Here is a 112928-nt window from a genome sequence, read left to right on the forward strand (position 1 = left end):
CCCCGACCGGCGCCGGTGTCGGTTCCGGGCGCAGGACGCCGGGCAGCGCGGGGATCGTGGCGGCGTAGGCGGCACGCGCGGGTGCGCCGACCGCCGCGTCGTCCGGAGCCGCGCCGCCGGCGTCGTCCACGCCGTCGTCTCCACTCCCGGAGGCGTACCGGTGCACCCGATCGAGGATGTCGTCCTCGTCCCGGCCGCGCAGCAGCAACAGGAGGAACGGATCCTCGTCGAGCAGCCACGCCACCTGGAAGCACAGGGCCGCGGCGTGCCGACAGGGATGCTCGATCTCCCCGCAACTGCACTCGGGTTCCAGGTCGCCCATTCCCGGGACGAGGAACACGCCCGCCGCGGACGCGTCGTCGGCGAGGTCCTCGGGGAGGTCCCGCTCGAGCAACGCCGCGAGGTAGCCGGACCGGCTCGCGATCTCGGCGACGAGCCTGCGCCACTGTGCCGGATCGAACCGTTCCACCCCGACCGTGGTGGCGTGGGACGAGTGGTCGTCGTACACGGTCGCGGAGATACGCCCCGCGCTGAGCGTGATCGGTCCGACGTGCCCGGCGTAGGCGTAGGCACGCCCCCGTTTCACCGGCGCCTTGTCCAGGGCGTCCTCCTCGACCCCCTCGACCCACGCGTTGCCCCACCAGGTACGGGCGAACCGTCCCCTCGCCCGCCTACGCGGTTGGAACGCGGGAAACCCCAGGGCCCGCTCGCTGTACTCACCCACTGCTACCTCCGGAGGTTGACGAGGTCGGCCAGGTCGGCGTCGGAGAGCTCGCTCAGCCCCGCCTCGCCCGATCCGAGGACGGCTTCGGCCAAGTCGCGCTTGGTCTCCAGCATCGCCGCGATCCGGTCCTCCACCGTGCCCTCGGTGACGAGCCGGTGCACCTGGACCGGTCGGGTCTGGCCGATACGGTGCGCCCGGTCCGTCGCCTGGGCTTCGACGGCCGGGTTCCACCAGCGGTCGAAGTGCACCACGTGGTCGGCGCGGGTCAGGTTGAGTCCCGTTCCCGCCGCCTTCAGCGACAGGAGGAACACGGGTGCGGCGCCCTCGGGGCTCTCGCTGAACCGGCGCACCATCGTGTCCCGCTCCGCCACGCTCAACCCTCCGTGCAGGAGCTGCGACGCGGTGCCGCGCGCGGCGAGGTGCCGCTCGAGCAGCCGGCCCATCGCGACGTACTGGGTGAACACGAGCACCGCGCCGCCCTCGGCGTTGATGGTGTCCAGCAGTTCGTCCAGGAGCTCCACCTTGCCGGAGCGCCCCGGCAGGACGGGGGTGTCCTCCTTGAGGTACTGGGCGGGATGGTTGCAGATCTGCTTGAGCGAGGTGAGCAGGCGCATGATCTCGCCCCGACGCGCCATGCCGGAACTCTCGGCGATCCGTTCCATCGACTCGCGCACCGCCGCCTCGTAAAGCCCGGCCTGCTCGTCGCTGAGGGCGACCGGGTGGCTGGTCTCGGTCTTGGGCGGCAGCTCGGGGGCGATCCCGGCGTCGGTCTTCCGGCGCCGCAGCAGGAAGGGACGGACCAGGTGGGCGAACCGCCGCGCCAGCTCCTGGTCGCCGCCCTCCACGGCGCTCGCCCACTGTTGACGGAACGCGTTCTGGGAGCCGAGCAGCCCGGGAACGGCCCAGTCCAGGATCGCCCACAGCTCCGACAGGTTGTTCTCCACCGGAGTACCGGTGAGGGCGACCCGGGCCTGGCCGGGAATCCGGCGTAGTTCCCGCGCGGCGGCGGACTTTGCGTTCTTCACGTGCTGGGCCTCGTCGGTCACCACGAGGCTCCAGGACACCTCGGCGAGGCGTTCGGCGTCCAGCCGCATCGTCGGATAGGTCGTGAGCACGAATCCGTCGGTGACGTCGCGCAGGGTGCGCTGGGGTCCGTGGAACCGGTGGACCGCGACGCCGGGCGCGAACCGGTGGATCTCACGCTCCCAGTTGGTCAGCAGCGAGGCCGGGCACACCACCAGGGTGGGGCCGGCGGTCGTCCCGCCGGCGGTTCCGCTCTCAACGCCCGGTGTGGCCTCGCGTCCGGCGGTGGTCGTGTTCTGTCGGTGAAGGTGCAGGGCGATCAGCGTGATGGTTTTGCCCAGGCCCATGTCGTCGGCGAGACAACCGCCCAGACCCAGTGAGGTCAGTTGGTTGAGCCAGCGCAGCCCGCGGAGCTGGTAGTCCCGCAGGGTGGCGCCCAGTCCGGTGGGCTGTTCGTGGGGGGTGCGCGCGGCCTCGGGGTCGGCGATCCGGTCGCGCAGTTCGCGGAGCGCGCCGATCCCGACCGCCTCCACTGTCTCGCCGTCCACTCGAGCGGAGCCACTCAGGGCGGCCGCGAGCGCCTCCCCGGCCGTGATGCGCTTCGCCTCCGGTTCGCGCGCTCGGCGGGCGAACTCCGGCGGGACCACGACCCACTGGTCGCGCAGGCGAACGAGTGGGCGGCGCGCCTCGGCCAGTTGGTCCAGCTCCGTGGGCGTCAGTCTCCGGCCACCGAGGGCCAGACGCCAGTTGACGGCGAATAGTCGCTCCCCGCCCAACAGTGACGGCAGGTTGGCCGCCGGCTCGTGGTCCCCCACCTCGGCAGTCGACGTCAGGTCGCGGGCCAGTTCCCGGGGCCAGTGCACGGCGACGCCCCGTCGGGCCAAGCGCTCGCCGGCCACCCCCGCCAGGTCGGCGACCTCGCCGTCGGACAAGGTCAGCCGATCGGGGACCGCGCCGCGGAGCAGCTCCTCCAGGGGAGGCCACACGGCCGCCGCCCGACGCAGCAGGACGAGGACTGGTTCGCGAGATGCCGCCGGCATCCCTGGCGCGGTGCCGCGCCACACGTCCGCGGCCTCGGCCACCACCCCGGCCTCCACCCGACTGTGCACCTGGAGGACCGCGTGGAAGTCCGCCTGCTCCGAACCGCCGGGGCCGCGTCCGAGGTCCACGCGCAGCGAGATCTGGACCTCGTCCTCCGCCGCGAGATTCTCCGCCCAGTCCCGCAGCTCCGGCACGTGGTAGGCCTGTGCGGCGGCGAACGGTGGGCCGTCGGTGCGCTCGCGTGGGAGGACGTCGGCGACGGCGTCCAGGAAGGCGCGCAGCAGCGCCCCCGCGTTCGGAAGGACGGGATCCGCCGGCTCGGAGGCCCCGTCCACGGGGTCACTCGAGGGGATCGCCCGCGCCTCGGGCGGCATCGCCGCGACGAGTTGGCGCAGGTACTCCGCGTGCGTCGGACCCAGCGGCCCGACGCGCCAGGCGTCCAGGTCGCCGGCGGTGACCGTGGGGCGGATCCGGCCCTCGGCCACGAAGCCGAGGGCCGCACGCAGGGCACGACCCCAGAACCGGGCCGCGGGGTGGGCCTGGTCATCGGCCCGGCCGTCCACCGCGTCCTCCACCCCGTCGGTCACCGGGTCGGCCCGCAGCAACGCGGGAACGGCCCGCACGAGAGGGACCCGGAGCGCCGGAACCTCCGTCGTGGTCACCGCACCGTCGCGTGGAACGGCGACCGTCACGCCAACGGTGCCCGCCTGAGCCGGCGCCTCGCCGTCGGGGGACCAGAACACCATGTGGCTCGCACGTGGCGGGTCCGCGGCCTCGAACACCGCCGCCAGGCCCGCGATCGGGAACATCTCAGTGTCGTCGTCGAGCACGCCGCCGCCTTCCCCAGGTCTGCCTCCGCCAGCGAGACCTGCAACGCGAAACCGGCTCCGAAATTCCCTTCCCCGGGAACCTCTGTCCGCCGCGCTGCGCCCCTGGACGGGGAACATCCGTTGATCAGCGATTAAGGGAACTTGTCAAACTAATTAACACCTTCAACAAGGCCACCAACGGATCGAGTGATCACATGTTGATGATCAGTGATCTTGACCGGGCCAATACGACTACAGGCAAGGTCCATGAAAATCGCAGGTCGAATGGGATGAATCTTTCCGACGAACCGAACACATCGGGAGATCGTCACGCTGGGTGGCGTGACAGCGAGAGTACACATAAATAAATTCTGTGTTGCGACTCACACCCGCGTCTGGCCAGAACCCTTTCGAGATGCTGGGATGTCCGATCAAATGTGCCAATTGTGCGATGGCTCACAGGCCCGGCACGACAGACCCCGCACAGGAGAAAGGTGGAGGCGACGTGACCACAAGGAACGGCCTCTTCGGGCTCGCGGCGCTGGGATCCGCCGCAGTGCTCGTACTGACCGCCTGCGTTCCGGGGGACGGAGACGGCTCCGGCGGCGGAACGTCCAGCGGATTCGAGGACTGTCCGGACAACCCGCTCGAGTGCAACACCGGCGAGGTGCAGGACGGGGGCGAGATGACGTGGATCATCAACGACACCGTCGACACCTGGGGCTCGTTCTCCCCGGCCGGCGGAACCGTGTACAACGTCCAGATGACCCAGGGGATACTCCCCTACACCGGGAGCTACCTGCCCGACGGATCGACCTACGAGTACAACATGGACGTCCTGGCCGCCGAACCCGAACTCGTCAACGACGGGTCGGACGGTGAGGCGTTCCAGTACAAGTTCGAGCTGAATCCGGACGCGGTCTGGAGCCGGGACGGGGAGACGTTCCCGATCACCGCGGACGACTTCACCATCTCCTGGATGATGGCCATGGGCGACGAGGGCGGCCAGTGCAGTGAGTGCGCCTCGCGCGCGGCGGAGTCCTACACCCGGATGGAGTCGGTCGAGTCCGAGGACGACGGCAGCACCGTGGTGGTCACGCTCGAGGAGGGCGAGCTCAACGCGGAGTGGCACAACTTCTTCTACCAGCAGGCCATCACGCCCGGCGTGTACCCCGCCTTCGTCGCGGTACAGGAGGGTTTCCTGGAGGGCACGCCCGAGGAGCCGGAGCTGGACGACCCCGACGGGGTGGCGGAGTACTTCGAGTGGATCGACTCCACCATGCCGGACTTCTCTGGCGGGCCCTGGATGATGGTCGAGGGCAGCGAGCTCAACGAGCAGATCATCCTGGAACCAAACGAGGACTACTGGGGTGAACAACCGCACCTCGACACCCTGATCCGGGAGTTCAACGACGAGGAGCCGAGCTACGCCGCGGCGGTGACCAACGGCGAGATCGACGGTGGGAACCCCACCAATTACAACGAGGACGTCATCCAGGAACTCGAAGCCCTGGACAACGTACACGTGGACGTCTCCGGCGGATCCACGTGGGAGCAGATCCAGTTCAACAACGACATCGTCGACGACGTCGAACTGCGACGCGGCATCCTCACGGCGATCGACGCCGACGAGATCGTCGAGCGCAACTTCGGCGGCGCCTTCCCCGAAGGTGAGCGGCAGCGTAACTTCCTCTTCCCCGAGGAGAGCCCCTACTTCGAGGACCTCTTCACCGACTCACCCATGGGGACCGGTGACTCCGACGAGGCGTTGTCGATCCTGGAGGACGCGGGGTACGAGCTCGACGGCGACATCCTGACACTCGACGGCGAGCAGGTGGGCCCGTTCCGCCTGTCTGCCACCGACAAGGACACCCGGCAGACCTCGCTGCAGATCGTCCAGGGGCACCTGGACGAGATCGGGATCGAGACCGACATCGAGGTCGTGGAGGACCTGGGCGCCACCACGTCCGAAGGCGACTTCGAGATCATCCAGTACGGCTGGTCCGGGAGCCCCGACTTCCAGACCAACCCCTCGCAGTACTGGCACAGCGACAGCGGCAGCAACTACGGCAACCTGGACAGCGAGGCGGTCGACGAGGCCGTCCTGGCCGTGCAGGCGAGCCCGGACCTAGACGAGGCAGGGGAACTCGCCAACGAGGCGCAACGGCTCGTCGTCGACGAGGCCTACTCACTGCCGTTGATGTACGAGCCGGAGTACACCTTCGTCCGCGACGAGTACGCCAACGTCCGACCCAACATGTTCATGAGCGTGCGGGCCAACTACAACTCCCACGAGTGGGGCGTCGTATCCGAGTGACCTGAGGCGACCGTGTGCCCGGGCCGCCCCGTGTGGGCCGGGCACACACGGACGCAAGAGAGGCCGATCCTCATGCTCGTGTACACAGTGCGCCGCGTGCTCGTCGCGATCCCGCTGCTCTTCCTCGCGTCCGTCCTCGCGTTCGTGCTCGTGGACGTCTCCGGTGACCCGCTGAGCGACATGCGAATGGAGCCGGACATCACCGAGGCCGCCATCGAGGCCGAGGAAGGGCGGCTCTACCTGGACCGCTCGATGCCGGAGCGCTACATCACCTGGGTCACCGGCTACGACTGCAACCGCGACGCGGACGGCGCCTGCGACATCGGACTACTCCGGGGGGAGTTCGGCCCGTCGGTGCGCGGCTTGGGATTCGACATCGGGGAGCAGATCACCACCCGCCTGTTCACGACCCTGCGGCTGATCTCCGCCGCGGTGGTCGTCGCCCTGGGACTCGCGATCCTGGCCGGCGTCGTGAGCGCGGTCAAGCAGTACTCCAAGATCGACTACACCCTGACCTTCATCGGCTTCCTCGCCCTGGCGATGCCGACCTTCTGGCTCGGGGCGCTGATCCGCCAGAGCGGAGTCTGGGTCAACGAACAGGCGGGCACCCAGTTGTTCGCGACCATCCACGCCCGTTCCTCCGACACCCGCGGCTTCACCGGCTGGGAGCACTTCAACGACATCCTCGCCCACCTGACCCTGCCCACGATCGCCTTGATGTTGACGGGATACGCGGCGTGGAGCAGGTACCAGCGCACCTCGATGCTCGAAGTACTCAACAGCGACTACGTCCGGCTCGCCCGGGCCAAGGGACTGCGCAACCACGTGGTGATCCGTCGGCACGCGCTTCGGACCGCGTTGATCCCCCTGACCACGGTCGCGGCCATCTCTATCGCCGCCCTCCTGGACGGCGTGGTCCTCATCGAGGTGGTGTTCCAGTGGCGCGGCCTCGGCACCTTCTTCGTCGACTCCATCAACGAACGGGACTCCTTCGCCCTGATGGCGTGGCTCCTGTTGAGCGGGACGATCGTCATCGCCGCCAACCTGATCGCCGACCTGCTCTACGGCGTCCTGGACCCGAGGATCCGCTATGACTAACCTCCCCCGGCAGGAGCCAGGTCCTCCCCGAGAACCGGCCGCCGCGGCCGCCGAGGCGATCACCACGAAACGGCGCTCCCAACCACAGATGGTCGCCCGGCGCTTCCTGCAACACCGGCTCGCGGTGATCAGCCTGATAGTGCTGGCCCTCCTCGCGCTGGGCGCGTTCCTCGGACCGTACCTGTGGACCTGGGACCACAGCGTGCACCGGGCGATCCCTCCGTCGGCGCCACCGAGCCCGGACCACCCTCTCGGCACCACCAACGCCGGCCACGACGTGCTCGGTCAGTCCATGCGCGGCGCGCAACAGTCCCTGAAGATCGCGCTGACGGTGTCCCTGGTCGCGACCGTCCTTGGCGCGTTGTGGGGGGCGGTCGCCGGCTACCACCGCGGCTGGTTGGACGCGCTCATGATGCGGTTCGTCGACCTGCTGCTCGTGGTGCCACTCCTCGTCGTCGTGGCGGCGATCGCGGGGAACGTGCGCGGGGGAACCACCTGGTACGCGATCGCCTTCATCACGGCCGCGTTCTCGTGGACGATCATCTCCCGCGTGGTGCGCGGCGTGGTGCTCTCACTGCGGGAACAGGAGTTCGTCGAGGCGGCCCGCGCCTCCGGGGCGTCCACGACGCGCATCATCGTGCGTCACCTGCTCCCCAACACCGCCGGACCGATCATCGTGGCGGCCACGTTGCTGGTGGCACAGGCGATCCTGATCGAGGCGTCCCTGTCGTTCATCGGGTTCGGGATCCAGCCCCCGGACATCTCCCTCGGCAGGATGATCCAGGACGCGCGCTCCGCCCCGTTCACCCGCCCGTGGCTCTTCTACCCGCCGGGAGTTCTCATCGTGCTCATCTGTCTGACCATCAACTTCGTCGGCGACGGCCTCCGCGACGCCCTGGACCCCCGACAGACCATGGTGCGGCGATGACGGCGGTGAACGGCACCGAGCTCGACGCGTCGCCGCCAGTGTCCGGGGCCGCGTTGGAGGTGGACGACCTCCACGTCGGATTCCCGACCGACGACGGCCTCGTCCTCGCCGTACGCGGAGTGACCTTCACGCTCCACCCCGGCGAGGCACTGGGGATCGTCGGCGAGTCCGGCTCCGGGAAGTCCGTCACCTCGATGGCCGTGATGGGGCTCCTGCCCAAGACCGCACAGGTGGCAGGGTCAGCGCGGGTACTGGGCCAAGAGGTCATCGGGCTCAACGACGCGCAGATCAGCGAGGTCCGCGGCAAGAGGATCGCCATGATCTTCCAGGACCCGCTCACCTCGCTCAACCCCGTCTACACCGTCGGCTACCAGATCGCCGAGGCGATCCTGGCCCACCACCGCGTCACCAAGCAGGAGGCTCGGGCCCGGGCCGTGGAGCTGCTCGACACGGTCGGGATCCCCCACCCGGAGCAGCGGGTGGACTCCTACCCGCACGAGATGTCGGGCGGCATGCGGCAGCGCGTCGTGATCGCGATCGCCATGGCCAACGAGCCCGACGTCATCATCGCCGACGAGCCCACCACCGCGCTCGACGTCACCGTGCAGGCCCAAGTCCTGGAGGCGTTGCAGACCGCCCGCTCGCGCACCGGTGCGGCACTCGTGCTCATCACCCACGACCTGGGGGTCGTCGCGGGGCAGGTCGACCGGGTCGCGGTGATGTACGCCGGGCGGATCGTGGAAACCGGGGAGGTGACCGAGGTCTTCCAGCACGCGCGCATGCCCTACACCATCGGCCTGTTGGGCAGCCTGCCCCGGATGGACGAACAACGCCACGAACGGCTGACCCCGATCCTCGGCACACCTCCCTCCATGGTCGACCTGCCCCCGGGGTGCTCCTTCGCACCACGCTGCCCGATGGCCACCGACCTCTGCCTCGAGGAGGATCCGCCTCTGTTCCCCAGCGCGGAGGCGGCACACGCGGCGGCCTGCCACTACAGCGACCAGCTTGCCGACACCACCCCTCGGGACCTGTTCCGCGCCACGGCGGTGGACACGGAGGGGCTCACCGAGTCGGAGGAAGGCGAGTCGGGGAAGTCCGTGGCGTCGAAGGAGGAACGGATCGCCACGGCGGAGACGTCGCGATCCGTTGTGGAGGACACGCGCGAGCCCGTCCTCACCGCGCGCGGCCTGGTGAAGCACTTCCCGGTCCGGTCCCGCGGCCTGATCCGGCGCAGGATCGGCGAGACCCACGCCGTCTGCGACGTCTCCCTCGACCTCCGCCCCCGCGAGACGCTGGCCCTGGTGGGCGAGTCGGGGTGCGGGAAGTCCACCACGGCCCGGCTGCTGGTCAACCTTCTCAAACCCACCCTCGGCTCCGTCGTGCACAAAGGGCAGGAGCTCGGGACGCTGACGACGGCGCGGATGCGGCCGTTGCGACGCAACCTACAGATCGTGTTCCAGGACCCGTTCGCCTCCCTCGACCCCCGGATGCCGGTGCACGACATCATCGCCGAACCGCTCCAGGTACACCGCCGGTACGAACGCGGCGGCCGGCAGGTGGAGGACCTCCTGGAGGTCGTCGGCCTCTCCCCCGAGCACGGCAACCGGTACCCGCACGAGTTCTCCGGCGGCCAGCGCCAACGCATCGGCATCGCCCGCGCGCTCGCGCTCGACCCCGAGGTGATCGTGCTGGACGAACCGGTCTCCGCGTTGGACGTCTCGATCCAGGCCGGTGTCATCAACCTGCTGGAGGAACTCCAGGAACGGCTGGGACTCGCCTACCTCTTCGTCTCACACGACCTGTCCGTGGTGCGCCACACCGCCCACCGCGTCGCCGTGATGTACCTGGGACGCGTCGTGGAACAGGCCACGAACGAACAGCTCTTCGCCGCGCCCGCCCACCCCTACACCCAGGCCCTCATGTCGGCGATTCCCCTCCCCGACCCCGTCAAGGAACGGCGCCGCGAACGGGTCCGGATCACCGGCGACGTCCCCAACCCGGTGGACCCACCGTCCGGCTGTCGCTTCCGGACCCGCTGCCCCAAGTTCGCGGGAGAACTCAACGACGCCCAACGCGACCGCTGCGTCACCGAGATCCCCACCCTCACCAACCGCGCTTTGGAGCCCGGCCACATCGCCGCCTGCCACTACGCCGAACCCCGCGCCCTCATCTGACCCAGGCCGGCTCCCCTCACCAGTGGATCCTGCCGCACCGACCAGTCGTGGTCCCCCGGCTCCGGCCACGGCCGGGACGCCCCTCGAGAGGCGGGATTGATCGGTGTTGGTGGAGGAGAGCGGTTCCACGGCTGGTGGAGCCGGACATGGCGGTCTTGCCGCGGGCGAGGTCGACGCACGGTGGCGACGACTGGGTAATGAACCGCCGGTGATCCGGAAGGGCAGTCACTCGGTCACCGGCGGGTGAACCCTGCCTGATGGTCGTACTGTCCCCGGCAGCCGCACCGAAGAACTCCTGGCGCCTCCCCCGACCCATGTGGTGGTGGCCGAGGTACCCGGCACAACCATGGCTCGGGCACGACCCACAGGCAGATCCGCGACGCTCTACGAGACGCGTCGTCGGGCACAGCGCACGTGCGGTCGACTACCGGGCACGACCGGCCGGAAGTGGGCGGCGGAGAGATTCAGCGTCGCCGTCCGGCACGGACGTGTGGGGCGGCGACACGTCCGACCGCGCCCACCAAGGGTCATGCCACGCACGGCCGTTCGTCATGAGGGGCTCCGTCCCTCTCCCGGCTCCTGATAACCCACGCTCGGACTCACGTGGACACCGCTCGCCCACGGCGACGGTGACGATAGAGCCGTGGCCACAACCCCTTCTCGGGCTCGGCTCTCAGGAAGGCTGGCCACGCCACGCATGGCGACCCCTGGAGCACAAGTGCCCAAAGGGCGCGACACACCCGTCACGGCCACCGAGCCCGTCGGCGCGACCGACCGCTGTGGAGCGCGGGGGCGGCACCAGGACCGACGCCATACCCGGTCGTTTGTCGAGACTCCCTCCGGGTGGAGCCGGTCACAGCCATTGGTCCGCCACGCCGCACGACGCGTCGTCGCACAGCGCTCCTTCCGGTCGGCAGGACCGGTACGACCCCCCGAGCCCGCCGGCGCGGGCGACGCTTGCCGGTCGGTAGCGGGTCGCGGCCGATGGAGTCCGGTGTGCGGCACGAGCGGCGACGTAACGACCGCGGAGCCGGGCCGTCGACATGCCTCCGGGCGGACCTGAAACCGGCGCGACGGCCATCCCGCGCGGTCCTCGACCGTGCCGCGCACGAAGCCCGTCCGTCGCGCCGGGGCGCGCGAGGGGAACTGGCGGTGGGCGACAATGGGGTCATGCGATTCGGGGTCCTAGGGCCGGTGCGGGTGGGGGACGACCTCCAAGGGACGGTCGGTGGGCTGCGGTTGCGTGCCCTGCTCACGCTGTTGCTGCTGGACGCGGGGCGCATCGTGCCCACGGACCGCCTCATCGACGGCGTGTACGCCGAGGATCCGCCCCGGGGCGCGGCGAACGCGCTGCAGTCCCAGGTGTCCCGACTTCGGCAAATGTTGCCGACCGACAGCGCCGGTGCACCGTTGGTGGAGTTCCATCCGGGCGGGTATCGGATCGCCGTCGACCCTGACGACGTGGACGTCCACCGCTTCGCCCGCCTCGCGGGCGAGGGCCAGGGAGCGGCCCAGGCCAATGACCCCCGACGGGCGGCGCTTCTCCTCCGGCAGGCCCTTGACCAGTGGCGCGGACCGGCCCTCAGCGATGTGGCCGAACTGCCGTTCGCGGGACCGCAAGCCGCCCGGTTGGAGGAGCAGCGGGGGAAGGTGATCGAGGAGCTGGCCGCTACCCAGCTCGCTCTGGGGCTGGCCAACGACGCGGCCGACGGCCTGCGCCCCCACGCGGACGCGAACCCGCTACGGGAACGCACCTGGGCCCTCCTGATCCGCGCCCTGGGCGGCGCGGGTCGACAGGCCGAGGCCCTGGCGGCCTTCGACCGGGTGCGGACCGCCCTCGCCGACGAACTCGGCGCGGATCCATCGCCGGAGCTCGCGGACGCGCACCTGGCGGTGCTTCGGGGGGAGACCACGGTCGCCCCGGCCGCGCCGGAACGGTGGGGGCTCCGGCACCAGTTCACGTCCTTCGTGGGGCGCGAGAACGACGTCCAACGCGTCGCCTCCCTGTTCGACGACCGCCAACTCGTCACCCTGGTCGGGCCGGGGGGTGCGGGCAAGACGCGGCTGGCCATCGAGGTCGCCGACGGGTACGTGGGTGACGTCGGTTTCGTGGACCTGTCCAGCCTCGGCGAGACGTCCGACATCCCCCAGGTCATCCTGGGAACCCTGGAACTGGGCGAGGCCGGACTGCGGGCGTCGACCAGCGCGCCACCCACCGAGGACCATGCGCTGCGACGCCTGGAGAACGCGCTGGCGAACCGAGCGCTCCTCCTCGTGCTGGACAACTGCGAGCACGTCATCGCCCCCGTGGCGGCGCTTGTCAGTCGGCTGTTGAGCGCGTCCCCCTCGCTGCGTGTGCTCGCCACCTCCCGCGAGCCGCTCGGGATCACGGGTGAGGCGCTGCACCGGCTGTGGGGGTTGCCCCTGCCGCCAGGAGACGTGCCCCCGGACCCCGACCAGCTCCAGGAGTCAGCCGCGGTGCGGCTGTTCGTGGAACGCGGGAAGGACACCGACCCCGGCTTCGCCCTGTCGTCGGAGACCGTTGAGTCGGTGCTGCGCGTCTGCCGGCGTCTCGATGGCCTCCCGTTGGGGATCGAACTCGCCGCGGCGCGGCTGCGCACGCTTCCGGTGGCCGAGATCGCGCGCCGGCTGGACGACCGGTTCCAATTGTTGTCCCGCGGCAGCCGAACGGCGCAGCCTCGGCACCAGACGCTGCGCGCGGTCGTCGAGTGGAGCTGGGATCTCCTGAGTGCCGAGGAACAACGACTCGCCCGACGCTTCACCGTCTTCTCCGGAGGCGCTGACCTGCAGGCGGTGGAGGCCGTCTGTGGTGGTGAGGGAACGGACGTCCTCGAGACGCTGAGCGGTCTGATCGACAAGTCGTTGGTGGAGTCCGACGGGGGCCGCTACCGGATGCTCGACACGGTGCACGCCTTCTGCTCCGAGCGGCTGGAGGAGTCGGGGGAGGCCGAGGCGGTTCGCGAGGAGCACTGGACGTTCTTCCGTGACCTCGCCCAGCGGGCCGAACCGTGGCTGCGACGCACGGAGCAGCTCGAGTGGCTGGCCCGGCTGGACGCCGAGCGCGACAACCTCCACCTGGCGATCCGGCGCGCCGTCGCGGCGGGTGACTCCGTCACCGCCGCGCGCATGGTGGCGCCCCTAAGCCTGTACTGGTGGGTGCGGGGCATGCGCTGGGAGGCGTCCTCGATCGCCGACGACGTCCTCTCCGTCTTCGGCGACGAGCCGCCAGACGAGCTGTACGAGGAGTGGTGCGCGTGCGTCCTCCTGGCGTCGATCACCCGCACCGACCCGGAGCTCGTCGAGCTGAGGGAGGCACTGCGCTTCAAGACCTGGCGGTGGCTCCTGGAGACCGAGGAGGCGCCGAGGTACCCGTTCACCCTGTATCTGTTCGCCCTGGCCAGCGGACCGCCGCAAGACCCGATAGAAGAGGACGTCTACCTGACCGCGGTGGCTGGCGAGCGGCACGGTCCGTGGCTGCGCTCGCTGACGTTGGTCGGCTCGAGCACGCTCGCACGGCTCAACGGGGAACGCCTGAGTTCCGAGGCCCCCCTTCGCGAGTCGCTCGCCGGTTTCCGGAAGTTGGGTGACCGCTGGGGGATGACGCTCGCGTACACCATTCTGGGTGAGGAGCTGGGGGACGAGGGGCGCCCCGCCGAGGGCGTGGCGGCACTGGAGCAAGCGCTCCTCCTCGCCCACGAGCTGCAGGCGAACCGGGACATCGCCGACCTGACCCGTGTCCGAGGCAGCCTCCGCCTGGAGATGGGCGACATCGTCGCGGCACGCGCGGACTTCGAGGAAGCGGCGACGCTCGCTCGTCGCGCCGGCGACCAGGAGAACGCCTCGGGGGCAGGCCTCGGCCTCGCCAAAGTCGCCCTTCGGGAAGGAAACAGCACCAAGGCACGCCACCTCGCGGAAACGGCACTTGCCCAGTGCCCGACAGGGTGGTTCATGGCCGACGAGACTCACGACGAGATCACCGCGTTCCTGGACACTCTCGGGGCCGCCCCGGACCAGCGGGGCTGACCTCGCCGTCCGTCGCCCTGTTGTCGTCGGGACCGCCCCTACGGCCCGTGGGTCGGCGCGGACCGTTGGCACGCCCAGTACCCGACGGACCGAGCCAACGCCCGCCCCGGACGGCGCCCCCGACAGGGCGGCCGGCGCGGGCGACGGGGCGACGCTGATCCCGGCCCTCTGAGGTCAACTGGCCCGAAGCGTCAGACGGGAACCGGCTCGTTCGTCGCGCGAGAGGTCGTGCGCCCGGCGCGCACCAGGGTGCGGGCGACCAGGACACACCCGGCTGTGAGCAGGACACCGTGCACCATGCGGATGGGCTGTGGGGTGAAGAACTGCGGCAAGAGAAGCACGAAGCCAAGCGCGAAGGGCGCGGCGGACCACACCGACGCGTGGCCGGACTTCGTGACCGCGCCGGCGGCGAGGACGGCCGCGGCTCCCAGGAGCAGGAGGCCGACGGCGAAGAGGCCCGTGGCGACGATGTCGGTGTGCAGGGTGTCGGCCAGGGCCACGACCGACCGGTCCCCGGTGTCCAGCGCGTGCTGGGAGACGAACCGCAGCATGAACGTCTCCGCGCCGTAGTAGGGCAACGTCAGTCCAATCCCGAGGACCGAGACGATGACCGCGCTGATCGCCGATCGGTGTCCCAGGGTCCCCCGCAGCGTCTGAGGGAGCCACGAGAGGCCCAAGGTGATCAGCGTGAACGCGCCGATGGCGAACAGGTGGGAGGCGAGCCACGCCGTGGAGGCCATGGTCTCCGCGGTGTCGGTGAACGGGCGGACGAACTGGTAGAGCGCGAAGAGGACACCGCCGATGACCAGGGAGGTGGCGGCGAGCCGGGTCAGGATCGGGGATGGCGCGTCGAAAGTCATAGAGCAATGCTCTCGAATTAGAGCAGCAAATACAAGAGCACTGCTCTCGGTTTCTCGTGGCCCTCGCTACCATGGCCTGATGACCGCGATCCGAACCGCCCGAGAACGCGCCCGCGAGGAACTCACCCGCGAGATCGCCGACGCGGGGCGCCGCCACCTCGCGGAGCACGGGGCGCCGGGGCTGTCCCTCCGGGCCATCGCCCGCGAACTCGGTATGGTCTCCTCCGCGATCCACCGCTACTTCCCCACCAAGGACGACCTCCTGACCCGCCTTATCGTGGACGGCTACAACGCGGTGGGGGACGCGATCGAACGCGCCGACGCGGACGTACCCCGCGACGCCTACACCGACCGTTGGCTCGCGTCGTGCCACGCCCTGCGCGACTGGGCGAGGGACAACCCCCACGAGTACGCGCTCATCTACGGGTCCCCGGTCCCCGGCTACGCCGCGCCCTCCGACACCGTCCTGCCGGCGGCCCGAGGCGCGGCCGTCGTCGGCGCCGTCCTCCGCGCGGCCCACGAGGCCGACGCCCTGCGGCCCCCACCCGGGTACCCCGCCCCGCCACCGGAGTTCGCCGAGGACGCCGAACGCCTCCGCCCCGCGCTGGGCCCCCTCCCCGACGAGACGATCGCCCGCGCGGTGACCGCCTGGACCGCCGTGTTCGGATGGCTGAGCTTCGCCCTGTTCGGCCAGTTCGCCAACGGCGTCGAGCACCAGGACGCCGCGTTCGACCATCACCTCCGCACCCTGGCGGCCTATCTGGGGCTCCCACCCACCGGCCCCACACCACCCGGCTGACCCACCGACCCAAGTGGACGCCTCATGGCCGGGACGGGACGTCCAGCGGGGCGGACCACCCGGCCACGGCGTTCACGGAGAGCACCGCCCATCGGAAGCTCACCAGCCGTGGCCGCTGAATACGCGGACGGCACCGCTCGACCGGTGCCGCGGGGACTCCACGCGTCAGGATCGGTGTCCCCGCGATGCGAGGCCACCCGACGGTAGGCGGGGGAATCCTGCCGCCGAGGAACGGTGCCCTCCGCGATGGCCACGACGGCCGCGGTCCCCCTGTCGACGGGATCGGCACACGGGCCGCGGAACGCACAGGGGGATGAGCCCCGCGCGTCGCGACCTATCCGGCCGTGGGCCCCGTCTCCACATCGTGGCGCACCGCCCTCCGGGTCACAGCGGTTCCCTGTGCGTTCCGGAAGGCGGTGATCTCGTCGGGGGTCTCGTCGGCCAGGAACCGACCTGTCGGGCACCGGGTCAGCGCCTGCTCCAGCGCCGCCACGCCTTCGGCGGGACGGCCCTCGTCCCCCAGCGACTCCGACGGACCGACGCCCGGCCGAGAGAGAAAGCGCCCCACGCCGTCGCCCGAAGAACCCCACATGACGCGACCGCCCCATGACCACGCACGGAAACCGCACCATGAGGCCATCACGCCCACGGTGCGCGCCGGAGTCGCCATGATCGGCCGGCGAGAGTGCCGTGACGTCGCTGGGCGCCCGGGTTCGACCCGAACCTCGGATGAGCGCTGACGGGCCCGGCGCTCGGCGCACCCTCAGGCCCCCACGCCCGCCCGACCAGGGCTGACGCCGCAGACGAGGCCGTGCGCGCCGCCGTCAGCTCGTCGTGCGTCCACGGTCAGCGCCGCCCCGCACTCTGATCCCTATGACGAAACACGCGATTCGCACCGAGGCGCTGCGGAAGCGCTACGGCGACAAGAACGCTCTGGACGGTCTCAACCTGACCGTCCCCGAGGGGGGCGTCTACGGACTCCTCGGCCCGAACGGCGCGGGCAAGACCACCGCGGTCCGGGTCCTGGCCACCCTGCTCCGGTTCGACGAGGGCATCGCCACGGTCAACGGCGTCGACGTCCAACGCCACCCGGAACAGGTACGACAGCAGATCGGACTCACCGGACAGTACGCGGCGGTCGACGAGATGTTGAGCGGCTGGCAGAACCTCGTGCTCTTCGGTCGGCTCTTCCGGCTCAGTCGTCCCGCGGCGCGTCGCCGCGCCGAGGAGCTCCTGGCGGACTTCTCGCTCACCGACGCCGCGAAGAAGTCCGTCGCCGACTACTCCGGCGGGATGCGGCGGCGGTTGGACCTCGCGGTGAGTCTGATCCTGCGGCCTCGGGTGCTGTTCCTGGACGAGCCCACCACCGGGCTCGATCCCCGGAGCCGGTCCGAGGTCTGGACCACGGTGCGAGCTCTGGCGGACTCGGGGACGACGGTGCTCCTCACCACCCAGTACCTGGAGGAGGCCGACCAGCTCGCGTCCCGGATCGCCGTGATCGACTCCGGGCGCAAGGTGGCCGAGGGGACACCGAACGAACTGAAGTCGGTGATCTCGGTCGACCGGGTCGAGGTCGTGCTGCACGAAGCGGCCGACATCCCGCAGACCGCGGAGATCGTGGAGCGCGCCTGTGGCGGTGAGGTGACCACCGACCTCGACACACGTACCGTGCGCGCGCCGGTCACCGACCGGATGGGGGCCCTGACCTCGGTGGTGCGGGCACTGCACGAGACCGGGATCGAGGTCGAGGACATCGGCCTGCGCCGCCCGACGCTGGACGAGGTGTTCCTGCACCTGACGGGGGCCGACTCCCGCGGTGCCCACGAGGAGGCGAAATGAGCACCACAATCGCGCGACCAACCACGGCGACGACACCGCCACCACCCAAGCCGTCCGCGATGACCCGTCTCCGGTGGACCATCACCGACGGGTGGGTCATGGCCGGACGCAACATGGCCCGGCTGGCACGAGACCCCGGCGAGCTGGGGCTGTACTTCATGCTGCCAATCATGTTCGTCCTGGTGTTCGGCTACGTGTTCGGCAGCGGCATGCAGGTGCCCGACGAGGGTGCCTACCGGGAGTTCCTCCTGCCCGGCGTGTTCGTGATGACCATGATCTACGGGCTGGGCTCGACTGGCACCGCCATCGCCCTGGACGTGGAGCGCGGCGTCGTCGACCGGTTCCGCGCCATGCCGGTGGCGCGCTCCGCGCTTCTCGTCGGCCGCAGCCTCGCCGACCTGGCGCGGGCCCTGCTGGAGATGAGCGTGGTCGTGGTCTGCGGCCTGCTGGTGGGGTGGACCTGGAACGGAACCCTGGCGGAGGCCGCCGGCGCGATCGGACTCATCCTGCTGCTGCGGTTCTCCCTCACCTGGGTCGGCATCTGGATCGGGCTGGTCGCCAAGCCGGACACCGTCGGCCTCATCGTGTTCCCGACCGTGTTCCCCATCACCGCCCTGTCCAGCATCTTCGTGGCGCCGGAGTTCATGCCGTCGGTGCTGCGCACCATCGCGGAGTGGAACCCGCTGTCGGCGACGACCGCGGCCGCCCGAGAACTCTTCGTCAACCCCGGTCTGGGCGGCTCCACCTGGGCGGCGGAGAACGCGCTCCTGCTCGCCGTGGTGTGGCCCTTGGCGCTGGTCGCGGTGTTCTTCCCGCTGGCCGTACGCCGCTACCAACGACTGAGCCGGTAGCCGCGGGCAAACTCCCGCGAACGGAGGTCATGGAGGTCAAGTGAGCCACTTCACTTGATCTCCATGACTCGCTAACGTTCACTCCAGTCACCGCCGTTCGACCGGCGAATCCCCCCTACCGCGCCGCACGGGCGCGGAACCCGGAGTGCCCAATGCGCCTTTCTCCCCTGCGTCCACCATGGCGGCGCGCCCTCGTCCCCGTGACCGCCGGCCTGGCGGCCGTCCTGCTCTGGGGCGTCCCCGCTCACGCCGACAACCGGGCCACGGTGAGCATCGAGCCCACGGCCGACTGCGGTGAGGCCACCGTCACCTGGCACAACCCCAACACGTGGAGCAGCTATCGCGGCGGCTACTCGGTCGACGGCGAGGAGTCGTCCATCGTCATCAGGCCGGACCGGACCATGACCCGGGTGGTCGAGGCGGAGGACGGCGCGCATGTCTCCGCCTGGATCAGTGACCGTCCCAACCCTCCCGACGAGTCCCGCGCCGAGGGGAGTCCCGTCACCGAGGTGGAACTGGATGTCGCCGCCTGCGAGCCGGACCCCACCCCGACCGACAGCCCGACCGACCCGCCCACGGACACCCCCACCGCCCCCCCGACCGACACTCCGACGGACACCCCGACCGATGGGCCCACGGAGTCACCCACGGATTCGCCGACGTCCACCCCTCCGGACGAAGACGATGACAACGAGGACAACGACGCCGGCGACGAGGCGGGCCAACCCGAGACCGCCGCCCCGGATGAGTCCGACGGCGACAGCGACCTCCCCCGTACCGGAGCCCCCCTGGTCGGCCTGATCGCCGCCGCCGTCGCCGCCCTCACCGCCGGCGCCGTCGCCCTGTGGGCCGCCCGCCGACGCCGACGACGCGCCATCGAGCCCGCCGAGTAGCGGCACCCCTCGGCGCGAGACACCAACCTCCCGCCCCCAAGCGGAACCCGACAGCCCCCGGCCCGACGGTCACCCCGAGGGCTCTTCATCCGTGGCACGCTCCGGGGTCACCCGCACCGCGGCGTCCTCGGCACCGAGCGCGCCTTCGTCGCGCCCCGCCTCGCGGGCCACCAGGTCCTTTTCCGTGTCGGGCCGTGCCTTCGTCGGGCTCGACCAGGCGTGCCGTGGTTGACGGCGTGTCCTCGGTCGGCCCGACCCGTCCCGCTCCGCGCTGGCGCACGGAGTCGGTGGGCGCGTCACCGAGCGTTCCCGTCTCGCTCGTGTCCATCACCGCGGCTCCCTCGACACCGGGTCCCCCGGCCTCCGAGCGGTCCACTCCCGGCTCCGTTTCCTCCTCGTCCGCTCGCCCGGGGCCTTCGATCACGCCCGGGCTGGCATCACCACCCACGTCCGGCCGCTCGCGAGCCAGCGCCGCATCGTGGGATTCACCCGCCTCACGTTCCGTTCCGCCCGCGCCCTCCTCGCCGAGTGGGACGGGTTCCTGGCCCGGGAGCACAGTGTCCTCGGTGGTGTCTTCCTGCTCGGGCAGTCCCGCCGCCGCCCAGTCCTCGGCCTCGTGGTGGACCGGGTCGGACGCCGGGCGACGCGGCTCGTCGTCACTCATGACAGTCCGCTACCACGGCGTCGGGGTTGGCATGCGTGTGTCCCACCACCGGTTTCACCGCCGTCACACCGGGCAGCACCGCAACGCGGGCATCCTCGTGCGGGGCGACGCTCGAAACCGGCGACAGGGATTCATCGGGCGCTCACGCGGACCGGCGCGGGGAGAAATCGCGACGACGCGCCGAAGGGAAACCAGGAAGGCTTCCGCGTGGATTCCCGCACACGGCGTCTACGGGGGAGACGGCCACGGGGTTCCGGCGAGGGCGGCGCGTTCTCCGCCCGGGGAACCCCCCGAGGCGACCGGCCCAGTGAGAACAGACCGACCTCGGCCAGCAACGCGGTGAGTGAGGTGTGCGATGCCGAACGCGCCACGGCGACAGTCGACCAACACTGTCACCACTAACTCGACACCGGTTCGGGACTCGGAGTCCGAACTCCTCCTCGGTGAGCTCAAGCGCTTGGAGGAGAACGACCCGGCCACACGGGAGGTACGCGAGCGGGTCGTCCAGCTCTGGCGACCCGTCGCCAACCAGGTCGCATGGCGGTACGCCAACCGCGGCGAACCCGTCGAGGACCTGCGCCAGACGGCGATGGTCGGCCTGATGAAGGCCATCGCCCGCTACGACCCCGCGCGAAGTGGTCGCTTCGCGTCCTACCTACTGCCGACCGTCACCGGAGAGGTGAAACGCCACTTCCGCGACCACACGTGGGCGGTCCGTGTTCCGCGACGCCATCAGGAGAACCGGGGCCGGTTGAACCGGGCCACGACGGCGCTCACCCAGCGGTACGGGCGTTCTCCGACCGTCGACGAACTGGCCGACCACCTGGGGCTCGGTCGGGACGAGACCGTGGAGTTGATCGAGGCGTCATCCGCCTACAGCGCCCTGTCGCTGGAAGCGCCGATCCGCGACTCCGAGGGCTCCATCACGACACTCGGCGACACCCTGGGGGAGTTCGACGCGGCCCTGGACCGGCTCGTCGACCGTGAAGCCCTTCGACCCGCGGTCGCGCGGTTGCCCGAACGCGAACGACTCATCCTCGCGCTGCGCTTCACCGGCGAACGAACCCAGTCGGAGATCGCCACCGCAGTGGGGTGCTCCCAGATGCACGTCTCACGGATCCTGTCCGGTGTCCTGCGGCGACTCCGTCGAGAGCTGACCCCCCATGAGGACTGACCCAGCACCGAACGCCGAACCCGCATGAGGGCGATCACGCCGCACGAACACCACTGGGGAGATGGTCATGGGACGCCCACCAGCACAGAGCCAACGCCATCCGGGATGGACCGAGCCGATGCGGCCCCGGCCCATGGACGAGATGCGGACCTACGAGGGACGGGACCTACTCCGGGGCAAGCGTGCCCTGATCTCTGGGGGCGACTCCGGGATCGGGCGGGCCGTCTCGGTCGCGTTCGCCAAGGAGGGCGCGGACGTCGCCATCGGCTACTTGTCTGAGGACTCGGACGCGGAGTACACCACCGAGCTGGTCGAGGAGACTGGGCGGCGCGCGGTCGCCATCCGGGGCGACGTCGCGGAACGGGAGGTGTGCCGCGAACTCGTCCGGGGCTCCGTCGCGGAGCTCGGAGGCTTGGACGTCGTGGTGACACACGCCGCGACGCAGGCTCCCGTCGACGACCCGACCGAGCTGAGCTCGGACATGCTGACGCGCACCTTCCAGGTCAATGTGTACGGGGTTTTCTGGACCATCCAGGAGGCGCTCCCGTACCTGTCGGAGGGGAGCTCGATCATCGTTACGGGGTCGATCAACGGCTTGCGTGGCAACACACGACTGATTGACTACGCCGCCAGCAAGGCAGCGGTCATGAACCTTTCTCGTTCTCTGGCACAGACCCTGGTCGGGCGAGGTATCCGCGTCAACTGTGTCGCTCCTGGGCCGGTCTGGACTCCGTTGATCCCGGCGACCCTGGAGGAGGACGCGGTGGAGGGGTTCGGCGAACACTCCCCGATGGGGCGGGCGGCCGAGCCGGACGAGATCGCGCCCTCCTACGTGTTCTTCGCCAGCGACGCTCTGTCGTCCTACTACACGGGCGAGACCCTGACACCGACGGGCGGTGAGATCCAACCGAGCTAGGGAACCCAGCCAACGCGCCTTGACCGTCGCCGTCCCCCGGTGGGGGACGGCGACCTCGTCGGCCGTCGATTCCCTACGGGGTGCTCAGGGCGTTCACCAGGTCGCCGACGTTCTGTCGTGGCTCGGAGCGGGCGACGTCGGCGACGCTCACGATGCCCACCAGGCGCGCCTCGTCCACCACGGGCACCCGCTTCACCTGATGCTCGGCCATCGTGTGGACGAGTTCGTCCACCGTGTCGTCGGCGTCGACCGTCACCGCGACGCCCTGGTTGAGGCTCCCCGCCGGGTCGGAGAGGCGCTTGCCCTGCGCGACGCCCCGGACCACGATGTCGCGGTCGGTGAGCACCCCCTTCAACTCTCCGTCCGGGCCACAGATCGGCAGGCTCCCCACGCCGTCGGACGCCATGTACTGGGCGGCCTTCTGCAGGGTGTCGTCTGTGTCGATGCACCGTGGTGCGGAGGTCATGATCTCGCGTACGACCGTCATCGGTCTCGCCCCCTCGACGAGTGATGGATGTCCTTCTCCACCCCATGCCTCGCCGCACCTGCTTTTATGCGTGGTGCGAGCCACCGAATCGGTGGCCGTGCCCTCGCGCGGGTCAGCGGGGCTGGGGACGTTCACGCACCACCTCCGTGGCCGGCTTGTCGCGTCGAAGTCCAAGGAACCGGGGATGACGCAACCGCTGGTCGTTCGTCCACTCGGAGAACCCGACCTCGGCGACGAGCTCCGGGGTCACCCACCGCGAATCCTTCTCGTTCACGCGTTCCGCGAAGGGTGAGGCGTCGCGTCGGAGTCCGTCCAGGCGGGACCGCAGCGACCGGAGCGTGGCGGTGTCGTAGCCGGTGCCGACCTTTCCGGCGTAGCGCAAGCGGCCGCGCTCGAAGTAACCGACGAGCAGCGCCCCGAAACCGACGCGACTGCCCCGCGGCGGAGTGAACCCGCCGATGACGAACTCCTGTTCGTCCACGCACTTGAGCTTCAGCCACGACCGGCCTCGCCCCGGTCGATAGGGGGCGTCTCCCCGCTTGGCGATGACGCCCTCCCACCCCCGTTGGCAGGCCGCCGCGAAGTACTCCGCGCCGTCGGCGTTTCGGTGTTGCGTGAAGAAGAGCGGCGACTGCCAGGTGACCGCGGACCTCAACAGGCGTTTGCGCGTCCGCAGCGGCAGGCGGGTGGTGTCGTGGCCGTCGAGGTGCAACAGGTCGAAGACGTAGTAATACACCGCCACGGTGCTCTGCCGAACGTCCTGCGGTCGGGTGAGCCCCATCCGTCGCTGCAGCCGGGAGAAACTGGTGAGTCCGCCCTCGAACGCCACGATCTCTCCGTCGATCACGAGCCGGTGGCCGGTGCTACGGGTGACCGCCGCCTTGATCTCGGGATAGGTCCGGTCCAGGGTGCGCCCGGTCCGCGAGAGCAAGAACGCCTGGGACCCGTCGTGCACCGCCAGGACCCGCTCCCCGTCGAACTTCCGCTCGAAGATCCAGTCGTCGTCGGAGAAGACGTCGTCGGTGAGCGTCGCCAGCATCGCCTCCGGCTGACTGGGCAGGCCCTCCGATCGCAACCGTCCACGTTCGGAGTCGTTCAGGCGCGCGATCAGGTCGTCCACCGGGTGCCTCCACGGAGTCTCGTACTCCCGCTCACTGTGCATGTCACCGCTCATGAACAGCGCAAACACACCGCCGAGGTCGCTCCACCGTTCGTCGCGGGGCACCAGGCGCTGTCTTCCCGCGACAGGTGGGCCCTGGGCACGGGCCGGTTCGTTTCCGTACGATCCCTTCCGGAGTTCCTTCCCGAGGGAGGTGCACAGTGCGTCTACTGGTCCTCGGCGGCTCGCACCACGTCGGACGAACCATGGTGGAGTCGGCGCTGGCGCGCGGCGACCAGGTGACCACACTGAACCGCGGCCTCGCACGCGCCCCCACCCCCGGTGTCGAGGCCCTGGTCGCCGATCGGACCGACACTTCCGCACTTCGGGCCGCCCTCGGCGGCAGGGAGTGGGACGTCGTGGTCGATACCTGGCCGATGGCCCCCCGCGTCGTTCGGGACAGCGCCCGTCTGCTGTCCGGCCGGGTCGGTCACTACGTCTACGTCTCGGCGCGCGACGTGCATCGCTGGCCGTGGCCCCCCGCCGCCACCGAGAACGCGCCACTCGTTGACGCCGACCCCGCCAGCGAGGACAACTATGACTACCCGGCGTCCAAGCGCGGAGGCGAACTCGCCGTCTTGGAGTCGTTCCCCACGCGATCCTTGCTGGTCCGAGCGGGAGGCGTCGTCGGCCCGTACGAGAACGTGGCCCGCGTGTCCTGGTGGCTGCGTCGTTGCCAACGCGGGGGTCGGCTCCTGGCCTCCGGCCCTCCCGATCGTGGCGTGCAGTTCGTCGACGTTCGCGACCTCGTCGCATGGACGCTCTCCGCGGCGGAGCGTGGCCTGCACGGTCCCTACACAGTGACGAGTCCGCCCGACCACATGACAGTCGGTGAACTGTTGGACTCCGTGGTCCAGACGACTGGTGGCGGCGCGGAGTTGGTGTGGGCGTCCCCGGAGTTCCTCGAAGCGTCGGGACTTCCCCTGGGACTGGAGCTTAGCCTGCGCTTTCCCGGTGTTCCCCATCCCACAGGTGTCCACGACGCCGACGTGTCCGCCGCTCTGGCGACCGGACTCACGTGTCGCCCTGTCCGGGATACCGTCCTCGACACGTGGGATTGGCTACGCAGGGAGGGAGACCCGCCGCCCTTCGGAGGCGTCCGCCCACCGTGGACATCCCTGGACCACGACGAGGAACAGCGTGTCCTGCGGCGGCTCGCCTCCGAGTGGGACTACGGCGTGAACTCCGCCCAGGTGGCGTTGCCCAACACCGACGGGGACGACGGGGACACCGTGGGCCCGACGACGTAGGTGCCCCACGCGTCGGCGAGGGCGTCGATCAACATCAGACCGCGGCCGCTCTCCGCGAAGTCCCAGGGGTCCGGGCTGCGGGGGGACGGGCCGGCAGCGTCGTTGGTGCCGTCGTCCATGATGACCACCCGGACGCGTCCCTCCGTGGTGCGGTACATGGCCCGAAGCACACCACCGCCCGCCTCTCCCGAGCGGGAGTGTTCGACGGCGTTGGCGAAGGCCTCGCTGGCGCACATCGCGACCTTCTCGACGAGGTCGGAGTCATAGCTGGCGAGATCGGAACGCAGGTGCGCGCGGACCGAGGCGGTCTCCGACAGGTTCCCCGGATACACGCGCACCCGCCACCGGTTCCCGGTTTCCCCTGGTGGCGCTGTCGAGGAGTTCGGCTGCATGGCCATGGCGGCGGTTCCTTCGCTCGCGTACACCCAACGCGCGGCGGGCAACCCAGCGCCCCACCCCCCGGTCGGGGCGCTAGACGTCGTGACCCGCGTCGGGCTTGGTGTCCCTCACACAGGTGAGACGCAGCACACACCCATGTGGTTGCCCGTCAGGCGACGTGATTTGGATTCTCCGCCCGAGTCGACGGCCACCCCCGAGCCTCAGAGCGCGAGCCCCAGGTAGCGAACCACAGCGTGCTCCAGGTGAGCGAGGTCGTCCCGCCCCAAGTAATCGACCGGCCGCGCGGAGATCACCTACTCCCTCCCTCTGTCGCGAGGGGCGATCACCCAGTCGGACGCCACCGCACGAATGTCGCCGTCCGCGCCGTAGTCCCAGTCCGAGGGCACTTTGGAGAGATCCTCGTTCCGGAGCCGCGCCATGTCCTCCCGCGCCTGTTCCTCCCAGGCACGGCGTTCCAAACTCCGCAGGCCACGCCGCAAGACGTCGGCCGTGCTCTCGCCCTCGAGGCGGTGCGTTTCGATGATGCGCCTGTCGTCCGGCGTGGGCCGAAAACCAACGGTCATTCAGATGGTGTACCGCTTCTCCGAACCACGGTGCCAGCGATTCGTCGAATCAGGCGTTGGCGGCGACTTCCGCGGAGGTCAGGGCGGGCGCGGTGGTGAGGAAGTGGTTCAGGTGATCGACGAGTTCCTTGAAGGTGGGGTCGTCGTCGAACATCCACTCAGTGTGGCCCTTGCCCTCCAGCATGATGAGCCGCTTGGGTTCGTGGGCGTGGCGGTAGACCGACTCGGCCTCCTGGGGCCGGTGCAGCAGGTTCTCCCGGCCGTGCACGACGAGCAGAGGACGGGGCGCGATCCGGTGCGCGACGCGTTCGGGGGAGAAACGCAGCAGGGTGTCGGCCGACTCCAGGGTCACGCCGCTGCCGAACCCGGGAGCGCGGTACAACTCGGTGTCCACATAGCCGTCGGTGCGAGTGTCCCGGTCGAGACGGACGATGTCCCACGGCACGGTGATCTCGGAGCGGCCGGCGCGGGACCTGCGCACGCGGTCGGCCTCGATCCGGGCCAGGAGGTCCCGCCACGTGGCTTCGTCGTGCATCGCCCGGGTGGAGCGGGCCCCGTCTCCGATCCCGTTGCAGGTCGCCACGGCGGAGACCCGGTCGTCGTCCGCCGCCTCCGCGACGACGACCCCGCCGCCGAGGCCCCACCCGACCAGTCCGATCCGGGTGGAGTCCAGGTCGTCCTCCCCCACCACACGATCCACGGCGGCGCGCACGTCCTCCACCCACTCCTGGGGGACGAGACGTCCGCGTTCGCCCTCGCTGAGCCCGAAGCCCCGGTAGTCGAACGCCAGCACCGCGTACCCGCGCTCGACGAGGGCCCGGGCGAACCGTTCGGGGTGGATCACCTTGAGTCCCTGGTAGCCGGAGCAGGGGATGACCACCGGGTACGGGGCGTTGGCGCCCCCGTCGGGAACGTGCAGGTCGGCGTCGAGGCGCAGGCCGCTGCTGAAGAAGGAAAGGGGACGCACGGCCACGGGAACTCCTCGGTTCGTGGGTTGGTCGTGGATCAGGGAAAACTCGGTGAGGACGGGAGTCAGGAAACGCCGAACCCGGCTTCGGGCCGGCCACACATCGCCGCGGTGAGCTGACGACTCGCCTCCACGACCACCGGGCCGAGCCGGTCGGTCCGGGGGCCCAGGCGGTACTTCGGCGCGGAGACGTTCACCGCGGCGACGATCTGCCCGCTGAGGTCACGCACGGGCGCCGCGACCGCGACCAGCCCAGGCCGGAACTCCTCGTCGGCGACGGCGTAGCCGGTGCGGCGCGCCTCCGCGGTGCGGGCGAGCAGGTCGTCGAGGTCCCGCGGCGCGTGCGGCCCGGCGTTGCCGAAGCTCACCCCGTCCAGCATCGCGGTGGTCTCGTCCCGGGGCCGGTCCATCAGCAACACCCGACCCACCGCGGTAACGTGCAGCGGCGCCGTGCGCCCCACCCATCCGCCACGGTCCGTCACCCGCGGGCTCTCCGAGAGCACGGTCAGGACGGAGTGGTCGCACAGGACGCTGAGATAGCCGGCGACCTTCACCGTTCCCACGAGGCGTCGCAGTACGGTGGGGCCAGCACTGCGCAACCGCGCCTCGCCGGCGTTCGCGGCGAGCGCGAAGAACTGCCACCCCAGGCGGTAGCGCCGAGTGTCGGGGTCACGCTCGACGAACCCGGTCTCGCTGAGCGCCTTGAGCGCGCGGGACACTTGACTCTTCTCCCGCCCGACCCGGCGCGCGATCTCCACGACCCCCAAGCCCTCCTTGGGATCGATGTCAGGCGAGCCGAGCACCTGCAGCAGGTTCACGGTCCGGTGAACGCTTGAGGGGTTCCCATCGGACATGTCCCCGATAGTGGCCTGACCTGCGGCCGGAGGCAAGTGGGCGTTGCGCACAGAACAACCCCGAACCGCGACACGCAACCGGTCGCACCAGTGGACGGACGGGACCGTCAGTTCACCGTCAACCGGTACGGGAGCTCCGCCGCACACGCCTCCACCGCGCCCCTGTCCAGCCCTTCCGCCACCAGACGTTCCACGAGCAGACGCAGTGCGTCGGGCGCGGACGGCGAGTCCACCTGACCCGCGTCTGAGGTCAGCACGACGCGGTCCAGACCGACCTCCCGCGCGAAGGCCGCCAGTGCGGCGGCGTCCACCGAGTCCTGGTGCAGCAACTGGAACGTGGTGATCTCGGCGCAGGCCCCGAGCTCGGTGAACTCCCGCGCCCGCGCGGCGCTCATCGCCGGCACCGTGTAGGACGGGTGGGTCAGGAGCATCCGCCGCACCCCCGCGGCGCGGGCGACGGGCAACAGCCAGGCCACCTCGTCGGTGGAGATGTGCCCGGTCGCCAGCACCGCGTCGGCCTCCGCGATCAGCGCCACGATCTCCCGAACCCGCGCCTCCGTCGTGGGGTCCACCGGCGGGAGCGCGTAGGTGTGGGTCGACAACCCCGCGCGGACCCCACACAGCCGGGGGAGGCCGGCGCTGGCCTGGGTGTGGGAGTCGGCCGTCGGGAACCAGATGACCCGCGCCCCCGACGCCAACGCCGCGGCCACCGCAGACGGGTTGAGGCCACCGACGTGCTGGTTCAATGCCAATCCCCCGTAGACGGCGATGCCCTGTGTCCGGGCCGCCGCGGCGGCCCGGCCCACCGTGGACTCGTAGTGCGCCTTGAGGACACAGCCAGTGAACCCGGCGGCGGCGTAGCGGGCGACGGTGTCGACGTCGTCGTCGAAACGCTCGACGATGTCCGGCGCGGCGTGGACGTGGAGATCGAACATTCCCACACCCTCACCCCTCACACGTCCACCCGCAACGATGGTTGTCCCCGGAGCAACATCACCGCCCCGTATGCGAACCTCTCCCCTTGACCCGGGCGGCGGACGCCACCGCCTCTACGGCTTCCGGAGGCGCTCAGGGGTGTTCGTCGGTTTCGACGAGGCGCTCGAGTTCCCGGTTGAGGAGGTCGAACCTCGGGTCCTGGAGGAGTGGGAGACGGTGTCGTTGGCGTCGGACGACGGCGACGTCGATCTCGGCCGTCACGGTCGCCGTCCGCCAGAGCGGGGCCTCAGCGAGGACCGTACCGAAGGGGTCGACGATCTGTGACCCGCCCCAGAAGGACACACCGTTCTCCTGACCAACCCGGTTGGCGAAGATCACGTAGCACTGCTGCATGCGCGCGAGCTGCCGCACGAGGTCCTGCCAGTACACGTTGTTGTCGAGCGGACCGGCGTCGCCGTCCACGCCTCCGACGGCTGCGCTGTTGGTGGGGACGAACAGGATCTCCGCGCCGTCCTGCGCCGCGAGCCAGGGCACCATGGGCTGCCAGGCGTCGTTGCAGATGACGGTGGCGGCCCGGCCGTGGTCGGTGTCGAAGGCACGGATGGAGCGCCCCGGGAAGAAGTGCTTGCGCTCCTCCCACATCAGATAGTTCGGCAGGTAGAGCTTGTGGTGCAGAGATGTGATCCCGCCGCGGGAGAGGTAGGCGGCGGAGTTGAAGTGACGGAGTCGCCGCCGTTCGTAGAACCCGATGAGGACGTCGGGGCCGAGCTCGCCCAGCGCCAACAGGCGCTCGTCGTCGGCCCGCAGGGACGTGTCCTCGTCCAACTGGCCCAGTGCGTAGCCGTGCAACGCGAGTTCCGGGAAGACGACGAGGTCGGCGCCCTGGCTGGCGGCGTCCTCGATCCGGGCGCGCGCGTCCTTCAGATTGGCCTCCACGTCCCCCAACACGCAGTCCGTCTGCGCGATCGCCACCCGCATGATCGTCTCCCCCCTGTGCCACGAATCATGATCCTGGCGCTTCGGCCAGGGATCCCCGGTTCTGTACTCGGACCCCGCGCCGGAGGGCTGTCGCCAGCACCCGGCCCCCCACAAAATAGGGCCCGTGGGACGTGGATCGACCAGGGATAGGGCGGCCCCGGGAAACATATTCCCCGACCCCGTGTTCTACGGTGAGAAACCGTGTGGACGCCGGGACGACGCCCGCGGTTCCCGTCCGCCCACACCGCCCCACGGCCACGGAGGACCACGGGGGCGACTGGCTGAATGATCTCGAATTCGAGGGGGTGGCCGATGACCGGCCGCGCGTACGTGATCGCCGGCTCCGAGGCGACCGGTGGTGCGGGGATCCAGGCGGATCTGCGCACGTTCCAGGAACTCGGGGTCTACGGCATGGGGACGATCACCTGCATCGTCTCCTTCGACCCGAAGAACGACTGGGCGCATCGCTTCGTCCCCGTCGACCCCCAGGTGATCGCCGACCAGATCGAGGCCGCTACCTCGTGCCACGACCTCGACGTCGTCAAGATCGGCATGCTGGGGACACCGGACACGATCGACGTGGTCGCCGGCGCGTTGGAGCGAAAGACCTGGCGTCACGTCGTCCTGGACCCCGTACTGATCTGCAAGGGGCAGGAGCCCGGGGCCGCCCTGGACACCGACAAGGCCCTCACCGCGCAGATCCTCCCCCACGCCAGCGTCATCACGCCGAACCTCTTCGAGTCGCGCACCCTGTCGGGCATGGACGCGATCGAGTCCGAGGCCGACCTGATCGAGGCCGCGAAGCGGATCCACGACTTGGGCCCCCGGTACGTCGTCGCCAAGGGTGGCGTCGAACTGCCCGGGCCGGACGCCGTGGACGTGCTCTACGACGGGCAGGACGTGGTGGTCCACCGGGCTTCCAAGATCGGCGAGAACCGGGTGAGTGGCGCGGGGTGCACGTTCGCGGCCGCGATCACCGCCGAACTGGTGAAGGGCGGCACCGTGGAGTCCGCCGTGGGGACCGCGAAGAGCATGGTTCGTGCGGGGATCACGGCACGGCTCTCGGCCCACACCCCGTTCGACGTGATCACCACCGTCGCCCCCGGCTGACCCGAGAGACGCCGGGGGCCGCGACGCACAGCGCCCCCGGCACCCCCGGTCAGGAGCCGTCGGAGGACCACACCTCGATCTGGTCCTCGATGTCCCCGGCGTAGGTCGTCACCCGGGTGAGGTACTCCGGGTTCGTCCGGTCCATCCCCACCCCCCACGCCATGACCCCTACCACCTGGCCGTCCAGGACGAGCGGCCCACCGCTGTCGGTTCCCCCCACCCGCAGCGCGGTTTCGTCGACCCCCGCGCACAGGTAGGAGTCCGGGTCGTAGCCGACCCCCCACAGCGCGAGCGGTGCGGGACTCACCGTGGAGTTCATGCGCTCCCGGCAGGTCTCGTCCTCGACGATGGGGGCCGGTTGCTGCCAAAGCACCGGGGCGTCGTCGGGTGCGACGCGATACCCGAACAGGACGCCCTGCTCCCCCTCGGTCGAGGGGACATCATCGCCGTTGGCGAGGGGGATGGTCTCGTGGGGCAGCTCCTCTTCGAGGAGGACGAGACCGATGTCCGCCTTGGGCCACTGGAGACGCTGTACCAGGCCGCGGAGGGGGTAGTTGGAGTCGTCCTCGGCCCGGTCCGGGTGGGCCCAGGTGTCCGCCACCCCGAAGATCTCGCCGTCTTCGGTTCGCAGGTCGGAGCGACCCACGATGACCTCCATCCCTTCAGGGGCGGTGTGTCCCAGGCAGTGGCCCGCGGTCACGACGACGTCGGGTTCCACCAGGGCCCCCATGCACCCCTTCGCGCTCGGGGCGTCGTCGGGAGCACCCTCCGGATAACCGATGGCGACCACCCAGGGGTACTCCTCCGTCGTCACCGCTCCCGCTCCCGGAGGGGCGTCGGGGGCCGGACGGGTGAGCGCCCAGCCCCACCAGGCGAGCCACAGGAGGCTGGGCACCAGGATGATGGCGATGAGGGTCCACACCCAGCGACGGAGTCGTCGTCGCGGTGCCCGCACCGAGCCGACCGCCGTGTCGTCGTCAGCCCCAGGCGTGTTGTCCTCGGTGTCACGGCCCGTGGCGCCGTTGCCGGCCATCGTGTACCCGCTTTCGTTCGTCGCACGCCGGCACCGCCCCTGGGACGGTGTCGGTCGTCCGGTGGTGATGTCGTGACGTGATTCGCTCGGACGCTCGGCGAGCGGGGGGCTAGGGCAGGCTGGTGGCTCCGGCGGACGACGCGTCGACTCGCTCCTGGATGTCCTCCGCGTAGGTCGAGACGCGGGTGAAGTAGCTGGGGAGCGAGAAGTCGGCACCAGCGCCGAACGCCGCGACACCGACGAGTTCTCCGTCGACGACGAGGGGCGATCCGCTGTCGCTGCCCCGCAGGAGGGTCCGCCCGTCGCTCGCGCAGAGGTAGGCGTCGTTGTCGTAGTAGGCCCCGTGCCACTGCGGCAGAATCATCCGCCGGGCGCTGTCCGCCCGCTCCTGGCAGGTTTCATCATCCACCACCGTGGACCACTGTCGCCACAGACGTGGCTCGTCGTCCGGCGAGAGCCGGTAGCCCAGCAGGCTCGTCGGCTCTCCTTCCGGCGAGTCAGCGTCCGCCGCCGCGAGGGGAAGCGGCTCGTTGGGGAGCTCCTCCTCGAGCACGAGGACGGCGATGTCCGCGGGCGCGAGTTCCACCGCCTGATACGTGCCCCGCAGCGCGAAGCCCGGGTCGAAGTTCATGAAGTCGGGGTGGCCCCACAGCGCGGAGACACCGACCGACACCCCCGAGCCCTCGTCCTCGAGGTCGTCCCGGTCCGCGACCACCTCGAGACCGCTGGGGTTGGACCGACCCACGCAGTGGGCGGCGGTCACCACCGCGTGCGGCGCCACCAGGGCGCCGACGCACCCCTTGGCGCTCGGCTTGTCCGGGTACTGCTCCGGGTAGGAGATCGCCACGAGCCAGGGGTAGTCCTCGGTGGACGCGGCCGCGTGCTCATCCGAGGGCGGCGCGGGGAAGTCCAGGTTGTACTCCCACACCACGAACGGCGCGTACAACACCAGCGGCGCCAGCAGGATCCCGCCGACTCGCAGAACCCACCGCCGCCCACGCCGGGGCGCCCGGGTGCCGCCGTCCGACATCGCCCACCTCCTTCTCGTCCACGCGTCGACGTTCGGTGAGCAGAGTAGAACAGAAAGTGGAGGGGATGCCCGTTTCCGACCGAATCCGACGCCCTGACGTCGGCGGAGGACACGTCGATTAACCCACCCGACCTAGCCCGAAGGACATAGGCCCGATCACGGGGGTCGCGCCACGCCGTTGAGTGATCGCCGGCCACACGCGGATCGGTGACGCCGCCCCTCTCGTTCCGGTCCCCAACGATTCCGGGTGGAATGGTTGACCGAAACCCACCGGCTCTTCTCCTCCGGCCCGGCACTCCACCGCCGTCATCCTCGAACGCCTCGGTGGGCGACCGATGAGTTTGGGACCCGTCGATTGTCTGACCAGTCAGCGCGCGGTTTGCCGCCTCGCCACGGCCCCAACGGAAAGGTCCGTCCACCATGCCCTCGTCGTCTCCCGCCGCGGAGCCCTACGACGCTCTCCCCTCGGCCCCAGACGCGGACACGGCGGGCGAGACCTGGGCGCGCGGCCTCTCCGACCTGGAGTCCGCGCACACCTACTGGCTGTCCACGCTTCGCGCGGACGGGCCCGCTCCGCACACAGTGCCGCTGCTCGCGGTCGTGGTCGGGGGAAGGGTCCATTTCAGTGCCAGTGCGACCTCCCGCAAGGCACGCAACCTCCAACGGAGTGCCGCCTGCACCCTGGCGGCCAGCGGAGGGTCACTCGACCTGGTCCTCGAGGGCACCGCCGTACCGACCACCGACCCGGGCCGGCTGTCCGCGGTCGCGGCGGCCTACGCCGAGAAGTACGGCTGGGCACCGGAGGCGCGCGACGGCGCTCTCTGGGCGGAGGGCGCACCGACGGCCGGACCCCCTCCGTACCATGTGTACGAGATCCGTCCGGAACGGGCGTTCGGCTTCCCCACGGTCGACGACGCGCGTCCCACCCGATGGCGCTTCCCCGACGAACACGACGCCTGAGATCGGTGGTGGTGGACCGCGGGGGCGTTCACCACCACGAACCTCAGGACGGTCACGACTCCTGCTCGCCCTGCTCGCCCTGGGGTCCGTCGGGACCACATGCCCCGACCGCGTCACCGGTCGCCCGGAGTTCCTCGACCAGGCGGGCGGCATCGACGACCAGGATCTCGTACCCGCCGGAGCCCGTCCCGGATGGATCAGCGTCCGCCTCACGCCCCTCGGGCCGGAGATGGCCGTAGCGCTCCTCCGCCTCCTGGATCCACTCGCGCATCGCCGACTGCTGCTCGGTCAGCTCCTCCTCCTGGAGGTTCGCGAGCACCCCCAAGGCCTCTCCGACCGCCCCCAGGAACCGGCCGTATGAGTACAGGAACCGGGTGTCACCGGAGTGTGGTGCGGTCCCCTCCTCCGACTTCTCCGTCTCCTCCGAGGACGTGTCCTTCTCGGACCCACCCAACCGCCTGAGGTCATCGGCCACCGCCGTCACCTGGCGTGACAGTCGCTCCAGGGCGTCCAGCAGCGCCGAGTACCCCTCGAAGGACCGAACGGAGGACCGGCGAATCACGTGTCGGGGGTTGTAGAAGACGCTCTCCCACGCCGTCTGCACCGACGACCGGGCCTGGCTGATCGTGGCGCCCAGGTGAACGGCGCGGGAGTGCCACTGGTCGGTGCGCTCGTTTTCCAGGGTCGCGTCGCGCACCGCCGGCGCCATGTCCTGGAAGATGGCGGCCAGGCCGCTCCCGACCGCACGGACGCCGTACTCGGCGCTTCGGTACCGCAGTGGGGGGAATACCAGCAGGTTGACCAGGACGCCGGCGCCGCAGCCCACGATCACCAGCAGGACGATCTGGCCGAGCTGCAGGTATCCCTGGATCTGGTCGGTGGCGGCGACGTACGTGGAGAACGCGAAGAACGCCGCCGTCGACACCTGCGATCGTTGCGCTCCGAGGTGGGGCAGCCGGCTGAGCACCAGGGCGACCAGGGCGACGAGCACGAACGACACCAGGTCCGGCCCCACCACCAACACGATGAGGCCCTGAACCGCCACGCCGGCGGTCACCGCACCGAAGTAGCGCAACGACTGCACGACCGACTGGTACACCGTCACCTGGAGCATCAGGATGGCGGAGAACGGGGCGAACGCCGGGGACTGCGCGTCCATTCCGTTGTAGGCGATCACCCACGCGATCGAGGCGGCCAGGGTTCCCTTGCCGACGAACAGCAGAGTGTCCCGCTCGTGCCCCGCCGTCGCCGCGGCGCGTCGCCACCACTGGCGGATCCGCGCGATTCGCCCCCTGTCCCGGGGTTGGTTCTCGGAGAGTTGCTCGCTCTCGCCCCGCTGCGCCATCGTGCTCCCCCGCGATGCTGTCCGTAGCCGAGCCCAGCCAGGTCCCACCGTGTCGCCGTGCGACGATCGGTCGCGCGGCCACTGGCCCGGCCCCCTGTCCTTGTGTTGTCCCCGCTGCGTACGACGCCACGCGACGGCACCGAACCACGCCACGTCGCGCAGGCGTCAGGAGAGGGCGCGCATCCAAAGGTCGACCACCTGCCGAACGCGGGTGTCGCGTTCGGCGTCGGAGGCGGGAAGCACCGAGCCCGCCACCTGGGCGCTCATCCCCTGGACGATCAGCAGGGAGGTGGCGTCCGGGTCGTCCATGACCACCCCCACGCGCCAGAGCTCACCAGTTAGCCGTCGGGCCGTGCGCCGTTGGGTGTCGCGAAGCAGGGCGAGGAGCTCCGGGGTGCGCGGGGAGCGTTCGAAGAGCTCACGGAACAGGTCGGGGCGCCGGGCGTCCACGATGAACCGGACCAGCTCCCAGAGGAGGGTCTCCAGCGTGGACCGTTCCTCGGCCAACCGGTGGAACGTGGCCGAGACACGAGCCTCGGCGTCGTGAAGGTACTGCTCCGCCAGCGCCGCGACCAGGGCTTCCTTGTTCGGAAAGTACTGGTACAGCGAGCCGATGGACACCCCGGCCCGTGCGGCGATCCTGTTCGTGGTGGTCGCTGAGTAGCCGTCCCGCTCGAAGACCTGCGCCGCCGCCTCGAGAAGCACGGCGACGGTCTCGCGGGATCGCTCCTGCTGCGGCTGCTTACGTGATGTGGCCATCGTGCCCCCGTGCGTGTTGGCGCATGAGTGTACTGCGCCGGCGGGCGCCCCGATCAGCGCGACGCACGGTCGTCGTCCCGCGGACGGCGCGCGTTCACTCGTCGGCGCGTGCGTCGTACTCGACGCGGGCCTCCGCGATCGCGACGCGGTTGCGCTCGGCCCACGAGGTCAGGCTGGCGAGCGACTCGTAGAGGTCCTCGGCGATCGGGGTGAGGGTGTACTCCACCTTCGGCGGGACCACGGGGTAGACGGTACGGCGGATGAGGCCGTCACGTTCCAGGTTGCGCAGGGTCAGGGTGAGCATTCGCCGGCTGATCCCCGACACGGCGCGTTCGAGTTCGGTGAACCGGATCGGGCCACGGGCGGCGGCGACCATGATCCCAATGGCCCACTTGCCGCTGACCCGGTCGATGACGTCCATCAACGTGCACGCCTCGACGCTGTGATCGTCGTCACGGGCGGCCTGGACCCACGGTGATTCCACCTGTGGGGACACATCGATGTTCCTCTGTGACATCAATCTGCCTCCTTACGTTGACCAGCAGTGTCTCTCATCATTGCCTCTGTTACAAAACGTGCCCCGAGGGCACTCGACGGAACGGAGCTTCGCTGATGGGGTCACCCTCCGCGACCCGGCCGATCGTGGCGGTGACTGGCGTCCTGGCGCTGTGCCACTTCCTCGTGTCGGTCGACTTCAACATCGTCTACATCGCGCTGCCGGACCTCGGACGGGAGATCGCGTTCCCCGACGGGGGCCTCCAGTGGGTCGTGAGCGCCTTCTCCCTGGGCTTCGGTGGCTTCCTGCTCCTCGGCGGGCGGACCACCGACCGGGTGGGGCCCCGCCGGGTGCTCGTGGCGGCGCTGGTGCTGTTCGCCGTCGCCTCCTTCGTCGGCGGCCTCGGAACGACCGCCGGCGCGGTGATCGCGGCGCGGGCCGGCCAGGGGCTGGCGGCGGCGTTCCTGTTCCCCGCGACGCTGGCGTTGATCGGGCGCGCGTTCGCCGAGGGGCCGGACCGCAACCGCGCCATGGCGGTCTGGGGCACGGCGGGCGCCTTCGGGGCGCTCGCGGGCGGCGGGCTCGGCGGTGTCCTGACCAGCACCTTGGGCTGGCGATCCGTGTTCTTCGCCCTGGTGCCCCTGGCCGTGGTGGCTCTCGCCGGAACGCTGCGGCTGCTTCCGAAGGACACCGCACCCACGTCATCCGCGGGTGCCGGCGGTTTCGACGTCCCCGGGGCGATTCTCGCCACCTCGGCGTCCCTGTTCGTGGTGTTCGGGCTGGTGCGCGGACCGGAGGCGGGATGGATGTCGGCCCAGGGAATCGGGGCGATTGGTGGGGGCCTGGTCCTGTTCGGCGCCTTCCTCCTGGTGGAGTCGCGTTCCCGGGACCCGTTGGTGTCGTTGCGGCTCCTGCGCGGCGGCGGTCTTCCCATCGCCATGGGGCTGATCTTCCTGGTGATGGGTCCGGTGAACGCGCTGCACTACCTGTACACGACCTACCTGCAGGACGTGCTGCAGTACAGCGCCCTGGTGGCGGGAGTGGGATTCCTCCCGCAGGGGGCGGTGGCGATGGCGGGTTCGGCGTTGCTGCTGCCGCGGGTGCTGGAGCGGTGGGGCGTGCGCGGCACCCTGTTCGCCGGCGTCCTCGGGGTGGGGCTCACTTCGGCCGCGTTCGCGATCGGCATGACCGCGGGTGGCTCCTACTGGACCCTGCTCCCGGGCGTGCTGCTGCTCGGCGTCTCCGCCGGCACGGTGTACCCCGCGATCTTCACCGCCGCCGGCGCCGGAATCGCCCCCGAGAACCAGGGGGTGGCCTCCGCCATGACCTCGACCGCGCAACAGATCGGCGCGGCGACAGGTCTCGCCGCACTGCTCGCGGTCTCCAGCCTGGGAGCGGGCATGACGCCCGGCCCCGCGACCGAGCCCGAGTCGGTGACGGCAGGCCTGCGTCTCGCGGCGTGGGCCGGAGCCGGGGCACTGGTGCTCGGATCGCTGCTGGCGCTGCGGTTCCGGACTCCTGACGCCACGGGCACCGATCCGGCAGCGACGTCCGGACGAGAACGGGACGGCGCGGTGTAGTCGGGTCCGCTGGCTAGCGCCCCACCAGCCGTGTCGGGGAGCACGCGGCGGTGGGGCGTCTCAACAGGATTGAACGAAGAACACTCCGCGAGTGTAATCGGAGTCGAGGAAGGCGTAGGCGATCCCAGCATCGCCGCAATTGATGCCGAAGACCACGCCCGCGGAGTCGATTTGCAGCAGGAGCGGCCAGTCGTCGCCCGGTGGTTCCGCACCTTGGAGCCAGTGCGGGCGCCCCCCAAGCTGGATCCCTGGGGGCTCATCGTCCGCGTCGTCATCCTCAGTTCCGTCCGCCCAGTCGTCCAGGGCTTCGCCGGACAGGGCGGGTTGGTCGTACGGCGCGATCTGGACCGCGAGCTCTACCGGCTCCCCCTCCGACCCGTCGCGCCGGTACCCGCGCAGGGTCGGCCCCTGTGGGAGCGGGACGGTCGCGACGCCGAGAGGAGCACCATCGGGTTGCACGACAACCGCGTACTTCTCCTTGGGCTCATGGCGGTCATGGGAGTCGTAGAAGTCGGGATCGTCCATGAACAGATACGCCAGCCGCACGTCAGGCCCGGGCAGCCGGACCTGGGCGATGAAACGCATCTGCCGGTTGCCCAGGTAGAGCGGCCACTGGGGCTCGGCGAGCCAAACAGGCTGCCGCCGAACTTGGTGACCGGGTCGAAGATCCGCGGAGCGTGGCCGACGAACATCTTGGTGTCCACGGACACCGTCGTAACCACGTGGTCTTGGCGCAAGTCCTTGATCGTCACCTAGCGTTCCTCACACGAACCGCCGATAGGACGCGCCAGTGTCGCAGCTCGCGAACCGGGCCATGGGGATCGTGACCTGGTTCGATCACCTTCCGGATCATGGAGATCAGGTGTGCGCCTCCGCGCGGTCGGACTCGCTGCGCAGGACGCAGAACTCGTTACCCTCCGGATCGGCGAGGATCGCCCAGCCGGAACCGTCGGGGTGGCGGTGGTCGGCGACGAGGGTCGCGCCCAGGCCGAGCAGGCGCTCCACCTCCCGCTCCCGTGAGGTGTTGGGCGTCAGGCACAGGTGGACCCGGTTCTTGACCGTCTTTTCCTCAGGTACCTGGTTGAAGTGCAGGACCGGCCCCTCGGTCAGCATCACGTCGATCTCCGGATCACCCGGCCTGTCCTCCGGATGCAACGGGCGGCCGGTCACCGCGCTCCAGAACCGGCCCAGCGCGTAGGCGTCCGCACAGTCGATGGCCACGTTACGCACCACGGAGAACATGCCGCACACCCCTCTTCGTCCACAGATCGACGGCGTGACCCACTCCGGCGTCACATCGATCACACGTTCGGGACAGCTTAGGCGGACGCGAGCTGCGTCGCTACCCCGGGGCGGTCGGCGCTCGGGGCACGACCACGGACCCGCTTGTAGGCGGCGCTGAAGCCGAACGGGTCGGCGTACCCCACACGGTGCGCCACTGAGGACACCGACGCCCCGGGCTCGGCGAGCAGGTCGGCGGCGAGGGTCATCCGCCACCGCGTGAGGTATGTCAACGGCGGCTCGTTGAGCAGTTCGGTGAACCGTTTGGCGAAGGTGGCGCGGGAGACCCCCGCCTCCGAGGCGAGCGAGGCCACCGTCCAGGCGTACTCCGGGGCGTCGTGCATCGCGCGCAGCGCCGGCCCCGCGATCGGGTCGGCGATCGCGGTGTACCACGCGGGGGCGTTGGCCTCCGCGGTGTCGAACCACGCGCGCAGGGTGCACACGAGCAGCCAGTCCAGGAGGCGTTCCAGCACGATCTGCTGCCCGGGTTTGTCCGCCACCACCTCACCGGCGATGAAGTCGAGGATGTGGTCGCCGTCGTCGTCGCAGGGGATCGTCAACAGCGGGGGCAGGGCGTCCAACAGTCGAGCACCGATGTGACCACGGATCTCGAACTCCGCCACCACCAGCGCGGTGGGCCCGTCGAGGGTGTCGCCACAGGTACGAGGGCCGAGAACCCGGGTCGTGGGGGTGTTGGCGCAGTACAGCGTCCGGGGCGCGGCGAGGGCGGAGGTGTGGAGGTCATCGGTGAACCGGTAGGGGCGGGGGCCCCGCACGACGGCGGTGTCCCCCGGGGCGAGCCAACGCGCGTCGCTGTCGTCGGTCGAGATCCAGCCACCGCCACGCAACGGGAAAGCGAGCGTGAGCGGAGCCCCGTCTGCGAACTCCACGGAGAAGGGCGGGTCGAGGATCTCCTGCCCGATGAGCGACGCGTCGGCGTTGATCCCGCGAAGCAGGTCGGCGAAGGCGTCCATCACTCCACACTAGACGAATACCCATGGAATCTGGACCTCTACCCATGGATCGTCTGACCGCGGCGGGATTGACTGAGCGACATGAACACGACGACACCAGACCAACCGTCCACCGCCGCGTCCGGCGAGTCCCCCGTTCTGCTGGTTGGCGGCACCGGCAAGATCGGCCGCCGGCTCGCGGCGCGGCTGCGCGTGATGGGGCTCCCCGTGCGGGTCGCCTCCCGGTCCGGGAACCCCCGTTTCGACTGGCACGACGATTCCACCTGGGATTCCGTAGTTCGCGGCGCGCACAGGATGTACCTCGCGACCCCGGAGGAAGAGGTCCCCGTCGCCGCCTTCGTCACCCGTGCGGTGGCCGCTGGAGTGCGACGCGTCGTCGCACTCTCCGGTCGCGGGCTCGAGGAGTGGGGGGAGGACTTCGGGGCCGGGATGCGCGGGGTGGAGACGGCCGTCCGCGAGTCCGGGGCTGAGTGGTCGATCATGCGGCCCACCAACTTCAACCAGAACTTCGACGAATACAGCTTCCGACCGGCGATCATGGCCGGCGAGCTGGCATTGCCCATGGCCGGTGTCCCCGAACGTTTCATCGACGCCGAGGACATCGCGGCGGTGGCGGCGGTTCTCCTCACCGAGGACGGACACCAGGGACGGGCCTACGAGATGTCCGGTCCCGAGGCGCTGACGTTCGGCGAGGCCGTGGAGATCATCGCCCGGGCGAGTGGCCGAGCGGTGACCTATCGGGACGTCGAACCGGACGAATACCTGCGGGCCCTGCTCGACGACGGGGTCGACCAGGAGGAGGCGGCCTCGCTCGGTGCGATGTTCTCGATCATGCGGCGCGGAGTCCTGAACACACCCGCGACCGGAGTCCGTGAGGTTCTCGGCCGGGAGCCGATCGACTTCACGTCCTACGCCCTGCGCGCGGCGGCGGCGGGAGCGTGGGCGACGTAGCGTCCACGCCACCCGGTGTCCAACGGGGTGATGCGGGTGAACGCTCCGGGGGACATCGGGCCTCGGCGCCGAACCGATCGACGCGGCGCTCTGGTTCTCGCGAGCGATGGGGCTCGCGAGAACCAGGGGCCGACATTCGGTGCCGACCCGCTCGCACACAACCAACCATCCGCCCGGCACGGGGCGTCGTGCGGCCCACCGCCCAGGCGGGTCGCTCCCCGATCGGAACGCTGAAGAGGCACGTCCGAGGCGCCGTTGGCTCGCTGGAGCGAGCCCCGTCGGACGTGGCGTGACATGGCCACGTCCGACGGAGATATCGCGCCGGCTACCCCAGTTGATGGGCGCCTCGTGCTCGGCACGGCCCACGCCCCACCTAGGTCGTGTTTTCGCACCGCTGTGCCCTTTTTTGGGCGGGCGCTGTTGGGGTGCTGGGGGCTCGCGACCGCCAGGACGGCGTTCGCTGCGTCGATCCTTTCGAACAGCCAACCAGGATGCCCATCACGGATCGCCGCGCGAGCCGAAGCCCGGCCCCCGCCGGGGCACGATCCGCGAAGCGGCCCCAGTAGGGGCGACGCCCGCTCCCTCATCCGAAAGCCTTCAAAGAACACTCCCTCGCCGCCCGTGGTCCGGTCCACGAGGAGTACCCGCGTCGCGAGCGCCCCGCCGGTTCGTCGCGGCGAGCCGGCGGGCGTCGTACGCCCATCGCGGTACCCACTGCGTCGTTCCTCCCACGGCCGCCGCGTCAGTGTGGGAGAAGGGAAGCGAGCGCGCTGAGCGGCGGGGCGACGGACAGGCCCTTCGCGGGCAGGTACGGACGGGATGGCCCCCGCCTCTCGCCCCGAACACAGGGGCGCGCGACGCACCTGGTCTCGCGTCCCGGCCCGCGACGACCCGTCCAGCGACCAGCCCTCGGCCAAGCCGGACGCCGCTCGCCTGGAGGTACGGCGTCTCACCAGCGGCTTGCCCGCGTCACAGGGTCTGGTGGTGACTCCGGATGACCCGGGACCGCCAGCGTGACCTACGGATAGGGCGCGCCGTGGCCGGGGTCAACCCTGCGTCGCCTGCCGTGCGGCGAGTGCCCGGGCCATCCGTCCGACGAGGTCGAAGGGCACCGGGTCCCCCAACGGGAACTTCACCGTGCCCTTCGACGCTCGGTACGGCACCAGCTCTCGGACCAGTTCCTGGGCGGTGTCGGGAATCGGGTACACGCTCACGTGATGCTTCCAGCCGGCGAAGTGCACGACGTTCCTGCCGCCCAGGGTGAACGTCGGGATGTCGTAGCTGATCTTCTCCTGCGCCTCTGGCAAGGCGCTGTGGATCGTCTCCCGCAGGGCACTCAGTACCGTCTGGACGTCCGGCGGGAAAGTGGCGATGTATTCGTCGATGGTCTCGTAGTCGTGCGACATGTCGGAGTACCTACCCCGGGTTCCCCCTGGTCACCGCCTTCCGACGACCTCACCCACGAGACGTGCCTGGACCGTGCGGAGTGGGTACGCCGAGGTAAGCGGCTTGATCGCCCGGTAGTGCCACGACCGCGGCTTGGGGGGCACGGTGAAGGCCACACTGACGTTGCGCGTCGACGGTGAGGACCACACTCGCACCATCGACACCCGCACCACACTCCTGGACGCCCTGCGCGAGACGCTGGGCGTGACCTCGCCGAAGAAGGGATGCGGCCACGGCCAGTGCGGGTCCTGCACGGTCCTGGTCGACGGTCGACGCATGGTGTCCTGCCTGACGTTCGCGGTGGCACACGACGGTGCGAACATCACCACCGCCGCGGGGCTGTCCCGGGACGGCGAGCTCCATCCCGTCGCGCGCGCGTTCCTGCGGCGGGACGCGTTGCAGTGCGGGTTCTGTACTCCCGGCCAGATCTGCTCCACGGTCGCGATGCTGGAGGAGGTGCGGGCGGGCTGGCCGAGCCACGCCACCGAGGAGTCCGGCTCCCGCCCCCAGGCCACGCCGGACGAGCGTCGCCTCGGCGACGCGGAGATCCGGGAGCGCCTCAGCGGCAACCTCTGCCGGTGCGGTGCCTACGTGAACATCGTCGCCGCCGTGAAGGACGTCGCCGAATGAGACCGTTCACCTACCTTCGCCCGACCGACGAGCGGGAGGCCGTCGCCACGGTCGCCGACGACCCCGACGCCTCCTACATCGCCGGCGGAACCAACCTCGTCGACCACATGCTGCTGGGGCTGCGTTCCCCCACGACGTTGGTCGACGTGTCCCGTCTGCCGTTGGACCAGGTGGAGGAGCTTCCCGACGGCGGGATCCGGATCGGGGCCATGGTGCGCAACAGCGACCTGGCCGCGCATCCGTTGGTCCACGAGCACTATCCGATGCTCTCGGCGGCGCTGGTGTCCGGGGCGTCGGGACAGTTGCGCAACGCGGCCACGACCGGCGGGAACCTGCTGCAGCGGACGCGGTGCGTCTACTTCCAGAACCCGGCGATGCCGTGCAACAAGCGGGACCCCGGGTCGGGCTGTGCGGCACGGGAGGGGCACGGGCGCAACAACGCGGTGCTCGGTGTGTCGGAGCACTGCGTCGCCACCCACCCCTCGGACATGGCGGTGGCCCTCACCGCGTTGGACGCGCGGGTCCGCGTGCTGGGGCCGGACGGCACCCGGTCCGTTCCCCTCACGGAGTTCTACCTGTTGCCCGGCGACGCGCCGGAGCGGGAGACCGTGCTCCGGCACGGGGACCTGGTCACCGCCGTCGAACTTCCGGCACCCCCATCGCAGTCGCGGTCGCGGTATCGGAAGGTGCGCGACCGTGCGTCGTTCGCGTTCGCCCTGGTCTCGGCGGCGGTCGCGGTCGAGGTGCGGGACGAGACGATCACCCGGATCGGTCTGGCCTTCGGCGGCGTCGCGCACACCCCGTGGCGGGCGCGGCTCGCCGAGGAGATGCTGCTCGGAGTACCGCCCAGTGACGAGGCGTTCCACGGCGCGGTGACGGCGGAGTTCGCCCACGCCCAGCCGGGGCGGGACAACGCCTACAAGGTTCCAATGGCGGTCAACACGATGGTCGCCGCGCTACGCGACCTGACCTCGGAGGAGGTCCGATGACGAACCCGGTACGGCCGCGGGAGATCGGACGCCCCCTGGAACGGCTGGAGGGCGCGGCCAAGGTCACCGGCACGGCCACGTACGCCGACGACACCGCCGTCGTCCACCCGCTCTACGTGTTCCCCGTGGTGTCGACAGTGGCGCGAGCACGGATCCGTGCCGTCCACACCGACGCCGCCGCCGGACTGCCGGGCGTCCAGGCGGTGCTCACGCCGGACAACGCGCCTCGGCTGGCCGGCGCCGACTCCGGGGAGTTCGCGGTGTTGCAGTCGGACGAGGTCGAGTTCGCGGGGCAGATCGTGGCGGCCGTCGTGGCCGACACTCTGGAGGTGGCGCGGGACGCCGCCTCCCGGGTGCGGGTGGAGTATGAGGAGCGCACGGCGCGGTTGGCGTTCCGGGCCGACGACCCGGAGCTGTACACGCCGGGGAAGGTGAACCCCGCCTTCCAGAGTGATACCGACAGCGGCGACTTCCCCACGGCGTTCGCCGAGGCTCCCATCCAGGTGGACCGGACGTACCGGACCCCCATGGAGCACAACAACCCGATGGAGCCGCACTCCACGGTCGCCGTGTGGGACGAGGACCTCGCCGGTCTCACGCTGTACGACTCAACGCAGGGCGTGTACGTGGTGCGGCGGGTGCTCGCCCCGGTGTTCGGGCTGGCGCCGGACCGGCTGCGGGTGGTGTCGCACCACGTGGGGGGCGGGTTCGGGTCCAAGGGCGGTCCCCACGCGCACAACGTGCTCGCGGGACTGGCGGCGCGGGAGTTCCCCGGGCGGGCGGTGAAGCTGGCGCTGACCCGACAGCAGACGTACGGGTTGGCCGGGCACCGTACGCCCACCATCCAACGGGTGCGCCTCGGCGCGGACCGGGCGGGGAACATGCTCGCGGTCGGCCACGACGCGATCGTCCACACGTCCACGATCAAGGAGTTCGCCGAGCAGGTCGCGGTGGGAACGCGGATGATGTACGCGGCGCCGAACCGCCACACCTCGCACCGACTCGCCGCGTTGAACGTGCCGATCCCGTACTGGATGCGCGCCCCCGGCGAGACTCCCGGCATCTTCGCGCTGGAGATGGCGATGGACGAGCTCGCCGAGGCATGTGGCCTGGACCCGGTGGAGCTACGGGTGCGGAACGACCCGGCGGTGGACCCGGAGTCCGGCCTGCCCTGGTCGGGACGGCACTTGGTGGAGTGTCTGCGGCAGGGGGCGGACCGCTTCGGTTGGTGGGGCCGGGAGCCGGCTCCGGGGTCGAAGGGACCGCACCACCGGGGCGACTGGCTGGTCGGGCACGGGGTCGCGTCCATGGTGTATCCGCGCAACGCCATCGGCGGCTCGGTGGCCGAGGTGCGGGCCGCGGCGGACGGCGGCTACTCGGTGGGAATCGGCGCCGCGGACATCGGTACCGGTGCCCGCACCATTCTCACCCAGATCGCCGCCGACGCCTTGGACGTCCCGGTGGAGCGGGTCCACCTGCGGCTGGGGGACACCGACCAGCCCCACGCCAGCGTGGCGGGCGGTTCCTCGGGGACCACGTCGTGGGGGACGGCCATCGTGGCCGCGGCGGAGGTGTTTCGCGCCGAACACGGCCACGCTCCGCCGCCGGGTGCCCAGAGTCGAGCCGAGATGCCGCCCAACCCGGACGCGGACCGGTACTCGATGTACTCCTTCGGCGCCCAGTTCGTGGAGGCGTGGGTACACGGGGTCACCGGTGAGGTGCGGGTGCCACGGATGCTGGGCGTGTTCTCGGTGGGGCGGGTCATCAACCCTCGTACCGCGCGTTCCCAGTTCCTGGGCGGGATGACGATGGGGCTGTCGATGGCGCTGCACGAGGAGAGTCTGGTCGACCCCCGCTACGGCCACGTGGTGAATCGCGACCTCGCCGAGTACCACGTCGCCACCAACGCCGACGTAGTCGAACAGGAGGCGGTGTGGCTCGAGGAGGAGGATCCGCACTCCAACCCGATGGGCTCGCGCGGAATCGGGGAGATCGGCATCGTCGGCACGGCCGCCGCCGTCGCGAACGCCACCTACAACGCGACCGGCATCCGAGTGCGGGAGCTGCCGTTGACCCCGGACAAGTTCGTCCGGTGAGGGCCGGAAGTCGGCCCCTGTGGGGCCTCTCCCCTAGCGCTCGTCTGGTGGTCTGCGCGCCGCGGCCAGCACCGAGCCGCCGAGTACGAGACAGAGCGGTCGGTAGAAGGTCCTGTCCAGCTCACGGAACCTACGCCCCGGCTCCGACGCGCCCAGGGCCCGAAGGGCAACGGCACCGCCAAGAACACCCCGAGCGAGCAGCCCCACACCGACCAGCCTCCGGGCGTTCACCGCGCACCCGCTCTGGCCACCGACGCCCGCGACTCCGAGGGCGGCCCCCGCAGCGCCCACCGCCACCACGGCTGACGACGCTGGGGTGGGGACGTCCTCGGCGTTCCCAACGACCATTTCCGCCAGTTCCCCCTGACTCTTGGCCGGCCAAGGACTCCCCGAAGCCCAGAGGAAGTGGATCGCGCTGATCCCGAGGAGCCCAACAGTGGAGAACGCGGCCGACGCGTTGGCCAGCTTCCGCTTAGTCGACATACGCCGAGCGTATTCGGACACTTCGGCTCGGCGTGATCCGGGTCGGCGGACTGGGTGCCCGCACCACACGTCCACCCATCGACCTCATTCGACCAACGAGGTGACACGATCATGAGTTATCCCTTCGAGAGCCGGGCCGCTGAGGACGAAAGGCTGATCGTCCAGGGCAGGCTCCTCGACCCGCTGACAAGACGGGTTCTGGTCCAGGCGGGACTGGAGCCGGGGATGCGCGTCCTGGACCTGGGCAGCGGCGCCGGAAACATGTCCCGACTCGCGGCCGACCTCGTGGGTGCGAGTGGCTCGGTGGTCGGGGTGGAGAAAGACCCCCATGCCATAGAGCTGGCTCGTCGTCGAACCGACCAGGCCAATGTCGAGTACCGGGTGGGGGACGTCCAGACCCTCGAAGGCGTGGAGGGCGGATTCGACGCCGCGATCGGACGACTCATCCTGATGTACATGCCCGATCAGGTCGAGGCGCTGCGCCAGGCGAGCGTGCGTCTCAACCCAGGCGGACTCCTCTACCTCCAAGAAGCAGACCTCACCTATCAGTGGGCCGCGCCGCCGACCCCCCTGTGGAGCCGGATCCACACGTGGGTGCTCGACACCTTCGAACGGGCGGGTGCCAACGCACGAACCGGCCCGTCCCTCTTCTCCCTGTTCGACGCCGCCGAGCTGCCCCACCCGACCCTGCTCGTCGAGGCGTACGCGGAAGGTGGAGCAGACGCCCCGGCCTGGGGATGGGCGAACGTGGTGACGGGGATCGTCCCCATGATGGAAAGGCTGGGTGTGGCCACGAAAGCGCAGGTGAACCCCGCCACTCTCGCCGACCGGCTCCTCGCTGAGACAACCACTGCGAGAGGCCACGTCATCGGCCCTCTCTTCACCTCGGCGTGGACATCAGTGCCGTGAGGCCCCACGCGCCTCCGCGATCAATCGTGTCCCTGGGCTGAGCCGGACCGGGAGGCACGAGAACAGTCCGACCCAGGGCCCTCGATGCACGAAAGGTGAGGTGGAGGCATTCGTCCCCATTGGAGGTACTCGTCGCCTGCGGCCCCCAGAGGACGGTGCGGTCACGAGACCGGCAAGATGAGTGGGGTCCAACCGCTCCGCGATCACTGCCAGCCCAGAGCCTCGACCTGACGTTCCGTCTCGACGGAGGCGTCATCGGGGAGCGAGCACGGGTCGAACCCCCAGTCAGGGGAACGGGCCGAGGGCGTTCGCCGTCGGGCCCTGGCCGCCACCGGGAACGGGGAGGCTCTTCCGCCGCACTCGCTGGTGGCTGTCTGTCCAGGACCTTCGTCCTCCCACTCCCACGAGACGAGCACCCACGCCCGGCCCGCGACGCCCCCAACAGCGCCGAATGCACTACAGGGATGACCACACGAAGCGCGGTCTTTCCTGACGAACCAGGCACGGCGAAACGCCGTCAACTCGCCGCTTTGACCCGCTCGGCGGCGTCGCGGTCGCGGCCTATGTGGACGAGTCCGGCGAAGAACGCGGCGAGGTCGTCGCCGGGGACCAGTGCTCCGAGTTCGTCTCCGGTCTGGGGGAGACCGAGGGCTTGGGCGCCCTTGAGGGTGGCCTTGTCGGCGTAGGGACGGAGCCAGTCCCAGACTTGTTGGACCTCACGGCAGAAGATGTCGGCGCCGGTGGGGCCGATCCCCTTGAACTCCTGGAGTTCGGTGACCAGGGCACGGCGGTCCTTGTTCTTCGCCGCGTCCATGCGGCGCAGGTCTCCCCGGTATCGGTCGAGGGCCCGTTGTGCGCACTCGCCGAGGCGGGTGGCGGTGCTCTCGTCGTAGCGGACGTAGTGGCCCCGTCCCAGGGCGTCCACCCGTTCCTGCCAGGTCAGCTCGGCCATGCCCTCGGCTGTGTTCCCGCCGGCCTTGTTGAGCTCCCGGGCCGCGTCGACGGCGATGGACGCCGAGATCCGTGTGCTGAGCAGGTTCGCGGCGACCAGGCTCTGCCACAGCGGTGCGGGTGTGTCGGCCAGGCGGATCCCGGCCTGCTCGACGATGGTCGTCCCCACCTCCGACTGGACCGTGTGGGCGATCCGATGCGCCTTCTCCACGCTCGACATGTCTCCTCCCCTCGTGCCCTCCGCGTCCCCTACCCGGTGACGGTCGCGTGGCGCGCAAACTCCGGGGAAAGAGTGGGTCCGGCCTGCGCCAACGGCTGTTTCCGGGGCCCGTTCCGGGGGCAGCGGCCTGAGCAGGAGGTGATCCCGATGACGCGGAAGCAGGAGCGGGACCACTTGCGGCAGCGCGAGGGCGGCATGTGGGCGCCGACGTCGCACCACCGGGGCAAGTGGAGTTCGTGGGTGTCGGTGTCGATGATCGCCGTGGGCTCGGTCGCCATCGGCGTCGCACTCGTCCTGGGTCTCTCAGTGCCGCTGCTCATCGTGGGTGTCGCCCTGATCGTGCTTGGATTTCTCGCCGGTCTGGTCTTCGACATGATGGGCGACGTCGTCCTCGACGAGAAACTCAAGGACACGGAGCCGCTGAACCCGCTCAAGGCACAGCGCCAACGGCGGAACCAGTCCGGCTCGCCCCACCCGGCCTGACTACACCGGGCGGTACGGACCGCTGTCCACGCGCGTCGGTCGATGCGGCGCCTCGTTCCCCATCGTGCGTGGGTCACTGGCCGCTGGGTCGGTCTCCGAGGGTGTCCACTCCTCGGCGAGTCCGCGTCGGTGTCCGGGAGCGGTTTCGGATCCTCCCCGTCCTCGGTCGACGCACGTCTCCGGTCACGCTTCCGACTGTCTTCCTCCATGGCCCCCACCTTCGTTCCTGACTGCTCCCCTTCCCGGTCCATCCCCGTTCATACACGTCGGGCCCCGGGTGCGATCGACCGCGCTGTACCAGGTGAGGGTGCACCCCTATGGGGTGGATGTGCGCAAATCCCGATCAGGGTGGAGAGGTCCTGATGGGGGGCGAGATGGGGGAGGTGGGGTTAGGGGGTGAGGCGGCGGCGCTCCAGCCACCGTGTGTCCACGGCGGAGGCCCGAAACTCCTCGTCCTCCAGCAACGTGACGTGCAGCCCCGCGGTGCTGCTGACCCCGTCGATCTCCAGCTCGGCCAGCGCCTGGCGGGCCCGGGCGAGGGCCTGGGTCCTATCGGCGCCCCAACAGATCACCTTGGCGAGCATGGAGTCGTAGAACGGGCTCACGGTGTCGCCCGCCGCGAAACCGGTGTCCACCCGCACCCCCGGCCCTCCGGGAACGGTGAAGGTGCCGAGGTTGCCGGGCGTCGGCGCGAAGTCGTTCGTGGGATCCTCCGCGTTGATCCGGACCTCGATCGCCGCCCCGGTCAGTTCCACGTCCACCTGGGCAAAGGACAACACCTCCCCCGCCGCGACCCGGAGTTGCTCGGCGACGAGATCCACCCCGGTCACACACTCGGTGATCGGGTGCTCGACCTGGATCCGCGTGTTCATCTCCATGAAGTAGAAGGATCCGTCCGGCTCCACGAGGAACTCCACGGTGCCGGCTCCCACGTAGTTCACGTGCTTGGCCAGCCGCACCGCCGCCGACGCGAGATCGGCGCGCACGGTGGCGCCCAGCCCTGGGGCGGGCGCCTCCTCGATGAGCTTCTGCCGACGGCGCTGCACCGAACAGTCGCGCTCGAAGAGGTGCACGACGTTGCCGTGCGTGTCCCCCATGACCTGGACCTCGATATGGCGTGCCCCCTCGATGGCACGCTCCAGGTACAGGGTGCCGTCGCCGAACGCCGCGCTGGCCTCCGCCTGCGCGGTGGGAAACACCTCGGAGAGCTCCTCGGGGCCGGCGACCGGGCGAATCCCACGACCGCCCCCACCCGCCGCGGCCTTGACCAGGATCGGATACCCGATGGCCTCGGCCTCCTGGGCCGCCGCGGCGACGTCGGCCACCGGACCGGACCCCGGCACGACGGGCACCCCGGCGGCGACTGCGGTCCGGCGGGCCTCGGACTTGTCGCCCATCTGGGCGATGACCTCCGCCGGCGGGCCGACGAAGACCAGTCCCCGCTCACGCACCGCCGCCGCGAACTCGGCGTTCTCGGCGAGGAACCCGTAGCCCGGGTGGACGGCGTCCGCCCCGGACGCCAGCGCGGCCTCCAGCACGGCCTCGATGTTCAGGTAGGACTTGGCCGCCGGGGATCCGCCGATGTGATGCGCGGCGTCGGCGAGTCGAACCCAGCGGGCGTCGGTGTCGGCCTTGGAATGGGCCGCGACCGCCTCGATCCCCGCCTCGTGGCAGGCCCGGAGGATTCGCAACGCGATCTCCCCCCGGTTGGCGACGAGCACCCGCCTCAGTCCGCTCATCGTGTTCCCTCCGTCCGCGCAGCCGTCTTTTCGTGCCTGGGGGCAAAGCCGTCCGAGGTGGCGGGGGCCGGTGCGCCGCGGCGCACCGGCCCCCGCCGCGAGCGGTCAGTCCTTCAGCTCGACGATGTCCTCACCGATGGTGACCTCGTCACCGTCCTCGATCAGGAAACCGGCCACGGTCCCGCCCTGTTCGGCCTTGACCTCGTTGAAGTTCTTCATCACCTCGATGAGGGCGATCGTCTGCCCGGGGACGATGGTGTCGCCCTCCCGCACGTAGGGGTCGTCCGTCGGCGACGGGCGGCGGTAGAAGACGCCCGGGATCGCGGCCTTGATCGTTGCCATCTCACTGCTCCTTCTGACTCCACACCTGTTCCGGACGGTACGGCGCCCGCCGGACTCGGCGATGTCCGGCGGCGACGAACGGGGCGTCACCTCCGCAGGGACGCGCGCGCCCGCTCCAGGCGGTCGCGTCGGTCGCGCCGCGCCGCGAGCGCGGTGTCGAGGTCCACCGGTTCGAACCGGACCTGGTCCCCGGACTTGGTCTGGGCGATGGTGTCGCGGTCCACGGAGATGACGGTGCCGACCGTCGCGTATCCGCCCGCGGTCACGGCGTCGTTGAGCAGCACGATCGGCTCGTCTCCACCGGGCACCTGGATCGAGCCGATCGGGTAGCCGAGGTCGACGACGTTGGCCGGGTCGCTCCCGGCACCGTGGGGCGGCTTTCGGTCGACGAACCGCAGTCGTCCGCCGCGCAGTCGGTAGCCGATCCGATCGGCGTCCTTGGTCACCTTCCACGGCACCTCGGAGAACTCCCGCATGGAGTCCTTGGTGACCCGGTAGCTGCACAGACCGATCATGGTGCGCAGCGTCGCCACGTGCGGGAAGGCTGGGCGTAGCTTCTCGGTGAGGGTGCTTCCGACCGCGGGCGGCGTGGCGCCGTCGTCGTCGAGTGGGAGGCGGTCGTCGTCCTTGAGCGCGCGGCCCTGGAACCCGCCGAGTCCGGTGAGGGTGTAGGTCGACCGGGAACCGAGGTACTCCTCCACCCCGATCCCGCCGCTGACCGCCACGTAGAGACGGGCACCCGCGCTCAGCATGGCGAACTCCAGCACGTCGCCGGCGCGGACCCGGAGCGTGCTCCACCGCTCCACCGGCTCGCCGTTGATCGTGACCGGCGCGTCCGCACCGGTCACGGCCACGTAGCGGTCGTCGGTGAACTCCAGGGTCGGTCCCACGTAGGTGGCTTCCAGAGCGGCGGCACCGTCGGGGTTCCCGACGAGCATGTTGGCGACGCGGTAGGAGTACTGGTCCATGGCGCCGGACGGCGGCATGCCCAGCGAGTAGTAGCCGTCACGGCCCTTGTCCTGAACGGTGGTGTGGAGGCCACCCTTACGTACCAACACGTCGCTCATCGGTACAGCACCTCCAACAGTTCGTTGTTGACACCGTCGGGATCGGCGAGGAAGTGGGCGGGAGAGAACTCGTACTCCCGGATCCGGTAGCGGAACGTGCCCTTCTCCACCTCGGCGCGCACCGCGTCGAACTCGGTCTGGTCGATGGACCGGTAGCGCAGGATGTCGCCGGGTCGGGGGAAGACGATGCTTTCGCGGAAGTCGGCGAGGCTCTGGGACAGGTCGAACACGGGCGCGGGCGCCAGCCCGAACAGTTGGTAGCCGCCGGCCCCGCGCACGGGGTAGACGACGGCGAACGCCCCACCGAAGCCAAACGCCCGCTCCGGGGTGTCGGTGCGGGGACGGACGTACTTGGGCACTTCGATCTGGCGCTCCTTGGGCACCATCTGGTAGCAGAAGGGCAGCCCGGGCACGAAACCGATCATGGTGACGAGGAAGGGCGCGCCGGAGAGGGCGTCGATCACCTGCGGCACGGTGTCGAACCCGTTGATCCGGGCCGCGTACTCCAGGTCGGACGCCTCGGGGTCCTGGTGCCGGTCCCGGAAGCGCATCAGCGTCTCGTGGGTCCACGGGTCGTTGTAGAGCACCGGGACGTCGACGAGTCGGGTGTGCAGGGTCTTGTCGGCGGCGAGGGGTTGGACGGTTCGTTCCAGTCCCTCGAGCCGCGCCACGAGTTCCGCCGGGTTCACCCGGTCGGGGTCGATCCGGATCAGGTAGGAGGCGTTGGATGGGCAGATGTCGATGACACCGTCGACGTTCTCCTCACGGAGGGCCGACGTGATCGCCATCGCCTTGAAGTTGGCTTCCAGGCTCATGGCTTCGTCTAACTCGACGAAGATGAACTCGTCACCGCCGTAGTCATACCGCGCCCGCGGCAATTCCACCGACGTCGTGGCCATTGGGTACCTCTCTGCTCGTCGTCGACGGTCTGTCCGGTTCCCGGTCCGGGCATTCCTCTCCGCTCGACCACGACCAACGAAACGTTCGGTCGGGTTTCCCGTGTGTGTCACACCTTCCCCCAGGCGCGGGAGTTATATCTAGTCACCGAGCAGGGAAAGATCAATGTCCTTGGCGCGGCGGGTGTTTCGGGTGATTCCGGTGTGTCGGGCGAACCCGGACGTATGTCGGGCGTATCTCCCGTGGAGGGTGGGAAACCTAGCCGGCATGGACACCGATGCGGGACCCCTGCCCGTGACCGGGCGTTCGGCTGATCCGTCGTGAGGAAGGGTGCGCAATGAAGAAGCTCATCGATCTCAACGCCGACGCGGGCGAGAGCATCGGGCGGTGGCGGCTGGGCCACGATGAGGAACTACTCCCCAAGGTGTCGTCGGTGAACGTCGCGTGCGGCTGGCACGCCGGCGACCCCGCCACCATGCGCCGGTCGGTGACGCTGGCCCAGGCCGGCGACACCGCGCTGGGGGCCCACCCGGGGCTGCCCGACCTGACGGGGTTCGGGCGGCGGGCGATGGCGCTCTCCCCCCAGGAGGCGGCGGACGCCTGCGTCTACCAGTATGGTGCGCTGCGCGCTTTCGCCGACAGCGTGGGCGTTCCCGTGACCCACATCAAGGCACACGGTGCCCTCTACGGAATGACGCTGCGGGACCAGGACCTCGCCGACGCCGTGGCCGACGCGACGACCCGGCTGGGTCTGATCACGGTGCTGCTCGCGGGGCCGACCGCCGACCGGGCCGCACAGCGGGGGGCACGCGTGGCCCGAGAGGCGTTCGCCGACCTCGAGTACCGGGACGACGGAACCATCATCATCGAACCCAACCCCGAGGCCAAGGATCCGGACGCCTGCGCGGAGAAGGCCGTCGGCATCCTCCGCGGCCACGTGTACTCCACCTCGGGCACGCGGGTTCCGGTGGACGCCGACACCATCTGCATCCACGGCGACCGGCCCAACGCCGTCGACGTCGCCGACGCCATCACCCGTCGTTTCGTCGAGGAGGGCGTACGGATGGCCCCGATGGCGGAGGTGTTGGCCGCCCGCGGCGCGTGACCGGATGGAGGTGCGCTGGCGCCCCGGTGGGGATGCCAGCGCACCAGCGCGCGCTTCGCTAGCCGGTCGCCGCGCCGGCGTGGCCCTGGGCCGCGCGCAGGGTCTCCCACACTCGCTGTGGGCTGGCCGGCATGTCGATGTGATCCACGCCGTACGGGCGTAGCGCGTCGATCACCGCGTTGATGACGGCGGGAGTCGAGGCGATACTGCCCGACTCGCCTACGCCCTTCACCCCCAGCGGGTTGGTGGGCGACGGCGTCGTCATGTGGTCCAGGGTGAAGTCGGGCAGGTCGGGCGCGGCCGGCGTCAGGTAGTCGGCCATGGCGGCGCTCATGAGATTGCCGTCGTCGTCGTAGACGGCCTCCTCGTAGAGCGCCTGGCCGATGCCCTGGGCGATGCCACCGTGCATCTGCCCGTCAACGATCTGGGTGTTGATGATGACTCCGCAGTCGTCGACGGCGAAGTACTTGGGCACCGTCACGTGCCCCGTCTCGGTGTCGACCTCCACCACGCAGACGTGCGTACCGAACGGATAGGTGAAGTTCGGCGGGTCGAAGAACTCCTGCTCCGACAGCCCCGGCTCCATCCCTTCCGGCAGGTCGGCCGCGGTGTGCGCGGCGACCGCCACCTCCTGGATCGTCACCGAGTTGCCCGGCGAGCCAGCCACCGTGAACCGTCCCTCGCGGAACTCGAGGTCGGACTCGGCGGCCTCCAACATGTGCGCGGCCAGCGTCCGTGCCTTGTCGACCACCTTCCCGCAGGCCAGGTGCACCGCTGTTCCGCCGTTGGCGGCGCTGCGCGACCCGTAGGTGTCCAGACCGTAGGGCGCGGCGTCGGTGTCGCCGTGGATCACCTGCACGTCGGCGAAGGGAACCCCCAGGGCGTCCGCCACGATCTGCGACCAGGTCGTCTCGTGTCCCTGGCCGTGCGGCGAGGTGCCGGTGACGACCTGGACGGTCCCGGTGGACATCATGCGCACGTGCGCGGTCTCCCAGCCCGGTGCATGCAGGCGCAGCGCGGCGGTCATCTTGGACGGCGAGAGACCGCCGTTCTCGGTGTAGCTGCACAGGCCGATGCCGAGCTGGCGCGGGTCGCCGGCGGCGCGCCGCCGCTCCTGTTCGGCGCGCAGGCCCTGGTAGTCCGCGAGCTCCAGTGCCTTGTCCAACGCCGCCTCGTAGTTGCCGGAGTCCATCTCCAGCCCGGCGGGCGTCGCGGCGCCGTTCTCGAACGGCGGGTGGTAGTTGCGGCGGCGTAGTTCGGCGGGGTCCATCCCGAGTCTGCGGGCCAACGCGTCCATCGCGCGCTCCACCCCGTAGATGCCCTCGGTCCGACCAGCGCCCCGGTAGGAGTCGGTGGGGGTCTTGTTGGTGAACACCCCCGTGCACTCCACGGAGAACGCGCCGAAGGTGTACACCCCTGGGAAGATGAACGCGCTCAGCACCGGGATTCCGGGCGTGAGCAGTTGCAGGTAGGCCCCCATGTCGGTCAGGATCCGCACCCGCATGCCCAACAGTCGTCCCTCGCTGGTGGCGGCGAGTTCGACGTGCTGCACCTGGCCGCGCCCGTGCGTCATGGTCTGGCTGTCCTCGGAGCGCTCGGCGACCCACTTCACGGGTTTGCCCAGCCGTCGCGCCAGGCCGATGCCGATGCACTCCTCCGGGTACACGTTGAGCTTGCCCCCGAAGCCACCGCCGACGTCGGGCGCGATCACGCGGAGGTTCTGTTCGGGCACGCCACACACACCGGCCAGCACACTGCGTAGGATGTGCGGGATCTGGGTGGAGGAGTGGACGGTGAAGCCGTCCCGCCCCGGTTCCGGGGTGACGACCACCGACCGTGGCTCCATCGGGGTCGGCTGCAGGCGCTGCTGCACGTATCGTTCCGCGATCGTCACGTCGGCCTCGGCGAACGCCGCGGCGACGTCGCCGGTCTCCAGGGCCCACGTGTAGCTCTTGTTGGTGCCCAGCCCCTCGTGCACGAGCGGACCGCCGATGGCCTGCTCGCTGTCGACCACGACCGGCAGCGGCGTGTAGTCGACGTCCACGTCCTCCAGCGCGTCGGCGGCGAGCCCCGGATCGGTGGCGACGACAACCGCCACCGCCTCACCGACGAAGTTCACCTCGTCCACCGCCATGGGTGGGTGGTCGGGGATCAGGATGTCCTCGGTCACCGGCCAGGCGCACGGGATGGAGGCCCATTCGTCGGCGAGATCGGCGCCGGTGAACACCGCGATGACGCCGGGACGACGCGCCGCCGCCTCCACGTCGATCCCGTCGATGCGGGCGTGGGCGAGCGGGCTGCGCAGGACGGCGACGTGCAGGGTGCCAGGAGGAGCCAGACTGTCGGTCCACCGGGCTCGGCCCGTCACCAGTGGGCCGTCTTCCTTGCGCGGTGTCGCGCTTCCGATCCGGCGCGGAAGGGTCTCGGTCATCGGGCATGCCTCCTCATTGGCGACACAGGCATCACCTGTCCCCATCACGAAGAAACCGTCACACGAAGCATCTCCATCACCCGTCGTGTCCACACCTCTCGGTGCGGAGAGCGCGTTGACGCCGACCCTCGAGAGGTTTACATTTGCTATCAAAGATATTTTGTTAGCAAACGAATAGCCGCACCGAAGAGGGGTTCCATGTCCATCCTGATCACCGGCGCTCGCGGGAACATCGGATCTCGCCTGGTCGAGACCCTGACCAACTCCGGGCACGAGGTGTGGGCCTCGGCGCGGGACACGACGTCCCTGCGCCTGCCACCCGGCGCCACACCACTCACGCTGGACATCGCCGACGCCGACGCCCCGGGCCAACTACCGGCGGACGTCGAGACCGTGTTCCTCTACCCCACGCTGGGCGGAGCCGCCGGTTTCCTGAAGGCCGCGCGCGAATCCTCCGTGCGCCACGTGGTCCTGTTGTCCTCGCCCGGTTCATACGAGGTCGGCGAGTACGAGGGGCCGATCGGCCAGGTTCACCGGGCGATGGAGCGGGCGATCGAGGACTCCGGACTGAAGCACACGGTCCTCTATCCCGGCTGGCTCGCCTCCAACGCCCAACGCGACTGGGGCGAGGCCATCCGCGGCGAGGGGCGCGTCGGCCTCACTCCGCCCAACGCCCACGTCGCCCCGATCCACCTCGACGACGTCGCGGAGGTCGCGGCGGCCCTGCTCACCGCCGAACAACACCGGTCCCGACTCCAGATCCTCACCGGCCCACGGTCCATGACCCAGGAGGAGGCGGTGGGCATCATCGCCAAGGAGACCGGGCGGGAGCTCGGAGTGGATGACGTGTCCAAGGAAGTCGCCTTGGAACGCCGCCCCGCCTGGATGCCGAAGGAAGTCCTGGAGAGCCTGTTGGACACCGCCACGGCGATGGTCGGGGTCCCGGCCACCCTCAACAACAACGTCGAGCGCGTTCTGGGCCGCCCGCCCCGCCCCTTCGAGGACTGGGTGGCGACCCACCGGGCGGAATTCCTGCCGGTGTAGCCTCGGCCCCTGGGCGACCAGCCCCCTCGGCCAGGGCTTGTTCGGCGGAAGGAACCCCATGGCACACGGCGCTCGCGAGCATCGCTACGCGGTCGAGGTCGTCTGGACCGGGAACCGGGGTGAGGGCACCACCGGTTACCGGGCCTTCGACCGGAATCACGAGATACGGGTGGAGGGCAAGCCCACTCTGACCGGCTCCGCCGACCCCGCGTTCCGCGGTGACCCGACGCACTGGAACCCCGAGGATCTGCTGGTCTCCTCACTCAGCGAGTGCCACATGCTGTGGTTCCTCCACCTCGCGGCGGTGAACGGTGTCGTGGTGACGGACTACCGCGACACCGCTACCGGCACGATGGCGGTGTCCCGCGACGGCGACGGCCAGTTCACCGAGGTCACGCTGCACCCAAGGGTGACGGTCCGAGACGCCGACATGGTGACCAAGGTCGAGAAGCTCCACACCGAGGCCAACGCCAAGTGCTTCATCGCCCGATCGGTGAACTTCCCCGTACACCACGCCCCGGAGACCCTGGTCGCGCCGGGATAGCGCGAGCCCTCGTTACGCTTCCTCGCCAGTGCACACGGAATCGGTTAACTCATGCGCTGTGGATTGTCGCGAAGCCCCACCAAGGGGCTAACTGTCGCGCTAGAACCATGAGTATGGTTTTGGTTTCCCACAGCGTCGACCAGGACGAGACCGGCGCGTGGTGTGCCCGTGCCGACCTAGGACAGTTCGGGGTCGCCTACGGCGAGGGCGACACACCGAACGAGGCTCTCTCCGATCTGCGGCAGGGCGTCGCATTGGTCTTCGAGGACGAGGGCGCGGCCCCATGAAACCGGGAACGTTGCGCTCAATCATCAGGGATGCCGACCTCACCGTGTCGGAGGTCATTCAACTCCTGTAAGAGAGCGGATGATCTGGCACCACGGAAACACGACACGACGTGGCAGTGGGTCTGGACAACCGGGCCGTCGCGGTACAGGGTGTTGCGAGACATTCGCGGGGCGCGCGCACACCCGACCGGACGACCGCGTGGCGGTTGCCGTCCGTAGTGAGGAGTGGGGTTCGCCATGGACCCGATGCAACCTCTGACCGACGCCTTCGCCGTGTTCAACGACGATTACTTCTGGCCCTTCGTCATCGTTGTCCTCGTCGCGATCAGCCTCTACTTCACCGTACGTCTGGGCTTCGTGCAGTTCCGGATGCTGCCCGAGATGCTGCGGTCCCTGCGCGGCGTCCGTGGGCGGGGGGAGGACCGCTCCAAGCAGATCTCCTCCCTCCAGGCGTTCATGGTGTCGGCCGCGGCCCGGGTCGGCACCGGCAACGTGGCGGGTGTGGCGACCGCGGTGACGGTCGGTGGGCCCGGCGCGGTGATGTGGATGTGGATCATGGCCCTCGTGGTGGGGGCCGCCAGCTTCGTGGAGTCCACGCTCGCGCAGTTGTACAAGGTCCCCTACCGCACCGGTTTCCGGGGCGGACCGGCCTACTACATGCTGCACGGGCTGGGGCAACGGTGGATGGGCGTGGTCTTCGCCATCACCATCACGATCACCTTCGGTTTCGTTTTCAACGCCGTCCAGTCCAACACGATCTCCACCACGTTGGTCGGCTCCGCCAACGAGGTCGGTCTGGCCACCGACGACATGGTGTGGCTGACGCCGACGATCGGCCTCGCCCTCGTCCTGCTCACCGGCGCGGTCATCTTCGGTGGCATCAAGCGCATCGCCCGCGTCGCCGAGGCGCTGGTGCCGCTGATGGCTCTGCTCTACCTGATCCTGGGCGTCGCCGTGGTGGCGCTGAACATCCGCGAGGTGCCGGGCGTCCTCTCCCTGATCGTCACCCAGGCCTTCGGTATCCGTGAGGTGGCCGGGGCCTCACTCGGGATGGCGATCATCCAGGGGGTGCGCCGCGGCATGTTCTCCAACGAGGCGGGCCTGGGTTCCGCCCCCAACGCCGGCGCGACCGCGAGCGTCAGCCACCCGGTGAAGCAGGGCCTCGTCCAGACCCTGGGCGTCTACTTCGACACCCTCATCGTCTGCTCGATCACGGCGTTCATCATCCTGCTGGGCAACCCCACCTACGGCGAGGACCGCGGCGCCACGATGACCCAGGACGCGCTCAACGCCAACCTGGGCAGTTGGGCGGTACACCTCCTCACCATCATCATCTTCCTGCTCGCGTTCACGTCCGTGCTCGGCAACTACTACTACGGCGAGTCCAACGTCGGTTTCCTCAGCTCCAGCGAACGTCTGCTCACGGGCTACAAGTGGCTGTTCCTGGTGGCGACGTTCCTCGGTTCCATCGGCTCGATCAGCCTGGTGTGGACCCTCGCCGACACGACGATGGGATTCATGGCCCTCATCAACCTGGCGGCGATCGCGCCGCTCGGCGGAATCGCGTACCTGCTGTTGAAGGACTACCGAACCCAACGCCGCGAGGGCCTCGACCCCGAGTTCCGCCTGTCCCGCCTCCCCCACCTGCGCAACGTCCAATGTTGGGGCCCGCCCCAGGAGGACGCGTCCATCGCCGCCACGGAACCCGCCAAGGACTGACGGCTCCGCCGCCAACACGCTCTCGAGGGGCCACCGACACCCGGGTGTCGGTGGCCCCTCGGCCCTGGCCCGGACGACCGACAGCGCGTATGCGGGCAAAAGCCTCATGGGGAACAGGCCGACACGTTCACGGCGATGTCAGGGAACCTGGGTAAAATCTCGCCACTCACACTCGCTCGGCAGGGACCGCCCCGTTGTCGGTCGCTATCCCCCACGCAGGCCCCTGCCGGCCGCTACCCGGCCTGCCAGCCAAGGGGATCCCTATGTCACGCGCCACCACTCGGGAGAGACTGCGCTACTGGTTCGACGGAACCATGGCTCGAGGGACCCCCGCGCTCATCGGGTGGCTCGCGGTGGTTCTGCTCACCATGATCCTCTTCTTCGGGGTGTCGACCTGGCTGCTGGTGCCCAGCACCGGTGACCTGGAGGGCAAGGGGTTCCTCGAGACGCTCTGGATCACCTTCATCCGGATCGCCGACCCGGGGGCGATCGGCAGTGACGACACCTCCAACGTGGCGTTCGTCGCGGTGATGCTGCTGGCCACGCTGGGCGGGATCATGGTGTTCAGCGCATTGGTGGGTGTGATCGCCACCGGTCTGGACAACAAGATCACCGAGCTGCGCAAGGGTCGGTCCCGCGTGCTGGAGTCCGACCACACGATCCTCCTCGGCTGGTCCGAGCAGGTCTTCATCATGCTCAACGAACTGATCGAGGCCAACGAGAGCGAGAAGCACGCCGCGGTCGCCATCCTCGCCGACCGCGACAAGGTGGAGATGGAGGACGAGATCCGGGAACGCATCCCGGACACGAAGACCACCCGGGTGATCTGCCGGACGGGGAGCCTCCTCAACCCACACGACCTGGAGATCACCAACCCGGACGAGTCCCGGTCGATCATCGTGGTGCCCAGCGGCGAGGAGGAGTCCGACCACCAGGTCATCAAGGTGCTGCTCGCGATCGCCAACCGGACCGGTGGCCGCGACTCCCCCTACAACGTGGTGGCCGCGGTCAACGACTCCCTCAGCCTCGGGCCCGCGCAGCTCGCCGGCGGGAGTTCGGCGCACATCGTGGACGTGGACGACGTCGCGTCCAGGCTGGTCGTGCAGACGGCGCTGCAGTCCGGACTGTCCGCGGTCTACACCGACCTGTTCGACTTCGGCGGGGACGAGATGTACATGTCCGAGGAGCCCCGCCTGGTGGGCTACGCCTTCGGGCAGTCACTCTTCGCCTACGCCACCTCCAGCGTGCTCGGCATGCGGCTCGCCGACGGCCAGATCCTCATCAACCCGCCGATGGACACCCCGATCCGCCCCGGCGACCAGCTCATCGTGATCGCCGAGGACGACAGCACCATCAAGCTGGACGGCGGGGCCACCCCCGTCCAGGAACAGGCGATCGTACGGCCCCTGGCTCCCCCGCCCACCCCCCGCATGATCCTGATCATCGGCTGGAACGAACGCGCCGGCCGCATCATCGAGCAGCTCGACAGCTACCTGCCGCCGGAGTCGTCCGTCCACGTCACGGCGCGGCACCCCGGCGCCAAGGACGAGATCGACTCGGTGCAGCCCACGCTGAAGAACACCTCAGTCGTGTTCGTGGCGGCCAACACCACCAGCCGGGAGTTCCTGGAGCGCCTGGACTACTCGACCTACCACCACGTCATCGTGCTGACCTACGACCACCTGGACCTGCAGACGGCCGACTCCCAGACCCTCGTCACGCTCCTGCACCTACGTGACCTCTCGGAGCTGCGGCGGCAGAAGTACTCGATCGTCACCGAGATGCGCGACGACCACAACCGCCAGCTCGCCCAGATCACCCAGACCGACGACTTCATCGTCAGCGGGAAGCTCATCAGCCTGCTCATGACCCAGATCTCGGAGAACCGACACCTGAGCACGGTCTTCGCGCAGCTCCTGGACCCCGAGGGGTCCGAGATCTACCTGAAGCCGGTGGAGGGCTACGTCCACCCCGGGTTCCCGATGGACTTCTACACGGTCCTGGAGTCCGCCCGCCGCCAGAACCAGATCGCCGTCGGCTACCGGATCCACGCCCGCGCCAACGACGAGGACTACGGCATCGTCCTCAACCCGAACAAGCGTGACCGCGTCACCTTCTCCCCCGGAGACCGCGTCATCGTACTGGCCGAGGACTGAGCCGCCACGAGCTGGGTGGACACACACGCGAACCTACTCCAGGGCGCAGGCCTGGCGTAGCCAGCCCGCGAAGAGTTCGACGTCCACGTCCGACGAGGTGTGGAGCTTCACCGCGGCCATGCGGCGCGCCCCGGGCTCCAAACGCCCCGACGGGTCGGTGATGTCCTGCCCCCGCCACAGACCGAAGGTGACGTACTTGGTGAAGCCCTTGATGTGGCAGACGGGGGACTGCCCCGGTCTGGCCCCGAGGCTCCACACCGGGTGTCCGTGCCAGACGGCGCCGGCGCCCGGGAGCACCTCCTCGATGACGGGGAGGAGAAGGGTGGCGATCTCGCGTTGCTCCTCGGGACGGGACGCGACGTAGTCGGCTACGGTCAGTGTGTTTGTCATGGGTGTTCCCTGTCGTCGGTGGTGTCGTTGGGTCGGCGGCTCTGGGTACGGTGTCGGAGCTCGCGGCGCAGGAGCCACGCCGTGGTGGAGAGCCACAGCATCGCCGGGATCACCCCGGCCGCCAGGGTGAGGGACCCCGCCGGTCCCCCGGTCATCGCCCAGCCGTTACCGAGCGGCACCGCGACTCCCGCGACGAGCGAGACCACCGAGAGACCACGCTGGCCACGGTGGCCGAAGTACCGGCGCAGGACCAGGCAGGCGACGGCGAGCGCGGTGAAGGAGATCGCCCCGGCGGCGAGGTGGCCGCCCGCGTGCCAGGAGAGCGAGTTCGGGGGTCCCGCCGGGGTCCCGACCGGGAATCCGTCGGCGGGGTCCATCACCAGCACGCCCGCGGCGACCATCCCCGCACCGTAGACGGCGACGAGACGTGGCGCCCACGTCCCACCTGGTGCGCCCGCGAGCACGCGCCGCAGACCGACGGCACCACCGACGATCAGCACGCCCGCCACGACGAAGTTGGTGATCTGCAACCAGCCCATCTCACCGGTGCTCAGCGCGCTGAGCGGATGCCGCAGGAGGGTGAACCCCTCTCTCGTCCCCGCCTGCGCCAGGGAGACGCACGCCCACAGCGGCCCGGCCATCGCGGCTCCGGCGAGCAGCACGGATGTGCGCGGTGGGTCCAGGGAAGGGGTGGGGTCGGTGGTCCTTGTGTGGTCGGTCGTCATGGCTCCCCACGAATCGTCGAAAGGTGTCTCGCCTCCACGTCGCCACGACGATGTGACAGGGAACGACTCCAATACCTGTCACCTGACATCGTCGACGTAGGGGTGCACACTGACCTGATGAGGAGAGATCGATGCGCTATCTGATGACCACCACCGCCTCCAGCGCCGCGGCGGACGAGAACCTGCACGTCGAGATGGGGAAGTTCGTCGAGGAGCTGACCGCGTCCGGCGTTCTCCTCGCCACCGGCGGACTGGAGCCGGACGGAACCCGGGTCACGTCTTCAGGCGACGAGATCACGGTCACCGACGGACCGTTCGCCGAGTCCAAGGACGCCATCGCGGGCTTCGCGCTCGTGGAGGTCCGGTCCAAGGAGGAGGCGATCGAGGTCACCCGCCGCTTCCGCCGCATCGTGGGCGACGGTGCGAGCACGATCCGGCAGGTGTTCGGTCCCCAGTGACGAGAACACGGTGAACGGCGGATCTCGCCCGACCCCGCGGACCAGCGCCCGCGGGGTCGTCGGAATGGTGCGGATCCCGTGACAGGGCACGAGGAGACCCACCGCACCGTCGACGCGGTGTGGAAACTGGAGTCCGCGCGCGTCATCGCCGGCCTCACCCGGATGGTGCGCGACGTCGGCACCGCTGAGGAGCTGGCCCAGGACGCCCTCCTCGACGCGCTGGAGACGTGGCCCGTGTCCGGCACCCCGCACAACCCCGGCGCGTGGCTCATGACCGTGGCCAAGCGGCGCGCCGTTGACCACATCCGACGCGAACGACGGCGCGCCGCCGCGCACGAACAGGTCGCCCGCGACCTCGACCGGCCAGCGGCGGAGGTACCGAACGACGACGTGCTGCGCCTGCTGTTCCTCTGCGCGCACCCCCTGCTGCCCGCGCCGGAACGGACGGCGCTCACCCTCCGGTTGGTGGGGGGACTCAGCGCGCGGGAGACGGCCCGCGCGTTTCTCACGACGGAGTCCACGATCACCCGACGCGTCGCCGCCGCGAAACGCACCCTCGCCGAGGCCCACGTCGGGTTCGAGGAACTGGCGCCGGAAGCGATTCCCGAGCGCGTCGCGTCGGTTCTGGATGTCATCTACCTCGTCTTCAACGAGGGATACTCCGCCACGGCCGGAGAGGAACTCCTGCGTCCGGAGCTGTGCCAGGAGGCGCTACGCCTGGGCCGACTACTCGCCGAGGTCGCCCCGCCCAACGCGGAGGTGTACGGCCTGGTGGCGTTGATGGAGCTCCACGCCGCCCGTGCCGCCACCCGGATCGGCCCGAACGGGGAGCCGGTGCAGCTCCACCTACAGAATCGGGGCCGCTGGGACCGGTTGTTGATCGACCGGGGCTTCGCCGCGATGTTGCGGGCGCGGGAGATCGGGGGGCCGCCCGGCCCGTACCTGCTGCAGGCGGCGATCGCGGTGTGCCATGCCCAGGCCCGGCGGGCCGAGGACACCGACTGGGAGCGCATCGCCTCCCTCTACGCGGCGCTGGCGACGCTGTCGCCCACCCCGGTGGTGCGTCTCAACCAGGCCGTCGCGGTGGGGATGGCCCACGGAGCCAAGGCCGGGCTCGACCTCGTCGACACGTTGGCGTCCGATCACGCGCTGCGCGACTACCACCTCCTGCCCAGCGTGCGCGGCGACCTCCTGGAACGCCTCGGCCGCCACGCCGAGGGGGCGCGAGTTCCACCGCGCGGCCGACCTCGCGAACAACGCCGCGGAGAGTGACTTCCTGCGGCGCAGGGCCACGGCCGTGGCCGCCCCCACGCCGGACCCCACCGAGCCCTCACTCGCCGACGCGGCGACGCAGTTCCTGGGGCACAGCCGCCTGAGTGCCGAGGCGCGCCGCTCCTACGGCCAGACCCTCCGCCGCCTCTGCCGCTCCCTCGGCGCGCACACACCCTTGTCGTCGGTGACGGCCGAGCAGGTGGCGCGGGTCTTCGACCTGGCGTGGGCGAACGCCGCCCCGGCGACGTGGAACCGCCACCGCTCCGCCCTGCGATCCTTCGGCGACTGGGTGGCCCGGGAGGACCTCGCGGCCCACCTGGGCCGACGCCCCCAGCCGCGCGTCCCCGCAGGCGGACTGAGCCCGACCCAGTTGGAACGACTGTGGGCGCGAACCGATCTCCCGTTACGCGAACGCACGCTCTGGCGTCTCCTGCACGAGTCCGCCGCGACGACCACACGCGTTCTCGCCCTCAACGTCGAGGACCTCGACCTGGCCGACCGCCGGGCCCGGACGGCGACCTCATGGCTCCAGTGGCGCTCCGCGACAGCCCAGCTCCTACCCCAGCTGATCGGCGACCGCACCCACGGCCCCCTGTTCCTCTCCGACCGCAAACCCGCTCCGGCCCGCACCCCAGCCGCCACCGATCTCTGCCCCGACACCGGCCGACGCCGCCTCTCCTACCCCCGCGCGGAGTACCTGTTCAAGCGGGCGACGAAGACCTTGGACCCCACCGGCGAGGGATACACCCTGCGCTGCCTGCGCGGGTGACGCCCGCACTCCCGGCCGCGACGAGACCTCAGGGTTGTTTCCCGGTGCCGTTACACCCGGGGCAGGTGACCTGCACTGTCTTCTCGGGCTTCCCGGCCTCGCCGTCGCCGGTCGAGGTCTGGATCTTGCCGCTCCCTTGACACATGGAGCAGGTGACAGGGTCTTGGCGGTGCTTGGCCATCAGGAGAACCTCCCCTGGATCTGGTTGTCGGGGTGGTGGAGCCAGAGGCGTTGGCCTTCGGCGTCGACGGTGAGCCCGAAACGATCCATGTCCGGCTCTCCCCATCCGACCCAGGCGAGATAGGCCGCCTCCAGTTCCCCCCACAAGTCACGCGGTCCGGACTGCGTAACCTGGGCTGTTCCTCCTCCGGACGACTGGGTCGCGAGCGCGTGGGAATCCCTGGCGACGTCCCGAAGCGCGATCCGGTAGGTTCCGTCCGTGGGGTTCGTCGCGCCGCTTCCCACCGACACCCCAGGCAACAAGGCGGCGAAGGCAAGTCGCAGCCCCGGGTTCGCGTGACCGATCCGGCGTGGGTCGACCTCGGCGACGGACTCACGGGTTTCCCCCTGGATGGGCGGACGGCCGACGCGCTGCGCGCGCAGCATCGTGTATCCGGCGCTGCCGACGCACCGCCCCACGGCGGCCGACCCCGTGGCGCTGAGCCGGACCCGGAACCCGAAGTTGTGCGGGTCCGGCATCCACGGGGCCACGATGATCCCTCCTGGGCGGGTCTGCTCCACCCAGGCGTAGGGGAACTCGCGAACACCGCAGGTGACGTGGAGACGGTCATAGGGCGCGCCCTCGGGGGCGCCGAACGCGCCATCAACCACAAGGAGCGTCGGGGTGAACCCCATCCGTTCCAGGTTCACCCGGGCGGTGGCCGCCAATCGTTCGTCCACCTCGACGGAGGTCACGCTCGTCGAACCCAGTCGGGCCGACAGCAGACCGGCCGTCCATCCGGTGCCCGTACCGATCTCCAGTACGCGATCACCCGGATAGGGGTCGAGGAGACGCAGGAACGCGAACACCACCCCCGGCGACGAACAAGAACTCGTCCAGTCCACCACCTGCACGGCCGTTCGCGGCGACAACTCCGTCCGACCGTCGTCCACCTGGGTGATGATGGCGCTGTCCCCCAGCACCGCCTCTTCCCAGCCCCGTGGGTCCTGGTCGCGGTCGATCCAGGTGAACGCGCCCGCGTCGAACCCCCGATCCGGCACGAACGCCTTTCGGGGGGCCGCGGTCAACGCCTCGGCCCAGTCCTCGCCGGCCAACCGCACCAGCTCGTCCGGCGCACCACCCATACCGCGACACTAGACCGTCACCTCACATCCCGGAAGCACTTCCACGGACACAAACCCCTACCCACCGCACGTGCCTCGGGGATCGACCACGGTGGACAATGGGGCACGGCGGATGCGGGCCAGTCGGGTGCGAGTGGAGGCCGATGGTGGGGACGGCGTTGCGGGTGGTCATCGCCGAGGACTCCGCGTTGTTGCGGGAGGGGCTGGTCCGGCTGTTGGCGGAGGAGGGGCACGAGGTGGTGGCCTCGGTGGGCGACGCTCCCTCCCTGCTGAAGGCCGTCCGGGAGTCCGCTCCCGACGTCGCCGTGGTCGACGTCCGGATGCCGCCGAGCCACACCAGCGAGGGCCTCCAAGCAGCTGTACAGCTCCGGCGGGAACTCCCCGACATGGGGGTCCTGGTGCTTTCGCAGTACGTGGAGCGGGAGTACGCGACCCAGCTCTACATGGAGAACTCCGAAGGCGTCGGCTACCTGTTGAAGGACCGCGTCGGCCAGGTGGGCGAGTTCCTGGACGCGTTGGAACGCGTCGCGGCCGGCGGCGCCGCGTTCGACCCCCAGGTGGTCCGCCACCTCATCGCCGGCGGGCAACGCCGCGACCCCCTGGAGAGCCTCACCCCGCGCGAACGGGACATCATCGAACTCATGGCCCAGGGCCACACCAACGCGGCGATCAGCGCGCGGCTCCATATCTCCCAGAGCGCCGTGGAGAAGCACGTCAACGCCATCTTCGACAAGCTGCACCTGGGCGACACCGCCGGATACAGCCGCCGCATCCTCACCGTTCTCCACTACATCGGCGCCTGAGCCGGCCCGCCCACGGTGCGGCGGGGGAACTGCGGTTTCCCACAGGGTAGGTGGGTGGTCATCCCCGTACCGCCAGTGGTGGGGGATCCGTAGCTTCGTCGGTATGCGCAGCACAGACACCGTCTCCGAACCACCCACGACCACGGCGCGTCTCCCACTACGCGAGATCGTCGCCTTCGTCCTCCTGGCCTACGGCCTGGCGTGGCTCGTCTACCTCCCCGCGGTCAGCGGCGGTGCGGGCCCCGAGGACCCCATCTACGGCATCAGCGCGTCGCTCTACATGTTCACGCCGGGCGTCGCGGCCCTGCTGATCACCTACTTCCTCTGGAAACCCCGGAGCGGTCTCCGGGCACTCGGCATCGTGCCGTTGCGTCCGATCCGCAGGGTCGGCGGCTACTCGTTGCTCGCCCTAGTCGTTCTCCCCATCGTGGGTGCGGTCGCCCCATGGGTCGCCGCCGCCTTCGGGGTGATCAAACTGGACCTCACCACCTTCTCCGGGTTCCGCGCCGCGCTGGAGGAACGTGCACCGGCCGTGGTCCCCTACCTGCCCGACGCCGGTTTCCCCCTGGTGGGGCTGCTGGTCGCCGTCGGCTTCGTGGCGGCCACGATCCTCCCGATGGTGTTGCTGACCTGCCTGGGCGAGGAGATCGGGTGGCGCGGCTACCTCCTGCCCCGCCTGCTGCCGCTCGGGGTCTGGCCGGCCCTCGTCGTGAGCGGGGTGGTGCACGCCTTCTGGCACAGCCCCCAACTCTTCCTGCAGATCCGCTCCGGCTCGATGGACGCGGGCGTCATCGTGGTGTACGTCCTCGGGGTCACCGTGCTGGGCCTCGTGATCGGGTGGCTGCGTCTCGCCTCCGGCTCGGTGTGGCCGGCGACGATCGCCCACGCGGCGAACAACAGCTTCGCGATCCTCGGGTTCCTCCTGGTGTCGGACGCCGACACCCCCACGAGCGCCGTCCTGTACTCCGGCAACACCGGTGGCGTGATCGGCATCGCGGTGACCCTCGCCCTGGTCGTTCCGTTGGCGCTCACCGGACAGCTTCGGGTCCGGTCCTTCGACCCGGTCCTGGAGCACGCGACCGTCCGGAAACCGTGATTCCCTTGAGTGTGCGCCCAGGGTCATCAGCCGGAACACGTCAGGCGCTCGCCATCCTGCGGGGCTTGGTCTCGCGCGTCGGCGGGCAGTTCCTCGGTCTCGTGCTGGGCTCGGTGTTCGCCTGGGCGACGCTGGGCTGGGTGATGGTCAGCGGCGTGGCGGTCGTACTCACGTCCCCCCTTCCGTCCGTCGCCCGCCGCACACGCTCATGGTGGTCCCTCGGCGGAGACGTCCTGATCGCGGGCGAACAATGGCGCCTCTCCCGGTGGCTCGACTGCGACATCCAGCGCCCGGGCGGTGTCGAGGGCAGCGGGCTCGCCTACCTGCTACTGCGGATCCCGATCGGGCTCACCACCGGCTACCTCATCTTCAACGCGGTGTTCATGATCGGCCTGTTGTTCGGTGGTGCGCTCTGGGCCGGCACCGCCGGCGACGGGACGCCCATCGAGATCAGCCTGCCGGGCGTCGACATGACCCCGGCCCCGTGGACCCTCGGCGCGTTCCTCGGCGCGTTCGTCATCGCGATGGCGATGGTGGGCACGGTCCTCATGGCGGCCGGGGACCGAGCGCTGGCCCGCCGCCTCCTCGGTCCCGACCTGAGGGATCGGTTGGAGCGGCGGATCAGCGAGCTGACCGAGAGCCGCGCCGCCGTGGTCTCCGCCGTGGACGAGGAGCGCCGCCGCATCGAACGGGACCTCCACGACGGCGTGCAACAGCGGACGGTGGCGCTGGCCATCCTCCTCGGACGCGCGGTGCGGCGCGGGGGTCAGGGGGGTGGGCAAGGTGGTGGGTGGGACGGCGAGGACCTCCTCCAACAGGCACACGACCAGTCCCTCCACCTGGTCGACGAACTGCGCGACGTGGCCTGGCGGGTCTACCCCCGCACGCTGGACGAACTGGGGCTGTCCGCGAGTCTCGCCACCATCGCGGAGAACTCGGCGATCCCCGTCACCGTGCGGGACGCCCTCACGCGACGACCAGCCGCGACGACCGAGACCGCCGTCTACTTCGTCGCCCGCGAGGCCATCACCAACGCGGTGAAACACGCCAACGCCACCGAGGTGACGGTGGACCTGGCCGAGGACCCGACCGCGGACACCCTCGAGATCCACATCCACGACGACGGTGAGGGGGGAGCGGACCCGAACGGGAGCGGGCTCCAGGGCCTGCGCCAGCGCGTCGCCGCCCTGGACGGAACCTTCGCGCTCCACAGCCCGCCCGGTGGCCCCACCACGGTGACCGCGCGTTTCTCCACCGACCGCGCCCCCGACGCCTGAGGTCCGCTCCCCGCCACGCTCCGGTCACGCCGTCCGACGGAGCCGGCGCAACGGCACCGCGTATGCACAAAGGCACACCGCAGCGGTGTCCGGCGGGCAATCCACTCCCCCGTCTCCCACTGATGGACTGCGTTTCGGCCGCTCACCCGGCCACCGACATCGAGGAGGCACCATGCGCGACGCAGCCCGCCGCACCACACGCTCCATCGTCACGACCACCGCGGTTCTCGCCCTGGGGCTGGGAACCGTCCCGGCCCATGCCGACACCGACCCCCGCGCCGACCGCCCGGACTCCCCTGGAGACACGATCACCGAAGAGATCGAGGCGGTCGTGGACTCCGAGATCGCGTCGGCCGTCATCGCACGTCACCAGGACAGTGCCACCCACTGGGCGGGGAGCGCGGGCGTCGCCGACCTCGGACGTGAGGCCCCGGCCGACCCCGACGGGTACTTCCGCGCCGCGAGCAACACCAAGACCTTCGTCGCGACGGTCATCATGCAACTGGTGGACGAGGGCCGTGTGGACCTGGACCACCCCATCGAGAACTACCTCCCCGGGACGGTTCCCGACGGGGACACCGTCACGGTGCGCCAGATCCTCAACCACACCAGCGGCATCCACAACTACACCAGCGTCCCCGGGTTCGAGATCGGGACGTGGCGCGGCGACAACCGGTTCACCAGCTACGAGCCCCAGGAACTGCTCGACGCCGCGTTCGCCAACGACCCGTACTTCGCCCCCGGGGAGGGCTGGCACTACTCCAACACGAACTACATCCTGGCGGGCCTGTTGATCGAGGCGGTCACCGGCCGGCCCTACGCGGAGGAGGTCACCGACCGCGTTCTCGAGCCGCTGAACCTGGAGCACACGGTGTTCCCGGGGACCGACCACCGGCTGCCCGAGCCGCACGCGACGGGCTACACGCTCGTCGACGGCGAGTACGTGGACGCCACGGAGTACAACCCGTCGATCGGCTGGGCCGCCGGCGAGATGACGTCCACCACCGCGGACCTCGCCCGCTTCCTCGACGCGCTGTTCGACGGCGAGTTGACCAGCGAGGAGTCGCTGGACGAGATGCTGGACCCGGTCGACACCGGGAGCGGCTACGGGTACGGCCTCGGCCTGCGCAGCTACGAGCTCGACTGCGGAACCGTGTGGGGGCACGGCGGGACGGAGGTCGCCTACGTCAGCATGATGACCCGCTCCGAGGACGGCGACACCGCGGTCATCGCCGGAAGCCTGTACCGGACCGATCTCGCCCAGCCGGACCTGCGGGAACGATTGCTCGAATCGGCGCACTGCGCGGGGTGACGCACGGCGGGTTCGTCTCCTAGGCTCCGGTCATGACGCGCACGGTCTACCTGTGGCACGACGGGGCGAAGCCCCCCGCGGAGCTCCGGATCACCCAGGTGTACGGGTGGCTGTTCGACCCCCACGGCCGGCTCGTGGCCTGCTACGACAACGGCGCGTGGGGGATGCCGGGCGGCCGCCCCGAGGCCGTCGACGAGAGTCATCACGACACCCTGGTCCGCGAGGTGGACGAGGAGGTCCAGGTGCGTTTCACCGACGCGGCCTACCTCGGCTACCAGGAGGTGCGTCGAGGCGGGCGTTCGCCCGTTGCCCAGCTCCGGTTCGTCGCCCGGATCACGGAGCTGCTGCCCCGCCGTCCCGACCCCGACCACGGCCGTACCCACGCCCGCCTACTGGCACCGGTACCCAACGTTCTGACCCGACTGGACTGGGGGCCGTCCGCGGAAGCGCAGGCGAGGAGCGCGACCGCGATCGCGGAGGCACGGTGGGCGCTCCCCGTCACCTCCCCGACGAAGACGGCCTCGCTGAACTGACGCCGCCGCTCGCGGTCACGGACCACCGGGAAAGCACGACCGACGCCGCTCGGAACCGGCCGCGCGCTACGCAAGGGTGACGCGCAGCTCCTCCCTGCCGCGGGCGGAGGCGAGACGCTCGGCCTCGTCGCGCAGAGCGTCCCGGGGGAGCTCCTGGAAAGCGGTGACGGTCAGGTCGAGGCGTCGCGCCGTCGTCTTCGCGCGCCAGGTGCCGACGACCTCCCCGTCCAACCACGCGACGCCCGGGTTGCCAAGCATCCGCCACACGGCCTTGCGGTGTTCGGTGGAGGGGACCAGGAACTCCCGGTCCCGCCCCTGGAGCCAGGGGTCGAGCGGTGGAAGCAGGCGCAGGGTCCCCGGTCGGGGGACCTCGACCTCACTCAGGAGAGCCTCGCTGGCCGTGGGCAGCCAGCGCTTCCTTCCCTCCGTGTCCACCCGCACCGGCACGGTGTCCTCGGGCCACACCTCGCGCAGGGCAGTGGCGGAGGTGCCGAGGAACCCGGCCGCCTCCGCGAGCGTGGCCGGGCCGTGGAGGCGGAGGTAGGCGGTGACGACCTCGGCCGTTCCCTCGGCGTGCTCGGGGACGGGCCAACGGTTCTCGATCGGGGTCACCACCGCCGGGGTCGTGCCCGGAACCAGCGAGAAACCGGCGAAGATCCCAACGAGCTGGAACACGTTGCCGTAGACGTGCTCGGTCCCGCACACCCGGCAGAAGTACCGGTAGGCGGCGGGCAGCGAACGCGTCACCTGGCCGCTCAGGTCACCCCGACCGATCGGTCCCGCCGCGGTGGCCTCGCGTTCCGCCTCGGCGACGGCGGTGAACGCGTCCAGGCCGGCGATTCCCGCCTCGCCGAGGGCCTTGCGTTCGCTGGTCAGTCGAGTCCAGGCGTCCCGCTCGCCCACCGGCCACAGGGCCGTGGCCAGCCCGGGCAGGTCGGCCCGCCGGTGGAGGTGCGGCGCTCCGCGAAACGACCACACCGTGAGGTGGTCGACGCCCCAGGGGGCGTCTCCCTCCGGATCGGGCACCTGGTTGAGCCGTGCCCCCAGCGCCGCCGCCACCGCGGATCCCGACGGGGCCTGGATCCCCAGGTCGAGTACGCTCAGCTCGTCCATGCTGTCGGTGCGCCGGTCCAGGCCCTGGACGTGCGCACGGTAGGCCAGGGCCTGGGACCGCGAGATCTCCAACATCGCCGGCGCTCCCGTCACGCCTGTCGTCCGAGCTTGGCGAGGAGCCGGGTCTGTGCGTCGGCCCCCTCGGGTGGTGTGACCTCCTCGCCGCACACGTCCTTGCGCCGGACGTTGTCCCCGAACCTTGCCACCCGTTCCCAGGCGAGGTCGATCTCGTCGGGAACGATGAGTTCGTCGCCACCCGTGGCACGGGCGAGATCCCACCGGTGCACCACGAGATCGAAGTTGAGGAACATGTCGACGGCCGCGTCGAAGCGGGTGCGCCCGAAGAACCCGTCGAACTCGGCTCCGGCCCGTTCGGGGGCGTCCAGGTCCGCCTGGACCACCGCCCGCGCGGCGTCCCACGCGGCCACGGGGTCGTCGTCCACTGAGGGGATCTCGCCCAGGCTTCGGCCCACCAGCGCCAGGAAGTACCCCTGGGTGTCCACCACGTGGCGAACGACGTCGCGCGCCGTCCACTCCTCGCAGGGCGACTGGTTCTCCCAACGATCACCAGGGACCTTCGCCACGACGTCCGCGAACGCCGCGCCCAGCTGGGCGTACCGCTCTGAAATATCGCTCATCACTGGTCAACTCCCGTGCGTGTTTCCTTCTGTTCTTCCTCCATCCTGCGCTGGTAAGCCCCGATCGTCTTGAAGAAACACGACGTCACCGCGACTCCGAGTGAGTGGTGGCCAGAGCGGGGGCGCGGGGAGTGGACTGTGGGTCAGGCACTCCGGTGGGCCACGGTGCGCCACAGCCCGGAATCGCTCTGGTCGTGGTGGGCGACGGTGAACCCGTGTTCGACGAGTCGCTCGACCACCCAGTCGGCGGCCAGCCGGAGTTTGGGGTAGCTACTCGTGGCGAAGGTCCATCCGTCGGCGCTACGGGTGTGAACGATGTCGTGCACCTCAACCGTGTCCTCGTCGGCGAAGTCCAGGAAACACGTCATGATCTGATCGTCGGTGCTGCGAACCGGGATGGCCCGGTCGGTACCGTAGAGCGGACGGGAGAGGTCCCGATAGGTGAGGACGAGCCGACCGCCCGAACACAGCGCGCGCGCCGCCGCCTCGAAGACCGCCTCGACGCCCGCCCGGTCGGGCAGGTGAAGCAGTGTGTCACCCATGCACACGGCGGCGTCGAGGGCTCCGGTGGCGAGCTTGTCGAGGGCACTCACCGCGTGGTCGTGGACGGTCTCCACGGCGGGTCGACCCCTGGCGTGCGCTCGGAGCTCCTCGAGCAACGACCCGTCGGTGTCGATCGCGAGGACGTGACCGTAGCCCATGTCCGCGAGCGCGAGGGTCTGCGCTCCGGACCCACATCCGAGATCGGCGACGGTCCCCGATCCCAGGGAGGCCGGTCCGCCGAGCAGCGTCCCCAGCAACGCTCGCTGGGTCCGTGCGGTGTGTTCGATGTCGCCGCCCAGCATCCAGGTGTAGTTCGGGGCGAGCAGCCGACGGTAGTGGTCTTCGACTCTGACGCTCACGTCGCTGGTACCTCTGTTCTGTTCGGGGCGCGGCCACGCGTCACGAGTGGGCCGAAGACGCGAGGGGGACGGCGCGGCTCGTTCCGGGCGGTGTCGAGGATAGTAGTGACCCTTCACCCGCTCCTCGAATCCTGCCCCCACACCCTTTCGATTGGTCGCCCCTGAACTGGGAGAAAGACATCACCCCCCGCGAATGTCGGGACGATGGTGCGACATAGGATGAGGAGGTGGTCAAGGACGTGGGTCAGGACGCGCGGGGCATCATCGCCCCGGACGCCGGGCTGACCCAGTTCCGGATGGACCGATTCGCGCCCTCCACGGAGATCAACCGGCTGGTGGACCGGTACTGGCTCATCCGTTGGGACCTCGATGAGCCGTTCACGCAGCGGGTCTATCCGCATCCCGTCGTCAACGTCGTGTTCCAGCCCGGGGCGGGAACAGTCAACGGTGTCGCGACGCGGGTCGACAGCCGGGAGCTCGCGGGCGAGGGGTGGGCGCTGGGCGTCATGTTCCGTCCCGCCGGCTTCCGTCCGCTCACGGACGGTCCGCTGACCGCGCTGCGCGACCGCGAGGTCGCACTGGATCGGGTGTTCGGATCCGAGGGCACGGGACTCAGCGACGCGGTGAACGCCGCGTCGACCGCGGAGGACCGGATCGCCGAGATCGAGACCTTCCTGGCCGCACGACTGCCCGCCGGGCGACACCCGGCGGAGGACACCGCCGCGCTGGTGGAGCGGATCGCGGCGAATCCGTCGAGCGCCCGCGTCGAGAGCCTGGCGCGGGAGGAACGGGTGAGCACCCGTCAGCTCCAGCGACGCTTCGCCGACCATGTGGGGCTGAGCCCGAAGAACGTGGTGCGCCGCTACCGACTGTACGAGGCCGCCGAGCGGGTACGCCACGGGACCGCGGTGGACTGGGCGGACCTGGCCGCCACTCTGGGGTACAGCGACCAACCCCACCTGAGCCGCGACTTCACCGCCGTCATCGGCGTCTCGCCCGGCCGCTACACCCAGCTCTGTGGCGCGCCCGCGGCCTGACCATCTCGGCGCGCTGCGCGAACAGAAGCCGGGTGAACTGGGACGATGGCGTTGTGTCGAACGCGGACAGGGACCGACCGATCAACATCCGGATCGGCCACGAGGAACTCGTCATCCGGCAGCGGTACGAAGCTGTCGGGATCTGCAACGACACCCTCATCGCCGTGTGGTTCATCGTCGGCAGCATCATGTTCTTCTCCCCCACCTCCACCACGACCGGGACCTGGTTCTTCCTCCTCGGCAGTGTCCAATTGCTGGTCCGGCCGGTCATCCGCCTCACCCGCATGATCCACCTGCAGCGCATCGGAAACCTGCCTCCCGGCGCCGACCACGCCGACCAGGAGTTCTGACCGCGATCCCCCTGGTCACCCAGGCGGGGAGGATTCACCCCAGCCGACCTCGTCCGGTTGTGGGAACGACAGCCCTGTTCGGAGGTACGGGACGAACTCCGGAGCCGAGTGACGGCGCGGTTACGTGCCGCCCGGGAACGCGTTGAGGAGTACGAACGCTTCCAGGTCTTCTTGCGGGGCGCGCTCGAGAGCCTGGAGCGCCCCGCGGACACCGAGAAGGGCTGTGGAGCGGACTGTCCGTGCGTGAGCCCTCCCGAGACTCCGCCCGCCGGCGTCGTATCCCTGCCACTGCTGTCCGCCGGCGCCGCCCCGAGCTGCTCTCTGGGCGACACCGCGCTGACCCAACGGCTGGAGCGGTGGCGTGGGCTGCTGGTGGACGCCGAGCCGTACCCTGGACCCCGCGGCCGGGTTTGGGCGCTGCCGATCGAACACGCCGGTGCCGTGGCCGAGCTCGCGGCGGCGGAGACCGCGTGCTGTCCGTTCCTGGAGCTGCGCATCGACTTCACCCCAGAGACGGTCCGTCTGCACGCGCGTCTGGCCCCCGAGGTCGCCCCCGATCTCGACGGCAGGACCGCGGAGGCGGTGCGCTGGCTGACCGGCGGACCGGACGAGGACACGGAGGACGCACGACCATGACGATCGCGGAGCGGCTGCAGTCGGTCCTGGTGGCCGGCGCCGCCGCCGCGGGGCTGGGCGCCGGCCTGCTCCTTCCCGTGAGCGACGCGCTCGGACACGTGGTGCTGCCCGCCCTGGTGCTGATGGTGGCGGCGGTCTTCGTGCAGATGGACGCCTCCCGGATACGGGAGACGCGCAACGGCGGGCCCGTCGTCGCCGCGAGCCTGGTCCTGAACTTCGTGTTCACCCCATTGCTGGCCTGGGCTCTGGGTGCCGGGCTGCTCGGCGGCGCCCCCGACCTCCGCATCGGTCTCCTACTGCTGTTGGTCACCCCCTGCACCGACTGGTACCTGGTCTTCACCGCCGTGGCGCGCGGCCACACCGGAATCGCCGCCGCGCTGCTGCCGGTGAACCTGGTCCTGCAGCTCCTGCTCCTGCCGGTCTACGTCCTCCTGCTGGGTGGTCCGGCGACGTTCGTGGACGCGGGGACCCTCGTCGAGTCCGTACTGCTCGTGTTGGCTGTGCCGCTGCTCCTCGCGCTGGGCGCACGGTGGGGAGCCACACGGCTGCGCGGGCCCGAGTGGCGGGACCGGGTGCTGGTCGGCCCGGCGGGACACCTCGTCCTCCCGCTGCTCTACGTCGCGGTGTTCGCCATGTTCGCGTGGCAGGCCCGGACGGTGGCCGACAACGGAGGGGAGCTTCTCGCGCTGCTGCCACCCCTCGCCGTGTTCTTCGTGGTCGCACCCCTGGCGGCCTGGGGAGCCTCCCGACTGCTCCGCCTGCCGGGGGACCAACGGGTCACCCTGATCATGACAACGACGGCCCGCAACTCGCCGATCGCGCTGGCGATCGCCGTGGCGGCCTTCCCGGATCGCCCACTGATCGCGGTCGCGCTGGTGGTGGGCCCCCTCATCGAGCTGCCGATCCTCGCGCTGCTCAGCCAGGTCGTTCGCGTCCGGGATCGCCTCTCCGTCGCCACGTGACCTCCCGGGTGGGCCCCGCGCGGCGCTCCGGGCCCGATGGCGCTGGTCGGACGCGCCTCTCTGCCCACGGTGGCGGCTGCCCGGGGGCGACCGAGGTCGGTTTGCTAGGGTCGAAAGCGCCGTGGGTTTCCCGGTGCCGAGGTCACGGCCTCGGAACTGGGAAGGCAACAGGGAACCCGGTGTGAGTCCGGGACTGCCCCGCAGCGGTAAGTGGGAACGAAAGCTGTCACCGCCAAGGCGGTAAAGCACTGGGTCTTTTGGGCCCGGGAAGCGGCAGCCGGTAGGAACGGGCGTCACGCCCCCGCCCACGAGTCCGAAGACCTGCCCGTGGCAAGCGGTCACCACCCGGTGCCCGCTTGAGTCCGAGCCTCGCGGGTGGGCACGACCGAACACACGGGTCCGCAGCGACCCCCTCGGCCGTTTCCTGGCAGCCCTCCCGCGAGGCCCGCGCTCGTCGAACGAGCTCGCGAGGAGAGAGCAGTTGAACGCACCACAGCGCATCGGCCCCACCGTCCTCGGATATCCCCGTGTGGGACCCGACCGGGAACTCAAGGCGGCGTTGGAGAGCTTCTGGGCCCAGCGAGTGGACCACGCCGAACTTCTCGAGGTCGGACGCCGTCTGCGCACCGACGCGTGGCAGCGCATGTCCGAGGCGGGACTGGCGTCCGTCCCCGTCAACACCTTCTCCCATTACGACCACGTGCTCGACACGGCGCACCTGTTCGGCGCCCTCCCCGAACGCCACACCGCGCTGGGCGGGTCTGAGCTGGACACCTACTTCGCCGCCGCCCGTGGCGCCGACGACACCCCGGCGTTGGAGATGACCAAGTGGTTCGACACGAACTACCACTACCTCGTGCCGGAGCTCAGTCCTGACACCCGGTTCACCCTGCACGGGACGAAGCCCGTGGACGAGACGCGCGAAGCCCGTGGGCTCGGGTACCGGCCCCGCCCGGTGGTGCTCGGGCCGGTCACGTTCCTGCTGCTGTCCAAGCCGAGCTCGGACGCGCCGGCGGGCTTCTCGCCCCTGTCCCTGCTCGACCGGTTGCTCCCGGTGTACGTCGACCTCCTCCGGGCACTCCAGGAGGCCGGTGCGGACGTCGTCCAACTGGACGAACCCGCCTTCGCCGCCGACCGATCCCCGGCGGAGCTGGACGCGCTGAGGCACACCTATCAGCGGCTGGGGTCGGAGGTACGGCGTCCCGGAATCTGCGTGGCCACCTACTTCGGACCACCCCGGGAGGCGCTCCACGTGCTGGCGCGCACTCCGGTGGAGGCCCTGGCCGTGGACCTCGTGTCCGACCCCGACACGGTCGACGCCCTCGCCACCGAACCCGCGCTGCGGGATAAGGAGATCGTGGCGGGAGTCGTGGACGGGCGCAACATCTGGCGCACGGACGTGGACACCGCGCTCGGCCGCGTGGCCCGCCTCCTGGGCAGCGCCGACCGGGTGAGCGTCTCGACGTCGTGCTCCCTCCTGCACGTGCCCTACGACGTGGAGCGCGAGACCGCCCTCGACCCACGTGTCCGGTCCTGGCTGGCCTTCGCCGACCAGAAGGTACGCGAGGTGGTACTGCTGGACCGCGCGCTGCACGAGGGACGTGACGCCGTCGACGCCGACCTGGCCGCCGCCCGGGCCGTCGTGACCGACCGGACCCGTGCCACCGACCTGCGCGACAACACCGTACGCGCGCGGCTCGAGGCACTGCGGCCCGAGGACGCGCGACGCGGAGACTACGCGGTCCGCGCGGCCGCCCAACGCGACGCGCTACGGCTACCGCTCATGCCCACCACCACGATCGGTTCCTTCCCCCAGACCCAGGAGGTGCGCAGGGCCCGCGCCGACCATCGGGCGGGCCGGGTCGACGCCGACGCCTACCGACAGGTGATGCGCGACGAGGTCGAACGCGTGGTGCGGCTCCAGGAGGAGATCGGGCTGGACGTCCTCGTCCACGGGGAGCCCGAACGCAACGACATGGTGCAGTACTTCGCCGAGCAACTGGGCGGGTTCGCCGCCACGGAGCACGGCTGGGTACAGTCCTACGGCTCACGCTGCGTGCGACCGCCCGTGCTCTACGGCGACGTCACCCGCGGCGGCCCGATGACGGTCGAGTGGGCACGTTACGCGCAGTCCCTCACCACGAAACCCGTCAAGGGCATGCTCACCGGGCCGGTCACCATCCTGGCCTGGTCCTTCGTCCGGGATGACCAGCCGCTGGCCGACACCGCTCGGCAGGTCGCGCTGGCGATCCGCGATGAGGTCCACGACCTGGAGTCCGCAGGGATCCGGATCATCCAGGTGGACGAACCCGCGCTGCGCGAGTTGCTGCCGCTCCGCTCCGACGAGCACAAGGCCTACCTGGACTGGGCGGTGACGGCCTTCCGGATGGCGACCTCGGGCGTCGCGGCGTCCACACAGATCCACACCCACCTGTGCTACTCGGAGTTCGGCGAGGTCCTGCCGGCGATCGACGCGCTCGACGCCGACGTGACCAGCATCGAGGCGGCGCGGTCCCGGATGGAGGTGCTCGACGACCTCAACGACGCCGGGTTCTCCCGGGCCGTCGGCCCAGGCGTCTACGACATCCACTCCCCACGCGTCCCCGGAGCGGCGGAGATCACCGACCTACTGCGCACTGCGGTGGACGCGGTTCCGGTCGAGCGTCTGTGGGCCAACCCCGACTGCGGCCTGAAGACCCGCGGCTACCCCGAGGTGGAGCCGGCCCTACGCCACCTGGTCACCGCCGCCGAACGCATCCGCGCCGACCGGTAGCCGACACCGACGCCCCGCCGTACGGCCATGCCCGCGGCGGGGCGTCGGTCCCGGCCACGGCGAGGGGCGGGAAGCCACAATGGACAGTCGCCCGAACCAGTCGGCCCCACCCACCGCAGGTCTACCCACAGGCTGTGGACGACGCGCGCCCCGAGCCGCAGCGGGATAGCCTGCTGACACCGCCCCCTGGGTGCTTCGACCCGACCAGCTCCGGAGGTCGGTGCTGGTCGGGTGACTGGACCCAGGTATGCGCGTGAAGCCCCGTCACCACCATTTCCGCGACACCATCCGGGAACACCGAGTACGTCACCAACCACGCGCGTGGCCACGGTCCACCGGTCCCGCCCCACCCAGCACAGTCCGCTGTGGGACGGGACCCATTCGGACACCGCACCTCACCACAGTTGGATCGCCAAGGCACCGCCCACGAGCAGGCAGAGCCCGGAGCAGCGGGCGCGGGTCAGCGCTCGTTGGGGGAGACGGAACAGGCCGTACTGGTCGATCGCGGCCGAGGTGAGCTGTTGGCCGGCCACAGTGAGGGCGACGGTCACCGCCGCGCCGACCACCGGGATGAGCAAGAACGTTCCGGTCACGTACCCCACCGCGCAGGCCGCACCCAGCCATCCCCACCAGGGCATCCGGCGCAGCGGCCCCAGTCGTGGACGCGGGGTGCCCCCCGCTACGAGCAGCACCGCCAACGTCACCGCGATCGCCAACGTCGCCACCGTGAAACTCACCGAAGCCACCGCGAGAGGCTCTGCCACCACACCCCGCAGTTGTGCGTTGACCGCACCCTGCACGGGCAAGCCCGCGCCGGCGGCCAAGCCGAGCATCGGCCAGCCCCACCCAGTCCCCGCGGGGCGCCGCGCCAAGGTGCCCACGGCCCCCGCTGGGACGGAGGCGACCTGAGGGGCACGGTGCTGCGCCCGGACGACGGTCGCGATCCCGCCGAGCACGGCCAACCCACCCAACACCATCCCGACTGACAGCGGGCGGAGTGTCACACCCAGCGCTCCGGTCAGGTCGAGAGCCAAGGAAGCGAACATTTGCCCGGACACGAACAACCCGACAGTGGTCACCGCGCCGAGACGCGGAATCAGCAGGATCCCGCTGGTGATGTAGAAGGGGCTGGCCAGTCCGCCCAGAAGGTGCCACCACCGCGCGTCCACGACGCCGCTCGTGTCGGCGAGCGCCCCGGTCCCGGCTCCCAGGAGCAGAAGCACACCCGCGGCGAGGGCCAGTTGAAGCGTCGCAGCACCGTAAGGCGTCCCAACAGCCTTGTTGAGCTGCTGATTCACCGACGCCTGCACGGCCAGGAGGCATCCAAGCAGCGTGGCCGCCGCGAGCAAGAGGGTATACATGACTCTCTCCATCCGGACGCAGTGTCCACTTATCCGTGAACCGCAGCATACAACCGGACAGTGTGTCCGCATATTGGCTCCCGTACGATCGAGTCATGAGCGACAGTGGCGACGTGGGGAGCAGAATCGCGCACGAGATCAGCGTGTCCCCCACTGGCGGGCCGCCCACACACGAGCGCGCCGACGCCGCACTCAACCGATCCCGCATCCTGGCCGCGGCGGAACGACTGTTCTCGTCGGCGGCTGATCCCCGCGCCGTCACCATGGGCGAACTCGCCTCGGCGGCCGGGGTGGGGCGGGCCACCCTCTACCGTCGCTATCCCGACATCGGCTCGGTCGCGGTCGCACTCCTCGACGAGCACGAGCGGCGGCTGCAGGAGCAGATCCTCTCCGGTGCGCCCCCGCTCGGCCCCGGAGCACCACCGGCGGAACGCCTGGCCGCTTTCTACACGGCCGCGCTCGACCTCCTCGACCGCCACCTGCACCTGGTGCTGGGTGCCGAGACTGGTCCCCGACGATTCACCACTGGCGCCTACGCCTTCTGGCGGGCACACGTCGGAACGTTGATCGCACGCGTTCCCGACGTGGACCGCGAGGCCGTGGTGGACCAACTCCTGGCACCTTTGGACCCGGACCTCTTCACACACCAACGCGACGTACTCGGCATCCCCACCGAACGCCTCGCCCAAGGCCTCGGTTGGACCGCGCGCCGCCTGCTCACCTGAACCGTCATCCGTCGGGTCACCGCACGCGAACGGCGTCGAGGTGCATCGCTCTTCCGTCACCTCGACGCCGTTCGTCTGTCGCCCTACCGCCCGACCCCACCGCTCGCCGTCGCGGTGACCCACTCGGCGTGCGCTCCGGCATCGGTGAGAACCATCGGGCCGACGCAGAGGGGGCTGACGTCGAAGTCACCGTCGGCTGACCACGCCGACCAGCTCCCAGGCCCCCTCCTCGCCACGGACCAGCGGACCGCCGGAGTCCGTAAGCCAGACCTGCGCCTCCTCCGTCGGGGTCGCGGGTACGAAAGCGTCAGTCAGCGTCGGCGTGGTCCCTGCCGCCCATGAAGTCCACGCTCAGGAACGCGTCCCGGACGGCGCTGGTCGTGTGGCGGGGCCACATCGCGCGGACGGGGACGAAAGTCGGGGGGAGCAGCTCCACCACGTGGACCTTGCCCTCGAGGGCGGTGCCGGGGGGCGCGGTGACGAAGGCCAGCTCCCGCGTTCCCAGTACGGCCGTCACCGGCGGTGTGCCCTGGATCGGGTTGCGGCGGATGTGCGGCTCGAAGCCGGCCTCCCGGCAGTGGTGTACGAGAAGATCGGTGTAGCCGGACCGGCCGGGATGGCCCCACACCATGATGGGTTCCTCGGCGAGCTCGGCCAGATGGAGCGTGTCGCGTCCGGCGAGGCGGTGTCCCGCGTCGATGGCGATGTTCAGGCGGTGACGGGTCACCACCATGCTGTCCAGGCCGTAGTCGGTGGACATCGCTCGGCTCAGCCCGAGGTCGATCTCGCCCCGACGGAGCTGGTCGTTGAGTTCCGCGGGATAGCGCTGGTTCACCTGGGTCGGGAGGTCCGGGTGGACGGCGTGGACCTGGTGCACGAGGGCGATCACCTCGTCGGCGGTGACCGCCGGCGTGTGCCCGATGTGCAGGATCTCGGTCTCGTTTCGCCCGATCCGGCGGACCCGCCGCAGCGCCGTCTCCGCCGCTCCCCGCAGTACCCGCGCGTCGCCGATCAGGGCCTGGCCGGCGGCGGTCACCGCGAGCGGGCTGCCACCCCGATCGAGCAGGTCCACACCGATCTCACGCTCCAACGCGCGGATCGAACTCGACAGCGCCTGCTGCGTGAGACAGAGGCGGGCCGAGGCGCGGGTGAACGTGCCCTCCTCCACCACCGCGATCAGATGCTCCAGCTTGTGCAGATCCAACGCCATGGCGACTCGTGACTCCCACCGGTTCCGACGCACCGCATCGCTGACGCAACGCAGAGTACGCCACAACAGGGCTCGGCGGGAGACGGCTGATGCCCGGCCGGATGTCCCCCCACACCCGACCGGGCCACACGCGGCGGACACGTGCCACACACTCCCCCCGCCACGTGAACGGTCCTGGCCGGCTTGACCTGGCCTGGAGCCGTGGCTCGTGTTCACCGTGGTGAACACGAGGTCTAACGCGTCGTGTACCCCCCGTTCGGGAAGATGGTCTGCCCCGTGATCCACCCGCCGTCGGTGGCGAGGAACCGGATGACCGGGGCGATGTCCTCGATCCGGGTCAGCTTGTTCCCCATTCCCTGTGACCGGTGGAACGCCACCCGTTCCGGCGTCTCCTCGGGATAGAAGAACGGGGTGTCCATGGGCCCCGGCGCCACGGTGGTCACCGAGATCTGGCGGTGGGCGAACTCCTTCGCGGCGGCGCGGGTGAAATGTTCCAGCGGCGACTTGCCGCCGGCATACGTGGAGTACCCGTCGGTGAACGCGGCCAGCAGCGACGTGCCCAGGCTGATGATGCGCCCTCCGTCGTTGAGCCGCCTGCCGGCCTCCTGGATGAAGAAGTACGCCGCCTTGGAGTTGACCGCGAACATGCGGTCGTAGTCCTCCTCGGTCGTCTCCAGGATCGGTTTGCGCAGCACCATTCCCGTGGTGTTCACGGCGACGTCGACGCCGCCGAAGTTGTCGACCGCGGTGTCGAAGAGCCGCTGGACGTCGGCCACCCGGGTCAGGTCCCCCTGCACCGACGTCGCCCGGGATCCGGCTCGTCGCACGGCGTCGACGGTCCGTTCCGCCTCGGGCCGAGTGGAGTCGCGGTGATAGTGGACGACGACCCGCGCCCCCTCCTCGGCGAGGGTCGTCGCCACCAAGCCCCCCAGGTTCTTGGCGCCACCCCCGATCACCGCGACCCGATCCCGCAGCGCGTCCCCCGTCATCACGTTCTCCCTCCACATCGGCCCACCACTTCCCCCGGTGAGGACCACGCTAGAAGGGCGCTCCGTCCGTTGGGAAACACGGAAATCCTGTGGGGCCACAAGGAAAAGCAGTAACCACCGATCACGGTGTGATTACACAACGAAATCTTGGCTCCTCCGAAGGGGTGCGGGCCTGAGGGGCCTCCGTGACGGTCCGGCCCGCGCGCCGTTCGGGTTCATTCCCTATCGAACACTCCGCCGAAACGAACCCCGCGACACTGGTGGTTTCCGAGCATCGCGTTGACGTTCCTCATCCCCTCCAGCACCCCAACGTGCCTCACATGAATCCATAGCTCCAGCCGAAGGCCACCACCACGAGGGCGGCGACGGTGAGCGAGGAGTAGTGGACCAGGCGGCGAACCCGCCACCAGCCACGGACCCACCCGGTGCCCGTCAGGACCCCCATCACCACCGCGAGGCCCGCCGTGACCCACATCGGAACCGTCAGCGCGAGTGAGCCCTCCGCGATCCACTGGGTGAGCCGGTTGAAGTCGGACAGCCCGTACACGATGAGTCCCACGGAGACAACCGCGGACAAGGCCGTGAGTCCCGCGATGACGCGGGCGGCGGTCGTCGGTCGATCCCACGGGCGTCCCAGCGACACCAGTCCAGTGAGTAGGACCAACAGGCCGGCCCCCGCCGCCAGTAGGTGCACGAGCGGATCGTTCGCGGTCCCGACGGCCTCGTAGGCGTGGGTCGGATTTCCGTGCGCGGAGAACCCCACGACCTCGCCGTCCCGCGACACGAACTCGATCATGTCGCCACCGTTCTGCGCGACGAAGACACCGTCACGCACCGGGAGCCATCGGTCATCCACGGCGTCGGGGCCCGCGATGTCCAGCGTGCCGTCCCCGTTGTCGCTGACCCGAAGGTTTCCCACGATCTCCTGGATCCGGTTCAGGTCACTGTGGCTCTTGCGTGTGGTGACGAAGACTCCCGTATACGGCTGGAGGTCCGCTGCTGGGTCCGCTTCCCCCATGGGCAGGTCGGCGGACGCGAACTCCCTCATGAACTCGTCGATCACGGCGGTGCGCAGGTCCCTGGACGCGGCTGTTCCGTCGCTGCCGTTGACCGCGACGTAGACGCCGAGATCGAGCTCGGGTACGAAAACGTAGCGGGTGTAGGCGCCGATCCAGTCCCCACCGTGGGTGAAGGCGTCGGGCGACGACTGGTACTCCCAGATCCCGTACCCGGCACCGTTGACCTGCGACGCTGGCCCTCCTTGGTGGCTCAGGAGGAGTTCGACCGACTCTGGCGTGAGCACCCGCTGCCCGTCCCCCTTATCCGCGTCGAGCAGGGCAAGCAGGAACCGCGCCATGTCCTCGACCGTGGCCACGGCACTCCCAGCGGGGATCTCCTCCATGTAGTAGTCGGGGAGCGGCTCGCCGTCCGCGTCGTGGAACGTCGGGACGTCGAACCTCTCCCGCGCCTGGTCCATCTGCCCGAACCCGGATTGGTCCATCCCCAGCGGCGTGAAGATGTTGTCCTCGGCGTATTCGTCGAAGGGGACGCCGGTGACTTCCTCGACCACGAGGCCCGCCAATCCGAATCCGTGGTTGGAATACGCGACGAGCCCTCCCGGCGGTCGGATCCGCTCGACCTCGGAGCTCGCGAAATGCGCGCCGAGCGGACTCACCTGATCCGGATCGGTGAGGATCATCCCGTCCATCCGCTCTTCGAACCCGGCGGTGTGTGTCAGCAGGTGGTGGAGGGTGACCGGATCGCCCGGATAGGTGTCCTCAACCCGGGCGTCGTCGGGAAGGTAGGTATTGACGTCCTCGTCGAGGTCGACGAGCCCCTCCTCGACGAGCTGCAACACGGCTACCGCCGTATAGGTCTTCGCGGCGGAGCCAGTGTGGAACGACGTCGTGGCCGGATCGACCGGGAGCTCCCGGTCGATGTCCGCGTATCCGTGCCCTACCGCACCGACCAGCTCGCCGTCACCGACGATCGCCACGCCCACCCCCGGAGCCTGGTGCTCCTCCAGAAGCTCGGCGACCCGCGAGTCCAGGAACTCCTGGGCGGTCTCCGGGGACAAGGGGGCCGCGACCGGGGGACTGGTTCCTCCCGCCACGGCGCCGATCGCGGCGCCGGGAGTGAGCACCACGGGAACGGCCAGTGCGACGGCACACAGTGCGGAAAGGCCAGCGCGGGACTTCGGCATCGTGACTCCAGTGAGGGGGTGACGTGTCGCCGTCGCTGCTCCCACGTACGGCGGCCGGGCCCGCGTCGCGCACCAACCAGCGACACTGCCCGCTTCTGATCACCAGAGATGCTAGGAAGCGATCCGACGAACCACACTGCCGCTGAGCGGAGTGATCCGCGATGGTTGGCCCCACTCGTACGACACCACCTGCCCCCACCCTCAAGAGTGGACGTAGCCCCACCCGGCGGAACATTCCCCCACGCGGGGGAGGTGCCTGGGGCGGGACGGCGTCACGCTGGTGTCATGACGAACGCGCGTGCGAACGGACCAGACGGCCTCGTCTTGTGGGCCGTGGGGGCGGCGGCCTGGACCGCGCTCTATGTCGCCTCGAAGGTGGTATACGCCCTGGAGGGGCGCCTCGGCGTCACAGGCGGGCCGGAGGTTCCCGTGTCGCGCTACGCCGACTACGACCCCGGCGGCGTCGCCGCGGCCCAGTGGGCGAACGCGGCGGTGGGTGTCCTCATCGTCCTCCTGTTCGCCCTCTGCGCCCTCCCCCTAGCCCGCCGCCTCCCCCGATGGCTCCTGGCCCCACCTGTCGCGCTGGTCACCCTCTTCGCGGCCGCCGGCGGCGTCGGCATGCTCGGACGCGCCCTCATCACCGACTCCGGCGGCACCGTCTTCGGCCTCTACTGCCTGGTCTGGACATCCCTGAGCGTCGGGGTACTTGTGTCGGTGTGGCGGGTTCGCACCCCTGCCCCGGTTCGGGGTTCCTAACGGTGCCCTGGGTGCCCTAGATAGCCCTGGTTCCCCGGATTCCCCTGGGGGCCGGGGTGTGTCGGGCCGCCGGGGTACGGAGCCTGCTGCGGGTGTCCCGACGGGGGATAGGGGGTGGGCGCCTGGGTGGGGTGGGAGGCCTGCTGGAGCTGCGCCGCTTTCGCGGCGGCCTTGGCTTGGGCATCGATCGCACGGTTCCTACGGGCTGACGGGGAGACGAGTATCCACAGGAAGAGCAGCGCCATGGCGCCAGCCCAGCCGGAGCCGGCGTAGACCATCAACCAGCGATCACGGTCCTGCTCTTCCATGACCTCGTCATAGTCTTGCGACCCCGAGTCTTCGGTGCCCCCGAATATTGAATCGGTGTAGTAGATACACCTGTCCCCCGGTTCCATCACCTCGCCGCTACACGTGGGTACGGAGCCCAGTGCGGCGTATGAGTAGTAGGCGGGGACGGCACCGATCGCCGCGAAAAAGAAAAGGGCGAGAAGACCACACCCGAAACGCGCCATTACCTGCTCCATGTCACTAGCCGACAGAGGTCCCGTCGGCGGTGTGTCCGAAGCAACCAGGGAGAACCGCCCCGCGGATCCTCTGCGACCATGGCTGCGGCCATGCGGGGAACGGGGGCCCGACGTTTAGGACTACATCGTGCCGCCGCCCACTGACATTTCTCGGTGCCCGGAACCACGGACGCCCGGTGGCGCGGTTCGTCGGGACAGGGTCAAGCGTCGGAGTCGGCCTCGGGGGAACCGTCGTGCGCGCCGACCAGGGTGCGAAACGCGGTGGCCAGGTCGGCTCCGGTGGGGGCACGGTCCGGGTCGATCACCCACTGGATGGTGAGGCCCAGCACCAGCGAGAGGTAGAGGCCGCCGAGGGCCCGATTGGTGGACGTGTTCTCGGTCGCGGTGTCCTCGCCGTGGTACAGCATTCCCAGGTTGTTGCGCGCCTCTTCGAAACCGTCCGCGACCTGCGCGTTCAACTCCGGCGACCGACGTGCCTGGGTGAGGAGCGACTCGAAACCGGCGTTGCCCCAGAACTCCCGGTCCTGCATCTTCTCGATCACGCCGGACCACACGTTCTCGAACCGGACGAAGGGGTCGGGTTCGTCCATCGGGTCGTTCGCCGCCCGCAGGATGGGCTCGAGCTCGTCACCCCAGTCGCCGCTCATCTCCAGCAGCGCCAGGTTGAGCAACATCTCCTTCGACCCGAAGTGGTAGCCGATCGAGGCGAGGTTGGTTCCCGACTCCGCCACGAGGTCACGCGCGGTGATGTGCGCGAGCCCCCGCTCACGGAGACACCGCTTCGCCGCCGCGAGGAGCTCTTCCCGATGTCCCATCCCAACATCGTACGACGCTATACATACGTATAATCTATACGTCCGTGTAGTACGTACGTCCACATGCCTTTCCGGGGCGAGGCAGCTCCAACGTGGACCGACGAGGCGAGGAGCGACTGATCATGACGGGTCGAGACACGCGTGTACTGATCTCCGGCGGCGGGATCGCGGGACCAGCGTTGGCCTATTGGCTCCGCCGCTACGGATTCCGGCCGACCGTCGTGGAACGCGCCAGCGAGGTGCGGACCGGGGGATATCGGATCCAGATCGAGGGTTCGGGCATCCAGGCGCTCCAGCGCATGGGACTACTGGAGACCTTCCGTCGCCATGGTGGCCCGACCCCCAGCAGTATGCGTCTCACGATGCGCCCCGGCGGCCGGCCGCTCACGCTTCCCGGGGGAGCGGCGGTATCGACCGAACCGGGGCTGGTGATCCAACGCGGGACGGCCGCCGAGCGGATCTACCTGCACACCAAGGACGACGTCGAGTACCGCTTCGGCGACTCCGTCACCGCCATCCACGAACACCCCGACGGCGCAACTGTTCACTTCGAGCGGGGCGAGTCGGAGGAGTACGACCTCGTCGTCGCGGCGGACGGCATTCGTTCCCGAACCCGATCGCTCGCCTTCGGTGGGGTTGATCCCATCCACTACCTGGGCACCAACCTCGCCCTGTTCACCCTGGACAACACCCTGGGACTCCACGACCAGGTGATCGGTCACGCGTGGCCACGGCGGGGGTGTCTGATCGCCACCTTCCCCGGGAACACGGCGCTGGAGGGCAACTTCCTGTTCCGTGCCCCCAACCCCGTCGAGGACGTCGACCAGCACAAGCGCCTCATCCGCGGGCGGTTCGGGGCGGACGGATGGCACGCCCCGCATCTGCTGCGCGCCATGGAGGAGGCCCCGTTCGCGCACTTCGCCCCGACCGCACAGGTACGCATGACGTCGTGGACCTCAGGACGCGTCGCCCTGGTCGGAGACGCCGGCTACTGCCCCGACCCGATGACCGGACAGGGCACGTCCCTCGCTCTCGTCGGCGCGGCCGTCCTCGCCCACGAGATCTCCGCCGCGAACGGGAACCACCGCGTCGCTTATCCCGCCTACGAGGCCGCGATCCGCGGGTTCGTGGACGCCAACCACGCGATGGCGGGGGAGATCACCCGGCTGACGGCACCGGATGCGGGACCCAAGGAGCTCCGCGTTCGTGAGGTGTTGTACCGGGGCTTGTTCGGCGCCTTCTCCGTGACGGGCGTACCTCCCGTGGCGAAAGCGGCCTACTCCTACCCGTTGGACAAACTTTCGCAATAAGTTACAGGCGCGTAAGTTACAATACTGTAAGTAGATGCCATGCGGATCGCTATGGGTATGTCACTGTCAGTGGGCCGCACCAGATCGATTGAGGTTGATCATGACGGAGCCGTCACGTCCGGACCAGGCGAGGGAAGGGGAGCCACGTTCACGTCCCTCTGCTGGGCGGGACTTGGAGGCCGATCTGACACCCGAGTTGCGGGGCCGCGCGGAACGCGCCACCGTCTTCGTCTACGCGGCCATCCCGTTGATCGCGCTGGCCGCAGCGGTTCCCTTCGCCTGGGGGTGGGCACTCACGATCACCGACGTCGTGATCGCGGCGGTGTTCTACCTGATCGGCGGGTTGGGAATCACCGTGGGTTTCCACCGATACTTCACGCACGGCTCCTTCAAGGCCAAGCGTCCCCTGCGGATCGCGCTGGCGATCGCCGGCACGCTCGCGTTCCAGGGCGCTGTGATCAAGTGGGTGGCAGACCATAGGCGGCACCACAAGTACGCGGACGTGGAGGGTGATCCGCACTCACCCTGGCGGTTCGGCGACGACTGGCGCTCCGTCGCCAAGGGGCTGTACTACGCCCATATGGGCTGGATCTATTTGGACAAGCGAACCACGTCACTGCGTCGATTCGCGCCGGATCTCCTCAAGGACACCGACATCGTCCGGATCGACCGCTGGGCGGTCGCCATCTTCGCCGTCTCCATGGTCACGCCGGCGGTGATCGGTGGTCTGGTGACGATGTCGTGGTGGGGCGCGCTCACCGCGTTCTTCTGGGGCAGCCTCGTGCGGTTGGGGCTACAGCAGCACGTGACGTGGTCGGTGAACTCCATCTGCCACACCATCGGCGAGGAGAACTTCGCCGTCCGCGACCGCTCCCGCAACGTCTGGTGGCTCGCCATCCCCTCCTTCGGCGAATCATGGCACAACCTCCACCACGCCGACCCCACCTGCGCCCGCCACGGCGCCCTCAATGGCCAGATCGACATCTCCGCCCGCGTCATCTGGCTCTTCGAAAAACTCAACTGGGCCCACACCGTACGCTGGCCCAACGCGGACAGGCTCGCCGCCAAGATGGTCGACTGACGGGACAGGAACAGTCCGGTCAGGGCGCAAGGACGTTGTCGGGCCGGTCCACCCACAGGTCGTGCCGTCCGTCGGTGCCGACCGTGACGCCGAGGCGGGACGGACCGGGCCGGCCCACGCCGGTCCACGCGGCGACGGCGGCCTCGACCTCCGCCCAGAGGTCGCGTGGGCCGCCGTGGCGCACGACGACCCCGGCCCCACTCGGGTCCGGACCGACCACGGCCTGCGACCCCCGGCCGTCCAGCAGCCACACCGTCGCGTCGGGCCCGGCGACCGAACTGTGGAGGTCCGGAACGAGCGTCCCCACCACGAGACGCATGCCGGGGTCTCCACCAAGGAGGACGACCCGGGGGTCCAGGCGGCTCGTCCGCTCGGACGTCGCCTCAGCGGTGTGGCCGGTCGTTCGCGGCGCGTCGGAGCGCTTCACGTGACGCATCGCGACGAACTGGACCGGGTCTCGATCCGCCCCACGCACGACCCATCCTCCGCCCGTGTGAGACACAACAGCCAGGTTCCGCCCACGGCCGAGCCCCACGGCGCCAGGATGACTCCGCCGGAGCGGGTCTGCCGAGCCCAGGGCGAGGGGATCGCCGTGACGGCGGCGGTCGCGATCACCCGGTCGTAGGGGGCGTTCGGCACGTAGCCCGCCGCCCCGTCCCCGGTCACCACGGTCACCGCGCAACCCGCGCGGTCGAGCGCGTAGCGGGCCAGTCCCGCCGCCTCGGGATCCACCTCGACCGACGTCACATGGTCGGCGCCGACGATGTGCGCCAACACCGCCGCGTTGTACCCGGTTCCGGTTCCCACTTCCAGGACACGCATACCGGGCCGCGGATCAAGGATGTCGATCATGCGCGCCATCATGTGTGGGGCGCTGCTGGTGACCGTGGGAACGAACTCCGACTCCGTGCCCACCACGCGTTCCACCGCCGTCACGACCGGATGGTCCCCGTGCACGTACTCCCGCCATCGCTCGGGCTCCCGCGCGCGGTGCAGCTCGGTCATCCCGCCTGTCGCCTCGTCCGGAACGAAGATCATGTCCGTGACGTAGTCCTCGCGTGGCACGGCGGCCACGGCGCGCGACCCTCGGCTCATAAGTGACCCATTCCCCGCGGCGGAGAGTTCATCTCACCCGCCTCACCACTGGTGCGGACCCGTCGTCGCACGACCGCGACCGCACCAGTGACACCCCGCCGTCGACGGAGCGGCCACGTCCCGGGCGGGACCACCGTGCCGACACGACAGCGTCGTGCCAACACGGTGGCCGCGTCGCGCCCGAATCGCCCGGGACGCACCGAATCCCCTCAACCATAGGGGTGGACGGCGCGTGCCGCGCGCAGGGCTGTGCCCCACCACGCGACTCCGTCCAGGAGTCGCTTGCCGGCGGCACCGCATCCGGCCTCGTCGACGGGCTCGCCCCTCTGGTCGAACTGCCCCTCGACCCGGTGGAAGCTCACCGTGTCGCGGACCGTCACGGTGTGGAGTTCGGCGAAGACCAGACGCAGCTGCTCGATGGCGCGCAGCCCACCGGAGATCCCCCCATAGGAGACGAACCCCACGGGCTTGGCGTGCCACTCCACGTAGTGGGCGTCGATGAGGGTTTTGAGGACGCCGGGAAAGCTGTGGTTGTACTCGGGCGTGATGACGACGAACGCGTCCGACTCCGCCAACCGAGCGGAGGCCTGTTCCGGGGGTGGGGGCTCACGCGCGTCGATGACGTCGGTGACGAAGTCGGCGCGTTGGCGGACCAGGTCGAGGAACCAGTGGGAGACAGCACCTCCGGAACGGCTCGCCCGAGGGTTTCCCAGGATGACGGACAGGCGTAACGCCGTGGCGTTCGCGGAGTCCCCAGGTCGAATCGTCATACTCCCAGCTTCATTCTTCAACATTGCTTGATGTCAAGACGAGAGGCGGAGGCGTTCGTCACGAGCCCGAGAAGCGTCACGCCCAACGACACACCCAGGACACTTCTCTCCAAAAAAGAAAGAAAGATCCACCCCTACAACTACTTTCCTTTTTGGCAAGTACTTGTCAGCATAGGGGGAGATCGTCGTGGTGTGGAGGTGAGCGAGTGAGTCCCCACCCCCCACTCCCTGCCGCCAACCGGTCGGTCCCACCCGGCCCCGAGCAGAAGGAGCCCCATGGACACGAGCGCCAGCATCGTTCCCCGAACGCTTCCCCTGCCCCTGTCCCTCAAGGTCGCGCGAGTACTGCTCTTCGTGTTCGGAACGTTCGCGATGCTCAGCTTCCTATCCCAGCTCATGGGGTGGGTGTTCGCCCGGGACGCGGTCGTGGAACAGATGACCCACGCGTCCGGACTGTCCTCGGGAGCCGCGCAGGCCTATCTCGTCGGAACGCTGCTGTGGATGTTGGCCTACGGTGTCGGCCAGGTGGTCGTGGCCTCGAACGTCCGACACAGTGGCCCCAAGCTCATGGTGGTGACCTGCACCCTCATGGGCCTGGCACTCGCGGTACAGATATCCCAGATCGTCGCCTTCGGAGTCCCCGGGGGAACCGGTTCCGGAAGCGAGATGGTGTTCGCACTGGTGGTCTGGCTGACCTTCGGCTCATCCCTCCTGATCGCGGCGCTGGTCGTCACTCCGGCCGCACGCGCCCACTTCACGCACAACGCCACCGAGCGACCAACCTGGTGACGCGACGCGCTCGCCGCGTTTTCCTCACCCCACGCGACACGCGTGGTCGCACCTCCCCCAAGGCATGTCCCCGGGAACGGGGCCTCGCGGGCTCCCGCCCCTCCTGACGGGAGCCCCGCCGCTTGGGGCCTCCCCCACCTTCCCGGGGGCCACGAACCGTTGGTGACCACCATCCATCCGTCCGTGGAGTCGGTTTCATGCTCTCTCTGAGTCACGTCAGCCTGCGCAACCGGGCTCTGGTGGCGCTGATCGCCGTCGCCGCCCTCCTCTTCGGGGGATTCACGACCTCCCAGCTCGACCAGGAGCTGTTCCCTCCCACAGAGGTACCGGTCGCGATGGTGACCGCGTCCTATCCAGGAGCGTCGCCCGAGACCGTCGAGGACGCGGTGACCGTGCCGCTGGAGGAGACGGTCCGCGAGGTGGAGGGAGTCACCGGATACTCCTCCACCTCCAGCCGGGGGACGAGTTCGATCCAGGTCGAGTTCGACTACGGCGACGACCAGGACGACGTCGTCCGCTCACTGCGTCTCGCCATGACCCAGGCGATCCCCGACCTCCCCGACGAGGTCGAGCCACGGGTGCTGGCGTTCGACGTCGACAACCTCCCCGTGATCAGCTTCGCGGTGAGTACGAACGGCGACGAACAGGAGCTGGTCGAGCCGCTCGAAAGCACGGTGGTACCCGAGCTCGAGGCGATCGACGGCGTCCAGGACGTCACCCTGGAGGGCGGACACGAGGACTCCGTCGTCCTGACCCCCGACGAGGACGCCCTGGAGGACCACGACCTCACGACCAGCGACGTGGTCGAGGCACTGGAATCCAGTGGGGTCGTGGCGCCGGGCGGCGAGATCGTCGAGGACGACCGGTCGATCACCGTCACCGCCGGCGCCCCCCTCTCCTCCGTGGAGGAGGTCGAGGACCTCTGGTTGCCCGAAGGCGACGACGACGTCAACCCCTTCGCCCCGATCGAGGCACCGGACGCGGTTCAGCTCTCGGAGCTGGTCGACGTCGAGCTCGAACCGTCGGCCGAGAGCGGGTTCACCCGGACCGACGGGGAACCGAGCCTGGGCGTGATGGTGATGAAGGCCCCGAACGGCAACACCGTCGAGATCTCGGAACAGGCGCGGGAAATCGTCGACGACGGGGTCGCCGCGCTGGGCTCGGACGTGAGTTCCACCGTCGTCTACGACCAGGCCCCCTTCATCCAGGAATCGGTGGCGTCCATGGTCGAGGCGGGCGGACTGGGACTCGTCGCGGCACTGCTGGTGATCGTGGCGTTCCTGTGGTCACTGCGTTCGACCGTGGTGACGGCCGTCTCCATCCCCACGTCCCTCCTGCTCTCGCTGGTGGGAATGAACCTCCTCGGCTACACCCTGAACATCCTCACCCTGGCGGCGCTGGCGATCTCCGTCGGTCGGGTGGTGGACGACTCGATCGTGGTCGTGGAGAACATCAAACGTCACATCGCACCCCGACGGGACCGCATGGCGGCGGTACGCGCCGGAGTCCGCGAGGTCTCCACCGCCGTCAGCTCCTCCACGCTCATCACTCTCGTCGCCTTCGCCCCACTCGGGCTGGTCGGCGGTCAGGCCGGCGAGCTCTTCCGGCCGTTCTCCGTCACCGTGGCGATCGCCCTCGCGTCCTCTCTCCTCGTCGCCTTCACGGTCGTCCCTGTCCTGGCGTACTGGCTGCTGCCGACCGCGAAGGAGAACACCTCCGCCGTCACCAGCGGTACGTGGCCGGCCCGGTTCCGCGCGGGTCTGCCCCCCGGCGCGATCCAGACTCCGTACGTCCGCGTTCTGCGTACCGCCCTGCGCTGGCCCCGCACGGTCGTCGTGTCCGGCGTCGCCCTGTTCTTCGTCTCACTGATGCTGCTGCCCTTCCTCAACACCGCCTTCCTCGAGGAGTCCGGCGACGACACGGTGTACGTGACCCAGGAGTTGGCGCCGGGCACCCCCCTCGAGGTGGCCGACGCCGAGGCGGCGCGGATCGAGGAACAGCTCGACTCCCTGCCCTGGGTGGCCTCCTACCAGGCTTCCGTGGGCTCGGGGCAGCCCGGCGCCCCCAGCACCGGCGGAACCTCGGTGCAGTACACGATCTCCTTCGACGACGGAGCCGACCACGCCACCTCCGTGGACCGACTTCGGGAGGAGTTGAGCGCCGACGCCGGGCCGCTCACGTTCTCCAACGCCGGCGCGGTGGAGTCCGGGCTCGAGGTGCGGGTCCACGCCGACGACGTCGAGACGCTGCGGGAGGCGGCGGACACCGTGGCGGAGCGCATGGGCGACATCCCTGACGTCGCGGACGTCACGCACGACATGGCCGCTTCCCAACCCGAGCTCCGGGTCGAGGTCGACCGTGAATCCACGATCGAGGCCGGGCTGACCGAGGGGGACGTGGTGCGGGCGGTGGGAGACGCCTTCCACGGCGTCGACATCGGAACCGTCACGCTCGACGAGGTGGACCACGACCTGCTGCTCCAACCGGTCGGACGGCCGGGGTCGGCGGAGAGCCTCGAAGAACTCGAGATCGCGACTCCCAACGGCGAGGACGACAGCGTCGAGCTCGCGGACGTCGCCGACATCGACCAGGTCGACCTGCCTCCGGAGCTGACCCGCGAGGACAGCACGCGAACGGCGACCGTGTCCGGGAACTTCACCGGCTCCGATCTCGGCGCGGTCACCGCGGAGATCGAACGGGCCGCCGGCTCCGCGGCGCTCCCGCCGGGCGCCACGGCCGAGGTCGCCGGAGTCAGCGCCGACCAGTCCGACGCGTTCCTCGACCTGCTGTTGGCGATGCTGGCCGCCGTCGTCCTCGTCTACATCCTCCTGGTCGCGACCCTGCGAAGCCTGGTCCAACCCCTCATACTCCTCGTGTCCGTCCCCTTCGTGGCGACGGGAGCCATCCTCGTCCTGCTCGTCACGGGCATCCCGCTCGGCGTCTCCGCGCTCGTCGGTGGACTGATGCTGATCGGCATCGTCGTCACCAACGCCATCGTGCTCATGGACTTCATCAACAAGCGACGCGCGCACCACGAGGAGATCCACGAAGCGGTGATCGAGGGGGCACGGCAGCGGATCCGCCCGATCCTCATGACGTCGCTCAGCACGATCGGCGCGCTCGTCCCCCTGACGGTCGGGATCAGCGGGGGCGGTGGCTTCGTCTCGCAGGGGCTGGCCCTCGTCACCATCGGCGGACTGGTCAGCTCCACGCTTCTCACCGTGATTATCATCCCCGTCCTCTACACCATGTTCGAGACGGCCAAAAGACGTTTCCTCCAGCGCAGAGTGGATCCGGACTCGACCCAGCCGTCACTTTTCCGACCTCATGCCTTCGAATGACCGACTTTAATTCAAATTACAACAACCCAAACCGGACAAGTGACACACGCCACCCTGCGACACGGAACACCAAAAAAAATTACCCGGGAGCAAGATCCAATGATCAGCGCAAATGCAATACCAATCACAGAGAGTAATGAAGATCACGCTCGGTTGATTACACTCGCCACGGCGATCGTTTATGATCATGCGTCGTGAGCTAATTGCAAATACAAACGCGCAACCAGCGACAACCATTCCTACTTTCTCCGCCCGCCCACAACATGCCGACCCAGCGACTGGTGAGGTGTTTCCGATCGCGCGTATTGACGTCCAAGGACTCCATGTTCGCTACGACGAACTCACGGCGGTCGACGGGCTCACATTCTCAGTCGGCGCCGGCGAGATCTACGGACTACTGGGACGTAACGGCGCCGGGAAAACCAGCACAATTTCCGCAGTGGCCGGATTGCTGGAACCGTGGGCCGGGGAATGCGACGTGCTGGGCCGGCGGGTGGTCGTCGACTCACCGGCACTACGGCAGGCGCTCGCCTTGCAGCCCCAGAAGGCGAACCTGTTTCCACGGCTACGGGTCCGCGAAACACTGGAAATGTGGGGCGCCCTCTACGGAAACCCACGGTCCGTCCCGAAACTCATTGACGAGCTGGGACTAAGCGAAAAAGCGGAGACCCGCGTCGCCAAACTGTCGGGCGGCCAGCAACAACGTCTGCTGATCGGCACGGCACTGGTCGGCAACACCCCCATCGTCGTCCTGGACGAACCGACGACCGGGCTCGATCCGCACGCACGCCACGCGGTGTGGAGAATCGTCCGCGACGCCCAGGCGGCCGGAACCACGTTCCTGCTGTCCACGCACGCGATGGACGAGGCCGAGGAAATCTGTGACCGGCTCGCCATCATGCACAAGGGCCAGTTCGTCACCGAGGGGGTCCCCGCCGACCTGGTGGAGAAGCACTGCCCTGGCGGTGTCGTCCGGGTCCGTACCAAGGATCCGACGGTCACGGCCGCCCTGGCCGAGTTGTACGGCGAGGACGCCGTGGTCCCGTCCACGGAGACCGGAGGCCGGGACTGGGTGCAGATACGGGTCGCGAACCCCTACACCGCCGCTGAGCGGATCAACGACCGTCACGGACCCCTCGACATCCGTCCCCGCCTGTCCACGTTGGAGGACGTCTTCCTGAAGATGACGGGCACGTCCTTGTCGGCGGGGGACTCCGAGCTGCCCGAGGAGGCGACCGTATGAACGTCGACGACAGCGTCGCCCCGCCGGCGGCGCGGTACTCGCGCCAGCTCGGTGCTCTGTCCGCCGGAATGTCCCGGGAGACCGTCCGCGACCCCATGACGCTGTTCTTCAGCGTGGGGTTCCCACTGATCCTCGCCACGTTCTTCGTCGCCATGGCCCAGATGACGTGGGCCTCGGGAACCGGTGTGGTCGCCGTGGAGGGCGACCAGGGCCAGGCCACGGCGGTGGAACAGGCGTGGGACGGCGACATGGAGGTCGTGGCCGTCGCCACCCTCGACACCAGCGACGACGCCTACGACGCCCATGTCGCGTTCCATCCCGACAGCGAGACCGTGCGGGTGGAGGTCCCCGTCGGCAAGGGCGGGGTCATCCCGGACCTGGAAGCGGCGTTGGCCGACACCGAGTGGGACGGGTGGTCGGTGTCGGCCACCTCGATCGGGGGCGGGCCACTGTTCGACCCGATCGCGTTCATCCTGCCGGCCGCGCTCACCTTCGCTCTCTTCTCGGTCGCGCTCACCGGCACCGCGGGAGCACTCGTCTCCCTGCGCGCCAACGGAACACTGCGCCTCCTGGGGACGACCCCGGCACGCCGGTCCGCGGTCCTGCTGGCGCTCGTCCCGAGTCGCGCCGGTTTCGCGGTGATCCTCCTCGCCGTGGCGGGCACGGCGGCGATCCTCTTCGGGGTACTCGAGCCGGCCTCGATGATCCGCATGCTGGTGACCACCACGATCGGCATGGCGATGGTGCTGCCGATGGGCTACCTCCTGGGCGGCGTGCTGTCCAACGTGGAGCTCACCAACATGATCGCCGCGTTCCTGACGCCGGTGCTCCTGATGGCGTCCGGGGTGCTGTTCCCCTGGGAGGTGATCTCCGACTCCGCCGCGGGGGTCGCGGCGCTCACCCCACCCGGCATGTTCGGCGACGCGCTCCGGAACGAGATGGTCGGCGGCGTCGCGCACAACCCTCTCTGGCTCAACTGGTTGGGCATGGCGCTGACCGCCGTGGCCCTCATCGCCCTCGCAGCACGCAGCTTCCGCTGGACCACTAAGGAGACCGCGTGACCGTACCCCCCGAACGCACAGAGACGCTTCCCCGTTCGCTGCGCCAGATGCGCACGTTGCTGTCCCCCTACGGCCTGGTGAGCAGGACCCACCGCCTCGCCCCGGCGCATGGCGAGCCCCCTTTCGAGATCTACTCGTCCTACCTGGGGAATCCGGGCGCCGTGCTGGCCGCCCAGTCGGCGTGGGACCACGATCTGTCCCAGGGGAACTTCGACGGCGCCGGAGGTGCGCTGGACCCGGAGGTCGCCGCGCACCTCTCCATCGCGGAGTCCCTGGAACGGTACTCGTCGTGCGCGTGGGACTCACGGGACATGTTCTGGGCGACGGCGGAGGAGCTCGGTGACGACGCGATCGCCCCCGCGGCGTTCCCGAACTGTTCGGAGCGGGAACTCGCGGACCCGAGCTGTGGCCTCGTCCCCTCCGATCCGCGTATCCCGCTGCGCTGGGTCCAGGGGTGGTCCTTCACGCGGGACCGCCCGGTGTACGTCCCGGCCCTGACCGTGTGGATGAGGTTCCCACCGGAGTCGGCCGCGGAGCGGTTCATGCACCCGATCTCCACCGGATGCGCGGCCCACTCCGATCCTGTCGCGGCGGTCGTGAACGGTCTCCTGGAGGTCGTCGAGCGGGACGCGATCGCGCTCACGTGGCTGCAGCGCATGAGACTGCCTCGACTCCACGTCGACGAGGGCGCCTTCGACGACCTCTCGCGCAGATACGCGGCGAAGGCGGAGAGCCAGCACCTGCGCACCGAGCTGTTCGACGCGACCACCGACCTCGGCATCCCCGTGATCTACGGGGTCCAGTTGGCCGACCACGATCCGGAAGTGGCCCAGATGGTCGCCGCCACGTGTGACCCCGATCCGGCTCGCGCGGTCGCGAAGATGTACCGGGAGATGGCCTCGCTGCGAATCGCGCTGCGACACATCGCCAAATCGAGCCGGGATATCCCACTCAACGAGGACAACACCAGTGTCTTCGGTGGCGCCCTGATGTCGGGAACCGTGGACCAACGCCACCGGTTTGATTTCCTTCTCGAAGGGGAACGGGAAACCCGAGATATCCGCGACGTTCCTTCTATTGTTTCTGACAGTCCGACGGATAAACTGGACTGGCTAATGCGACGCATGGACGCCGCCGGATGTGAAGTTGTCGCAGTGGACATAACCACCGACGAGGCTCGGCAAGTCGGCGCGACGGTCACCCGAATCCTCGTCCCACAACTCATGCCGCTCTCCTTCGTACACAAAGCCCGTTACCTCGCCCACGCGCGCCTCTACGAGGCTCCCCGGGCAATGGGACACCACGTCCACGCAGAATCCGAAATAAACCCCCATCTGCAGCCTTTCGCGTAACCCCCGCGGGCGCTTTTCCCAAACAATGAGAGCATTCGTCATGCCCAAAGAATCGCCTCACATTCTCTTTCTGACCTCCGGAGATTTTGGCCACGAAGTAGCGGGTCGACTCGGAGCGAACCACACGAGTTCGATCCTGGAGACGAGCCGTGGGACACATTCCAGCGCATGGCCCGCGGCGGATCTGATCGTCACCGCGACCCACACCGAGGTCACCCGACTGGCCGAGCACGTGGACGCGGCGGCGTTCAACTGGAACGTCCCGTGGTTCTCGATCCACCTGACCTATCGCGACGTTCGTTGTGGCCCCGTGGTCCGGCCGGGACGCTCCGCCTGCCACTGGTGCTTTCGGCGGAGACGGGAACAGCACTCCGCGGACGGGGGCCCGACGGACGACGACCGGACGACGCCGCTTCCCGAGTTCGCCTATCCGGCGCACGCCGTCGGTGTGGCGGTGGGATTCGGGCATCAGGCGGTGGCGGAGGCCATGGGGGGCTCGCCCGAGGGAGCCCTCGGCGGCACCGTCCGAGCGTTCAGTCTCGTGGACGGAAGCACATCCAAGGCCTCGGTTCTCGCGGTGGACCGGTGCCCGCGGTGTCGGCCCGACCGCGGGTCGCCCGCGCTGTGGGACCGGTTCGCGACCATCCGCACCGCGGACGACGATCGGAAACCCGCGTTCTCGGGGGGAACACATGGCTGAGGACGGAGCGCTGAACGCCGCCACCATCGGAGCGGCCGCGACACACGACCCGCAGCTTCGGGTCCCCGTGTGGCCCCGACTTCGGCGCGGGCTACACCTCGAGTTCACCGAGGACGGTCTCGTCGTCCTCGGCACACCGCGGCGTCAGACCCTGAAGGGACGCAGCGCCACCGATCTGTTGCCGAAACTGGTCGACCTTCTCGACGGGCAACACTCCCACGAGGAACTGTCGCAGAAACTGCACGTCTCCGTGGACACCGTGTTCAAGGCACTGACCCTGCTCTGGACGGCCGGCATCGTCGAGGACCTACCCGCGGAGGACGTCGCCGTCCCGGGCCACCTCCCGGAGCGGGTGGCGGACTACCTGTCCCGGATCGGCGACGCGACAGGGGTGAACGCGGCCTGGGAGGAGGCGGCCCAGCGGCTCACGACCGCGAACGTCGAGCTCTTCGGGGCCGGCGTGCTCCCGGGGATGGTCCGCTCCGAGCTCGAGCCAGCGCTGCCGGTCACGATCGCCGAGGGCACCGTTCCCCACCCCGACACGACCCTCGCCGTCTGGCTCGACGACGGCCGGACCGACGGTGGACCGCTGACCACGCACTGCTGGGGCGCCGGTGTCCCCCTCCTGAGGATCCGCCGCCACGGCCGCACCGTGGAGCTGGGACCCTACGTGGACCCACGCTTCACCGCGTGTCTCGACTGTCGATCGACCGCGGACGCCGACGACGGACGCGCCCGTTCGGACCTCGACGACGCGCTGGCGGCGGCGCTCATCGCCCACGACCTCTTCGCACTCGTGTCCAGGACGAGCCAGGGCCTCCTCCCACAGTTCTGGCGCCGGACCGATCTGGAGACGCTGGAACAGCACCGACTCTCCAGTGCGACCCGCCCCGGATGCCCACGGTGCTCGGTGGCCGACGGGGAGATCGCCTCCGCGCCGCCCCCCGTCCGGTACGAGGCGGCGATCGCCCTGCCCCCCAAGGAGTTCGCGGACCTCAAGGCGCACCAGGCGCACTACAAGCCGTCGAACCTCGCCATCCAACGCGTTCAGCGTGACTGGCCGCTCTCTCCCGAGCTGAGATTGCCGCAGCCGCGGCACACCGTTCTCGACCGGCCGTGGCCGTCCCTCACGGGGCCTCCCGAACGGGGGGACGCGCCACCGCTGGACGCAGACGTCGTCTCGGTCCTGCTGTCGGTCGTGGCCGGCTTCCAAGGGGAGGACGCGGAGCGGGTGTGGCGGTGGACCCCGAGCGGCGGAAACATCGGCTCGGTCGTCGCCTACCCCGTCATTCGCGACGTTCCCGGAATCCCCTCGGGCGTGTACGGCTACCAGCCGTCGCGCAACCAGCTCGCCCTCATCCGCTCCTCGGTCGAGGGTATCGGAGGCGAAGCCCCGATCACGCTGGTGCTGGTCGGTGACTTCACCAAGGTGGCCCAGAAGTACGGGGACGCCGCCCTCCGTCTGTGTCTCCTTGACAGTGGCTGCGCCCAGTCCGCCGCGCACCACGTCAGCGCGGCACTCGGTCTCACGACGTCGATCCACCCCGACTGGGACGACCATCGCGTCGCGGAGATTCTGCACATCAACCCTAACCACGACGTGATCACCGCCGTTCTCAGCATCCGGGCAGGGGAATGAACACCAATCCAACATCGGACCTGATCCGCGCCTTCGCCGACCGTGTGCCGGCGGGCACCACCACGCGCGCCCGTTCCCGCACCAGCCCCGCGCCGCTCGCCCGTCCGATCCCGGTCCCGCCGGGGGACGGCGTCCAGGAGAACCTGTTGCCGGTGCTCCGGCGACGTCGGTCCACCCGGTTCTTCTCCGAGGTCGGCCTCCCCCCTTCCGCCGTGCTGGACAGTGCCGCGCACGCGCTGGAGACCGACCGAGCGCACTGGCCGACGCGGCACCCGTCCAATCCGTTGCGGGTGGACGCCGTCGCGTTCAATCTCGAGGGTGTCCCACCGGCCATCTACCAACTGGACGACGAGGATCGCGCACTGACACCCGTCGCCTCGCTTCCGGAGGGCCACGAGCATGAGCTCACCCTCCAGCCCGAGTTCAGTACGGCCGCGGTGGTCCTTTCCGTCGCGGTGGACCTCTCCACCGCGTGGGACCACGGCGGGGCACATGAGTACCGCCTGCTCATGGGGCGTGTCAGCTCCGCCGCCTACACCATGTGGCTGCACGCCATGTCCCAGGGGCACGTCGGGTCCGTCTTCGCCGGCTTCATACCGGCCGCGGTCCGACGCCTCCTGCACAGCGACGGGACGAGCCGGCACCACGCGTTCGCCGTCGCGCTGGGCCGGCCTCCGGCCTGACGCGACGCCCAGGACCGCCCGTGGTCGGTACACCGGTCCACTCCGGTGCGACCAGGGGCCGATCAGCCACGACTACCGAGGGGAGAGCGACACAACAACGACCAGACGAAATCGGATCCCAGTCAGCCGTCACGAATTCGAGGGAACGCCTTGGAGAACACGGAGCTCGAGCTCTATTCCATCGACGAGGACCTGAGTGTCGAGGCACTCCCGGTCGCGGTGGCCCCCGGCTCTTCCGCGTCATCCGCGTCCAGCGTGAGCAGCGCGTCCTGCCCGGCCACGTCGGCGTCGTCACTGACCACCTCAACCAGCTTCAGCTGCTGATCCGAACCAGACGAGGAGCGATCCATGAACTCAGATCCGTTGGACCTGGATCTCTATGCCACCGACGACGATCTGGTCGTCGAGGCCCTTCCGGAGGGCAGCGCCCTCAACAGTTTCTCGTCGGCGGCGACCGCCAGCAGCGCGTCGTGCCCGGCAACGTCGGCGTCGTCACTGACCTCCTCCACCAGCTTCAGCTGCTGACCGTCGAGGAAGCATCCATGCACCAGGAATCCGGCCTGGACCTGTACGCCACTGAGGAAGAGACGTTGACCGTTGAGGTGCTTCCCGAGGGAAACGCGCTCAACAGTTTCGCCACCGTCGCCACCGCGAGCAGCGCCTCGTGTCCCGCGACGTCCGCGATGTCCTTCACCAGTGCCACGTCCCTCTCCTGCTAACAGGTTCGAGTATCCGCAACGAAGTGAGGAGTCACCATGAACGACGCGCCTGAGCTCTACCTGTACTCCACCGACGACGACCTGACCGTCGAGGAACTCCCCGAGGGCGGGGCCCTGAGCACCTTCGCCTGCGGCAGCTCGGCGTCCACCGCCTCCTGCCCGGGATCCTCCGCGGCCAGCCTCAGCTCGGCAAGCTGCGCGTGGAGCTGAACCCCTTATCGACGACATTGAGGAGAACGAATGTCTGGTTCGCAGGACAGTAACGACATCGATCTCGTCGCGGTCGGATTCGACGACGACGACTTCAACGTGAGCTCCCTTCGTGAGGGCCTCTCCCTGGGCACCTGGAGCTCGGCGTCGACGGCGTCGAGTACGAGCTGCCCCGCCAGCAGCGCGCTGTCGATCTCGTCGGCGAACTGCGTGAGCTAGGAGCACCGGGGGCTCGGCGGGATCAGGAGGTTCGCCGAGCCCCCCTTCACGGCCTGGTGAGGTGTCGAGAACAAGCAAAGGGTGGATATGTCCGCACCGTCGAGACCCCAGCTCCGGAGCGATCTAGAAATCCTCCGCGGAATGGATGACATTCCCCTGATATTCGACCCCCTCTCCGGTCGATACCATCGGATCAGTCGCAGCGGAGAAAGACTCCTTCCCCTACTGGACGGCAGCCGAGCGAGGGACGACCTCGTCCAGTCGGTCTCGGCGGCCACCGCCGACTCGGCGAGACTCCAGGAGAGCGTCAACTCCTTCCTGGACTCCCTGGCGAGTTCCGGACTGCTGGTCGGATCGAGCCCCGACACGGACGGGGACAGCCGCGTGCGTCGCTTCCAGACCACGCAGTTGATGCCACGCTTCGTCGTATCGCGCGCGCTGCCGACGTTGCTGGAACCACTCGCCGCGGTGATCCGAGGCGGTCCACAGCGCCTCATCGCCGTTCTGTCCGGGCTCGGAGCGGTGTTCGGTTACCTGACGGCGATCGGCGTCCTCGTCGGTACCGCTCCTCCCCTCGAGCAGATGATCGGTCCGGCGCTGTTGGTGGCGTGCGGCCTGATGATCGCCCAGACGCTGGTGCATGAGAGCTGCCACGCGCTGGTCGCCCAGGTGTGTCGCGTCCCGGTCCGTGGGCTCGGCGTCGCGCTGCTCTTCTACTTCATGCCGTTGGCCTACGTCGACCGCACCGACGCCTACCGGCTCCAACGCCGTGGCCCCCGCGTGCTGCTCGCCCTCGCCGGACCCATGGCCGACGGGTGGATCGCCGGAACGACCGCGCTCGTGGCGTTCCTCGGTACCGGATTCGTCAGCGACGTCGCGACAGCTCTCCTGCTGCTCCAGGTCATCGGCCTCGTCATCAACCTGAATCCGCTGCTGCCCAGCGACGGATACGCCGCGATCGAGGCCGGAACCGGGCTGGTCGACGCGCGCGGACGCGCGTTCACCATCCTCGCCAACACCGTCACCCGGCGGCCCCTCCCGCGTCACCTCCAGGGAGTGTCCCTCAGGGCGCGCGCGGCCCACCTCGCCTACGCCACGTGCTGCCTGCTCTACGTCGGGATGATCGCTGTGGCGATGCTCAACTTCTTCGCCCTTGCCGTCTCTCTTGTCGAGGGGAGATTCCATTCATGATGGCCGGCCCTCCGGTTGGGAACTCGCAGGACCTTCGTGCGCGACCAGACCACGACGCGATGTTCGCCCCCCTGGTCATGACCCGGGTCGGCGGGCTGCCCGTCGACGTGTGTCGCCTGACCACGGATGCCACGAGGGGCCTACTGCGCGACGTGGTCCAGGTGACCGAAGAGCTCGAGAAGCTGTCGCCGGACCTGGTGGACGCCTGCTTCGTCCTGGTGCCCCGGCTCGACGACGACGCCTCCCTGCGGCGTAAGGCACTGGCCGGGAAACGCGCCGCGCACCGACTCGCTTCACTGCCATGGACCGACGCCGCGCTGGACGCCCTCTGCGACCGAGGCGGCGAGACGTTCACGGGGTTGGTGCGGCGATGGCGGGATCTCACCGAACGTCGGGATCTCCTGCACATCTCCCTCGACGAAAGTCTCGCCCGCGACGGATCCGAGGCACTGGCCCGGATGAAGGCCACGCTGAACGAACCGCGGTTCGCCGAGTCACTCGCGGTCGTCGCGCCGGACTGGTTCCGGTACGGCCGCCCGTCCGACGCCGCCCCCTCACCGCGGGACCTCAGAACCCTGTACTCCTACGTCACCCGGACGGCGCTCAAGACCAGCCCCCTGTCCGGACTGACGACGGTCGGTGTGGCGGGGACCAAGGGCGGCGGCCGCGCGTGCAGTCGCACCGGCATCGACGTCGCCCTGCACGCGCTGCGCCAGCTCAGCGCGGCGGAGGAGACCGCCCACCTGTTCCGCTACCGAGCGGCACCCGTTCGCGGGGGCGGCGAGGAGAGCCCCAACGGTCTGCTCCTCCATGCCGATCTCAGCGTCGGCGGCGGGAAGTCCTGGCGTTTCGACCACGTGATGGAGGCGGACCACGCCCGGCGCTGGCTGGACGGCTTCGCCCCCGACCGACGGGACGACCTGCGTCTCGAGGAGATCCTGCGTGCCCTCGGCGGTGAGCGCCCGTTCGAACGCTTCCGACGGCTCCTTCACAGCGGGGTGTTCCAACCGATACCGCCGTGGTCGAACGACGAGGATCCGCTGGCCGTACTGGCGCGGCGCCTCGCGGGGACGGCGACGGAACCGGGCTCCGGTCCGATCCCCGTCGCCGACCTGGCCGAGGCCTGTCGCCTGGGCGCCGGGGCCGCCGACGCCGACGCCACGACCCGCGTCGAGTCCGCGATCCGCGTCCGCGAGGTGACCCGCCCGTGGTTGCGCGACGACTGGGGTGCGGCAGCGTCGGCCGGTGTCATCTACGAGGACCGTGAGACCGACACCGACCTGTGGAACCCACGCGACAACGAGCACGTACGAGCGGACCTGGACAAACTCGCGCGGCGCGTACGGCCGTACGTGTTCCGGACCCACCTGTACGACGTCCTGGTCAACCGCTTCGTGGCCGAGTACGGCACCGGGGGACGATGCGAGGACGTGCTCGGCTTCCTGATGCGCCTGAGCGTTGACCGCGACAACAGCCCGCTGGTGGACGGAGCCCACGCCGCGGACCGTGCCTGTTACGCCGATCCCGGTGAACGGGCGTGGTTGCCGGTGGGGCCGACCAGCGCGCCACCCAGTGCGGCGGCGTTCTTCCAACTTCGCGCCACGGAGTGGAAGGACGTCGAGGCCGGGCGCCATCGGCTGGTCGTCAACCAGTTCAACGCCGGGACCGGCGGGCTGCTGAGTCGGTTCCGGCGTCTTCTGGGGCCGGAGTTCACCCAACGGCTCCGCGCACACGTCGCGACGTTGTGGGGCGACACCGCGGTCCGCGAACTGATCGTCGGAGCGGACGCCAACACCGCGCAGGCCGAGTGTTCGGGGATGTTCCCGGCGGTGACCCTGCCCGGCGAGGTTCCCACACCGAACGCGATCACGCTGGACGAAACGCGGCTGGTGCACGACCCCGACAACGACACCCTCACCCTCGTCGACCGGTCGGGCGGGGTCGTGGGCTCGCCTACCTGGGGCTGGTTCCGCAACACATGATGGCCCCCTTCGTCCGCCTCCTCACCGTTCTCGCCGACCCCTGGATCAACGCGTCGGCCGACAACGACCACTCCCTTCCGTTCGAGTTCGGGGAGTACCGCGGAAGCGAGGTCGCGGTCGTGCCGCGCGTCGAGGACGGTCGCCTCGTCACCAAACGCGCGTCATGGATCGTCCCGACCGAGGCCCTCCCCCTGGAGAGCGCGGACAATGACCGCGACCTCGTCCTCGGCATGGAGGAGTTCCGCGCCCGGCACGGCATTCCCGAGGTCGTGTTCCTGCACCAGCTCGGCGGATTGGAGCTGATGCGCGACGGGGGCCACAAGCCGATGTGGGCGGACCTGCGTTCTCCGTTGTCGCTGCGCGCCCTGCGTGGGTGGTTGCGAAGGGACACCCACCACGTTCGGGTCGCGGAGGCCCTGCCCGAACCGACGGCTCATCCGGACCGGGACCTGTCGGGCGCGGTGCGCGCGACGGAGCACATCACACTCATGCACTGGTCCCGAACCCAGGAGGTGGGGGAATGACGGAAGTGACCGACCACCCCAGTCCCGCCCGTGACTCGATCCTCGACCAACCGCACCAGCCTCCTGACTCCGACTGGTGGTACGTCCGCGCCTACCCTGGCAGCGGCGCGCTGATGGACGCGGCCTGCGACGTTCTGGTGCCGTGGCTGCGGGAGGCCGCTGCGTCCGAGAACGCGGACCGTTGGTTCTTCCTTCGCTACATCGACATGGTCGGCCCGCATCTCCGGCTACGGATTCGGTGCGCTCCCGATGGGGTGGACCGGTTGCACTCCCGCATGCCGGAGTTGTGGCTCGCGCTGGACAAGATCCCTCCCGACGCGCGGGGCGAGCCGTTGATCGCGAACGGACTCTTCGGCGACGCGTCGGGCGCGGTTCGCGTCGCGCCCGGCCTTTACGCCCCGGAGATGCACAAGTACGGCGGGCCGGCGGGCGTGGAGGCGGCCGAGCGGCTGTTCACCGCCTCGGCGCGTTGGTACGCCGACAACCTTCCGCACCGTTCACCACGTCGCTTCCGGCGCGCCGCCCTGGCGACGACGCTGATGCGGGAGCTCGTCACCACGGCCCTCCCCCCGGAGGATTGGAAGGAGTTCTGGCTGCGCCACCGCCGCCAGTGGGGCTGGCAGTTGGTGATGTCCCAGGGAAAGGCCGCGGTCCCCGACCTCGTCAGCGAGACGGTCACCGGGGTGCGCGAGGTGGTCGCCGATGTCGACGTCGCTGCCGTGCGCACGCACGTCGCGTCGGTCGTCGCCACCTTCGAGGAAGTGACGCGGTCCAACTCCGGTGTGGACAGGCTCGACCTCCTACTGAACTACCTGCACATGGACATCAACCGGTGGGGGTTCGTCCCCGCGGAGGAAGCGCTGCTGGGCATGGTGACCACCAGCATGCGATAGGCACGGCACGCGACGGGACGGATGGCTGGTGGCCATGCCCCACACAGGGCATGGCCACCAGCCATCCGCGCGTCCTGCCGTCATGACACCATCGGTGAGGCGGCCACACGCGGGGCCCGCCGATCGTGGGGCCCTCCCGGCGAGTTCCTTACGGACTGGCCCCGCTCGGCGCGAGGTCAGCCCTACTTGCCAACATGGCAAGTTCTTGCCATACTGGTTATCAGCATCGGACCGCGACGAGGGGACATCCAGCATGGACCACTCAATGGATCACACCGAGGCGGCCAAGCAACTCGCGGCGGCCGACACCCTCCAGGAGCGGATGCGCCACAACGCTCGACACTGCGCCTTCGCCGCCGTCACCCTCGGGGTGGTCACCCTGGTCGGCACGGCGCTGCTCGGCGCCAGCCACGGCGGGACCGCCCTCGACATCCCCGTCACGCTGGTCGTCCTGGGAGCCGCGGTCGCCGCGGGCGCCTACGCGTGGTCACGCCCCACCCTTCCACGCAACTACCTCACGATGCACCTCGTCATGACCGTCGGGGGAATCGCCGTGCTGCACACCGTCACCTCCACGGTCGGCCGGGTCGTCTTTCCCGGTGAGTGGTTGTGGTGGGGACCGGGTGCGATACTCTCCGCGACCCCCGCCTTCGTGGTCGCGTACATCACGCTGCGCCGGGACGGCGCCAGATCGCGGTAAGGGCAGGCGATGACGCACCCTCGCAAGCAGTTGGACGAGACGATCCACGCGCCGATCCGGTACTCGATCATCGCCGCCGTGGTCTCCGTCGACCGGGTGGACTTCCAGTTCCTGCGCGACGCTCTGGAGATCACCGACTCGCACCTGTCCAAGCAGCTCTCGATCCTGGAGAGCGCGGAGTACATCGAGATCGAACGCACCTTCATCGGCAAGCGCCGCCGCACCTACATCACAGCGACGCCACAGGGCAGGGCGGCGTTCGCCCAGCACACCGAGGCGCTGCGGGCCATCGCCAGCGGCGCGGCCCCCGTGTTTGGCTCGGCCGTGGACGCCGACACCGAAGGGTGACCCCCGGCATCGGTGTGCCGACGTGGCGACGGGGCCGGGCTGACCAGTCCGACCCCGTGCTTATCGCATCGCTATCCGGTTGACTGTTGGTGTCGTCCGGTGCGATCGCCGATGTCCTCGCTCTCCACTCGCGGGGCGGGCGCGCCTTCGGCGTCACGCCGACCGGATCGGTAGGCTCGCTCGGCCGTACCGACTTCCTGTGTCGTCCCTTGGTCAATCCGACCACGGTTCCACCCGGCGGTCAGGCCGTAGATCACCATCAGGCTGACCACGATCCCGAGGATCGACCAGAACGGGTAGGCGACCATGAACGCGAACTGCACCAGGACACTGATGGCCGCGACCGTGACACCCGCGGCACGAGCCCACGTCTGTCCCGTGAGACAGGCGAGACCCGTCAGGCCAACGACGACACCCCAGGCCACCAGTACGATTCCCCAGACCACGAAATTGAACAGGAACAAGTTCCCTTCCGCGACCACGAAGAATTCCGGCTGCCACCAGGACACCAGTCCTTGCACGACATGGAACGCCCCGGCGAGTAGCAACATTGTGGCAGCGAAGAACTGCCAACCGTTGGCTGTTCTCAATTCCATCTGCGCCACTCCTTCATACGCTGGCCGGGGCCAAGCATCCGGACTCCGGCTCCCAGGTCCACCCTGAAACAGCAGGCCCAGGTGATTCCAGTCCCAATGGTTCAGAAGTCGGCAAAATGTCGGCAATACCGCGTGTCGCGAGGGTTATTCGGAGCGCGACCAGTGCTCTCGGGAAGCGGAGCGTCGCGGTCCCGGTACCGGCTCACTCCGAGGGGAGCACCATCTCCCGGTAGTCGGGAAGGTCGATGGCGTTGGCGGCCCGGTGGATGGGGTCGAGGTAGCGCTGAAGTCCGCTCAGCGCCCGGAGATGGGGCGCGACGCGAAGGAACCGGTCACGCACCCACGTGCCGCGCCGGGTCGCGGGAACCAGGAACGGAAGCCCAGTGCCGGGGATCCTCTGGTTCTGTGTCACGAAGTCCCGGATCCGCTCCTCGTAGGCGGGGAAGGCCCGCTGATGGTCGCCGTTGTGGCGGGCCAGCTCTCCGGCCAGCACGTAGGCCCCCACCAACGCCAGCGACGTCCCCTGGCCGGACGCCGGAGACGGCCCGTACGCCGCGTCCCCCAGGAGGACGACCCGCCCCTTGGACCACGTGTCCATCTTGATCTGACTCATCGAGTCGAAGAAGAAGTCCGACGCGTCCGACAGTTGCTCCAGCAACCGAGGCACCCGCCCTCCGAAGTCGACGAAGACCTCCGCGAGGAAACGCCGTTGTTCGCTCGCGTCACTCCGCGCGACCGTCC

General features: G+C 69.6%; 108 protein-coding genes, 1 pseudogene and 1 riboswitch (2 of these 110 only partly in view). Of the genes and pseudogenes, 63 read left to right on the forward strand and 46 right to left on the reverse strand.

Annotated elements, in window-relative coordinates; genetic code table 11:
* Window positions 1–724: the 5' portion of an SWIM zinc finger family protein gene (locus J4H86_RS14470; protein WP_236537916.1), read on the reverse strand. 101 nt of this gene lie to the left of the window's left edge; the window shows 724 of its 825 coding nt (coding positions 1–724); its start codon is at window positions 722–724; its stop codon lies beyond the left edge, outside the window.
* 2 nt (window positions 725–726) lie between these two features.
* Window positions 727–3618, reverse strand: coding sequence for a DEAD/DEAH box helicase (locus tag J4H86_RS14475; protein WP_236537918.1), 2892 nt, complete (start codon window positions 3616–3618; stop codon window positions 727–729).
* A 484-nt stretch (window positions 3619–4102) separates the two neighbouring features.
* On the opposite strand from J4H86_RS14475, the gene J4H86_RS14480 reads away from it, so the two are divergent.
* The 5 genes from J4H86_RS14480 (at window position 4103) to J4H86_RS14500 (ending at window position 14161) form a co-directional block, all read left to right on the forward strand.
* On the forward strand, window positions 4103–5914 hold the full coding sequence (locus J4H86_RS14480; protein ID WP_236537920.1) for an ABC transporter substrate-binding protein: 1812 nt from the start codon (window positions 4103–4105) through the stop codon (window positions 5912–5914).
* Window positions 5915–5986: 72 nt separating this feature from the next.
* Window positions 5987–7012 carry an ABC transporter permease gene (locus J4H86_RS14485; RefSeq protein WP_236537921.1) on the forward strand — a complete coding sequence of 342 codons (1026 nt, stop codon included), beginning with the start codon at window positions 5987–5989 and terminating at the stop codon, window positions 7010–7012.
* Complete coding sequence (locus J4H86_RS14490; RefSeq protein ID WP_394356374.1) at window positions 7005–7940, forward strand: ABC transporter permease; 936 nt, start codon at window positions 7005–7007, stop codon at window positions 7938–7940. Before J4H86_RS14485 ends, J4H86_RS14490 begins: the two co-directional genes overlap by 8 nt.
* A complete protein-coding gene (locus J4H86_RS14495; RefSeq protein WP_236537922.1) occupies window positions 7937–10117 on the forward strand; it encodes an ABC transporter ATP-binding protein in 2181 nt (726 codons plus the stop codon). Before J4H86_RS14490 ends, J4H86_RS14495 begins: the two co-directional genes overlap by 4 nt.
* Before the next feature lie 1170 nt (window positions 10118–11287).
* Window positions 11288–14161 (forward strand): BTAD domain-containing putative transcriptional regulator, encoded by a 2874-nt coding sequence (locus J4H86_RS14500; protein WP_236537923.1) that lies wholly within the window; start codon window positions 11288–11290, stop codon window positions 14159–14161.
* Between the two features lie 191 nt (window positions 14162–14352).
* On the opposite strand, the gene J4H86_RS14505 is transcribed toward J4H86_RS14500, so the two are convergent.
* A complete protein-coding gene (locus J4H86_RS14505; RefSeq protein ID WP_236537925.1) occupies window positions 14353–15021 on the reverse strand; it encodes a hypothetical protein in 669 nt (222 codons plus the stop codon).
* Window positions 15022–15100: 79 nt separating this feature from the next.
* Between J4H86_RS14505 and J4H86_RS14510 the strand changes: the two genes are divergently transcribed.
* Entirely contained in the window at window positions 15101–15820 is a 720-nt protein-coding gene (locus J4H86_RS14510) for a TetR/AcrR family transcriptional regulator (RefSeq protein ID WP_236537942.1), read from the forward strand.
* 334 nt (window positions 15821–16154) lie between these two features.
* Here J4H86_RS14510 and J4H86_RS14515 read toward each other — a convergent pair whose 3' ends face one another.
* Window positions 16155–16412: a hypothetical protein gene (locus tag J4H86_RS14515; RefSeq protein WP_236537943.1), complete on the reverse strand. Its 258-nt coding sequence runs from the start codon at window positions 16410–16412 to the stop codon at window positions 16155–16157.
* 275 nt (window positions 16413–16687) lie between these two features.
* Here J4H86_RS14515 and J4H86_RS14520 point away from each other — a divergent pair, with 275 nt between their 5' ends.
* The 3 genes from J4H86_RS14520 to J4H86_RS14530 all read left to right on the forward strand — a co-directional run bounded on the left by J4H86_RS14520 (window position 16688) and on the right by J4H86_RS14530 (window position 19403).
* Window positions 16688–17659, forward strand: coding sequence for an ATP-binding cassette domain-containing protein (locus J4H86_RS14520; protein ID WP_394356516.1), 972 nt, complete (start codon window positions 16688–16690; stop codon window positions 17657–17659).
* Window positions 17656–18510 carry an ABC transporter permease gene (locus J4H86_RS14525; protein WP_236537947.1) on the forward strand — a complete coding sequence of 285 codons (855 nt, stop codon included), beginning with the start codon at window positions 17656–17658 and terminating at the stop codon, window positions 18508–18510. Before J4H86_RS14520 ends, J4H86_RS14525 begins: the two co-directional genes overlap by 4 nt.
* A 152-nt stretch (window positions 18511–18662) precedes the next feature.
* Window positions 18663–19403, forward strand: a complete 741-nt coding sequence (locus tag J4H86_RS14530) for a hypothetical protein (protein ID WP_236544201.1) — start codon at window positions 18663–18665, stop codon at window positions 19401–19403.
* A 69-nt stretch (window positions 19404–19472) separates the two neighbouring features.
* Here J4H86_RS14530 and J4H86_RS27645 read toward each other — a convergent pair whose 3' ends face one another.
* Window positions 19473–19703, reverse strand: coding sequence for a DUF5709 domain-containing protein (locus tag J4H86_RS27645; protein WP_394356375.1), 231 nt, complete (start codon window positions 19701–19703; stop codon window positions 19473–19475).
* Between the two features lie 719 nt (window positions 19704–20422).
* Here J4H86_RS27645 and J4H86_RS14540 point away from each other — a divergent pair.
* Window positions 20423–21241, forward strand: coding sequence for a SigB/SigF/SigG family RNA polymerase sigma factor (locus J4H86_RS14540; RefSeq protein ID WP_236537949.1), 819 nt, complete (start codon window positions 20423–20425; stop codon window positions 21239–21241).
* Window positions 21242–21308: 67 nt separating this feature from the next.
* Window positions 21309–22157, forward strand: coding sequence for an SDR family oxidoreductase (locus J4H86_RS14545; protein ID WP_394356376.1), 849 nt, complete (start codon window positions 21309–21311; stop codon window positions 22155–22157).
* 73 nt (window positions 22158–22230) lie between these two features.
* Here J4H86_RS14545 and J4H86_RS14550 read toward each other — a convergent pair whose 3' ends face one another.
* Window positions 22231–22644, reverse strand: a complete 414-nt coding sequence (locus tag J4H86_RS14550) for a CBS domain-containing protein (protein WP_236537952.1) — start codon at window positions 22642–22644, stop codon at window positions 22231–22233.
* A gap of 112 nt (window positions 22645–22756) precedes the next feature.
* The gene (gene ligD / locus J4H86_RS14555) at window positions 22757–23869 is read right to left on the reverse strand and encodes a non-homologous end-joining DNA ligase (protein ID WP_236537956.1); all 1113 of its coding nucleotides are present in this window, start codon (window positions 23867–23869) and stop codon (window positions 22757–22759) included.
* A 95-nt stretch (window positions 23870–23964) separates the two neighbouring features.
* Here ligD and J4H86_RS14560 point away from each other — a divergent pair, with 95 nt between their 5' ends.
* Complete coding sequence (locus J4H86_RS14560) at window positions 23965–25053, forward strand: Rossmann-fold NAD(P)-binding domain-containing protein (protein WP_236537958.1); 1089 nt, start codon at window positions 23965–23967, stop codon at window positions 25051–25053.
* On the opposite strand, the gene J4H86_RS14565 is transcribed toward J4H86_RS14560, so the two are convergent.
* The 6 genes from J4H86_RS14565 to J4H86_RS14590 all read right to left on the reverse strand — a co-directional run bounded on the left by J4H86_RS14565 (window position 24975) and on the right by J4H86_RS14590 (window position 29750).
* A complete protein-coding gene (locus J4H86_RS14565; RefSeq protein ID WP_236537959.1) occupies window positions 24975–25451 on the reverse strand; it encodes an ATP-binding protein in 477 nt (158 codons plus the stop codon). The genes J4H86_RS14560 and J4H86_RS14565 overlap by 79 nt on opposite strands.
* Before the next feature lie 294 nt (window positions 25452–25745).
* Window positions 25746–26015 (reverse strand): hypothetical protein, encoded by a 270-nt coding sequence (locus J4H86_RS14570; protein ID WP_236537961.1) that lies wholly within the window; start codon window positions 26013–26015, stop codon window positions 25746–25748.
* Between the two features lie 49 nt (window positions 26016–26064).
* Window positions 26065–26988, reverse strand: a complete 924-nt coding sequence (locus J4H86_RS14575; protein ID WP_236537963.1) for an alpha/beta hydrolase — start codon at window positions 26986–26988, stop codon at window positions 26065–26067.
* 59 nt (window positions 26989–27047) lie between these two features.
* Window positions 27048–27836, reverse strand: a complete 789-nt coding sequence (locus J4H86_RS14580; protein WP_236537965.1) for an IclR family transcriptional regulator — start codon at window positions 27834–27836, stop codon at window positions 27048–27050.
* Between the two features lie 107 nt (window positions 27837–27943).
* On the reverse strand, window positions 27944–28771 hold the full coding sequence (locus J4H86_RS14585; RefSeq protein WP_236537967.1) for a DUF6282 family protein: 828 nt from the start codon (window positions 28769–28771) through the stop codon (window positions 27944–27946).
* Window positions 28772–28904: 133 nt separating this feature from the next.
* Window positions 28905–29750 carry a nitrilase-related carbon-nitrogen hydrolase gene (locus J4H86_RS14590; RefSeq protein WP_236537974.1) on the reverse strand — a complete coding sequence of 282 codons (846 nt, stop codon included), beginning with the start codon at window positions 29748–29750 and terminating at the stop codon, window positions 28905–28907.
* Window positions 29751–30062: 312 nt separating this feature from the next.
* Between J4H86_RS14590 and thiD the strand changes: the two genes are divergently transcribed.
* A complete protein-coding gene (gene thiD / locus J4H86_RS14595) occupies window positions 30063–30860 on the forward strand; it encodes a bifunctional hydroxymethylpyrimidine kinase/phosphomethylpyrimidine kinase (RefSeq protein ID WP_236537975.1) in 798 nt (265 codons plus the stop codon).
* A 49-nt stretch (window positions 30861–30909) separates the two neighbouring features.
* Here the strand turns inward: thiD and J4H86_RS14600 are convergent, their stop codons facing one another.
* Together J4H86_RS14600 and J4H86_RS14605 are read right to left on the reverse strand one after the other, a co-directional pair.
* The gene (locus J4H86_RS14600) at window positions 30910–31893 is read right to left on the reverse strand and encodes a S1 family peptidase (RefSeq protein WP_236537977.1); all 984 of its coding nucleotides are present in this window, start codon (window positions 31891–31893) and stop codon (window positions 30910–30912) included.
* Window positions 31894–32002: 109 nt separating this feature from the next.
* Window positions 32003–32923: a S1 family peptidase gene (locus tag J4H86_RS14605; protein ID WP_236537987.1), complete on the reverse strand. Its 921-nt coding sequence runs from the start codon at window positions 32921–32923 to the stop codon at window positions 32003–32005.
* Window positions 32924–33343: 420 nt separating this feature from the next.
* Between J4H86_RS14605 and J4H86_RS14610 the strand changes: the two genes are divergently transcribed.
* Window positions 33344–33883 (forward strand): pyridoxamine 5'-phosphate oxidase family protein, encoded by a 540-nt coding sequence (locus J4H86_RS14610; protein ID WP_236537989.1) that lies wholly within the window; start codon window positions 33344–33346, stop codon window positions 33881–33883.
* Window positions 33884–33935: 52 nt separating this feature from the next.
* Here the strand turns inward: J4H86_RS14610 and J4H86_RS14615 are convergent, their stop codons facing one another.
* The 3 genes from J4H86_RS14615 to J4H86_RS14625 all read right to left on the reverse strand — a co-directional run bounded on the left by J4H86_RS14615 (window position 33936) and on the right by J4H86_RS14625 (window position 36504).
* The gene (locus tag J4H86_RS14615; RefSeq protein ID WP_236537990.1) at window positions 33936–35228 is read right to left on the reverse strand and encodes an FUSC family protein; all 1293 of its coding nucleotides are present in this window, start codon (window positions 35226–35228) and stop codon (window positions 33936–33938) included.
* A 165-nt stretch (window positions 35229–35393) separates the two neighbouring features.
* A complete protein-coding gene (locus J4H86_RS14620) occupies window positions 35394–35987 on the reverse strand; it encodes a TetR/AcrR family transcriptional regulator (protein WP_236537992.1) in 594 nt (197 codons plus the stop codon).
* Between the two features lie 94 nt (window positions 35988–36081).
* Window positions 36082–36504 carry a winged helix-turn-helix transcriptional regulator gene (locus tag J4H86_RS14625; RefSeq protein ID WP_330932416.1) on the reverse strand — a complete coding sequence of 141 codons (423 nt, stop codon included), beginning with the start codon at window positions 36502–36504 and terminating at the stop codon, window positions 36082–36084.
* 95 nt (window positions 36505–36599) lie between these two features.
* Between J4H86_RS14625 and J4H86_RS14630 the strand changes: the two genes are divergently transcribed.
* Window positions 36600–38063, forward strand: coding sequence for an MFS transporter (locus tag J4H86_RS14630; protein ID WP_236537995.1), 1464 nt, complete (start codon window positions 36600–36602; stop codon window positions 38061–38063).
* 60 nt (window positions 38064–38123) lie between these two features.
* On the opposite strand, the pseudogene J4H86_RS14635 reads toward J4H86_RS14630, so the two are convergent.
* From J4H86_RS14635 to J4H86_RS14645, 3 genes and pseudogenes are all read right to left on the reverse strand, one after another.
* A pseudogene (locus J4H86_RS14635) lies at window positions 38124–38687 on the reverse strand (DUF1963 domain-containing protein); the annotation flags it as partial.
* Between the two features lie 234 nt (window positions 38688–38921).
* The gene (locus tag J4H86_RS14640) at window positions 38922–39305 is read right to left on the reverse strand and encodes a VOC family protein (protein WP_236537999.1); all 384 of its coding nucleotides are present in this window, start codon (window positions 39303–39305) and stop codon (window positions 38922–38924) included.
* Between the two features lie 77 nt (window positions 39306–39382).
* Window positions 39383–40318 (reverse strand): AraC family transcriptional regulator, encoded by a 936-nt coding sequence (locus J4H86_RS14645; RefSeq protein WP_236538001.1) that lies wholly within the window; start codon window positions 40316–40318, stop codon window positions 39383–39385.
* Between the two features lie 81 nt (window positions 40319–40399).
* Between J4H86_RS14645 and J4H86_RS14650 the strand changes: the two genes are divergently transcribed.
* Window positions 40400–41269 (forward strand): NmrA family NAD(P)-binding protein, encoded by an 870-nt coding sequence (locus tag J4H86_RS14650; protein ID WP_236538003.1) that lies wholly within the window; start codon window positions 40400–40402, stop codon window positions 41267–41269.
* A 1046-nt stretch (window positions 41270–42315) separates the two neighbouring features.
* Here J4H86_RS14650 and J4H86_RS14655 read toward each other — a convergent pair.
* On the reverse strand, window positions 42316–42675 hold the full coding sequence (locus tag J4H86_RS14655) for an iron chaperone (RefSeq protein WP_236538005.1): 360 nt from the start codon (window positions 42673–42675) through the stop codon (window positions 42316–42318).
* A gap of 145 nt (window positions 42676–42820) precedes the next feature.
* Between J4H86_RS14655 and J4H86_RS14660 the strand changes: the two genes are divergently transcribed.
* From J4H86_RS14660 to J4H86_RS14670, 3 genes are read left to right on the forward strand one after another with little or no spacing between them, the layout of a single operon-like run.
* Window positions 42821–43345, forward strand: coding sequence for a 2Fe-2S iron-sulfur cluster-binding protein (locus tag J4H86_RS14660; RefSeq protein ID WP_236538007.1), 525 nt, complete (start codon window positions 42821–42823; stop codon window positions 43343–43345).
* On the forward strand, window positions 43342–44334 hold the full coding sequence (locus tag J4H86_RS14665; protein WP_236538008.1) for an FAD binding domain-containing protein: 993 nt from the start codon (window positions 43342–43344) through the stop codon (window positions 44332–44334). The genes J4H86_RS14660 and J4H86_RS14665 overlap by 4 nt, the downstream gene beginning before the upstream one ends.
* Window positions 44331–46430 (forward strand): xanthine dehydrogenase family protein molybdopterin-binding subunit, encoded by a 2100-nt coding sequence (locus J4H86_RS14670; RefSeq protein ID WP_236538010.1) that lies wholly within the window; start codon window positions 44331–44333, stop codon window positions 46428–46430. Before J4H86_RS14665 ends, J4H86_RS14670 begins: the two co-directional genes overlap by 4 nt.
* A 33-nt stretch (window positions 46431–46463) precedes the next feature.
* Here the strand turns inward: J4H86_RS14670 and J4H86_RS14675 are convergent, their stop codons facing one another.
* Window positions 46464–46913: a DUF3995 domain-containing protein gene (locus J4H86_RS14675; protein WP_236538018.1), complete on the reverse strand. Its 450-nt coding sequence runs from the start codon at window positions 46911–46913 to the stop codon at window positions 46464–46466.
* Window positions 46914–47024: 111 nt separating this feature from the next.
* On the opposite strand from J4H86_RS14675, the gene J4H86_RS14680 reads away from it, so the two are divergent.
* Window positions 47025–47822, forward strand: coding sequence for a class I SAM-dependent methyltransferase (locus J4H86_RS14680; RefSeq protein WP_236538020.1), 798 nt, complete (start codon window positions 47025–47027; stop codon window positions 47820–47822).
* Between the two features lie 517 nt (window positions 47823–48339).
* Here J4H86_RS14680 and J4H86_RS14685 read toward each other — a convergent pair.
* Window positions 48340–48993 (reverse strand): HhH-GDP family DNA glycosylase, encoded by a 654-nt coding sequence (locus tag J4H86_RS14685; protein WP_236538022.1) that lies wholly within the window; start codon window positions 48991–48993, stop codon window positions 48340–48342.
* A 147-nt stretch (window positions 48994–49140) separates the two neighbouring features.
* Between J4H86_RS14685 and J4H86_RS14690 the strand changes: the two genes are divergently transcribed.
* On the forward strand, window positions 49141–49476 hold the full coding sequence (locus J4H86_RS14690; protein ID WP_236538024.1) for a cytochrome b family protein: 336 nt from the start codon (window positions 49141–49143) through the stop codon (window positions 49474–49476).
* Between the two features lie 389 nt (window positions 49477–49865).
* Here the strand turns inward: J4H86_RS14690 and J4H86_RS14695 are convergent, their stop codons facing one another.
* From J4H86_RS14695 to J4H86_RS14710, 4 genes are all read right to left on the reverse strand, one after another.
* Complete coding sequence (locus J4H86_RS14695; protein WP_236538026.1) at window positions 49866–51215, reverse strand: acetyl-CoA carboxylase biotin carboxylase subunit; 1350 nt, start codon at window positions 51213–51215, stop codon at window positions 49866–49868.
* Between the two features lie 105 nt (window positions 51216–51320).
* Complete coding sequence (locus J4H86_RS14700; protein WP_236538031.1) at window positions 51321–51557, reverse strand: acetyl-CoA carboxylase; 237 nt, start codon at window positions 51555–51557, stop codon at window positions 51321–51323.
* Window positions 51558–51643: 86 nt separating this feature from the next.
* Window positions 51644–52624, reverse strand: coding sequence for a 5-oxoprolinase subunit C family protein (locus J4H86_RS14705; RefSeq protein ID WP_236538033.1), 981 nt, complete (start codon window positions 52622–52624; stop codon window positions 51644–51646).
* Entirely contained in the window at window positions 52621–53523 is a 903-nt protein-coding gene (locus J4H86_RS14710) for a 5-oxoprolinase subunit B family protein (RefSeq protein ID WP_236538035.1), read from the reverse strand. The genes J4H86_RS14705 and J4H86_RS14710 overlap by 4 nt, the downstream gene beginning before the upstream one ends.
* A gap of 335 nt (window positions 53524–53858) precedes the next feature.
* Between J4H86_RS14710 and J4H86_RS14715 the strand changes: the two genes are divergently transcribed.
* Window positions 53859–54626: a LamB/YcsF family protein gene (locus J4H86_RS14715; protein ID WP_236538037.1), complete on the forward strand. Its 768-nt coding sequence runs from the start codon at window positions 53859–53861 to the stop codon at window positions 54624–54626.
* A 58-nt stretch (window positions 54627–54684) separates the two neighbouring features.
* On the opposite strand, the gene J4H86_RS14720 is transcribed toward J4H86_RS14715, so the two are convergent.
* On the reverse strand, window positions 54685–57057 hold the full coding sequence (locus J4H86_RS14720) for a xanthine dehydrogenase family protein molybdopterin-binding subunit (RefSeq protein WP_236538039.1): 2373 nt from the start codon (window positions 57055–57057) through the stop codon (window positions 54685–54687).
* A gap of 198 nt (window positions 57058–57255) precedes the next feature.
* On the opposite strand from J4H86_RS14720, the gene J4H86_RS14725 reads away from it, so the two are divergent.
* From J4H86_RS14725 to J4H86_RS14745, 5 genes are all read left to right on the forward strand, one after another.
* On the forward strand, window positions 57256–58101 hold the full coding sequence (locus J4H86_RS14725) for an NAD(P)H-binding protein (protein WP_236538040.1): 846 nt from the start codon (window positions 57256–57258) through the stop codon (window positions 58099–58101).
* A 58-nt stretch (window positions 58102–58159) separates the two neighbouring features.
* The gene (locus J4H86_RS14730) at window positions 58160–58645 is read left to right on the forward strand and encodes an OsmC family protein (RefSeq protein WP_236538042.1); all 486 of its coding nucleotides are present in this window, start codon (window positions 58160–58162) and stop codon (window positions 58643–58645) included.
* Window positions 58646–58758: 113 nt separating this feature from the next.
* Window positions 58759–58932, forward strand: coding sequence for a hypothetical protein (locus tag J4H86_RS14735; RefSeq protein ID WP_236538044.1), 174 nt, complete (start codon window positions 58759–58761; stop codon window positions 58930–58932).
* Window positions 58933–59178: 246 nt separating this feature from the next.
* A complete protein-coding gene (locus J4H86_RS14740; protein WP_394356517.1) occupies window positions 59179–60651 on the forward strand; it encodes an alanine/glycine:cation symporter family protein in 1473 nt (490 codons plus the stop codon).
* Window positions 60652–60914: 263 nt separating this feature from the next.
* Window positions 60915–62807, forward strand: a complete 1893-nt coding sequence (locus tag J4H86_RS14745; RefSeq protein ID WP_236538053.1) for a CASTOR/POLLUX-related putative ion channel — start codon at window positions 60915–60917, stop codon at window positions 62805–62807.
* A gap of 33 nt (window positions 62808–62840) precedes the next feature.
* Here the strand turns inward: J4H86_RS14745 and J4H86_RS14750 are convergent, their stop codons facing one another.
* Entirely contained in the window at window positions 62841–63197 is a 357-nt protein-coding gene (locus J4H86_RS14750) for a DUF1801 domain-containing protein (protein WP_236538058.1), read from the reverse strand.
* Complete coding sequence (locus J4H86_RS14755; RefSeq protein WP_236538060.1) at window positions 63194–63922, reverse strand: DUF998 domain-containing protein; 729 nt, start codon at window positions 63920–63922, stop codon at window positions 63194–63196. Before J4H86_RS14755 ends, J4H86_RS14750 begins: the two co-directional genes overlap by 4 nt.
* A gap of 131 nt (window positions 63923–64053) precedes the next feature.
* Between J4H86_RS14755 and J4H86_RS14760 the strand changes: the two genes are divergently transcribed.
* The 3 genes from J4H86_RS14760 to J4H86_RS14770 all read left to right on the forward strand — a co-directional run bounded on the left by J4H86_RS14760 (window position 64054) and on the right by J4H86_RS14770 (window position 66421).
* Complete coding sequence (locus J4H86_RS14760; protein WP_236538062.1) at window positions 64054–64380, forward strand: YciI family protein; 327 nt, start codon at window positions 64054–64056, stop codon at window positions 64378–64380.
* Window positions 64381–64458: 78 nt separating this feature from the next.
* Window positions 64459–65652, forward strand: coding sequence for an RNA polymerase sigma factor (locus J4H86_RS14765; RefSeq protein WP_330932417.1), 1194 nt, complete (start codon window positions 64459–64461; stop codon window positions 65650–65652).
* A gap of 25 nt (window positions 65653–65677) precedes the next feature.
* Window positions 65678–66421 (forward strand): site-specific integrase, encoded by a 744-nt coding sequence (locus J4H86_RS14770; protein ID WP_236544035.1) that lies wholly within the window; start codon window positions 65678–65680, stop codon window positions 66419–66421.
* Between the two features lie 180 nt (window positions 66422–66601).
* Here J4H86_RS14770 and J4H86_RS14775 read toward each other — a convergent pair whose 3' ends face one another.
* Entirely contained in the window at window positions 66602–67726 is a 1125-nt protein-coding gene (locus tag J4H86_RS14775) for a methyltransferase domain-containing protein (protein ID WP_236538063.1), read from the reverse strand.
* Between the two features lie 158 nt (window positions 67727–67884).
* On the opposite strand from J4H86_RS14775, the gene J4H86_RS14780 reads away from it, so the two are divergent.
* The 5 genes from J4H86_RS14780 to J4H86_RS14800 all read left to right on the forward strand — a co-directional run bounded on the left by J4H86_RS14780 (window position 67885) and on the right by J4H86_RS14800 (window position 72747).
* Complete coding sequence (locus J4H86_RS14780) at window positions 67885–68529, forward strand: response regulator transcription factor (RefSeq protein ID WP_236544036.1); 645 nt, start codon at window positions 67885–67887, stop codon at window positions 68527–68529.
* Between the two features lie 103 nt (window positions 68530–68632).
* A complete protein-coding gene (locus J4H86_RS14785) occupies window positions 68633–69625 on the forward strand; it encodes a CPBP family intramembrane glutamic endopeptidase (RefSeq protein WP_236538065.1) in 993 nt (330 codons plus the stop codon).
* Between the two features lie 11 nt (window positions 69626–69636).
* Window positions 69637–70902: a sensor histidine kinase gene (locus J4H86_RS14790; RefSeq protein ID WP_236544037.1), complete on the forward strand. Its 1266-nt coding sequence runs from the start codon at window positions 69637–69639 to the stop codon at window positions 70900–70902.
* Between the two features lie 172 nt (window positions 70903–71074).
* Window positions 71075–72214, forward strand: a complete 1140-nt coding sequence (locus J4H86_RS14795) for a serine hydrolase domain-containing protein (RefSeq protein ID WP_236538067.1) — start codon at window positions 71075–71077, stop codon at window positions 72212–72214.
* Window positions 72215–72246: 32 nt separating this feature from the next.
* Window positions 72247–72747, forward strand: coding sequence for an NUDIX hydrolase (locus tag J4H86_RS14800; RefSeq protein ID WP_236538069.1), 501 nt, complete (start codon window positions 72247–72249; stop codon window positions 72745–72747).
* 66 nt (window positions 72748–72813) lie between these two features.
* Here the strand turns inward: J4H86_RS14800 and J4H86_RS14805 are convergent, their stop codons facing one another.
* From J4H86_RS14805 to J4H86_RS14815, 3 genes are all read right to left on the reverse strand, one after another.
* Window positions 72814–73935 carry a DNA glycosylase AlkZ-like family protein gene (locus J4H86_RS14805; protein WP_236538070.1) on the reverse strand — a complete coding sequence of 374 codons (1122 nt, stop codon included), beginning with the start codon at window positions 73933–73935 and terminating at the stop codon, window positions 72814–72816.
* Between the two features lie 14 nt (window positions 73936–73949).
* Entirely contained in the window at window positions 73950–74498 is a 549-nt protein-coding gene (locus tag J4H86_RS14810; RefSeq protein WP_236538071.1) for a TIGR03086 family metal-binding protein, read from the reverse strand.
* Between the two features lie 143 nt (window positions 74499–74641).
* On the reverse strand, window positions 74642–75400 hold the full coding sequence (locus tag J4H86_RS14815) for a class I SAM-dependent methyltransferase (protein ID WP_236538073.1): 759 nt from the start codon (window positions 75398–75400) through the stop codon (window positions 74642–74644).
* 227 nt (window positions 75401–75627) lie between these two features.
* Between J4H86_RS14815 and J4H86_RS14820 the strand changes: the two genes are divergently transcribed.
* The 5 genes from J4H86_RS14820 to metE all read left to right on the forward strand — a co-directional run bounded on the left by J4H86_RS14820 (window position 75628) and on the right by metE (window position 81158).
* On the forward strand, window positions 75628–76437 hold the full coding sequence (locus tag J4H86_RS14820; RefSeq protein WP_236538075.1) for a helix-turn-helix transcriptional regulator: 810 nt from the start codon (window positions 75628–75630) through the stop codon (window positions 76435–76437).
* Between the two features lie 53 nt (window positions 76438–76490).
* A complete protein-coding gene (locus J4H86_RS14825; protein WP_236538077.1) occupies window positions 76491–76787 on the forward strand; it encodes a YrhK family protein in 297 nt (98 codons plus the stop codon).
* 108 nt (window positions 76788–76895) lie between these two features.
* A complete protein-coding gene (locus J4H86_RS14830; protein ID WP_236538092.1) occupies window positions 76896–77423 on the forward strand; it encodes a hypothetical protein in 528 nt (175 codons plus the stop codon).
* Window positions 77420–78385, forward strand: a complete 966-nt coding sequence (locus tag J4H86_RS14835; RefSeq protein ID WP_236538094.1) for an arsenic resistance protein — start codon at window positions 77420–77422, stop codon at window positions 78383–78385. The genes J4H86_RS14830 and J4H86_RS14835 overlap by 4 nt, the downstream gene beginning before the upstream one ends.
* Window positions 78386–78495: 110 nt before the next feature.
* Window positions 78496–78728: riboswitch (cobalamin riboswitch) on the forward strand.
* A 138-nt stretch (window positions 78729–78866) separates the two neighbouring features.
* A complete protein-coding gene (metE, locus tag J4H86_RS14840) occupies window positions 78867–81158 on the forward strand; it encodes a 5-methyltetrahydropteroyltriglutamate--homocysteine S-methyltransferase (protein ID WP_236538102.1) in 2292 nt (763 codons plus the stop codon).
* A 395-nt stretch (window positions 81159–81553) separates the two neighbouring features.
* Here metE and J4H86_RS14845 read toward each other — a convergent pair whose 3' ends face one another.
* Window positions 81554–82519 (reverse strand): DMT family transporter, encoded by a 966-nt coding sequence (locus tag J4H86_RS14845; protein ID WP_236538104.1) that lies wholly within the window; start codon window positions 82517–82519, stop codon window positions 81554–81556.
* 95 nt (window positions 82520–82614) lie between these two features.
* Here J4H86_RS14845 and J4H86_RS14850 point away from each other — a divergent pair, with 95 nt between their 5' ends.
* On the forward strand, window positions 82615–83244 hold the full coding sequence (locus J4H86_RS14850; protein ID WP_236538106.1) for a TetR/AcrR family transcriptional regulator: 630 nt from the start codon (window positions 82615–82617) through the stop codon (window positions 83242–83244).
* A gap of 307 nt (window positions 83245–83551) precedes the next feature.
* Here J4H86_RS14850 and J4H86_RS14855 read toward each other — a convergent pair whose 3' ends face one another.
* The 3 genes from J4H86_RS14855 to J4H86_RS14865 all read right to left on the reverse strand — a co-directional run bounded on the left by J4H86_RS14855 (window position 83552) and on the right by J4H86_RS14865 (window position 87646).
* A complete protein-coding gene (locus J4H86_RS14855; RefSeq protein WP_236538111.1) occupies window positions 83552–84454 on the reverse strand; it encodes a LysR family transcriptional regulator in 903 nt (300 codons plus the stop codon).
* Window positions 84455–84687: 233 nt separating this feature from the next.
* Window positions 84688–85443: an SDR family oxidoreductase gene (locus J4H86_RS14860; RefSeq protein ID WP_236538113.1), complete on the reverse strand. Its 756-nt coding sequence runs from the start codon at window positions 85441–85443 to the stop codon at window positions 84688–84690.
* Window positions 85444–85759: 316 nt separating this feature from the next.
* Window positions 85760–87646: a serine hydrolase domain-containing protein gene (locus J4H86_RS14865; protein WP_236538114.1), complete on the reverse strand. Its 1887-nt coding sequence runs from the start codon at window positions 87644–87646 to the stop codon at window positions 85760–85762.
* A 285-nt stretch (window positions 87647–87931) separates the two neighbouring features.
* On the opposite strand from J4H86_RS14865, the gene J4H86_RS14870 reads away from it, so the two are divergent.
* The gene (locus J4H86_RS14870) at window positions 87932–88402 is read left to right on the forward strand and encodes a hypothetical protein (protein ID WP_236538116.1); all 471 of its coding nucleotides are present in this window, start codon (window positions 87932–87934) and stop codon (window positions 88400–88402) included.
* Here J4H86_RS14870 and J4H86_RS14875 read toward each other — a convergent pair.
* Both J4H86_RS14875 and J4H86_RS14880 read right to left on the reverse strand, forming a co-directional pair.
* Window positions 88399–88914 (reverse strand): hypothetical protein, encoded by a 516-nt coding sequence (locus J4H86_RS14875; RefSeq protein ID WP_236538117.1) that lies wholly within the window; start codon window positions 88912–88914, stop codon window positions 88399–88401. The two genes, J4H86_RS14870 and J4H86_RS14875, sit on opposite strands and share 4 nt — an antisense overlap.
* 212 nt (window positions 88915–89126) lie before the next feature.
* Entirely contained in the window at window positions 89127–89741 is a 615-nt protein-coding gene (locus J4H86_RS14880) for a TetR/AcrR family transcriptional regulator (RefSeq protein WP_236538119.1), read from the reverse strand.
* Window positions 89742–89863: 122 nt separating this feature from the next.
* Here J4H86_RS14880 and J4H86_RS14885 point away from each other — a divergent pair, with 122 nt between their 5' ends.
* Both J4H86_RS14885 and J4H86_RS14890 read left to right on the forward strand, forming a co-directional pair.
* Window positions 89864–91051: an FAD-dependent monooxygenase gene (locus J4H86_RS14885; RefSeq protein WP_236538123.1), complete on the forward strand. Its 1188-nt coding sequence runs from the start codon at window positions 89864–89866 to the stop codon at window positions 91049–91051.
* Window positions 91052–91151: 100 nt separating this feature from the next.
* A complete protein-coding gene (locus tag J4H86_RS14890; RefSeq protein ID WP_236538129.1) occupies window positions 91152–92132 on the forward strand; it encodes an acyl-CoA desaturase in 981 nt (326 codons plus the stop codon).
* Between the two features lie 19 nt (window positions 92133–92151).
* On the opposite strand, the gene J4H86_RS14895 is transcribed toward J4H86_RS14890, so the two are convergent.
* The 3 genes from J4H86_RS14895 to J4H86_RS14905 form a co-directional block, all read right to left on the reverse strand.
* On the reverse strand, window positions 92152–92568 hold the full coding sequence (locus J4H86_RS14895) for a hypothetical protein (RefSeq protein ID WP_236538131.1): 417 nt from the start codon (window positions 92566–92568) through the stop codon (window positions 92152–92154).
* Complete coding sequence (locus J4H86_RS14900) at window positions 92556–93206, reverse strand: methyltransferase domain-containing protein (protein WP_236538132.1); 651 nt, start codon at window positions 93204–93206, stop codon at window positions 92556–92558. Before J4H86_RS14900 ends, J4H86_RS14895 begins: the two co-directional genes overlap by 13 nt.
* 230 nt (window positions 93207–93436) lie before the next feature.
* The gene (locus J4H86_RS14905) at window positions 93437–93997 is read right to left on the reverse strand and encodes an NADPH-dependent FMN reductase (RefSeq protein WP_236538134.1); all 561 of its coding nucleotides are present in this window, start codon (window positions 93995–93997) and stop codon (window positions 93437–93439) included.
* Window positions 93998–94273: 276 nt separating this feature from the next.
* Between J4H86_RS14905 and J4H86_RS14910 the strand changes: the two genes are divergently transcribed.
* From J4H86_RS14910 to J4H86_RS15000, 19 genes are all read left to right on the forward strand, one after another.
* Entirely contained in the window at window positions 94274–94786 is a 513-nt protein-coding gene (locus J4H86_RS14910) for a hypothetical protein (protein WP_236538137.1), read from the forward strand.
* Between the two features lie 197 nt (window positions 94787–94983).
* Entirely contained in the window at window positions 94984–98127 is a 3144-nt protein-coding gene (locus J4H86_RS14915; RefSeq protein WP_236538139.1) for an efflux RND transporter permease subunit, read from the forward strand.
* A gap of 187 nt (window positions 98128–98314) precedes the next feature.
* Window positions 98315–99370, forward strand: coding sequence for an ABC transporter ATP-binding protein (locus J4H86_RS14920; protein WP_236538140.1), 1056 nt, complete (start codon window positions 98315–98317; stop codon window positions 99368–99370).
* Window positions 99367–100431 (forward strand): ABC transporter permease, encoded by a 1065-nt coding sequence (locus J4H86_RS14925; protein ID WP_236538143.1) that lies wholly within the window; start codon window positions 99367–99369, stop codon window positions 100429–100431. Before J4H86_RS14920 ends, J4H86_RS14925 begins: the two co-directional genes overlap by 4 nt.
* Entirely contained in the window at window positions 100428–101783 is a 1356-nt protein-coding gene (locus tag J4H86_RS14930; protein WP_236538145.1) for a YcaO-like family protein, read from the forward strand. Before J4H86_RS14925 ends, J4H86_RS14930 begins: the two co-directional genes overlap by 4 nt.
* 40 nt (window positions 101784–101823) lie before the next feature.
* Window positions 101824–102483: a TOMM precursor leader peptide-binding protein gene (locus J4H86_RS14935; protein WP_236538152.1), complete on the forward strand. Its 660-nt coding sequence runs from the start codon at window positions 101824–101826 to the stop codon at window positions 102481–102483.
* Complete coding sequence (locus J4H86_RS14940; protein ID WP_236538154.1) at window positions 102476–104122, forward strand: nitroreductase family protein; 1647 nt, start codon at window positions 102476–102478, stop codon at window positions 104120–104122. Before J4H86_RS14935 ends, J4H86_RS14940 begins: the two co-directional genes overlap by 8 nt.
* Window positions 104119–104805, forward strand: a complete 687-nt coding sequence (locus tag J4H86_RS14945) for a nitroreductase family protein (protein WP_236538156.1) — start codon at window positions 104119–104121, stop codon at window positions 104803–104805. Before J4H86_RS14940 ends, J4H86_RS14945 begins: the two co-directional genes overlap by 4 nt.
* 219 nt (window positions 104806–105024) lie before the next feature.
* On the forward strand, window positions 105025–105129 hold the full coding sequence (locus tag J4H86_RS27650) for a hypothetical protein (protein WP_394356518.1): 105 nt from the start codon (window positions 105025–105027) through the stop codon (window positions 105127–105129).
* A 24-nt stretch (window positions 105130–105153) separates the two neighbouring features.
* Window positions 105154–105330 (forward strand): thiocillin family RiPP, encoded by a 177-nt coding sequence (locus J4H86_RS14955; protein WP_236538166.1) that lies wholly within the window; start codon window positions 105154–105156, stop codon window positions 105328–105330.
* Between the two features lie 17 nt (window positions 105331–105347).
* Window positions 105348–105524 carry a thiocillin family RiPP gene (locus tag J4H86_RS14960; protein WP_236538168.1) on the forward strand — a complete coding sequence of 59 codons (177 nt, stop codon included), beginning with the start codon at window positions 105348–105350 and terminating at the stop codon, window positions 105522–105524.
* Window positions 105525–105560: 36 nt separating this feature from the next.
* The gene (locus J4H86_RS14965; protein WP_236538171.1) at window positions 105561–105734 is read left to right on the forward strand and encodes a thiocillin family RiPP; all 174 of its coding nucleotides are present in this window, start codon (window positions 105561–105563) and stop codon (window positions 105732–105734) included.
* 30 nt (window positions 105735–105764) lie between these two features.
* Window positions 105765–105953 (forward strand): thiocillin family RiPP, encoded by a 189-nt coding sequence (locus J4H86_RS14970; RefSeq protein WP_236538173.1) that lies wholly within the window; start codon window positions 105765–105767, stop codon window positions 105951–105953.
* 141 nt (window positions 105954–106094) lie between these two features.
* Window positions 106095–107144: a PqqD family peptide modification chaperone gene (locus tag J4H86_RS14975; protein WP_236538175.1), complete on the forward strand. Its 1050-nt coding sequence runs from the start codon at window positions 106095–106097 to the stop codon at window positions 107142–107144.
* Between the two features lie 59 nt (window positions 107145–107203).
* Window positions 107204–109126, forward strand: coding sequence for a hypothetical protein (locus J4H86_RS14980; RefSeq protein WP_236538177.1), 1923 nt, complete (start codon window positions 107204–107206; stop codon window positions 109124–109126).
* Window positions 109123–109650, forward strand: coding sequence for a hypothetical protein (locus tag J4H86_RS14985; RefSeq protein ID WP_236538178.1), 528 nt, complete (start codon window positions 109123–109125; stop codon window positions 109648–109650). Before J4H86_RS14980 ends, J4H86_RS14985 begins: the two co-directional genes overlap by 4 nt.
* Window positions 109647–110543, forward strand: coding sequence for a thiopeptide-type bacteriocin biosynthesis protein (locus J4H86_RS14990; RefSeq protein WP_236538180.1), 897 nt, complete (start codon window positions 109647–109649; stop codon window positions 110541–110543). Before J4H86_RS14985 ends, J4H86_RS14990 begins: the two co-directional genes overlap by 4 nt.
* A gap of 265 nt (window positions 110544–110808) precedes the next feature.
* Window positions 110809–111243 carry a hypothetical protein gene (locus J4H86_RS14995; RefSeq protein ID WP_236538181.1) on the forward strand — a complete coding sequence of 145 codons (435 nt, stop codon included), beginning with the start codon at window positions 110809–110811 and terminating at the stop codon, window positions 111241–111243.
* Window positions 111244–111252: 9 nt separating this feature from the next.
* Window positions 111253–111591 (forward strand): winged helix-turn-helix domain-containing protein, encoded by a 339-nt coding sequence (locus J4H86_RS15000; RefSeq protein ID WP_236538183.1) that lies wholly within the window; start codon window positions 111253–111255, stop codon window positions 111589–111591.
* Between the two features lie 71 nt (window positions 111592–111662).
* Here the strand turns inward: J4H86_RS15000 and J4H86_RS15005 are convergent, their stop codons facing one another.
* Both J4H86_RS15005 and J4H86_RS15010 read right to left on the reverse strand, forming a co-directional pair.
* Window positions 111663–112187, reverse strand: coding sequence for a DUF7144 family membrane protein (locus J4H86_RS15005; RefSeq protein WP_236538184.1), 525 nt, complete (start codon window positions 112185–112187; stop codon window positions 111663–111665).
* Window positions 112188–112389: 202 nt separating this feature from the next.
* Window positions 112390–112928 carry the 3' portion of an FAD-dependent monooxygenase gene (locus J4H86_RS15010; protein WP_236538186.1) on the reverse strand. The gene runs 679 nt beyond the window's last position, so 539 of the gene's 1218 nt are visible here — the last part of the coding sequence; its start codon lies off the right edge, out of view; its stop codon occupies window positions 112390–112392.

It is taken from the genome of Spiractinospora alimapuensis, from assembly GCF_018437505.1.
Taxonomy (GTDB): Bacteria; Actinomycetota; Actinomycetes; order Streptosporangiales; family Streptosporangiaceae; genus Spiractinospora; species Spiractinospora alimapuensis.

What these genes read in the sequence shown, in the direction of transcription:
- J4H86_RS14785 (WP_236538065.1), top strand. Translation starts at nt 68,633, where the DNA reads ATGCGCAGCACAGACACCGTCTCCGAACCACCCACGACCACGGCGCGT.
- J4H86_RS14665 (WP_236538008.1), top strand. Translation starts at nt 43,342, where the DNA reads ATGAGACCGTTCACCTACCTTCGCCCGACCGACGAGCGGGAGGCCGTC.
- J4H86_RS14985 (WP_236538178.1), top strand. Translation starts at nt 109,123, where the DNA reads ATGATGGCCCCCTTCGTCCGCCTCCTCACCGTTCTCGCCGACCCCTGG.
- J4H86_RS14615 (WP_236537990.1), bottom strand. Translation starts at nt 35,228, where the DNA reads ATGGCGCAGCGGGGCGAGAGCGAGCAACTCTCCGAGAACCAACCCCGG.
- J4H86_RS14690 (WP_236538024.1), top strand. Translation starts at nt 49,141, where the DNA reads ATGACGCGGAAGCAGGAGCGGGACCACTTGCGGCAGCGCGAGGGCGGC.
- J4H86_RS14885 (WP_236538123.1), top strand. Translation starts at nt 89,864, where the DNA reads ATGACGGGTCGAGACACGCGTGTACTGATCTCCGGCGGCGGGATCGCG.
- J4H86_RS14910 (WP_236538137.1), top strand. Translation starts at nt 94,274, where the DNA reads ATGGACACGAGCGCCAGCATCGTTCCCCGAACGCTTCCCCTGCCCCTG.
- J4H86_RS14590 (WP_236537974.1), bottom strand. Translation starts at nt 29,750, where the DNA reads ATGCGGGTGGCGATCGCGCAGACGGACTGCGTGTTGGGGGACGTGGAG.
- J4H86_RS14670 (WP_236538010.1), top strand. Translation starts at nt 44,331, where the DNA reads ATGACGAACCCGGTACGGCCGCGGGAGATCGGACGCCCCCTGGAACGG.
- J4H86_RS14500 (WP_236537923.1), top strand. Translation starts at nt 11,288, where the DNA reads ATGCGATTCGGGGTCCTAGGGCCGGTGCGGGTGGGGGACGACCTCCAA.
- J4H86_RS14810 (WP_236538071.1), bottom strand. Translation starts at nt 74,498, where the DNA reads ATGAGCGATATTTCAGAGCGGTACGCCCAGCTGGGCGCGGCGTTCGCG.
- J4H86_RS14600 (WP_236537977.1), bottom strand. Translation starts at nt 31,893, where the DNA reads ATGGCCGGCAACGGCGCCACGGGCCGTGACACCGAGGACAACACGCCT.
- J4H86_RS14720 (WP_236538039.1), bottom strand. Translation starts at nt 57,057, where the DNA reads ATGACCGAGACCCTTCCGCGCCGGATCGGAAGCGCGACACCGCGCAAG.
- J4H86_RS14680 (WP_236538020.1), top strand. Translation starts at nt 47,025, where the DNA reads ATGAGTTATCCCTTCGAGAGCCGGGCCGCTGAGGACGAAAGGCTGATC.
- J4H86_RS14980 (WP_236538177.1), top strand. Translation starts at nt 107,204, where the DNA reads ATGTTCGCCCCCCTGGTCATGACCCGGGTCGGCGGGCTGCCCGTCGAC.
- J4H86_RS14565 (WP_236537959.1), bottom strand. Translation starts at nt 25,451, where the DNA reads ATGGCCATGCAGCCGAACTCCTCGACAGCGCCACCAGGGGAAACCGGG.
- J4H86_RS14585 (WP_236537967.1), bottom strand. Translation starts at nt 28,771, where the DNA reads ATGTTCGATCTCCACGTCCACGCCGCGCCGGACATCGTCGAGCGTTTC.
- J4H86_RS14625 (WP_330932416.1), bottom strand. Translation starts at nt 36,504, where the DNA reads ATGTCACAGAGGAACATCGATGTGTCCCCACAGGTGGAATCACCGTGG.
- J4H86_RS14760 (WP_236538062.1), top strand. Translation starts at nt 64,054, where the DNA reads ATGCGCTATCTGATGACCACCACCGCCTCCAGCGCCGCGGCGGACGAG.
- J4H86_RS14890 (WP_236538129.1), top strand. Translation starts at nt 91,152, where the DNA reads ATGACGGAGCCGTCACGTCCGGACCAGGCGAGGGAAGGGGAGCCACGT.
- J4H86_RS14905 (WP_236538134.1), bottom strand. Translation starts at nt 93,997, where the DNA reads ATGACGATTCGACCTGGGGACTCCGCGAACGCCACGGCGTTACGCCTG.
- J4H86_RS14850 (WP_236538106.1), top strand. Translation starts at nt 82,615, where the DNA reads ATGAGCGACAGTGGCGACGTGGGGAGCAGAATCGCGCACGAGATCAGC.
- J4H86_RS14940 (WP_236538154.1), top strand. Translation starts at nt 102,476, where the DNA reads ATGGCTGAGGACGGAGCGCTGAACGCCGCCACCATCGGAGCGGCCGCG.
- J4H86_RS14525 (WP_236537947.1), top strand. Translation starts at nt 17,656, where the DNA reads ATGAGCACCACAATCGCGCGACCAACCACGGCGACGACACCGCCACCA.
- J4H86_RS14915 (WP_236538139.1), top strand. Translation starts at nt 94,984, where the DNA reads ATGCTCTCTCTGAGTCACGTCAGCCTGCGCAACCGGGCTCTGGTGGCG.
- J4H86_RS14945 (WP_236538156.1), top strand. Translation starts at nt 104,119, where the DNA reads ATGAACACCAATCCAACATCGGACCTGATCCGCGCCTTCGCCGACCGT.
- J4H86_RS14955 (WP_236538166.1), top strand. Translation starts at nt 105,154, where the DNA reads ATGAACTCAGATCCGTTGGACCTGGATCTCTATGCCACCGACGACGAT.
- J4H86_RS14540 (WP_236537949.1), top strand. Translation starts at nt 20,423, where the DNA reads ATGCCGAACGCGCCACGGCGACAGTCGACCAACACTGTCACCACTAAC.
- J4H86_RS14605 (WP_236537987.1), bottom strand. Translation starts at nt 32,923, where the DNA reads ATGTCGGACGGCGGCACCCGGGCGCCCCGGCGTGGGCGGCGGTGGGTT.
- J4H86_RS14620 (WP_236537992.1), bottom strand. Translation starts at nt 35,987, where the DNA reads ATGGCCACATCACGTAAGCAGCCGCAGCAGGAGCGATCCCGCGAGACC.
- J4H86_RS14730 (WP_236538042.1), top strand. Translation starts at nt 58,160, where the DNA reads ATGGCACACGGCGCTCGCGAGCATCGCTACGCGGTCGAGGTCGTCTGG.
- J4H86_RS14715 (WP_236538037.1), top strand. Translation starts at nt 53,859, where the DNA reads ATGAAGAAGCTCATCGATCTCAACGCCGACGCGGGCGAGAGCATCGGG.
- J4H86_RS14550 (WP_236537952.1), bottom strand. Translation starts at nt 22,644, where the DNA reads ATGACGGTCGTACGCGAGATCATGACCTCCGCACCACGGTGCATCGAC.
- thiD (WP_236537975.1), top strand. Translation starts at nt 30,063, where the DNA reads ATGACCGGCCGCGCGTACGTGATCGCCGGCTCCGAGGCGACCGGTGGT.
- J4H86_RS14685 (WP_236538022.1), bottom strand. Translation starts at nt 48,993, where the DNA reads ATGTCGAGCGTGGAGAAGGCGCATCGGATCGCCCACACGGTCCAGTCG.
- J4H86_RS14545 (WP_394356376.1), top strand. Translation starts at nt 21,309, where the DNA reads ATGGGACGCCCACCAGCACAGAGCCAACGCCATCCGGGATGGACCGAG.
- J4H86_RS14805 (WP_236538070.1), bottom strand. Translation starts at nt 73,935, where the DNA reads ATGTTGGAGATCTCGCGGTCCCAGGCCCTGGCCTACCGTGCGCACGTC.
- J4H86_RS14970 (WP_236538173.1), top strand. Translation starts at nt 105,765, where the DNA reads ATGTCTGGTTCGCAGGACAGTAACGACATCGATCTCGTCGCGGTCGGA.
- J4H86_RS14505 (WP_236537925.1), bottom strand. Translation starts at nt 15,021, where the DNA reads ATGACTTTCGACGCGCCATCCCCGATCCTGACCCGGCTCGCCGCCACC.
- J4H86_RS14530 (WP_236544201.1), top strand. Translation starts at nt 18,663, where the DNA reads ATGCGCCTTTCTCCCCTGCGTCCACCATGGCGGCGCGCCCTCGTCCCC.
- J4H86_RS14920 (WP_236538140.1), top strand. Translation starts at nt 98,315, where the DNA reads ATGCGTCGTGAGCTAATTGCAAATACAAACGCGCAACCAGCGACAACC.
- J4H86_RS14875 (WP_236538117.1), bottom strand. Translation starts at nt 88,914, where the DNA reads ATGGCGCGTTTCGGGTGTGGTCTTCTCGCCCTTTTCTTTTTCGCGGCG.
- J4H86_RS14675 (WP_236538018.1), bottom strand. Translation starts at nt 46,913, where the DNA reads ATGTCGACTAAGCGGAAGCTGGCCAACGCGTCGGCCGCGTTCTCCACT.
- J4H86_RS14485 (WP_236537921.1), top strand. Translation starts at nt 5,987, where the DNA reads ATGCTCGTGTACACAGTGCGCCGCGTGCTCGTCGCGATCCCGCTGCTC.
- J4H86_RS14700 (WP_236538031.1), bottom strand. Translation starts at nt 51,557, where the DNA reads ATGGCAACGATCAAGGCCGCGATCCCGGGCGTCTTCTACCGCCGCCCG.
- J4H86_RS14495 (WP_236537922.1), top strand. Translation starts at nt 7,937, where the DNA reads ATGACGGCGGTGAACGGCACCGAGCTCGACGCGTCGCCGCCAGTGTCC.
- J4H86_RS14975 (WP_236538175.1), top strand. Translation starts at nt 106,095, where the DNA reads ATGGATGACATTCCCCTGATATTCGACCCCCTCTCCGGTCGATACCAT.
- J4H86_RS14740 (WP_394356517.1), top strand. Translation starts at nt 59,179, where the DNA reads ATGCAACCTCTGACCGACGCCTTCGCCGTGTTCAACGACGATTACTTC.
- J4H86_RS14835 (WP_236538094.1), top strand. Translation starts at nt 77,420, where the DNA reads ATGACGATCGCGGAGCGGCTGCAGTCGGTCCTGGTGGCCGGCGCCGCC.
- J4H86_RS14580 (WP_236537965.1), bottom strand. Translation starts at nt 27,836, where the DNA reads ATGTCCGATGGGAACCCCTCAAGCGTTCACCGGACCGTGAACCTGCTG.
- J4H86_RS14725 (WP_236538040.1), top strand. Translation starts at nt 57,256, where the DNA reads ATGTCCATCCTGATCACCGGCGCTCGCGGGAACATCGGATCTCGCCTG.
- J4H86_RS15005 (WP_236538184.1), bottom strand. Translation starts at nt 112,187, where the DNA reads ATGGAATTGAGAACAGCCAACGGTTGGCAGTTCTTCGCTGCCACAATG.
- J4H86_RS14515 (WP_236537943.1), bottom strand. Translation starts at nt 16,412, where the DNA reads ATGTGGGGTTCTTCGGGCGACGGCGTGGGGCGCTTTCTCTCTCGGCCG.
- J4H86_RS14650 (WP_236538003.1), top strand. Translation starts at nt 40,400, where the DNA reads ATGAACACGACGACACCAGACCAACCGTCCACCGCCGCGTCCGGCGAG.
- J4H86_RS14865 (WP_236538114.1), bottom strand. Translation starts at nt 87,646, where the DNA reads ATGCCGAAGTCCCGCGCTGGCCTTTCCGCACTGTGTGCCGTCGCACTG.
- J4H86_RS14965 (WP_236538171.1), top strand. Translation starts at nt 105,561, where the DNA reads ATGAACGACGCGCCTGAGCTCTACCTGTACTCCACCGACGACGACCTG.
- J4H86_RS14490 (WP_394356374.1), top strand. Translation starts at nt 7,005, where the DNA reads ATGACTAACCTCCCCCGGCAGGAGCCAGGTCCTCCCCGAGAACCGGCC.
- J4H86_RS14735 (WP_236538044.1), top strand. Translation starts at nt 58,759, where the DNA reads ATGGTTTTGGTTTCCCACAGCGTCGACCAGGACGAGACCGGCGCGTGG.
- J4H86_RS14775 (WP_236538063.1), bottom strand. Translation starts at nt 67,726, where the DNA reads ATGGGTGGTGCGCCGGACGAGCTGGTGCGGTTGGCCGGCGAGGACTGG.
- J4H86_RS14960 (WP_236538168.1), top strand. Translation starts at nt 105,348, where the DNA reads ATGCACCAGGAATCCGGCCTGGACCTGTACGCCACTGAGGAAGAGACG.
- J4H86_RS14855 (WP_236538111.1), bottom strand. Translation starts at nt 84,454, where the DNA reads ATGGCGTTGGATCTGCACAAGCTGGAGCATCTGATCGCGGTGGTGGAG.
- J4H86_RS14895 (WP_236538131.1), bottom strand. Translation starts at nt 92,568, where the DNA reads ATGCGTCACGTGAAGCGCTCCGACGCGCCGCGAACGACCGGCCACACC.
- J4H86_RS14655 (WP_236538005.1), bottom strand. Translation starts at nt 42,675, where the DNA reads ATGTCGCACGACTACGAGACCATCGACGAATACATCGCCACTTTCCCG.
- J4H86_RS14800 (WP_236538069.1), top strand. Translation starts at nt 72,247, where the DNA reads ATGACGCGCACGGTCTACCTGTGGCACGACGGGGCGAAGCCCCCCGCG.
- J4H86_RS14705 (WP_236538033.1), bottom strand. Translation starts at nt 52,624, where the DNA reads ATGAGCGACGTGTTGGTACGTAAGGGTGGCCTCCACACCACCGTTCAG.
- J4H86_RS14710 (WP_236538035.1), bottom strand. Translation starts at nt 53,523, where the DNA reads ATGGCCACGACGTCGGTGGAATTGCCGCGGGCGCGGTATGACTACGGC.
- J4H86_RS14640 (WP_236537999.1), bottom strand. Translation starts at nt 39,305, where the DNA reads ATGTTCTCCGTGGTGCGTAACGTGGCCATCGACTGTGCGGACGCCTAC.
- J4H86_RS14755 (WP_236538060.1), bottom strand. Translation starts at nt 63,922, where the DNA reads ATGACGACCGACCACACAAGGACCACCGACCCCACCCCTTCCCTGGAC.
- J4H86_RS14630 (WP_236537995.1), top strand. Translation starts at nt 36,600, where the DNA reads ATGGGGTCACCCTCCGCGACCCGGCCGATCGTGGCGGTGACTGGCGTC.
- J4H86_RS14990 (WP_236538180.1), top strand. Translation starts at nt 109,647, where the DNA reads ATGACGGAAGTGACCGACCACCCCAGTCCCGCCCGTGACTCGATCCTC.
- J4H86_RS14645 (WP_236538001.1), bottom strand. Translation starts at nt 40,318, where the DNA reads ATGGACGCCTTCGCCGACCTGCTTCGCGGGATCAACGCCGACGCGTCG.
- J4H86_RS14845 (WP_236538104.1), bottom strand. Translation starts at nt 82,519, where the DNA reads ATGTATACCCTCTTGCTCGCGGCGGCCACGCTGCTTGGATGCCTCCTG.
- J4H86_RS14610 (WP_236537989.1), top strand. Translation starts at nt 33,344, where the DNA reads ATGCCCTCGTCGTCTCCCGCCGCGGAGCCCTACGACGCTCTCCCCTCG.
- J4H86_RS14995 (WP_236538181.1), top strand. Translation starts at nt 110,809, where the DNA reads ATGGATCACACCGAGGCGGCCAAGCAACTCGCGGCGGCCGACACCCTC.
- J4H86_RS14570 (WP_236537961.1), bottom strand. Translation starts at nt 26,015, where the DNA reads ATGACCGTTGGTTTTCGGCCCACGCCGGACGACAGGCGCATCATCGAA.
- J4H86_RS14695 (WP_236538026.1), bottom strand. Translation starts at nt 51,215, where the DNA reads ATGAGCGGACTGAGGCGGGTGCTCGTCGCCAACCGGGGGGAGATCGCG.
- J4H86_RS14935 (WP_236538152.1), top strand. Translation starts at nt 101,824, where the DNA reads ATGCCCAAAGAATCGCCTCACATTCTCTTTCTGACCTCCGGAGATTTT.
- J4H86_RS14745 (WP_236538053.1), top strand. Translation starts at nt 60,915, where the DNA reads ATGTCACGCGCCACCACTCGGGAGAGACTGCGCTACTGGTTCGACGGA.
- J4H86_RS14880 (WP_236538119.1), bottom strand. Translation starts at nt 89,741, where the DNA reads ATGGGACATCGGGAAGAGCTCCTCGCGGCGGCGAAGCGGTGTCTCCGT.
- J4H86_RS14870 (WP_236538116.1), top strand. Translation starts at nt 87,932, where the DNA reads ATGACGAACGCGCGTGCGAACGGACCAGACGGCCTCGTCTTGTGGGCC.
- J4H86_RS14860 (WP_236538113.1), bottom strand. Translation starts at nt 85,443, where the DNA reads ATGACGGGGGACGCGCTGCGGGATCGGGTCGCGGTGATCGGGGGTGGC.
- J4H86_RS14795 (WP_236538067.1), top strand. Translation starts at nt 71,075, where the DNA reads ATGCGCGACGCAGCCCGCCGCACCACACGCTCCATCGTCACGACCACC.
- J4H86_RS14510 (WP_236537942.1), top strand. Translation starts at nt 15,101, where the DNA reads ATGACCGCGATCCGAACCGCCCGAGAACGCGCCCGCGAGGAACTCACC.
- J4H86_RS14925 (WP_236538143.1), top strand. Translation starts at nt 99,367, where the DNA reads ATGAACGTCGACGACAGCGTCGCCCCGCCGGCGGCGCGGTACTCGCGC.
- J4H86_RS14750 (WP_236538058.1), bottom strand. Translation starts at nt 63,197, where the DNA reads ATGACAAACACACTGACCGTAGCCGACTACGTCGCGTCCCGTCCCGAG.
- J4H86_RS15000 (WP_236538183.1), top strand. Translation starts at nt 111,253, where the DNA reads ATGACGCACCCTCGCAAGCAGTTGGACGAGACGATCCACGCGCCGATC.